This window comes from Pseudomonas sp. LBUM1652, assembly GCF_059716105.1.
Genome location: NZ_CP166804.1, coordinates 3,140,686 through 3,254,901, shown reverse-complemented (window position 1 = coordinate 3,254,901; position 114,216 = coordinate 3,140,686). Strand labels below are relative to the sequence as shown.

The 114,216-nt window shown below is 58.0% G+C and carries 104 protein-coding genes and 2 pseudogenes (2 of these 106 cut by a window edge); 56 read left to right on the top strand and 50 right to left on the bottom strand.

The window, feature by feature from the left end:
• The 12 genes from ACA069_RS14750 to rfaH all read right to left on the bottom strand — a co-directional run.
• On the bottom strand, window positions 1-92 hold the 5' end (the start) of the coding sequence (locus ACA069_RS14750; RefSeq protein ID WP_497613978.1) for an oligosaccharide flippase family protein. It extends 1,327 nt beyond the left edge of the window; only the first 92 of its 1,419 coding nucleotides appear in the window; it begins with the start codon at window positions 90-92; the stop codon falls past the left edge of the window.
• A gap of 13 nt (window positions 93-105) precedes the next feature.
• Window positions 106-1,059 (bottom strand): glycosyltransferase family 2 protein, encoded by a 954-nt coding sequence (locus ACA069_RS14745; protein ID WP_187679856.1) that lies wholly within the window; start codon window positions 1,057-1,059, stop codon window positions 106-108.
• Between the two features lie 17 nt (window positions 1,060-1,076).
• A complete protein-coding gene (locus tag ACA069_RS14740) occupies window positions 1,077-2,390 on the bottom strand; it encodes an O-antigen ligase family protein (RefSeq protein WP_187679857.1) in 1,314 nt (437 codons plus the stop codon).
• Entirely contained in the window at window positions 2,387-3,499 is a 1,113-nt protein-coding gene (locus ACA069_RS14735; RefSeq protein ID WP_497613975.1) for a glycosyltransferase, read from the bottom strand. The genes ACA069_RS14740 and ACA069_RS14735 overlap by 4 nt, the downstream gene beginning before the upstream one ends.
• Window positions 3,496-4,578, bottom strand: a complete 1,083-nt coding sequence (locus ACA069_RS14730; protein WP_489880467.1) for a glycosyltransferase — start codon at window positions 4,576-4,578, stop codon at window positions 3,496-3,498. The genes ACA069_RS14735 and ACA069_RS14730 overlap by 4 nt, the downstream gene beginning before the upstream one ends.
• A gap of 2 nt (window positions 4,579-4,580) precedes the next feature.
• On the bottom strand, window positions 4,581-5,285 hold the full coding sequence (locus ACA069_RS14725) for a WecB/TagA/CpsF family glycosyltransferase (protein WP_187679860.1): 705 nt from the start codon (window positions 5,283-5,285) through the stop codon (window positions 4,581-4,583).
• 13 nt (window positions 5,286-5,298) lie between these two features.
• Complete coding sequence (locus tag ACA069_RS14720; protein WP_497613973.1) at window positions 5,299-6,639, bottom strand: UDP-glucose dehydrogenase family protein; 1,341 nt, start codon at window positions 6,637-6,639, stop codon at window positions 5,299-5,301.
• 69 nt (window positions 6,640-6,708) lie between these two features.
• Entirely contained in the window at window positions 6,709-8,100 is a 1,392-nt protein-coding gene (locus ACA069_RS14715; protein ID WP_497613971.1) for an undecaprenyl-phosphate glucose phosphotransferase, read from the bottom strand.
• Window positions 8,101-8,244: 144 nt separating this feature from the next.
• Window positions 8,245-10,554 (bottom strand): GumC family protein, encoded by a 2,310-nt coding sequence (locus tag ACA069_RS14710; protein WP_187679862.1) that lies wholly within the window; start codon window positions 10,552-10,554, stop codon window positions 8,245-8,247.
• A gap of 2 nt (window positions 10,555-10,556) precedes the next feature.
• Window positions 10,557-11,090, bottom strand: a complete 534-nt coding sequence (locus ACA069_RS14705) for a polysaccharide biosynthesis/export family protein (RefSeq protein ID WP_489880471.1) — start codon at window positions 11,088-11,090, stop codon at window positions 10,557-10,559.
• A gap of 12 nt (window positions 11,091-11,102) precedes the next feature.
• Complete coding sequence (locus tag ACA069_RS14700; protein WP_497613968.1) at window positions 11,103-12,263, bottom strand: outer membrane beta-barrel protein; 1,161 nt, start codon at window positions 12,261-12,263, stop codon at window positions 11,103-11,105.
• 39 nt (window positions 12,264-12,302) lie between these two features.
• Window positions 12,303-12,836: a transcription/translation regulatory transformer protein RfaH gene (rfaH, locus tag ACA069_RS14695; protein ID WP_187679865.1), complete on the bottom strand. Its 534-nt coding sequence runs from the start codon at window positions 12,834-12,836 to the stop codon at window positions 12,303-12,305.
• A gap of 607 nt (window positions 12,837-13,443) precedes the next feature.
• Here rfaH and ACA069_RS14690 point away from each other — a divergent pair.
• Window positions 13,444-14,421, top strand: a complete 978-nt coding sequence (locus tag ACA069_RS14690; protein ID WP_497613966.1) for an NAD-dependent epimerase — start codon at window positions 13,444-13,446, stop codon at window positions 14,419-14,421.
• Window positions 14,422-15,001: 580 nt separating this feature from the next.
• Here the strand turns inward: ACA069_RS14690 and ACA069_RS14685 are convergent.
• Both ACA069_RS14685 and ACA069_RS14680 read right to left on the bottom strand, forming a co-directional pair.
• Window positions 15,002-15,562, bottom strand: coding sequence for a fasciclin domain-containing protein (locus tag ACA069_RS14685; protein WP_489880564.1), 561 nt, complete (start codon window positions 15,560-15,562; stop codon window positions 15,002-15,004).
• A 421-nt stretch (window positions 15,563-15,983) separates the two neighbouring features.
• The gene (locus tag ACA069_RS14680; protein ID WP_489880474.1) at window positions 15,984-16,760 is read right to left on the bottom strand and encodes an alpha/beta fold hydrolase; all 777 of its coding nucleotides are present in this window, start codon (window positions 16,758-16,760) and stop codon (window positions 15,984-15,986) included.
• Window positions 16,761-17,296: 536 nt separating this feature from the next.
• Between ACA069_RS14680 and ACA069_RS14675 the strand changes: the two genes are divergently transcribed.
• The gene (locus ACA069_RS14675; RefSeq protein WP_489880475.1) at window positions 17,297-17,767 is read left to right on the top strand and encodes a chemotaxis protein; all 471 of its coding nucleotides are present in this window, start codon (window positions 17,297-17,299) and stop codon (window positions 17,765-17,767) included.
• Between the two features lie 685 nt (window positions 17,768-18,452).
• Window positions 18,453-19,814, top strand: a complete 1,362-nt coding sequence (gene gorA, locus ACA069_RS14670; protein WP_497613963.1) for a glutathione-disulfide reductase — start codon at window positions 18,453-18,455, stop codon at window positions 19,812-19,814.
• Between the two features lie 25 nt (window positions 19,815-19,839).
• On the opposite strand, the gene ACA069_RS14665 is transcribed toward gorA, so the two are convergent.
• Window positions 19,840-20,772, bottom strand: a complete 933-nt coding sequence (locus tag ACA069_RS14665; protein ID WP_489880477.1) for an alpha/beta fold hydrolase — start codon at window positions 20,770-20,772, stop codon at window positions 19,840-19,842.
• A gap of 334 nt (window positions 20,773-21,106) precedes the next feature.
• Between ACA069_RS14665 and cynR the strand changes: the two genes are divergently transcribed.
• The 4 genes from cynR to ACA069_RS14645 all read left to right on the top strand — a co-directional run bounded on the left by cynR (window position 21,107) and on the right by ACA069_RS14645 (window position 24,786).
• Window positions 21,107-21,991 carry a transcriptional regulator CynR gene (gene cynR / locus ACA069_RS14660; protein ID WP_497613961.1) on the top strand — a complete coding sequence of 295 codons (885 nt, stop codon included), beginning with the start codon at window positions 21,107-21,109 and terminating at the stop codon, window positions 21,989-21,991.
• Between the two features lie 135 nt (window positions 21,992-22,126).
• Window positions 22,127-22,756: a glutathione S-transferase family protein gene (locus tag ACA069_RS14655; protein WP_497613959.1), complete on the top strand. Its 630-nt coding sequence runs from the start codon at window positions 22,127-22,129 to the stop codon at window positions 22,754-22,756.
• Window positions 22,757-22,954: 198 nt separating this feature from the next.
• Window positions 22,955-23,875, top strand: a complete 921-nt coding sequence (locus ACA069_RS14650; RefSeq protein ID WP_497613957.1) for a LysR family transcriptional regulator — start codon at window positions 22,955-22,957, stop codon at window positions 23,873-23,875.
• A complete protein-coding gene (locus tag ACA069_RS14645) occupies window positions 23,875-24,786 on the top strand; it encodes a LysR family transcriptional regulator (protein ID WP_401264150.1) in 912 nt (303 codons plus the stop codon). Before ACA069_RS14650 ends, ACA069_RS14645 begins: the two co-directional genes overlap by 1 nt.
• Window positions 24,787-24,823: 37 nt before the next feature.
• Here the strand turns inward: ACA069_RS14645 and ACA069_RS14640 are convergent, their stop codons facing one another.
• Window positions 24,824-25,600 (bottom strand): alpha/beta fold hydrolase, encoded by a 777-nt coding sequence (locus ACA069_RS14640; protein WP_497613955.1) that lies wholly within the window; start codon window positions 25,598-25,600, stop codon window positions 24,824-24,826.
• Between the two features lie 219 nt (window positions 25,601-25,819).
• On the opposite strand from ACA069_RS14640, the gene ACA069_RS14635 reads away from it, so the two are divergent.
• From ACA069_RS14635 to ACA069_RS14625, 3 genes are all read left to right on the top strand, one after another.
• Window positions 25,820-26,488, top strand: coding sequence for a DJ-1/PfpI family protein (locus tag ACA069_RS14635; RefSeq protein ID WP_497613953.1), 669 nt, complete (start codon window positions 25,820-25,822; stop codon window positions 26,486-26,488).
• 41 nt (window positions 26,489-26,529) lie between these two features.
• Window positions 26,530-26,727 carry a hypothetical protein gene (locus ACA069_RS14630; RefSeq protein WP_401264154.1) on the top strand — a complete coding sequence of 66 codons (198 nt, stop codon included), beginning with the start codon at window positions 26,530-26,532 and terminating at the stop codon, window positions 26,725-26,727.
• 67 nt (window positions 26,728-26,794) lie between these two features.
• Window positions 26,795-28,867, top strand: a complete 2,073-nt coding sequence (locus tag ACA069_RS14625; RefSeq protein WP_489880482.1) for a 2Fe-2S iron-sulfur cluster-binding protein — start codon at window positions 26,795-26,797, stop codon at window positions 28,865-28,867.
• A gap of 21 nt (window positions 28,868-28,888) precedes the next feature.
• Here ACA069_RS14625 and grxC read toward each other — a convergent pair whose 3' ends face one another.
• The 5 genes from grxC to ACA069_RS14600 all read right to left on the bottom strand — a co-directional run bounded on the left by grxC (window position 28,889) and on the right by ACA069_RS14600 (window position 31,879).
• The gene (grxC, locus tag ACA069_RS14620) at window positions 28,889-29,152 is read right to left on the bottom strand and encodes a glutaredoxin 3 (protein ID WP_187680565.1); all 264 of its coding nucleotides are present in this window, start codon (window positions 29,150-29,152) and stop codon (window positions 28,889-28,891) included.
• A 26-nt stretch (window positions 29,153-29,178) separates the two neighbouring features.
• Window positions 29,179-29,841, bottom strand: coding sequence for a carbonic anhydrase (locus ACA069_RS14615; RefSeq protein ID WP_497613950.1), 663 nt, complete (start codon window positions 29,839-29,841; stop codon window positions 29,179-29,181).
• A gap of 38 nt (window positions 29,842-29,879) precedes the next feature.
• Complete coding sequence (locus ACA069_RS14610; RefSeq protein WP_497613948.1) at window positions 29,880-30,128, bottom strand: DUF2790 domain-containing protein; 249 nt, start codon at window positions 30,126-30,128, stop codon at window positions 29,880-29,882.
• 101 nt (window positions 30,129-30,229) lie between these two features.
• Complete coding sequence (gene cynS, locus ACA069_RS14605; RefSeq protein WP_497613946.1) at window positions 30,230-30,697, bottom strand: cyanase; 468 nt, start codon at window positions 30,695-30,697, stop codon at window positions 30,230-30,232.
• 261 nt (window positions 30,698-30,958) lie between these two features.
• Window positions 30,959-31,879: a LysR family transcriptional regulator gene (locus ACA069_RS14600; protein WP_489880485.1), complete on the bottom strand. Its 921-nt coding sequence runs from the start codon at window positions 31,877-31,879 to the stop codon at window positions 30,959-30,961.
• A gap of 160 nt (window positions 31,880-32,039) precedes the next feature.
• Here ACA069_RS14600 and ACA069_RS14595 point away from each other — a divergent pair, with 160 nt between their 5' ends.
• The 3 genes from ACA069_RS14595 (at window position 32,040) to ACA069_RS14585 (ending at window position 35,539) form a co-directional block, all read left to right on the top strand.
• Window positions 32,040-32,951, top strand: coding sequence for an SDR family NAD(P)-dependent oxidoreductase (locus tag ACA069_RS14595; RefSeq protein ID WP_497613944.1), 912 nt, complete (start codon window positions 32,040-32,042; stop codon window positions 32,949-32,951).
• A 208-nt stretch (window positions 32,952-33,159) separates the two neighbouring features.
• Window positions 33,160-34,731 (top strand): gamma-glutamyltransferase family protein, encoded by a 1,572-nt coding sequence (locus ACA069_RS14590; protein WP_497613942.1) that lies wholly within the window; start codon window positions 33,160-33,162, stop codon window positions 34,729-34,731.
• A 115-nt stretch (window positions 34,732-34,846) separates the two neighbouring features.
• Entirely contained in the window at window positions 34,847-35,539 is a 693-nt protein-coding gene (locus tag ACA069_RS14585) for a GntR family transcriptional regulator (protein WP_497613940.1), read from the top strand.
• A gap of 19 nt (window positions 35,540-35,558) precedes the next feature.
• Here the strand turns inward: ACA069_RS14585 and ACA069_RS14580 are convergent, their stop codons facing one another.
• Genes ACA069_RS14580 through ACA069_RS14565 form a run of 4 tightly spaced genes read right to left on the bottom strand, consistent with a single transcriptional unit; the run spans window position 35,559 to window position 41,338 of the window.
• Window positions 35,559-36,785: an amidohydrolase family protein gene (locus ACA069_RS14580; protein ID WP_401264125.1), complete on the bottom strand. Its 1,227-nt coding sequence runs from the start codon at window positions 36,783-36,785 to the stop codon at window positions 35,559-35,561.
• Window positions 36,782-39,274, bottom strand: coding sequence for a branched-chain amino acid ABC transporter ATP-binding protein/permease (locus tag ACA069_RS14575; protein WP_497613937.1), 2,493 nt, complete (start codon window positions 39,272-39,274; stop codon window positions 36,782-36,784). The genes ACA069_RS14580 and ACA069_RS14575 overlap by 4 nt, the downstream gene beginning before the upstream one ends.
• Window positions 39,271-40,140 carry a branched-chain amino acid ABC transporter permease gene (locus tag ACA069_RS14570; protein ID WP_187679871.1) on the bottom strand — a complete coding sequence of 290 codons (870 nt, stop codon included), beginning with the start codon at window positions 40,138-40,140 and terminating at the stop codon, window positions 39,271-39,273. The genes ACA069_RS14575 and ACA069_RS14570 overlap by 4 nt, the downstream gene beginning before the upstream one ends.
• A 10-nt stretch (window positions 40,141-40,150) precedes the next feature.
• Window positions 40,151-41,338 (bottom strand): ABC transporter substrate-binding protein, encoded by a 1,188-nt coding sequence (locus ACA069_RS14565; RefSeq protein WP_497613935.1) that lies wholly within the window; start codon window positions 41,336-41,338, stop codon window positions 40,151-40,153.
• A 187-nt stretch (window positions 41,339-41,525) separates the two neighbouring features.
• On the opposite strand from ACA069_RS14565, the gene ACA069_RS14560 reads away from it, so the two are divergent.
• Window positions 41,526-41,924, top strand: a complete 399-nt coding sequence (locus ACA069_RS14560; RefSeq protein WP_497613933.1) for a nuclear transport factor 2 family protein — start codon at window positions 41,526-41,528, stop codon at window positions 41,922-41,924.
• A 146-nt stretch (window positions 41,925-42,070) separates the two neighbouring features.
• Here the strand turns inward: ACA069_RS14560 and ACA069_RS14555 are convergent, their stop codons facing one another.
• Window positions 42,071-43,315 (bottom strand): saccharopine dehydrogenase family protein, encoded by a 1,245-nt coding sequence (locus ACA069_RS14555; RefSeq protein WP_187679874.1) that lies wholly within the window; start codon window positions 43,313-43,315, stop codon window positions 42,071-42,073.
• Window positions 43,316-43,343: 28 nt separating this feature from the next.
• Window positions 43,344-44,441, bottom strand: coding sequence for a carboxynorspermidine decarboxylase (locus tag ACA069_RS14550; RefSeq protein ID WP_187679875.1), 1,098 nt, complete (start codon window positions 44,439-44,441; stop codon window positions 43,344-43,346).
• Window positions 44,442-44,762: 321 nt separating this feature from the next.
• Between ACA069_RS14550 and ACA069_RS14545 the strand changes: the two genes are divergently transcribed.
• Window positions 44,763-45,374: a dTMP kinase gene (locus tag ACA069_RS14545; RefSeq protein WP_489880493.1), complete on the top strand. Its 612-nt coding sequence runs from the start codon at window positions 44,763-44,765 to the stop codon at window positions 45,372-45,374.
• A 734-nt stretch (window positions 45,375-46,108) separates the two neighbouring features.
• A complete protein-coding gene (locus tag ACA069_RS14540; protein ID WP_497613931.1) occupies window positions 46,109-46,351 on the top strand; it encodes a hypothetical protein in 243 nt (80 codons plus the stop codon).
• Window positions 46,352-46,537: 186 nt separating this feature from the next.
• On the opposite strand, the pseudogene ACA069_RS14535 reads toward ACA069_RS14540, so the two are convergent.
• From ACA069_RS14535 to ACA069_RS14520, 4 genes and pseudogenes are all read right to left on the bottom strand, one after another.
• Window positions 46,538-48,940, bottom strand: a pseudogene (locus ACA069_RS14535) (TonB-dependent siderophore receptor).
• Between the two features lie 67 nt (window positions 48,941-49,007).
• The gene (locus ACA069_RS14530; protein WP_497613929.1) at window positions 49,008-49,955 is read right to left on the bottom strand and encodes a FecR domain-containing protein; all 948 of its coding nucleotides are present in this window, start codon (window positions 49,953-49,955) and stop codon (window positions 49,008-49,010) included.
• A complete protein-coding gene (locus tag ACA069_RS14525; RefSeq protein ID WP_187680577.1) occupies window positions 49,955-50,464 on the bottom strand; it encodes a sigma-70 family RNA polymerase sigma factor in 510 nt (169 codons plus the stop codon). The genes ACA069_RS14530 and ACA069_RS14525 overlap by 1 nt, the downstream gene beginning before the upstream one ends.
• Before the next feature lie 81 nt (window positions 50,465-50,545).
• Complete coding sequence (locus tag ACA069_RS14520) at window positions 50,546-51,454, bottom strand: helix-turn-helix domain-containing protein (RefSeq protein ID WP_497613927.1); 909 nt, start codon at window positions 51,452-51,454, stop codon at window positions 50,546-50,548.
• A 162-nt stretch (window positions 51,455-51,616) separates the two neighbouring features.
• On the opposite strand from ACA069_RS14520, the gene ACA069_RS14515 reads away from it, so the two are divergent.
• The 5 genes and pseudogenes from ACA069_RS14515 (at window position 51,617) to ACA069_RS14495 (ending at window position 57,852) form a co-directional block, all read left to right on the top strand.
• Window positions 51,617-52,975, top strand: coding sequence for a glutamine synthetase family protein (locus ACA069_RS14515; RefSeq protein WP_187680579.1), 1,359 nt, complete (start codon window positions 51,617-51,619; stop codon window positions 52,973-52,975).
• A gap of 159 nt (window positions 52,976-53,134) precedes the next feature.
• On the top strand, window positions 53,135-54,223 hold the full coding sequence (locus tag ACA069_RS14510) for a polyamine ABC transporter substrate-binding protein (RefSeq protein WP_187680580.1): 1,089 nt from the start codon (window positions 53,135-53,137) through the stop codon (window positions 54,221-54,223).
• Window positions 54,181-55,521: pseudogene (locus ACA069_RS14505) on the top strand (NAD(P)/FAD-dependent oxidoreductase); the annotation flags it as partial. The gene ACA069_RS14510 and the pseudogene ACA069_RS14505, both read left to right, overlap by 43 nt.
• 104 nt (window positions 55,522-55,625) lie before the next feature.
• On the top strand, window positions 55,626-57,281 hold the full coding sequence (locus tag ACA069_RS14500) for a PqiB family protein (RefSeq protein WP_497613924.1): 1,656 nt from the start codon (window positions 55,626-55,628) through the stop codon (window positions 57,279-57,281).
• A 16-nt stretch (window positions 57,282-57,297) separates the two neighbouring features.
• Entirely contained in the window at window positions 57,298-57,852 is a 555-nt protein-coding gene (locus ACA069_RS14495) for a PqiC family protein (RefSeq protein ID WP_489881373.1), read from the top strand.
• 6 nt (window positions 57,853-57,858) lie between these two features.
• Here the strand turns inward: ACA069_RS14495 and ACA069_RS14490 are convergent, their stop codons facing one another.
• On the bottom strand, window positions 57,859-58,704 hold the full coding sequence (locus ACA069_RS14490) for a site-specific integrase (RefSeq protein ID WP_497618246.1): 846 nt from the start codon (window positions 58,702-58,704) through the stop codon (window positions 57,859-57,861).
• 447 nt (window positions 58,705-59,151) lie between these two features.
• On the opposite strand from ACA069_RS14490, the gene arnB reads away from it, so the two are divergent.
• From arnB to ACA069_RS14425, 13 genes are all read left to right on the top strand, one after another.
• Window positions 59,152-60,300, top strand: a complete 1,149-nt coding sequence (gene arnB / locus ACA069_RS14485) for a UDP-4-amino-4-deoxy-L-arabinose aminotransferase (RefSeq protein ID WP_497613922.1) — start codon at window positions 59,152-59,154, stop codon at window positions 60,298-60,300.
• A complete protein-coding gene (gene arnC, locus ACA069_RS14480) occupies window positions 60,297-61,319 on the top strand; it encodes an undecaprenyl-phosphate 4-deoxy-4-formamido-L-arabinose transferase (protein WP_401264319.1) in 1,023 nt (340 codons plus the stop codon). The genes arnB and arnC overlap by 4 nt, the downstream gene beginning before the upstream one ends.
• The gene (gene arnA / locus ACA069_RS14475) at window positions 61,316-63,307 is read left to right on the top strand and encodes a bifunctional UDP-4-amino-4-deoxy-L-arabinose formyltransferase/UDP-glucuronic acid oxidase ArnA (RefSeq protein WP_497613920.1); all 1,992 of its coding nucleotides are present in this window, start codon (window positions 61,316-61,318) and stop codon (window positions 63,305-63,307) included. The genes arnC and arnA overlap by 4 nt, the downstream gene beginning before the upstream one ends.
• The gene (gene arnD / locus ACA069_RS14470; RefSeq protein WP_497613918.1) at window positions 63,307-64,191 is read left to right on the top strand and encodes a 4-deoxy-4-formamido-L-arabinose-phosphoundecaprenol deformylase; all 885 of its coding nucleotides are present in this window, start codon (window positions 63,307-63,309) and stop codon (window positions 64,189-64,191) included. Before arnA ends, arnD begins: the two co-directional genes overlap by 1 nt.
• Window positions 64,188-65,840, top strand: a complete 1,653-nt coding sequence (arnT, locus tag ACA069_RS14465) for a lipid IV(A) 4-amino-4-deoxy-L-arabinosyltransferase (protein WP_497613916.1) — start codon at window positions 64,188-64,190, stop codon at window positions 65,838-65,840. The genes arnD and arnT overlap by 4 nt, the downstream gene beginning before the upstream one ends.
• Window positions 65,837-66,181, top strand: coding sequence for a 4-amino-4-deoxy-L-arabinose-phosphoundecaprenol flippase subunit ArnE (gene arnE / locus ACA069_RS14460; RefSeq protein ID WP_497613914.1), 345 nt, complete (start codon window positions 65,837-65,839; stop codon window positions 66,179-66,181). The genes arnT and arnE overlap by 4 nt, the downstream gene beginning before the upstream one ends.
• Window positions 66,178-66,582: a 4-amino-4-deoxy-L-arabinose-phosphoundecaprenol flippase subunit ArnF gene (gene arnF / locus ACA069_RS14455; protein WP_489881378.1), complete on the top strand. Its 405-nt coding sequence runs from the start codon at window positions 66,178-66,180 to the stop codon at window positions 66,580-66,582. Before arnE ends, arnF begins: the two co-directional genes overlap by 4 nt.
• Window positions 66,579-67,958 (top strand): UDP-glucose dehydrogenase family protein, encoded by a 1,380-nt coding sequence (locus ACA069_RS14450; RefSeq protein ID WP_497613912.1) that lies wholly within the window; start codon window positions 66,579-66,581, stop codon window positions 67,956-67,958. Before arnF ends, ACA069_RS14450 begins: the two co-directional genes overlap by 4 nt.
• Window positions 67,931-69,553, top strand: coding sequence for an ArnT family glycosyltransferase (locus ACA069_RS14445; protein ID WP_497613910.1), 1,623 nt, complete (start codon window positions 67,931-67,933; stop codon window positions 69,551-69,553). The genes ACA069_RS14450 and ACA069_RS14445 overlap by 28 nt, the downstream gene beginning before the upstream one ends.
• Before the next feature lie 84 nt (window positions 69,554-69,637).
• Window positions 69,638-70,816 (top strand): MFS transporter, encoded by a 1,179-nt coding sequence (locus ACA069_RS14440; protein ID WP_497613908.1) that lies wholly within the window; start codon window positions 69,638-69,640, stop codon window positions 70,814-70,816.
• Window positions 70,817-70,970: 154 nt separating this feature from the next.
• Window positions 70,971-71,657, top strand: coding sequence for an HPP family protein (locus tag ACA069_RS14435; RefSeq protein ID WP_497613906.1), 687 nt, complete (start codon window positions 70,971-70,973; stop codon window positions 71,655-71,657).
• A 248-nt stretch (window positions 71,658-71,905) separates the two neighbouring features.
• Window positions 71,906-73,012, top strand: coding sequence for an enoyl-CoA hydratase/isomerase family protein (locus tag ACA069_RS14430; RefSeq protein ID WP_497613904.1), 1,107 nt, complete (start codon window positions 71,906-71,908; stop codon window positions 73,010-73,012).
• A gap of 3 nt (window positions 73,013-73,015) precedes the next feature.
• Entirely contained in the window at window positions 73,016-74,167 is a 1,152-nt protein-coding gene (locus tag ACA069_RS14425) for an acyl-CoA dehydrogenase family protein (RefSeq protein WP_497613902.1), read from the top strand.
• A 154-nt stretch (window positions 74,168-74,321) separates the two neighbouring features.
• Here ACA069_RS14425 and ACA069_RS14420 read toward each other — a convergent pair whose 3' ends face one another.
• The 6 genes from ACA069_RS14420 to ACA069_RS14395 all read right to left on the bottom strand — a co-directional run bounded on the left by ACA069_RS14420 (window position 74,322) and on the right by ACA069_RS14395 (window position 81,189).
• Complete coding sequence (locus tag ACA069_RS14420; protein ID WP_497613900.1) at window positions 74,322-75,095, bottom strand: enoyl-CoA hydratase; 774 nt, start codon at window positions 75,093-75,095, stop codon at window positions 74,322-74,324.
• A 15-nt stretch (window positions 75,096-75,110) separates the two neighbouring features.
• Window positions 75,111-76,238, bottom strand: a complete 1,128-nt coding sequence (locus tag ACA069_RS14415; protein ID WP_497613898.1) for an acyl-CoA dehydrogenase — start codon at window positions 76,236-76,238, stop codon at window positions 75,111-75,113.
• A 124-nt stretch (window positions 76,239-76,362) separates the two neighbouring features.
• Window positions 76,363-77,556 (bottom strand): acetyl-CoA C-acyltransferase, encoded by a 1,194-nt coding sequence (locus tag ACA069_RS14410; RefSeq protein ID WP_497618170.1) that lies wholly within the window; start codon window positions 77,554-77,556, stop codon window positions 76,363-76,365.
• A gap of 12 nt (window positions 77,557-77,568) precedes the next feature.
• Window positions 77,569-78,330 carry an SDR family NAD(P)-dependent oxidoreductase gene (locus tag ACA069_RS14405; protein ID WP_489881386.1) on the bottom strand — a complete coding sequence of 254 codons (762 nt, stop codon included), beginning with the start codon at window positions 78,328-78,330 and terminating at the stop codon, window positions 77,569-77,571.
• A 16-nt stretch (window positions 78,331-78,346) separates the two neighbouring features.
• The gene (locus tag ACA069_RS14400) at window positions 78,347-80,011 is read right to left on the bottom strand and encodes an AMP-binding protein (protein WP_497618167.1); all 1,665 of its coding nucleotides are present in this window, start codon (window positions 80,009-80,011) and stop codon (window positions 78,347-78,349) included.
• Window positions 80,012-80,172: 161 nt separating this feature from the next.
• Window positions 80,173-81,189 carry an AraC family transcriptional regulator gene (locus ACA069_RS14395; protein WP_497618165.1) on the bottom strand — a complete coding sequence of 339 codons (1,017 nt, stop codon included), beginning with the start codon at window positions 81,187-81,189 and terminating at the stop codon, window positions 80,173-80,175.
• Window positions 81,190-81,395: 206 nt separating this feature from the next.
• Between ACA069_RS14395 and efeU the strand changes: the two genes are divergently transcribed.
• From efeU to efeO (ACA069_RS14375), 4 genes are read left to right on the top strand one after another with little or no spacing between them, the layout of a single operon-like run.
• Entirely contained in the window at window positions 81,396-82,241 is an 846-nt protein-coding gene (gene efeU / locus ACA069_RS14390; protein ID WP_489881389.1) for an iron uptake transporter permease EfeU, read from the top strand.
• An 8-nt stretch (window positions 82,242-82,249) separates the two neighbouring features.
• Window positions 82,250-83,449, top strand: coding sequence for an iron uptake system protein EfeO (gene efeO / locus ACA069_RS14385; RefSeq protein WP_497618163.1), 1,200 nt, complete (start codon window positions 82,250-82,252; stop codon window positions 83,447-83,449).
• Window positions 83,450-83,466: 17 nt separating this feature from the next.
• Window positions 83,467-84,765 (top strand): iron uptake transporter deferrochelatase/peroxidase subunit, encoded by a 1,299-nt coding sequence (gene efeB, locus ACA069_RS14380; RefSeq protein WP_489881391.1) that lies wholly within the window; start codon window positions 83,467-83,469, stop codon window positions 84,763-84,765.
• 27 nt (window positions 84,766-84,792) lie between these two features.
• Complete coding sequence (gene efeO, locus ACA069_RS14375; RefSeq protein ID WP_497618161.1) at window positions 84,793-85,617, top strand: iron uptake system protein EfeO; 825 nt, start codon at window positions 84,793-84,795, stop codon at window positions 85,615-85,617.
• Between the two features lie 122 nt (window positions 85,618-85,739).
• Here efeO (ACA069_RS14375) and pssA read toward each other — a convergent pair whose 3' ends face one another.
• On the bottom strand, window positions 85,740-87,083 hold the full coding sequence (gene pssA, locus ACA069_RS14370; RefSeq protein ID WP_401264369.1) for a CDP-diacylglycerol--serine O-phosphatidyltransferase: 1,344 nt from the start codon (window positions 87,081-87,083) through the stop codon (window positions 85,740-85,742).
• 236 nt (window positions 87,084-87,319) lie between these two features.
• Between pssA and ACA069_RS14365 the strand changes: the two genes are divergently transcribed.
• From ACA069_RS14365 to ACA069_RS14355, 3 genes are all read left to right on the top strand, one after another.
• Complete coding sequence (locus ACA069_RS14365) at window positions 87,320-87,883, top strand: TetR/AcrR family transcriptional regulator (RefSeq protein WP_401264371.1); 564 nt, start codon at window positions 87,320-87,322, stop codon at window positions 87,881-87,883.
• A gap of 55 nt (window positions 87,884-87,938) precedes the next feature.
• Window positions 87,939-88,418: a nuclear transport factor 2 family protein gene (locus ACA069_RS14360; RefSeq protein ID WP_103302046.1), complete on the top strand. Its 480-nt coding sequence runs from the start codon at window positions 87,939-87,941 to the stop codon at window positions 88,416-88,418.
• A 236-nt stretch (window positions 88,419-88,654) separates the two neighbouring features.
• Entirely contained in the window at window positions 88,655-89,434 is a 780-nt protein-coding gene (locus tag ACA069_RS14355) for a TSUP family transporter (protein ID WP_489881394.1), read from the top strand.
• On the opposite strand, the gene nudC is transcribed toward ACA069_RS14355, so the two are convergent.
• From nudC to ACA069_RS14335, 4 genes are all read right to left on the bottom strand, one after another.
• Window positions 89,402-90,232: an NAD(+) diphosphatase gene (nudC, locus tag ACA069_RS14350; protein ID WP_497618157.1), complete on the bottom strand. Its 831-nt coding sequence runs from the start codon at window positions 90,230-90,232 to the stop codon at window positions 89,402-89,404. The two genes, ACA069_RS14355 and nudC, sit on opposite strands and share 33 nt — an antisense overlap.
• A gap of 5 nt (window positions 90,233-90,237) precedes the next feature.
• Window positions 90,238-91,050 carry a crotonase/enoyl-CoA hydratase family protein gene (locus tag ACA069_RS14345; protein WP_401272072.1) on the bottom strand — a complete coding sequence of 271 codons (813 nt, stop codon included), beginning with the start codon at window positions 91,048-91,050 and terminating at the stop codon, window positions 90,238-90,240.
• Between the two features lie 204 nt (window positions 91,051-91,254).
• Complete coding sequence (locus ACA069_RS14340) at window positions 91,255-92,178, bottom strand: magnesium transporter CorA family protein (RefSeq protein WP_187681218.1); 924 nt, start codon at window positions 92,176-92,178, stop codon at window positions 91,255-91,257.
• Between the two features lie 7 nt (window positions 92,179-92,185).
• Window positions 92,186-93,760 (bottom strand): RimK family ATP-grasp domain-containing protein, encoded by a 1,575-nt coding sequence (locus ACA069_RS14335; protein WP_401272071.1) that lies wholly within the window; start codon window positions 93,758-93,760, stop codon window positions 92,186-92,188.
• A 92-nt stretch (window positions 93,761-93,852) separates the two neighbouring features.
• Here ACA069_RS14335 and rimI point away from each other — a divergent pair, with 92 nt between their 5' ends.
• Complete coding sequence (gene rimI / locus ACA069_RS14330; RefSeq protein WP_401272070.1) at window positions 93,853-94,956, top strand: ribosomal protein S18-alanine N-acetyltransferase; 1,104 nt, start codon at window positions 93,853-93,855, stop codon at window positions 94,954-94,956.
• Between the two features lie 43 nt (window positions 94,957-94,999).
• On the opposite strand, the gene ACA069_RS14325 is transcribed toward rimI, so the two are convergent.
• Window positions 95,000-96,145, bottom strand: a complete 1,146-nt coding sequence (locus ACA069_RS14325) for a PQQ-dependent sugar dehydrogenase (protein WP_497618154.1) — start codon at window positions 96,143-96,145, stop codon at window positions 95,000-95,002.
• A gap of 52 nt (window positions 96,146-96,197) precedes the next feature.
• Window positions 96,198-96,518, bottom strand: coding sequence for a hypothetical protein (locus ACA069_RS14320; protein ID WP_489879871.1), 321 nt, complete (start codon window positions 96,516-96,518; stop codon window positions 96,198-96,200).
• Between the two features lie 189 nt (window positions 96,519-96,707).
• Between ACA069_RS14320 and ku the strand changes: the two genes are divergently transcribed.
• Window positions 96,708-97,574, top strand: coding sequence for a non-homologous end joining protein Ku (ku, locus tag ACA069_RS14315; RefSeq protein ID WP_401272067.1), 867 nt, complete (start codon window positions 96,708-96,710; stop codon window positions 97,572-97,574).
• A gap of 163 nt (window positions 97,575-97,737) precedes the next feature.
• Here the strand turns inward: ku and lpxO are convergent, their stop codons facing one another.
• Complete coding sequence (gene lpxO / locus ACA069_RS14310; protein WP_497618151.1) at window positions 97,738-98,637, bottom strand: lipid A hydroxylase LpxO; 900 nt, start codon at window positions 98,635-98,637, stop codon at window positions 97,738-97,740.
• A 380-nt stretch (window positions 98,638-99,017) separates the two neighbouring features.
• Between lpxO and ACA069_RS14305 the strand changes: the two genes are divergently transcribed.
• Window positions 99,018-100,604, top strand: coding sequence for an ABC-F family ATPase (locus ACA069_RS14305; RefSeq protein WP_187681360.1), 1,587 nt, complete (start codon window positions 99,018-99,020; stop codon window positions 100,602-100,604).
• Between the two features lie 195 nt (window positions 100,605-100,799).
• Window positions 100,800-101,987: an MFS transporter gene (locus tag ACA069_RS14300; protein WP_497618149.1), complete on the top strand. Its 1,188-nt coding sequence runs from the start codon at window positions 100,800-100,802 to the stop codon at window positions 101,985-101,987.
• A gap of 14 nt (window positions 101,988-102,001) precedes the next feature.
• On the opposite strand, the gene ACA069_RS14295 is transcribed toward ACA069_RS14300, so the two are convergent.
• Together ACA069_RS14295 and ACA069_RS14290 are read right to left on the bottom strand one after the other, a co-directional pair.
• Complete coding sequence (locus ACA069_RS14295; RefSeq protein ID WP_497618148.1) at window positions 102,002-103,039, bottom strand: alpha/beta hydrolase family protein; 1,038 nt, start codon at window positions 103,037-103,039, stop codon at window positions 102,002-102,004.
• A gap of 238 nt (window positions 103,040-103,277) precedes the next feature.
• Complete coding sequence (locus tag ACA069_RS14290) at window positions 103,278-103,889, bottom strand: FMN-dependent NADH-azoreductase (protein ID WP_401267461.1); 612 nt, start codon at window positions 103,887-103,889, stop codon at window positions 103,278-103,280.
• A gap of 129 nt (window positions 103,890-104,018) precedes the next feature.
• Here ACA069_RS14290 and ACA069_RS14285 point away from each other — a divergent pair, with 129 nt between their 5' ends.
• A complete protein-coding gene (locus ACA069_RS14285) occupies window positions 104,019-104,927 on the top strand; it encodes a LysR substrate-binding domain-containing protein (protein ID WP_401267458.1) in 909 nt (302 codons plus the stop codon).
• Window positions 104,924-105,283, top strand: coding sequence for an MmcQ/YjbR family DNA-binding protein (locus ACA069_RS14280; RefSeq protein WP_187681355.1), 360 nt, complete (start codon window positions 104,924-104,926; stop codon window positions 105,281-105,283). Before ACA069_RS14285 ends, ACA069_RS14280 begins: the two co-directional genes overlap by 4 nt.
• Before the next feature lie 97 nt (window positions 105,284-105,380).
• On the opposite strand, the gene ACA069_RS14275 is transcribed toward ACA069_RS14280, so the two are convergent.
• Window positions 105,381-105,809, bottom strand: a complete 429-nt coding sequence (locus ACA069_RS14275; protein WP_497618145.1) for a DUF1294 domain-containing protein — start codon at window positions 105,807-105,809, stop codon at window positions 105,381-105,383.
• Window positions 105,806-106,636, bottom strand: coding sequence for an undecaprenyl-diphosphate phosphatase (locus ACA069_RS14270; protein WP_489879865.1), 831 nt, complete (start codon window positions 106,634-106,636; stop codon window positions 105,806-105,808). Before ACA069_RS14270 ends, ACA069_RS14275 begins: the two co-directional genes overlap by 4 nt.
• 305 nt (window positions 106,637-106,941) lie before the next feature.
• Between ACA069_RS14270 and ACA069_RS14265 the strand changes: the two genes are divergently transcribed.
• From ACA069_RS14265 to fapF, 9 genes are all read left to right on the top strand, one after another.
• Complete coding sequence (locus ACA069_RS14265; RefSeq protein WP_401267449.1) at window positions 106,942-108,576, top strand: methyl-accepting chemotaxis protein; 1,635 nt, start codon at window positions 106,942-106,944, stop codon at window positions 108,574-108,576.
• 100 nt (window positions 108,577-108,676) lie between these two features.
• Window positions 108,677-109,240, top strand: coding sequence for a nicotinamide riboside transporter PnuC (pnuC, locus tag ACA069_RS14260; protein WP_187678374.1), 564 nt, complete (start codon window positions 108,677-108,679; stop codon window positions 109,238-109,240).
• On the top strand, window positions 109,237-109,761 hold the full coding sequence (locus ACA069_RS14255) for an AAA family ATPase (RefSeq protein WP_497618244.1): 525 nt from the start codon (window positions 109,237-109,239) through the stop codon (window positions 109,759-109,761). Before pnuC ends, ACA069_RS14255 begins: the two co-directional genes overlap by 4 nt.
• A gap of 355 nt (window positions 109,762-110,116) precedes the next feature.
• The gene (gene fapA, locus ACA069_RS14250) at window positions 110,117-110,566 is read left to right on the top strand and encodes a functional amyloid chaperone FapA (RefSeq protein ID WP_187678373.1); all 450 of its coding nucleotides are present in this window, start codon (window positions 110,117-110,119) and stop codon (window positions 110,564-110,566) included.
• Between the two features lies 1 nt (window position 110,567).
• On the top strand, window positions 110,568-111,140 hold the full coding sequence (gene fapB / locus ACA069_RS14245; protein ID WP_497618143.1) for a fibril amyloid subunit FapB: 573 nt from the start codon (window positions 110,568-110,570) through the stop codon (window positions 111,138-111,140).
• Window positions 111,141-111,208: 68 nt separating this feature from the next.
• The gene (gene fapC / locus ACA069_RS14240; RefSeq protein ID WP_187678371.1) at window positions 111,209-112,201 is read left to right on the top strand and encodes an amyloid-like fimbrin subunit FapC; all 993 of its coding nucleotides are present in this window, start codon (window positions 111,209-111,211) and stop codon (window positions 112,199-112,201) included.
• A 62-nt stretch (window positions 112,202-112,263) separates the two neighbouring features.
• The gene (fapD, locus tag ACA069_RS14235) at window positions 112,264-112,944 is read left to right on the top strand and encodes a fibril amyloid maturation endopeptidase FapD (RefSeq protein ID WP_497618141.1); all 681 of its coding nucleotides are present in this window, start codon (window positions 112,264-112,266) and stop codon (window positions 112,942-112,944) included.
• 44 nt (window positions 112,945-112,988) lie between these two features.
• Complete coding sequence (gene fapE / locus ACA069_RS14230; protein WP_489879862.1) at window positions 112,989-113,735, top strand: fibril amyloid subunit FapE; 747 nt, start codon at window positions 112,989-112,991, stop codon at window positions 113,733-113,735.
• A gap of 45 nt (window positions 113,736-113,780) precedes the next feature.
• On the top strand, window positions 113,781-114,216 hold the beginning of the coding sequence (fapF, locus tag ACA069_RS14225) for a fibril amyloid transporter FapF (RefSeq protein WP_489879861.1). Its footprint extends 872 nt past the window's final position; 436 of the gene's 1,308 nt are visible here — the first part of the coding sequence; it begins with the start codon at window positions 113,781-113,783; its stop codon lies off the right edge, out of view.

Here is a 114,216-nt window from a genome sequence, read left to right as displayed (position 1 = left end):
GCATACACGACAAAGGTAATCATCGACAGGAAAATCAGGCCGAATTTTTCGGTGAAGATCCAGCCCAGGGAAATGAGGCGTCGATTGGCCATGGCGGATACCGGTTCAATGAGCGGTGGTTGACACCGTTGGCTTGCGCAAGGATCTGGCGCGGGCATAGAGGTAACGCAGGGTTGGTTTGCCGTGGTCGAAGAACAGCGTTTGCCAGGAATGCTTGAGCATTCGCTGGTACACATCGATCACCTCGCCATGCCAGCCGCCTCGGGAAAAGGTATTGAGAAAGTCGGTGTGGTTGGCCAGCACGAAATCGATCTGTTGCTGCTTGCTGAGCTGCGCGCCATAGCGGGCGAGATAGACTTCGACGAACTTGATCTTGTTCTGGTAGTGCTTTTTCGGTTGCGCGGTCATGTTGCCGCTGTTGATCGTGCGCTCCAGCAACACCTGCGGCACCGTGTGGATCTCCCAGTGTTCAGCGATTCGGGTCCACATGAAGCGATCCTCGCAATAACGCAGGCCGGCATCGAAGCAGCCGAGTTGCATCATCACGTCGCGCTTGACCAGCGCGGCGGATACGCCATTGAGGACGTTGGCGTGGATGAAATCGTAGAAATGCATGCCGCTCTTGCGGATGTTGTCCAGTTGCCGCCTGCCGTCGCTGTAGTTGACCTGGCAATAGCAGTCGATCAGCCCCACCGGCCGTCCCTGAAGACTGAGCTCGTCATACAGCGCCAGTTGCAGCTCCAGCTTTTGCGGGCGCCATTGGTCATCGGCATCGAGCATCGCCACAAACGTCTCTTGAGAGTGCCGAATTCCATGGTTGCGGGCGCTGGCCTGACCTTCGTTGGCTTGCTGCAACAGCGTCAGGCGAAACGGCGCCGCGAAGTCTTTGACCCGTTGTGGTCCGTCATCGGTGGAACCATCGTCAATAACGATGACGTGATCGGGCAGTCGGGTTTGCTCGGCCAGGGATACCAGCGTTTGCTCAATGCTGTCGGCGCCGTTGTACATCGGGATCACGACGCACACGGTATGCGGTGAAGGGGAGGCTTGGTTTATCACGGGTGTTTCTCCTTCTGTTACGCCTTGGCTGAATCACGCGGTAATGCCCTGCCAGACGGACGCTGACGCAGGGTGGCCGGTGATAACTCGGGAAATATCGCGCAGTGATGTCGGAAGGACAGCGCCAGGGTGCAGAACACCAAAAACTCGGCGGAGCGGTAGTTGGGGATCACGTACGCCACATAATTGGTGACGGCGAACAAGCCGATGATCACCAAAGCGCTGGCACGAAACTGTGCGGACTGGTTCGCCGTCACAGCGCGGTATTGTTTGAACAACGCTTCGCCCAGCAGCAGCACCAGCGCAGTCAACTGGATAAAGCCACCGTTGAGCAGCGTCTCCATGTAGCCGCTGTGGGCGTTGCCGATGTAGCCCCAGCGAGTGATGAACGCATCCGCGTCGGGGCTGGCCCAGAAGGCGCCGAAGCCGTACCCCTTGAGCCACTGCTGGTCGATAAATGGCGCCAGCAGCTCCCAAATCAACGTGCGATCAGTGAGAGAAGGATCGCGACCGGCGATTTCCAGCAGCCACGCAAGGTGGTTGTACAGCAACAGGCAAACCAGCAGAAACACCAGCGTGCAACCGAAGAACAGCCACTGTGAGCGATTGATACGCAAGCGAATCAGAGTGAGGAAGTACCAGTAGCTCACCGTGCCAGACACTATCAGTGCCACGCCGGTCGCCGATTGGGCGAGCAGGATGGCGATCAGCGAAGAAAACGAGCAGAAGAGGGCCCAACGGTTGCCCTGGCGGATCATCGGCAGCAACAGCAGGATGGCGATCGCGTTGAGCCGTGCACCGGCATTTTTTTCGGCAAAAATCCCCTTGAAGGCGCCGTCGCGAATACCACCGGACAAGAACGCGAGGTCAGGCCTGACCACTGCGAGTATCAAGCCGACCAACGCCGCCACACCGATGGCACAACCGAGCATGTAGGTGATTTTTTCGAGGGGGTAGTTATAGGCAATGAAACCGGCAAAAAAGACCACGCTGAGCATCGCGATAACCCGCTTGAACGTCAGCATCGGGTCGTAGGACCAGCCAATCGAGGCGATCACACAAGCCATGAACACCAGCAGAAAGAAGTTACTGCGGTAAAAGGTTTTGCTGAGGAAGACCTTGTTGCGGATGAAGAAGAACAACGGCACCAGCAGCGTGATGAGGCCGCAGACCTGGTTGGCGACGCTGCCTTCGAGGTCTTTATCGACGTCACCGAAACTGAACGCGCCGCCCAGCCCAAGGACAAACGTGATCACCTGGATGTAAAACAGCACGCCGAACAGGGTGAAGCCGTCGCGTAACGTCGAGTATCTGATCGCCAGTGTGCTCATGATGTTGGGCTCCCGAGCAACGCGTCGAGGTAAGTCTGCACCGCGCTGGCATTCATGAAACGGGCGGCTGCTTCAAGGCGCGAATGGCGCTGTAGATCCCGCGGTGTGGCGAGTTGCAGGGCAATCGCCTGCGCCAGCTCGAGCGGGTCGTCGACAGCGACGAGCGGTGCCACCAGGCCGCCGATCAAAATATCCTGGGGGCCATGGGGGCAGCGGGTCGCCACCACCGGCGTGCCCGTGGACAAGGCTTCTACCAGCGCATTGGGACTGCCCTCGAAGCGCGACGACAGCACAAAGCAATCGGCCGCCGCCACTTCTGCCAAGGGATCACTGGTGTAACCCGGCAGGTCGACGCGATCGGCGACGCCCAATGTGCGTGCGAGTTCAAGCAGTCGAAGTCTGAGTGCGCCTTCACCAAAAATGATCAGGCGTACGTCGGTATCCGGCAACGCGGCGAACGCTTTTATCAAGGTGTCGAAACCTTTTTGCGACGCCAGGCGACCCACGGCGACAATCACCGCGCCAGACTTTTCCCGCAGCCAGCGGTGACTTGGCAGGCCCGGTGGCTTCTCGCGAAAGTTGTTGTCGAGCACCGGGTTGTCGGCAATGGTCACGTCCTGGCGGCGCGCGATGGTGGTATCGACCAGATCCTGGGCGACACCGCGCGACACGCAAATCACCGGGTTGGGAATAAGCCGATAGAGCAGGGGAGCCACCATATAGGCGGCCCGCACCATGAAGTCGGGGTTAACGTGTTTGTCATGGGAAAAGGCATTGCGCTCGCTGACGTGCAGCCGCGCCAGCGTGCCGGACAGCATGGCAGCGGCGATCGCCACGACGTTGACGTGCGTGAGCGCCGCCAGTTGCGCGTCAAAGCGATTGGCACGCAGAAATCGCGCAAGCGCCGGCACCGCACGAGAGCTGCGCGGACTGCGCAGTTCAACCTTTTTGACGCGTGGGTCGAGGTGCGCTGCATTGATGCCGCCGCCGGTGAGCATCAACAGCGTCACGTCATTGCCGGCGTCGACCAATGCTCCGGCCAGGCGCGTCATCATTTTTTCAGCCCCGCCCGCGCTGAGGTCATGCAGGATAATCAGCAATTTTTTCATTGGTTCCACACCTGGTAATACGCCTGCGCCGCGTGCTGGCTGGTGTACTGGCGGAGGGCGTCAGTGACCATTTTTTCGCTGGGAGCCACGTGATCCGTTGATGTCAGGCTTCGCAGCATTCCATTGGCCAATGCCGGGATGTCGTTGACCTTGACCAGTTGGCCGAGCTGGCCGTTGTCCAGCAGTTCTCTGGGCCCCGTCTCGCAGTCGCATGCCAGCACGGGAGTCCCCAGCGCCAACGCCTCGATCAATACGGTCGGCATGCCTTCGTGAAGGGAACTCAGAATGAACAGGCGTGCTTGTCTGAGCAGTGAATAGGGGTTGCTCAGGAAACCGGTAAAGTGCACCCGGTGGGCGATGCCCAGCCGCTGCGCCTGAGCGATCAGCGCGCCGCGCAACGGCCCGTCGCCAGCGATCACCAGATCGGGCAGTGCCTGGCGGTGCAGCGCCATGGCGTAGGCATCGAGCAGCAGGTGAAAACCTTTCTGTTCCGTCAACCGGCCCAGACCCAACCAGTAGTCGTCGGGTAACCCGGCGGGCAGCGGCGCGCGTGAGGCTTGAAACAGTTGCTCGGTGATGACCGCGTTGGGGCAATAGCAAACACGCTGCTGACCCCATGGCAGTAAGTCGGCCAGAGACTGGCGCAATGCCGTGGAGACCGTCACCACTTTTCCGCTGCCACACAAGTACAAGGCATAGAGCAGGCGCAGGCTTGAAGGGCTGGTTTTCTGCTCAGTGCAATCGAGCGTGACGTGCCGGCTATAGATGACTTTGCAGGCACTGCCCAAGGTGGCGAACCAGGTGCAGACGTTGGCCTGTTCCTTGGCGGAAATCAGGTGAGTGACGCCCTCGCGACGAATGAGCCGACGCAACAGGACGATTGATTTGAGCAACCCGACGATGCCGTTGCCACCGCCGCTGTTGTGGCGTTGATCGCCGTCAGTGTCCGGCGTTTCACCGTTCATGACGAAAAAGCTCACCCGCTTTCCATCCTTGTGAAATTGCTCGGATAACCGTTGCTGTACCCGCTCGACGCCGCCGCCGGTCTTGAAATCTTTGAGAATGAACAGGATGTGCATAGTCATTCCCCAACGCTGATGGCGACTTTGTGCCGAGCGAGCATCGTCAACAGGTGCACAAAGTTGCTGGGGTAATCGATGAGGTAGCGTTTGATCGTATGAGGCTCGCGATACATTCGATAAAACGCGCGCAGGTGCAGGCGATTGATCATCGCCGGGTAGTACTGCCGCGTGGCCAGGGCTTCCTGGCGAATGAACCCGCCGCAGGTGAAGGCGACACCGCGAAAGCCTGCGCGCAACGCATCCTGTTCGAACTGTTCTTGCAGTCCCGCGCCCAGGCCAACGATCAGGATGTCCGCTTCGCTGTGGCAAATGTCGGCCTGAATGGCCTCGGCCTGCGAGGTATCAAAGTAGCCGTTGTGGTAACCGGCGATGGCCAGTTGCGGGTAGAGGCTCTTGATCTTGCTGATGAACAGATCCAGTTCAACTTGCCGAGCGCCGACGAAATACACGCGCTTGCCCAGTTGCTCAGCGCTGCCGAGTACAAGATCGGCAATCGAGGTGAAGTCAAAGCTGACCCGGCCGATCGTCTTGCCGGTCACGCGAGACATGAAGGTCGACATCAGCATGCCGTCGCAAAAATAGTTGATGGTGCTTGGGGTCTGCCCGAACACGCTGCCGATGGAGGCGAAGTTGATGAAGGAGTAGGCCTGGTTGGCCTCCAGTAATTTCGGTGAGTACTGCCCGACTAATTCCAGCTTGAACATGGCGCGGCTCCTTTCAGATGACTGAGGGGGTCTGCCGCCCCACGGAAACGTAGGTGAAGCCGCGTTTGCTCAAACGCTGTGGATCGAACAGATTGCGTCCGTCGAAGATCAACGGCTGTTTGAGCTGCTGACTGAGCAGGTCGAAGTCCGGTGCCCGAAACGATTGCCACTCGGTGACGATGATCAGCGCGTCGGCATTTTTCAGTGCCGCTTCCTTGGTGCCTGCCAACGTCAGGTCATCGCGCGAGCCATAAATGCGCTGGGCTTCTTCCATGGCTTTGGGATCAAACGCCTGAACGTTGGCGCCGGCCTGCCACAAGGCCTCCATCAATACGCGGCTGGGGGCTTCGCGCATGTCGTCGGTGTTGGGTTTGAAACTCAGCCCCCAGAGGGCAAAGGTCTTGCCGCGAAGGTGACCGTCGAAGTGATTGAACACTTTGCTGTACAGACTGGTTTTCTGTTCCTGGTTGCGCGCCTCGACGGCCTTGAGTACCCGAGCATCAATGTCGACGCTGGTGGCGGCATGTATCAGCGCTTTCACGTCTTTGGGAAAGCACGAGCCGCCGTAGCCGAGGCCGGGGTAGATAAATTGATAACCGATGCGTGGGTCGGAGCCGATGCCGTGGCGGACATTCTCGATGTCGGCACCGAGTTTTTCGGCGAGGCAGGCCATTTCGTTCATGAAGCTGATCTTGGTCGCCAGCATGCAGTTGGCGGCGTACTTGGTCAGTTCAGCGCTGCGAACGTCCATCACAATGATTTTTTCGCGGCTGCGATTGAACGGTTCATACAGCTCGCGCATGACCTCTTCGGCACGCGGGCTGTCGGTGCCGATGATGATCCGGTCGGGCCGCATGCAGTCTTCGACCGCGCAGCCTTCCTTGAGAAATTCCGGATTGGAGACCACGTCGAACGTCAGGTCGTTGCGATTGTTGTCGGCCAGTACCTGCTCGACACGCTCACGCACCAGGTCCCCAGTGCCGACCGGCACCGTGGATTTGTTGACGATGATGTGGTGCCGATCCATGTTCAACGCGATGGTTTGCGCCACGCTCAACACGTATTTGAGGTCTGCCGAACCGTCTTCGTCTGGCGGTGTGCCGACGGCAATCAACAGCACATCGCCATGGTGAACGGCCTCGGCCAGATCAGTGCCGAAGCGCAGCCGGCCACTTTGATAATTGTCCCGCACAAGGTTTTTCAGACCCGGCTCGTAGATGGGCAGTGCGCCTTCCTTCAGCGCCTCGACCCTGGCAACGTCGACATCGACGCAGAGCACGTTATGCCCAACCTCGGCCAGTGCGGCGCCTTGAACAAGGCCCACGTAACCAATACCGAATACGCTCACATTCATGGTCAAACCTCAGGTCGTCGTGACGGTTGTCAACGCAGGGCAGGGGGGGCTGTAGAGCTGGGGCAGGGGTCAGTAGATGTTTTTCGAAAACAGCGTGAAGGGCGTCTTGATGAGGATTTTTATGTCGAGCCACAGCGACCATTGGTTGATGTAGTTGAGGTCTTGGGCGACGCGCAGCTGCATCTTTTCCACCGTCTCGGTTTCGCCGCGATGCCCGGTGATCTGGGCCAACCCGGTGATGCCCGGCTTGAGACGATGGCGGGCCATGTAGGCGCGGACTTTGCCGGTGTAGTAAATGTTGTGAGTGACGGCATGCGGGCGCGGGCCGACCAGGGCCATCTGCCCGGACAGGACATTGAACAGCTGGGGCAATTCGTCGATGGAGCTGCGGCGCAGCAAGCGTCCGATCGGGGTGATGCGGTCATCGTCACGGGTGGCTTGGCGCACCTCGTGGTCGTCGTGGACGCGCATCGAGCGAAACTTCCAGACCTTGATCACTTCACCGTTGCAACCGTGGCGGTTCTGCTTGAACAGCACCGGGCCTGCGGAGGTCAGCTTGACCGCTGCCGCGACCACCAACAGCAAGGGGCTGAGCAGAATAATCGCCACGGTGGCCAGGCTGCGCTCGAACAAGTCTTTGCAAAACAGGCTGGCCGGATGCGAGCTGATCAGGCTTTCATTGAGGTAGATGGCCGGCATCCGCTCGATTTCCGAGATCGAATGGTTGAGCAACACCATGCTGCCGAAATCCGGGATCCACACCACGTCGACATTCATGTCCAGCAGGTCGATGTAGAGCGCTTCGATGGTGGCGGCATGCGCCATGGTCAGCACGACGTAGACGCGACGCACTTCCAGGCGCGTGATGATTTCGCGGATCGCGTCAACGTGACCGAGCAGCGGCAGAATGCTCGGGGCCGGGCCGCTGTTATCGGCGGCGGCGATGAAACCCAGTACCAGCGCGCGATTCGGCCTGGAGAGTTTTTTCGCCAACTCATGGGCCGTCGGGCAGGTGCCGATGATCACTGAACGACGCTCGTTACAGACCTTGCGCGAGTGCAGTCGGGCCAAATAATGAAGGGGCAGAAAACTCGCCGCCTGCACCACGAAACCCAGCACCGCCCAGACAATGATCACCTGGCGCGAAAACGTCGCACTGGTCTGTGTGATGAAGGCAATCGCCGCGAGCACGGCCAGCAGGATCAACCAGCCGGCGAGCAATCTGCCGAGCCCGACCAGCAGGCCATGGCGTTTGTGGTAGACCTTCATCAGACTGTAAATCGGCACTGAACCGAGCACCGTCAGAATGATCAGGATGCGGTATTCGCTGGTCAGACTGCCGACGCGCCAATACACGAGCAGCATCAGCAGCGAAGTCACCAGCGACAGCGCACACAGCCACTGGCCCCAGAATGTCAGGCCACGGCGTTGCGTCATATGAGCGGTATAGAGCGGTGTCATCGGCTTAACCTCAGGCAACAGTCATCCATCAGCGCTAATCAGGCAGACACGAGGTGTCTCCTGAAGGCTGTTCCGTAGTTCGGCAGAGGTGAAGCGGTTGTGTGATGGCAGAACGGGGGCAACGGCAGGCTTGTTCGCCCGACGTTACCTGGGCGCGAAGTCGTAGTTATAGAACGCCCGGGAGTGGTGGTGGCCGTACTTGCGCGCCTTGCGCAGGTCCACCTGATTGAGCACGGTGCCAAATACCGGCACATGGCTCTGTTGCAACATGGCAAGGCCCCTTTGCACTTGGCTGATGGGCGTGCTGTCGGCCTTGACTACATAGATCACCGCATCCGAGTGCTTGGCCAGCAACAACGCGTCGCTGATCATCTCCGCAGGGGGTGAGTCGATGATGATGTGGCGGTAACGCGATCTGAGTACCTCAAGCATGCGCGCCATGCGCGGCGAGCTGAGCAAATCCTGTGGTGGCGGCTGCAACGCGTTCGGCGAAGTGGCAGGGGAAGGCAGGCGCGGCGCGGCGAACATATCCAGCGAAGGCGGCAGAACCTTCCCGGCCGGCAGCATGTCCAGGTTGCCCACCGAAACGATGCAGTCTTCGAGCCTGGCGGTGCCTGCAATGACGTTCGCCAGTCCCGGACTGTCCGGTGGGAAGTCGAAGTTCAGCGCCAGGGTTGGCTGACGCATGTCAGCATCGATCAACAGCACCCGCTCCAGCGAACTCAGTGAACTGGCCAGGTTGTTGGCAATGGTGCTTTTACCCTCACCGGCAACGGTCGACGTCACCAGTACCACCTGCGAGGGCATTTCGCTGCTTTGCAACATCAGCCAGGTGCGCAGATTGCGAATGGTCTCGGAAAAACGCGGGTTGTCGTTGTCTTCGAACAAGCGCGCCAGTTGCCGGCGAGTTTTCTTCGTTACCAACGGCACGACGCTGAGCAGCGGAATGTTAAGTGCGCTTTCGATCGATTCGTCGGTTTTGAAGGTATTGCTCAGGCTCTCGAAGAGCAGCGCCAAAGCAACGCCGATCACCGCAGCGATCAACCCGACGATCCCGACAATCAAAGTTTTACGGGGCTTGCTCGCTTCAACTGGAACAATGGCCGGGTCAACGATGCGCACTTTGGTCGAGTCCATGTCGGCGGTGGCCGTGGTCTCTTTCAAACGGGTGACGAAGGTTTCATAGAGCGCGCGGGAGCTGTCGACCTCACGCTGGAACTCGCGTAACTGGAACTCTTTGCGAGCGATGTCCTGGATTTGCGCCTTGTTGCTGTTGAAGGATTGGCGCAGCGAGGCTTCACTGGCCGTCGCGAGCTGGTATTGCCGTTCAATACCGGCCACCACTTGCTGGACCTGCAATTGCAGGCTGGTGGTGGCGGTGCGCAATTCGGACTGCGCTGATACCAGGCTCGGGTGTTTTGGACCATAGCGTCCCGCCAGTTCATCAACCTTGGCCTGGGCCAAGGCGCGGTCCGCCTGAAATTTCTGCACCAACGGGTTGCTCAAGACGGCAGGCACGCTGGAGAGCCGACTTAGATCGCCATTGCTCAGAGACTTCGCCTGGCGGTACTCGCTCTCGGCTTCAGCGCGATTACGACGGGCGTCAACCATGCGATTACCGGTCATTTCCAGTTCGTTGGCGCTGATAGTGGCAACCCCACCAACGTCGACCAGACCTTGCTCTTCGCGGTAGCCCTGAAGCTTTTTCTCGGCCGCACGCAAGTTGTCACGCAGCTTGACCAGCCTTGTGTTCATCCACGCCGTGGTGGTTTGCGACGACTTCTCGCTGGTGTCGAGCTGGCTGTCGGTAAAACCCTGGGCCAGTGCATTGGCTGCTGCTGCCGCCAGATCAGGGTCGGGCAGCTCGACCTCGATTTCGAGCAATTGGCTCTTGCCGACGAACTTGACGCTGGTGTGCAGCATGAGGTTCTGCGTGACCTGATTGAAGACGTCTTCTTCGGTGAGCACATCTTTGAGCGGCATCAACATGCCCAGCCCCGGAACCCACTGCTCGAGGTCAAGATTGGTCAGCCATTGGCGCGGTGTGAACCAGGGCTTCGGTTGCTGCCGCGGGTCGGTGACCGGGTGAGTCGTCAGGCCGAGTTTTTTCACCGCGCGTTCGGCAAGATCCCGCGATTGCAGGAGCGCTTGCTGGGTCTGCAAGTAATCCGTGGCGTTGCCGCCTGAATCCTTGACTTGCTGGAAAGACATCAGCGGAGGCGTTTTATCGTTGAACAGCAACGTGGTACTGCCGATGTATTGCGGGGTGATGGTCGAGACCACCACGGCCGCCAGCAGACCGCTCACCAGAACCAGCCATCCGATGCTCCATTTGGCACGCCAGATCACCCTCCAGAGCTTTAAAAGATCAATGGTGTCCTTGTCTTCGCTGTACTGCTGATGCAGATGCGCTTGAAGAGGACGTTCGACGTAGGTGCTAGGGCTGTTGTCCATGATTAGAAAAAGCCTTGTGCAATGGAAATGGTGTCGCCGGGGGCAATCGTGGTGTTTCGCGTAACGTCATCGGTGAGGGTCGAACCACCGTCACCGCGCAAAATGGTCACGCGCTTGATTGAGGCCCGCTCGGTCAAGCCACCGCCCAATGCGATGGCTTTCTCTAGCGTCAGTCCGGGTACGAATGGATAGCTGCCGGGTTTTTTCACTTCGCCATTGATGTAGAACGAGCGGTATTCGATCTGGCTCAGGCTGACTTTCGGGTCGATCAGGTAACCCTGTTTAAGCCCGTCCACAATGATTTTTTCGACCTGGCCGGGGGTGAGTCCTTTGGCGGAAATCTCGCCCAGAAAAGGGTAGGAAAAGGTGCCAGCGTCGCTGAGACGGATCTTTTTCAGGCTCAACTCCGGCTCACCGAACACGATGATGCGCAAGACATCACCAGCCGCCAGTTTGTATTGAGTGCCGGGGTCTGCTGCATACGCAGAAGGGACAAAAACCAGCGCGAACAACAAGACAAAGGTGTGTGTGTTCATGTCGAGACCCTCTTAAAGGCTGACGTTGAAGCTGATCTGAAACACGTTGCGGCTGAAGCTTTCATTGTCGGCATCAGAATCGTTGTCGCGGAAGCGATAACCGAGTTCGATATCCAGCCATCGGCGCATCGCGTACACCACCGCCAGGTTGTAGTCCTGAAGGTTGTCGGTTCGGTTTTGACCTTCGTAGACATAACGCCCGACCCCGGCTTGTGCCACCGTGGTGATGCGTTCCGTCCAGCCATGACGCCAACCCACCTGTGTGAACGTCGACTTAACGGCTTCAGCGCCATCGTCACCTTCAGCGAGGGCCTGGCGAGCAACAAAGGTAAACGTCGAGTAAGTTCGCGGCTTCCATTGCAAATCCACTTGCCAGGTGGGGTTGTTGAGGTCATTGGATTCGTCGCTGTCGAAGTTCTTTCGCTCATATCCCAGGCGGACTTTGCCCGTGGTGCGAGCCGTGAAATCCCATACGGCACCGGCCAGCACGGCATCTGATTTACTGCTGCGCGGACTGTTGGCTTGCTGGTAATCAAAGTTGGTGTGGTCATATTCCAGCAGGCCTCGGGTATTACTGCCGATGCGGTGGTACCAGGTGCTGGTGAGTGCGGTGGTATTGCGTTCTTTGTCGTCGTTGATGCCATCGGCATTGTCGTAACGCAGTTCGGCGTAATTGGCCCCGAACTCGAGTTGATTGTCAGCGCTCTTCGCGCCGAAGGTGTAGAGGCCACCGACCTTTTTGTTGTTGAGCTTGTCGTTGACGCCTTCGACTGCCGTCGATTCCGTGCGCTCCCATTTCCGATATTCCGCTTCGAGTTTCAGCCGATGCCGGTCGGTGAACTCCATGACGCTGTCCGCACGCACGCGTTGTGCCGTGTTCGAGGCATCCGTTTCGTCGTGATAGATGTAGCGAGTGGGCTGCCAGATCAGCCGAGTGGCGCTGTTGCGATCTTCGGCTTTGAGTTCGAAGGAGGGCGCCAACTTGGTAATCATGGAAGACTGTGTATTGTTTTCCAACTCGCGAAAGTTGTTGTCATAACTTTCTGAAAACAAAAAAGACGGAGTAAAGTCGAATCCGTAAACATTTATCGCTTGCGGTTCAATACTCCAGGCCATTCCAGAATAAAGAGAGGCCGTCATCAGTACAACAGGGCAACGTGACATCAAGGCCATGTTATAGCTCCTGAGGAAAAGGCATATAAAGGCAGGCAGCTAGTTATAGGTTTGATAGCTGGGTTGTTGACGTTCAAGAACGCTGAGTGGCAAGCAGACAGATTGTTCCCGGTTGAGAAACTGCAGAAGGATCATCACCCGGTCGGTACCGTGCGCAGCAACGAATACGCCCTCGAGTGGCGACAGTGGGCCGCTGATGATCTGTAAATGCTCGCCGGGTTTGAGCGCTTCGTCCGCGTCCGACTCTGATTCAAGACAGCGCCCACGCAAATGCTCGATGACGTGCTCTGCCACCGTCGCAGGACCATGGTTGAATTCGACAATGCGACTGACACCGCGAGTGGAACGCAAGGGCGCCCAATTGTCGTTGCGGCTGAGTTGGATAAACAAATATCCGGGGAAGAGGGATTCCAACACCCGCTGTCGTTTCCCGCGAATGACGCGTTCACTGACTAGCTGGGGGTGGTAGACCACATAATTCTGTTGGAGGAGGTTGAGGTGGGCACGTTCATCCTGACGTGGTTTGCATTGCAATAAGTACCAATTAGGTCGATCTGAGCTGGTTGCTGGCATGCTGGTAAACTCTGTAATGATCGAAAGTTTATGCAGGCAGTAGCTCAATGGTGGGCTAAGAAGAGACCGTTGGCAGAAGAGTGTTTTTATTATGATATAACGCAGGGGTGTTTCAATAATGAATCACATAAGGTTTCATTAAGGTGCGTGACGCCAGGGCGTGACGCTATATTGTGCAGCGCACTAGGAGCGATTAACCGTCTAACTTTTACAGAGACAAAGCTACCGCACGGTCTGCATATCGCAGCGTTTATGATAGGTAGCTAAGTAGTTGTCTCTAAAATGTCAGCTGTCGAGTAAATTAGCGCTCGCGCCTTGTTCGACGAGACCTTGGTAGTTATCGGCCAGTCTTCACGGTCTGTCAAACGTTCCTTGTCAAAAAACACGCCATTGATCCAATAATGAATTCAGCCGATTACATCATGTTGTTTGTATTGAGTATTTATTTCTGACGGATGGCTCGGAATTTTTTCGTCTTTCAAGGTGAAGGCTAATAGGCAAGATCAACAGGCGAATCCCCATAGTTGGGGATTATTATAAAGTCTGGACTGCGTTTCCCGATCAACGCTATAAGTAATCACCTATTGAGTTGATTGGAGCAGGGACTATGACCGTTCTTGTGACAGGTGCTGCGGGCTTTATTGGATATCACACGGTCAAACGATTGACTCTGGACGGCCACACAGTAATAGGCATCGACAACCTCAACGATTATTACAGCGTGGCGCTCAAACAGGCGCGCCTCAAGCAGTTGAGCGAGCTGCAAGGTTTCCGTTTCCACACGATCGATATTGTCGATAAGCCGGCCTTGATGGCGCTGTTCGAAGAGCACGGTTTCACCGAAGTCGTCCACCTGGCCGCTCAGGCGGGTGTTCGCTATTCACTGGATAACCCGGATGCCTACGCGCAGTCGAATCTGGTGGGATTTTTGAATGTGCTGGAAGCCTGTCGACATTATCAGCCCGCGCATCTGATCTACGCGTCTAGCAGTTCGGTGTACGGTGCCAACAGCAAGCAGCCTTACAGTGTCGACGACGCGGTCGAGCAACCGGTTTCCCTGTACGCCGCCACCAAACGCGCCAATGAATTACTTGCCCACAGTTACTGCCATCTCTACGGGCTGAAGGCCAGCGGGCTGCGGTTTTTTACCGTTTACGGGCCATGGGGTCGACCGGACATGGCGCTATTCAAGTTCACCGAAGCGATCCTGCAGGGCCGTCCGATCGATATTTACAACCATGGTCAAATGGCGCGGGACTTTACCTACGTCGATGACATTGTTGAAAGCATCGTGCGGCTGTGTCCGAAACCGCCGGTAGCCGACAAGGAGGGCGAAGGCGTCAACCGGATCTTCAACATAGGGCGCGGCAGCCCGGTAGCGCTGCTGGATTTTGTCGATTGCCTGGAGACGGCATTGGGCACAAAGGCTCAGCGCAACTTTATGCCGATGCAAGCGGGCGATGTCATCAATACCTGGGCCGATGTTTCGGCGCTGGCAGAATGGATCGGTTTTTCTCCGCAGGTGGAGGTTGAAGCAGGGGTGGCGCAATTTGTGAAGTGGTATCGCCAGTATTATCAGGTTTAACGCCTATGGCTGATTCGTTCTGGTCAGTGGCACCAGCGTTTCACAACCCTCTCGAGTGGAAAGATCAGCCTCTACGCAGAGGTCTTGCGGCATATCGATGTTCGCCTGACGCGCTGAAGTCAGTACTTTCGCGCCTTCAGCGAGAAGCAGGTTGACCAACGCTTGCCGACACCTTTCGTGCCGCCGGTTACCAGGATCCGCTTGCCGCCCAAATCAAGATTCATGGCGTAATCTCTAGAGAGTGAATCCGACCATCTTGCAGCGTAAACGCGTGGTTCAAATTGATTGGACTGCCAGGGAAGTTGCCAGTAACGCGAGCCGTGACGGTCAATGTGCCAGCGTACTCGGCCACCTCAATTGGCTCGACCTGGTAGGTAAACGCCTGCCGGGCTTCGCGCTGCCATGATTCGATTGCCTCGAGCCCTTCGTGTGTGCGGTTTTCGTCAAACATCTACCCTAGGAGGGCGGTAGGGCAATCGAGCGAGTATGAGTGTCAGCCACTCGCAGTTTTATGTCGGTCGCTCAGGTCAGCAGTTAATCCCCGGCGGACATTATCTAATGTCCGCCGGGTTTTCAGCTCTTACTTAGGCATCAGCACTGTGTCAACCACATGGATGACGCCGTTGGACTGCATGACGTCAGCAATGCTGATCGCGCTTTTGCCACCTTTGGCGTCCATCACCGATAGTTTTCCATCGTGCGCCATGACGGTGAATGACTCCCCCTGCACGGTTTTCAACACAACCTTGCCGCCATTCATTTTGGCGTCCGCCATCAACTGCTTGGCGGTGTGAGTACCAGCAACCACGTGATACGTCAGTATCTTCGTCAAGTCTGCCTTGTTTTCCGGTTTGACCAGTGTGTCTACGGTTCCGGCGGGTAATTTGGCAAAGGCTTCGTTGGTTGGTGCGAAGACGGTAAATGGACCTTTACTATTAAGCGTGTCCACGAGGCCGGCGGCCTTGACCGCCGCCACTAGGGTCGTGTGGTCTTTCGAGTTGACGGCATTCTCGACAATAGTCTTGTTCGGATACATGGGGGCACCACCTACCATGACGGGTTCGGCGGCAAAGCTTGGTGACGCAGCAAAAAAGAGGGTAGCGAAGCAGACCGCGGCGATGCGTTGAGCAAGGGTAAGCATGGTACTTCTCCTAGATTCTTCGGTCCTTCGGATGAAGGTGATAAATGTACGGAGCAAGTCCCTGAACGGATGCATCAGGGCGACCATATTTTCCCTTGGGCGATGACCGGTCTGGTCGGCACCCTGATAGGTGAGCCGTTCAAAGATTCTAGAGAGAATGTAGGCATCGGCTGACAGTAGGCACAGTGAACGAGGTTTGCCATCAGCGTCGACCGGCTTGAGCGCTCTTATTCTGCCAATAGGCGGATCGAGTGCGGACTGCACGTTCGTCGGCTCTCCGGCTATGTATGATTGACAACACTCCTACTCCGGCTCCGCGAATCTGTCGATTGCATCGTCTAGGGCTTCAAGTAAGCATCCGTAGTACGACCGGATGCTCGTTTAATGATGAAGCGGCTCAACTCTAAGCCGCGACTTGTCGTCATTTGGCGTTAGCTGCTTTTTCGATCAAGCTGGCAACGATTTTCGGGTTGGATACCATCACCACATGAGAGGCGCCCTTGACTGCGACGGTTTGCTTGGCATGTGCCCGCTCGGCCATGAACACCTGGGCTTGTGCCGGGATGTTCTTGTCGGCGGTCCCATAGACGAACCAAGAAGGAATGGTTTTCCAGGCCGGCTCGGTCGATGCTTCGTTTAGGGCGGCGACAGTGACGGGACGTTGAGTCGCCGCCATGACGCGTGCGTCAGCGTTTGAGACGTCCGCCGCAAACTGGTCGTGAAATTTGTCTTGTTGGATATACAGATCCTTACCGCCGTCAGCCAAGGCTACTGGAGGGGCGAGGGTAGGGCCCAGCGTACCGCCTGGGAAACGTCCAGATAATTCTGCGGTGGATTCACCTGCTTCGGGTGCAATGGCTGCGACGAATACCAGCGCTTTAACATTGGTGTTGCCGTAAGCCGCTTCGCTGATGACCGGACCACCATACGAATGCCCGACCAGCACAACGGGCGTTTTGATGCTGGCGAGCACGTCGGCGACCGACTGAGCATCACCTTTGAGTGAGCGCAACGGGGTCGACGCTGCGATCACTGGGTAGCCATCTTTTTCCAGAATTTTGACGACGCCATTCCAACTGCTGGAATCGGCGAAAGCGCCATGAACCAATACGACAGTCGGTTTGACCGGCGCAGCCATCGCTGCGGTGGCTGTAACCATTGCGGCCGCTAAGGCCAGGCCTGAGAATAACTTGTTCATCTAGAGTTCCTGTGTGTGACGAAGGTTGACGCAATTCCATCAATTTGTGCCGGGTACAGAATCAGCCCTCCCTTTCGGGTGGGCACGTAGTAAGTCTTTGCAACGATTCAGAACCTTCTTTGCATCATCAAAAAAACGAATTTCATCAAGTTGATGCCTCTGCGGCCGGTTGCAAATCAATGCACTGCGTGGCCCATGGTCTGCCCTAAACAAACCCGGGAGAACGACCAAAAAAGACAATCTACTGTTCCGGTTTTTGAAATGGCCGCGATTATTTCGGTCGGGAGAGGCGTTGCGCTTGAGGGGTTATTGAATTCAAAACTGATGAAATTCGACGGAATGCGTCCCTGCACAACCTCTAGAGAAGATCCTTTGATTTTGATCAGTTCGCGCAAAATCAATTTAGAGTCCTCGATGCCCTGTAGGCCAGATGCCGATACTCGTTAGCCCGCTCACTCCCAAAGGCTTTTTCTCACTACTGCCTTCAAGTACTTTTCGCGAACGTCGATACAGCAAAGACAAAAAGGGAGAATCTCATGCAAATCAATGCCGCTGCCCACGCTTCGATTAAAATCATAGAACCCTCAAATGCTGCGAAATCAGTGCCGAGTGAGACGTCAGGCGACTCCGACGTACCAGCAGTTACCGAAGGTGTAAAAGTGACTTTGTCCCCCGAGGGGACTGCGAAAGCGTCAAGTGAGACCGACAAAAATGCGGATATCGACGCTAGCAATCTACCGGATGGCGTTAAAAAAATTCTCAAAGCGATAAGAGACATCCAAGAGAAAATTCAAAAGAAAATGGAAGAATTGGATGCCATCAAGAACAATCACTCTCTGAGCGAAAAAGAGCGTGAGGGGAAGGTACAGGGCATTCTCGGGGAGTTAGGTATTCTCACTAGCCAGCTCACTACTACCACGAATGATCTGCACCGCACAGAAAACGAGATGAAGCTCTCGTCTTCGATGAAAAAGCTTTCGAACTCCCTTTCAGCTCCTAGAGATTGACATACACCGCCGCACATGGAGCCTCCACGAACGTCACCGGAAAGCGGTGGGGGTGCAACCTTCTTTCAAGAGACCATCGTCATTAAGAATGGCGTATCACTCACAGCCTTCGACCACGTTGACCCGGTAACGCTCCTCCGCGAGTTCTGACCAGCCAAGCAGGTCGGCCCGCCTCAGGCTTGTCGGCACTCGATTCGGAAGAGACCTCCATCTGCGTATTGCTCTAAATCCTTCCCGAATAGATTGATTGCCTGTTCAGAAGCCTCTACCAACATTGTTTCATCCTGCACAATTAAGCCATGACATCTCTGCTCATTCTCTGAACCCCATTTGTTGGTGAAACTGTTCCCAGAAGCGATCAACTATTGGAGTTGTCGCAGCGTTCTCCATTAATGGGAGATTCCAATGTTTGGCACTCATCAATCCTGTCCTGGCGTCTCCCATCCGGATACCTCAATGGTGCTTCATCGTGAGCACGAAGCCGGCTTCTTGCTTCCCCAATTCATGGGAGGCTTGGCAAGTGAGATCAGCGGATTAGGCATGACTGATTTGTGCCAACCGCAATCAGGCGGAGGTTTTTTTTCGAGGCTTTGTACCTCACTGATGCATTCGCTGAAGCTCCGGTCGTTATTCCTCAAATGAAATTGGACAGCCGGGCGCTGTGCATTCCCTGCAGAGAACTGAAATGAGCTACGACTTCGATCTATTTGTCATTGGTGCCGGCTCGGGTGGAGTGCGTGCTGCAAGGTTTGCAGCAGATTTTGGTGCAAAAGTAGCGGTTGCCGAAAGTCGATACTTAGGCGGCACGTGTGTGAATGTCGGCTGCGTTCCAAAAAAGCTGTTGGTTTACAGTGCCCATTTTTCTGACGACTTCGAACAGGCCGAAAGCTTCGGCTGGACAGCGGGCAAGGCGAATTTCGACTGGTCATCGCTTATTGCGAACAAAAACCGTGAGATCGATCGTCTCAATGGCATCTACCGTAAGCTTTTGATTAATAGCGGCGTCACGTTGCTCGAAGGCCATGCGCGATTAGCAGATGCGAACCATGTTGATATAAACGGCCAGCGTTTCAGCGCTGAGCGGATTTTGATTGCGACTGGCGGTTGGCCGCGGATCGCGGACATTCCGGGACACGAGTATGCGATCACTTCGAATGAAGCATTCTTCCTGGAAGAGTTGCCTAAGCGAATCCTGGTGGTCGGCGGTGGTTACATTGCCGTGGAATTCGCCGGCATTTTCAACGGGCTAGGAGCTGATACTCGGCTGCTGTACCGAGGCGATATGTTTTTGCGAGGATTCGATCGATCGGTTCGTACTCATCTGGCAGAGGAGTTGACTAAGCGCGGGTTGCGATTAGATTTCAACACTGACATTGTCCGAATTGATAAGCAACCAGACGGAAGTTTGCTAGCGACGCTTCAGGATGGAACGCAGCTCGAAACTGATAGCATCTTCTACGCCACTGGTCGAAGGCCTATGCTCGATAGTCTTGGGCTGGAAAACACACGCGTCGAACTCACCGAGGCTGGCTATATTGACGTGAATGAGCACTTTGAAACTCGCGAGCCTTCCATATTGGCTCTGGGTGATGTTATTGGCGGTGTCCAGTTGACACCCGTTGCGACAGCAGAGGGCATGGCAGTCGCCCGTCGGTTGTTCAAACCTGAGCAATATCGTCCGGTCGATTATCGGCACATTCCGACCGCTGTGTTCAGTCAGCCGAACATAGGCACGGTGGGGCTTACCGAACAGCAAGCCGTTGATCTGGGCCACAAAGTAGTTGTGTTCGAGAGCAGGTTCCGCCCTATGAAATTGACTCTCACCGAGTCGTCAGAACAGACGCTGATGAAGCTGGTAGTGGACGCAGAATCTGATCGAGTGCTGGGATGCCACATGGTCGGTCCGGACGCGGGGGATATCATTCAAGGCTTAGCGATTGCTCTTAAAGCGGGTGCCACCAAACGACTTTTTGATGACACTATCGGCGTTCATCCGACTTCCGCAGAAGAGTTCGTTACCCTCCGTACGGCGGTGAGCAGCAGGTGACTGATCAGGTCAGGGTGCGCTTTTTTCATTTTTGCTTGATCAGGAATTTTCGAGTGAGGTTCGCGACGTCTTCCAGCCGGGTGTCCATAACGAAATGTCCCCCGTCGAGAATCGCAATCTCTGCATTGGGCAAGTCCCGGCGAAAAGCTTCAGCGCCTGCAACGGTAAAGGCCAAATCATGCTTGCCCCAGATAACCAGTGTGGGTAGCTGATGTTCACGCAGCCATTTCTGCCACGCCGGGTAGGCATCGATATTGGTGCGATAGTCGTAGATCAGTGCCATTTGAATCGCGCCTTCACCGGGGCGGTTGAGGAATGCCACTTCGTCCTGCCATAAATCGGGGTTGTACGCTGTGACGTCTGGATCGCTGCCGACATGCCGCTGTCGGGTTACGTCCAGGGATAAATGAGCAGCCTGAAATTTGGCCTCATAGGCGTTGCGATCAGCCCAGTAGGCTTTGCGGCTGTCCCACATCTTACCCAGGCCTTCTGCATAGACATTGCCATTTTGGAACACCATTGAGGTTATGGCTTCGGGCCTTGCCATCGCTAATCGCATACCGACGGGAGCGCCGTAGTCTTGCATAAACAAGCTGTACCGTTTGAGCCCGACTGCATCTGTGAAGTGCTCAATCACCTTCGCAAGGTGATCAAATGTGTAGACGAACTTGTCTGGTGGGGGCGCATCGCTGTTACCGAAGCCTGGGTAGTCCGGAGCAATGAGGTGGAAACGGTTACCCAATTGCTTCATGAGATCATCGTACATGCGAGACGAGCTGGGCACTCCATGAAGGAGTAATACGGAGGGGGCGCTGGGATCGCCAATTTCTCGATAGGCAATATTTACGCCATCGACTGTCACTTGGCGATACTTCATTTTTGGCGTTTCTGCTTGGGCATGTCCGAAGCCCAAAAGCATCGTCAAAACGAGAAAGGAGAGGTATTTAAGTAAGGGCATCACCGGTACTCCAGTGGTTGCAGAGCTAATCTGCGGAGAAGTTTGGTCTGCGCGTTGATGTTGTTTTGCGCTGTATCCAATACTCGATAAACCACTGAATCTGAGGAATGACTAATAATGACAATGCGGTATTTCACCTGGTGAAAGAATCATGAGGACGGGAGTACTCTAATCCCGACACAGAGCTGGGCATCTGCGCGGCAGCGGTGCTCACGGAAGATCCATTCCATTTTGGGAGACTCGGTTGAGAAAAATAAGCTGATACCTGCTCTGCCAATCGCTGCGCAACGGTCAGAGATACAATGCATTACGAACCCAATCTTGCGGTGATCCAATGCTTCTAAGACATTTGCGGTATCTGTTGGCAGTAGCTGACCACGGTGGTTTCACCCGAGCCGCAGAAGTCCTTCATGTGTCTCAGCCGACACTGTCGCAGCAGATACGGCAGCTGGAAGAAACGCTTGGCGTCAGCCTTTTTGACCGAACATCCCGGACTGTCAGACCCACAGATGCTGGGCTCGCCTACATCGAATGCGCCCGGCGCGTACTGGTGGAGCTGGCGGCGGGTAAACGGGCATTGCACGACGTGAAAGACTTGTCCCGTGGCACGTTACGGCTTGCCATGGCCCCAACCTTCATGGCGTACGTCTTAGGTCCACTAGTGCGTGATTACATCTCCCAATTCCCGAACATTCGCTTAGAGATTTTCGAGTTGTCGATGGGCGACATCGAAACGGGATTGGTCGATGACTCGCTGGATATAGCTGTTGCATTTGACCAAGTGAGAAACGCCGATATCGAATCAATCCCGGCCTTCGTCGAGACGCTCGGTCTGATGGTTGGGCGCGCTCACCCACTCTATGACTGCCAGGAAGCACTCACGACGGGCCAGTTAGCTCAACTGGATTTTGCTTTGCTGACCCCTGACTTCGCTACGCGCATTTGTATCGATGAGTACTTCACCAAAGCGAAAATCACGCCCAAGGTGACGATTCAGGTCAACTCCGTAAACACGTTGCTTGAAGTCATTCGAAACACCGCGGTCGCCACCATTCTTCCTGAACCCATCGCCACGCAGGATCGCGCTCTGCACAAGCTAGCCTTGATCGACAAGGCGCCTCAACGGGGAGTGTCGATTCTAAGGCGAAAAAATAACTACCACAGTGCCGCGTCGGTCGCATTCATGAATTTGATGCTTGGATCCGCGGCAGTGGACTGAGAATAGGGTGCTGACCATTACGCCCAGTGAAATGCTGGATTGTAAATAATGGTAATTCCTCTGTTTGGTAGGGGAGAGCAAGATGACTCCATCGACACGATCACCGGGTCGAATCCAGAACAACCGGAGTACGTCATGTCCCAACAACCAATCAAGCTTTATCGTCATCCATTGTCTGGCCACGCGCATCGTGTCGAATTGATGCTCTCACTCCTCGGCCAGCCAACAGAATTGATATTTGTGGATCTGATGAAGGGCGCGCACAAAATGCCCGAATTCCTAGCGCTCAACAGCTTCGGCCAAGTACCGGTGATCGATGATAACGGCACCGTTCTAGCTGACTCGAACGCCATTCTGGTCTATCTCGCTGCTAAATACGGCAACGGTGAGTGGCTGCCCACTGATCCTGTAGCGCAAGCAAAAGCACAACGCTGGCTGTCCGTTGCCGCCGGGCAGATCAACTCAGGCCCCGCTACCGCTCGACTGATCACGGTGTTCGGTGCCGGTTACAATGCGGAGGATGCGATCAGCAAGTCCCACACCCTGCTGACGGTGATGGAGCAAGAGTTGGGTAAAAGCAAATTCCTGGCTGGCGACAAACCGACCGTTGCAGATGTCGCAGCCTACACCTACGTCTCCCATGCTCCAGAAGGCAATGTTGCACTGACTGACTATCCTAACGTTCGGGCCTGGTTGAGCAGTATCGAGGCATTGCCAAATTTCGTAGGTATGCAGCGTACTGCCAAGGGTTTGCAACAAGCTTGATCCAGCGGCCGGAGCTACCCGGGAAAAATTCCGGGTAGTCTTCGCTCATTCAACTACGATCTCTTCGAATTTTCGCCTGTCGTACTAGTCATCTGGATAGGGTTTGCACTAGTCGCTCTTGGCGACACTTTTTTGCATCTACGTCTGCTCGCTCTCGCGATCAGATCTTGCTGTCCCTACACCACGGCTGAGTCGCCTATGGATCGCTTTCAGGAAATGCAGATATTCATGACGGTGGCCGAAGAAGAAGGTTTTGCGGCCGCCGCCCGTCGTTTGAATATTTCTCCCCCCAGCGTTACCCGTGCCATTGCTGCTATGGAGGAACGCATCGGCACTCAGTTGCTCTCACGCACAACTCGTAGCTTGCACTTGACTGAGGCAGGGCAACGGTATCTTGATGATTGTCGGCGAATACTCGGTGAGGTCAATGAAGCGGAGGAAGCTGCTGCCGGCAGCTACTCAATTCCGTGTGGGCACCTGACGGTGACAGCTCCCGTGCTTTTCGGTGAGCTGTACATTGCGCCTTTGCTGGCTGAGTACTTGGATCAATTTCCTTCTGTACATCTCAACGCGTTACTGGTTGACCGCGTGACAAGCATGGTTGATGAAGGTATCGATGTGGCGATCCGTATTGGCCATCTGCACGAGAATAATCAGCACGGTATCAAAGTTGGCGAGGTGCGCCAGGTAATTTGTGGCGCCCCCAAGTATTTCGAGGAATTCGGCAGACCCCGCCATCCTGGAGAATTAGGTTCTGCCAAAATCGTTATGTCTTCCGCGAGCCATTTGTTAAGCGATTGGCAATTTGAGAATGAAGGAAATGCACTCAGCTTTCGTTTCGATCCGCGGCTAGTCGTTACCGCAAATCAAGCGGCCATCAATATTGCTTGTCTGGGCTGGGGTGTGACACGCGTGTTGTCCTACCAGGTGGCTAGTCAAGTAGCCGCCGGTGAACTGGAGGTGGTACTCCAAGATTTTGAACCGCCCGCTTTGCCCATCCAGGTCGTTTACCTCAAGAGTAACCGCGTACCAGCGAAGATACGTACGTTCGTGGATTTCCTCACGGAACGTCTGGGATGTGATCCGGCGCTTCGACCTACTATGAAAAGCGCGCTCTAATGGACCGCTTTCATGAAATGCTTATGTTTGAAGCGCTCTCAGAGCGGCCAAGCCTGGCTGCAGCTGCGCGCCGTTTGAACGTTTCTGGCCCGACAGTCGTTCGCGCGATTGCCCGATTGGAGGCGCGCCTAGGGGTGCCGCTATTGCAACGAAGCACTCGTGGAGTTTCGTTGACTGAGTCGGGTGCTGCTTTTATGGCTGATTGCTCCCGCATCCTCAAAGAAATCGAAGACGCAGAAGCATCAGCTAAAGGCCTTCATGTTCAGGCTCAGGGAAATCTGACTGTATTGCTTCCACTCCTTTTCAGCCGCTATGTAATGACGCCTTTGCTTGCGAATTACATGGAGTTTTATCCCGAAGTCAGAGTATTCGCCCATTATCATGATCGTTTTCCGAACATGAACGAGGAGGGGCTTGACGTGGCCGTGCTGGTGGGGAATTTGCCCAGTTCATCGTTGATCGCCAGGCCTGTTGGTTTCGTTCGTACGATCGTTTGTGGCAGTCCTGCCTATCTCGAAGCCCATGGTGTGCCCGCCGAGCCTGAGGATCTTAAAAGTCACCGGCTGATTGGCATTCAAGCTTATCGGGAGAAGATCAACTGGGATTTTTCCAACCAAGGCTTTCAATCCACCATTAAGGCCCGATCACGCGTCAGCTGCACCACTGTTCAATCTGCCATCGATGCGGCGGCTCATGGCGCGGGGCTTACGCGCTGCCTCAGTTATCCCGCCTACGATTATTTAAATGGCGGTCGGTTACGCAGGGTGTTGCAACCTTTCGAGCTGCCAGCGCTTCCAGTTCATGTCGTTTACCGAGAAGGGCGTAGAGCTTCAATGAGAGTGCGCAGTTTTGTCGACCACATTGTCGAGGGCCTGCGCGAACATCCGGCAATGTTGCCGGATGTTCATTGAGCGTTCGGCGATCGCGGACTGAGGTCGCCGACGAGCTTCATTTGGCGTTCGCTGCCTTTTCGATCAGGCTGGCGACGACTTTCGGATTGGACACCATCACAACGTGCGACGCGCCTTTAACTACGACGGTCTGCTTGGAATGTGCTCGTTCAGCCATAAAGGCTTGGGCTTGTGCTGGGATGTTCTTATCAGCGTCACCGTAGACAAACCAGGAAGGAATAGTTTTCCAGGCCGGCTCTGTGGATGCTTCATTGAGTGCTGCAACCGTTACGGGACGTTGAGTCGCAGCCATCAATTTGGCGTCTGCGTTGGAAACGTCGGCTGCGAACTGGTCGTGGAATTTGTCTTGTTGGATATACAGATCCTTACCGCCGTCAGCCAAGGCTACGGGGGGGGCGAGGGTAGGGCCCAGCGTGCCACCCGGGAAACGTCCAGATAACTCTGCGGTGGATTCACCTGCTTCGGGTGCAATGGCTGCGACGAATACCAGCGCTTTAACATTGGTGTTGCCATAAGCCGCTTCGCTGATGACCGGACCACCATACGAATGCCCGACCAGCACAACGGGCGTTTTGATGCTGGCGAGCACGTCGGCGACCGACTGCGCGTCACCTTTGAGTGAGCGCAGCGGGTTCGAGGCTGCGATCACTGGATAGCCATCTTTTTCCAGGATTTTGACGACGCCATTCCAACTGCTCGAATCGGCGAAAGCTCCGTGTACGAGCACGACAGTCGGTTTGACCGGCGCGGCCATCGCTGCGGTGGCTGTAACCATTGCGGCTGCCAAGGCCAGACCTGCGAATATCTTTTTCATCTGATGTTCCTGTGCAAACGGGAGATGGGTGGTGGAGCGACAGGAATATTTAAAACGCTAGCTGTGTCCCGTATGTGTCCGGTTTTCCAGTGCTATGCATGGAAACGTGTCTGATACGGCCTTTGCTACAAACCGATACAAACGTCCCCCAGCATTTCAGCAGGCGAAACATTGGATTGTGTTTTGTGTTCGTTCTCACCAAAGCGATTAAAGCGGAGCATGCGTTTCAAGCACTTTATTAAACGCCTGACCGCGGAGACAACAATGAAACGAGTACTCATGCTGTTAGCCAACGGTGTAGAACCAATGGAAATGGCGGCCTTCACTGACGTGCTCGGTTGGGCCGATTTGCTCGGCGATTGTCCTCTTGAGTTAGTGAATGCAGGCCTACGCAAAAAAATCATCACCACATTTGGTCTCGCGCTTAATCCGAGCTTTCTGCTCCGTGATCTAGACGTGAGTAGCTTTGATGCACTGGCTTTGCCGGGTGGTTTTGAACCTGCAGGATTCTATGAGGAAGCTCTTAGTGAGCCTTTTCTTGAAACCATTCGACAATTCGTTGAAGCCGGCAAACCCGTCGCCAGCGTCTGCGTGTCATCGGTGTGTTTGGGAGTGGCAGGCGTGTTACGTGGCAAGCATGCAACCACCTATCACCAAGAGGGAGGAAAAAGGAAAAACCAGTTAGTGGAAAGCGGCGCTCTCTTCGTAGATCGACCAGTCGTTGTTCACGACAACATCATTACTTCCAGCGGTCCTGGTACCGCCACAGAAGTCGCTTTTTTGCTGCTGGAAAAACTAACCAGTTCAGAAAACGCGACTTATATCCGTCAGAAAATGCGTTTCGCTACACCCGATCGTGATTGGTACGACGCGCCGCAAGTAGCCTAGCCCCACTGAGTATTCTGTATCGACTTTCTGGAGGCAATTGTATGGCTGACACCGCACTCATCCTCGTTGGTATTCAGAACGACTTTTTTTCCGGTGGAAAATGGGAACTCAATTCGAATATCTGTCCTGGTTTTCCCGTCGATGTGTTCAGAGGTTATACCGATGTCAAAACCATCCGAAGTATTGGACTACTACTACTGGCCAACACCGAACGGGCAAAAGGTGGCGATTTTTCTTGAAGAATCTGGTCGACCCTATACAGCCCACCCGGTCGATTCACCTGTTTAAGAATACGTAGAGGTGATCATGAATAAAACGAACGAGCCGGGCTCTTCACCCTGGCATGCTGGTGAGCGGCAGTTGCAAGAAAGTGTCGGCGTGGCGCAGCAGATGGAGCAATTTGGGCGAAAGGTTGTTCGCGACTACATGCCGGATCAGCATCGCTCGTTCTACAGCCAGCTTCCTTATCTAGTGTTGGGTGCGGTTGACGAAAAAGGCATTCCTTGGGCGACGTTGATAGAAGGCCCTCCAGGTTTCGTTCACTCACCCGATCCACGCATTTTGCAACTCGACCGCCTTCCCGCAGAGGGTGACCCAGTCAAAGCAGCTTTGGTAACGGGTGCCGCAGTCGGGCTGCTCGGCATCGATTTGAAGACCCGAAGGCGCAATCGAATGAATGGCAACATCAGTACCGCCTTATCTGGCGGTATTGCCGTTTCTGTCGTGCACGCTTTCGGCAACTGTCCGCAATACATCCAGTTGCGGAGCGTAGAACCGGTCAGCGTTGGTCGGCCCTCATCCAATGTTGCAGCGGAATGCTTAAGCGAATTGGACGAGGCCGCAAGCGAGATGATTCGCAAGGCCGATACCTTCTTCCTCGCCAGCTACATCGACCTCGAAGGAGATTCATCCAGACGCTCGGTGGACGTCTCGCACCGCGGAGGTAACCCCGGCTTTGTCAGGGTCCAAGGCAATGTTCTGACGATTCCCGATTTCGCTGGCAATCTGCATTTCAATACATTGGGCAACTTGTTGCTCAATCCTAAGGCTGGATTGGTCTTTGTCGATTTCTCGTCAGGTGATGTGCTTCAGGTGGCAGGGCGCACTGAGATTATTCTTGAGGGGCCGGAAGTCGCAGCATTCCAAGGGGCGGAAAGACTCTGGACTTTAACGGTAGAGCATGTCGTTAGAAGGCGAGGCGTACTGGCCCTGCGCTGGGCGCTTGAAGGTTTCTCGCCTAATAGTCTGATGACTGGCAGTTGGGAAAAAGCAGAAGGCCGCTTAAAGGCCGATGCACTACGCGACCAATGGCGGCATCTGCGCGTGACCCGTATCGTTGAAGAGAGCAGCACCATCAGTTCTTTTTATCTGGAACCTGACGATGGGGCAGGATTGCCGCGCTTTGAGGCTGGCCAACATTTACCCGTACGGTTTCACCTGGCTGAAGGACAGCCACCCCTGGTCCGAACTTACAGCGTGTCGAGCGCACCTTCTGACACTTTCTTCCGGATCAGTGTCAAGCGTGACGGGTTGGTTTCGTCGCACCTGCACAACCAGATTCGGGTGGGGGATCTCATTGAAGCTCGTGCCCCCCAAGGTCGTTTCACAGTGCACGCCGATGAGCATCGGCCATTGGTTCTATTGGCCGCTGGCGTTGGGGTCACGCCGTTGCTGTCGATGCTGCGCGAAGTCATCTATGAAGGAGAACGAATCCGTCGCACTCGGCCGACCTGGTTCATTCAAAGCGCGCGTAGTCTGGCGGAGCTGGCATTTCGCGATGAACTGTTTGAACTGGCGACCCGTGCAAAAGACAAGATTCGCGCATTGCGACTTCTAAGTCAGCCGGAGCAACACGCTCGCGAGGGCGAAGACTTCGAATTAGCTGGACGTGTGGACGTAGCTTTACTCAAAGCGCTGTTGCCCTTGGATGATTATGACTTTTACTTGTGCGGTCCGGGCGCCTTCACCCAGGCTCTATACGATGGGCTACGAGAACTACGCATTGGCGATGATCGCATTCACGCCGAAACATTCGGGCCTTCGACTCTGGTTCGATTACGCGATCAGTTGACCCCGGCGGTAGAGCAAGTTCCGCCAGCCAGTGGACCGGTTAAAGTGCTGTTCGCGACTTCTGCGAAAGAGGCCCGTTGGGAACCAGGAAACGGCAGCCTGTTGGAGCTGGCTGAAAGTCGTGGTCTGAATCCGGACTTCAGTTGCCGCGGCGGGTCATGTGGGACTTGTCGTACAAAATTGATCAGTGGCGAAGTGCACTATTTGAACTTGCCCGCTGAAATGCCGGCGCAGGGAGAGGTCTTGATTTGCTGCGCAGTACCAGCGCAAAGCAAGGAGGGCGACGCCCCCCTGATTTTGGATCTGTGACATGAACGCCTTCTCTATCGCTCATCCCGCGAGACGCGGGTTGAGCGCTTGAGCCAAACCGCCTTCACGGTCGAGTTGAGCGAGGTCGTCAAATCCACCCACATGCCAGTCGCCGATGAAAATTTGCGGAACCGTGCGACGGCCGCTGCGATTTATCATTTCGATCTTCTGATCAGCTGACTGAACGTCGATTTCGGTAAAAGAAATACCTTTAGAGTCAAGCAGCTGCCTAGCACCACGGCAGTAAGGGCAGGTGCTAGTGGTATACATAATGATTTCAGGCATGAAAAGTCCTCCTCGTTTAGACAATGTCAGGCTGCGGCTTTTTCTTCGCGAGCGTGTGCAGCGCAGGTATCAGGGTACTGTGCCAACGATTTGAAGCTGCGGTTATCAGAGTCAAGAGCGTCAACCGATCCGGTTTCGATGTCGTAAACCCATCCATGCAAATTCAACAAGCCTTTTTCCTGAGCGATGCGCACGCTCGGGTGAGTCTGGATGTTGGCGAGTTGGGCAATCACGTTTTCTCGAACCATCGAGCTTACTTTTGCCGCGTCATTGACGTGAGAGCGAGACTCGTTGATTACTTTTGCGGACTCTGCATGCTGCAGCCAACCGGCGACGGCGGGAAGGTGATCCATGCATTTGCACTTGGCGACAGCCGTCATTGCACCGCAATCCGAATGGCCGCAGATCACGATGTCGGTCACCCCGAGCACCGCCACGGCATATTCGACCGTTGCCGACACACCGCCTGGATGGGGGCTGTACGACGGCACGATATTGCCCGCGTTCCGGATCACGAACAGCTCGCCAGGTTCTTGTTGCGTTAACAGTTCCGGTACTACGCGGCTATCGGAACACGTGATGAACAACGTGCCTGGATGCTGTGTGGTGGCCAGGTGTTTGAACAGGTCTGTCCGTTGCGGAAATGCTTCTTTCTGAAACTTCAAAAAACCTTCAATGAGCGCTTTCATGGGATTGGCCTTTAGCAGGTAATTAAGTTGGGTGACATTCAGTTAGTACAGCCGCGACCTATCACGCTGTATTCAAGAGCACGAGTGTCACCGTGCGAATCTTTGTAGGTCATTTGCACTGGCACTGGACCGCAGATGTCTGCTGCTTCAGTGATGTTGATGACCTTGGCAATATCCAAGTGCATGCCGTAGACATACGGAGTGGCTTTTGGCGCAACTGAAACTTCCTGTGCATAGGCCGACAACGAAGCTGACAGGGACAGGGCGAGAAACAGAAATTTTTTCATGACGAATCCTCCATTTAGATTTGGTGAGTCGGTGAAATGGGTAAATGTGTTGGGGCTGGCCCGCTTCGAGTGCGAGCCGAATTACATTTCCAGTCGCTTTCTTAGAAAGGACGCAGTGGCAGGAACTTGCCGTCGAGGGTGATCAACGCGCGGTGGCCGCCTTCAGGATCCTCAACTTTTTTCATATCGAGCTTGAAGTTAATCGCGCTGATGATGCCGTCGCCGAACTGTTCGTGAACCAAGGCTTTCAAAGTAGTGCCGTAGATTTGGATCATTTCGTAGAAGCGGTAGATGGTCGGGTCTGTAGGGACCCCCGAAAGGCTTCCACGCAGTGGGATGATTTGCAGGCGCGCTATCGAGTCGGCGTCCAGGTCCAGTTTTTTACCGATCACTTTCGCGGCAGTTTCTGGAAGTGGGTGCTGGCCGAGGAGGGCGGCGGTCACGTAGGCCAGACCGAAGCCAGTGCCTTCTGCCATGTCTTCGAAAGACAGGTTTTTGCGGGCTTTGGCGTCCAGAATTTTAGCGGTCAGTTCAAGACTGGTGTCGTTGTAAGCGTGGGACTGTTGCATGGTGTTTCTCCTATCGGAATGCTTGGGTTAGTGCGGCTTGGTGTGAAGCTATGTTCTGCCGTTTGCTTGATAGCGTCCAAGACCGATAGACAATGCTTCGCATAAGCTCAACCTATAGATTCGAGTCGGGAGAGTTCATGAACGTTTAAAACTCGGAAGCGATATTGCTGATTACTGGCGGTTACTTGGTTTGGTTTGGTTTGGTGCAGTTGAACGCGGTTCCCGAGAAATCGCAGTGTTGGCTGAACCAGGCACAGAAGCTCAGCCTTTCTTTTTACTGATCAGATTCTCCGACACAATTTCACGGACAACGTTGACGAAAGCCCGAAGCCCCGCAGGCATATGACGATTCGCGGGATAGTAGAGGCGCAGTCCCGGATACGGAGGTGTCCAGTCCTCCAGTACGCGGATGAGTCTTCCGGACGCAATATGGGCTGAAGCGGCGAAATCATTGGTCCAGGCTATGCCGGCACCTTGCAAAGCAGCCTCTAACATCAAGTGGTGGCTATCGAGGGTCAGCGATCCTCTGACATCGACTGATTGCTCTTCACCGCGCTTCTCGAATTCCCATTTGTAGATCGTGCCGCTGGGGAAGCGCACGCGTATGCAGTTGTGTGCGAGCAGGTCTGCCGGAACTTTTGGTTTTTTGCATTTCGCGAAGTACTGAGGAGAAGCAACCACCGCAAAACGGAGCGGTGGAGTGATCGCAATGGCGATCATGTCCTGCGGAACGCTTTCCGCCAACCGTATGCCGGCGTCGAATCCACCAGCGACGATGTCTACCAGGCTTCTATCGGTGACGATGTCCACCCGCATGTCTGGATAACGCCTCAAATACTCCAGTACCACCGGGGTTAGCACCATTTGCGCGGCACCTTCGGAGGTGTTCAGCCGCAGGGTTCCCGCCGGTGTATCGCGGAACTCGCTAACCGCCTCCATGGCCGCGGATATATCACGCAGAGCGGGCTGCACTCGAACCAGAAATTGCTCGCCTGCTTCAGACAGCGAAACACTGCGTGTGGTCCTGTGGAACAACCTCACGCCGAGGCGTTTCTCCAGGGCAGCGATCGCATGACTGAGTGCGGATGGCGACATTCCCAATTCCACTGCCGCACGACGAAAGCTGCGATGAGTGGAAACGGCGACCACAGCGTTAAGTTCGAGGAGCCCGGATTTCTGCATTGTGCTAATTCCTGCATCAGTTCATACGATATTAGCCTGATTGTTTGCGACAGTGCTGAGGCCTATCTTGATCGCAGCAACTTAACTGGATCGGGCCCCTATAGCGGGAATGGTGACATCCCAGGCGCCCAGCAGCCATTACACATGCGAGGAATAATTCATGACGCGTATCACTACACCGTTCGGGTTTCACTCAACCGCACAAGAGGTCATTGAAGGGGTCGACCTCACTGGTAAACGGGCGATCATAACGGGAGGGGCCTCCGGTATCGGCATTGAGACAGCGCGCGCATTGGTCAACGCCGGCGCAAACGTGACGCTTGCAGTGCGGCGTTCGGAGGCGGCGGAATCGGTAGCCGCCGAACTGCGCTCGGAGGGCAGGGGTAATGTTGATATCCGTTCAATCGATCTGGCGGATCTGTCCTCTGTGAAATCGTTTGCTGAGGCTTGGTCCGAGCCACTTGATATCCTGGTCAATAACGCAGGGATCATGGCAGTTCCTGAGCGCGAGTTGACAGCGCAGGGTTGGGAAATGCAGTTTGCAACCAACTTTCTCGGCCATTTTGCGCTCGTGCTTGGGTTGCAGGACGCCTTGACCAAAGCCGAGGGAGCCCGAATTGTTTCGCTGAGTTCAAACGCTAATCTTTTGGGGGCAGTGGTTTTCGATGACCTCAATTTCGACTTCCGCCCATACGATGCTTTCGCGTCATATGCCCAGGCCAAGTCGGCATGCGCGCTCATCGCAGTAGAGATAACGCGCCGCTGGGCAGAGCGAGGCATTTTCGCTAACGCTTTGAACCCTGGGGCAATCGCAACCAAACTTCAGAAGCACACCGGTGGGCTTAAGACGCCAATTGAACGTCAGAAGAACGTGCAACAGGGGGCAGCGACATCTGTATTACTGGCGGCGTCTGCGCTGTTGGAAGGCATTGGTGGTCGTTATTTCGAGGACTGTAACGAGGCGCTGGTAGTCACCAAACGGCCCGCCGATTACACGGGCGTTGCACCTTACGCTGTTGACCCTGATAACGCGCAGCGCTTGTGGGAGATCGCCACTCGAATGATTGGGTGAAGTCATCTCCAGGAAAGAACCTTAAAACATTTGTGCTCCACGCCTCCAATCATTCGACGTCATCGCTTGGGCGCTTGAAATCGTCGAAAGGTGCTTCGGACGCTTACCGCAAAATTCGATGTTGTCTGCCTCTCAAGAGCCGGCACATTTATTGCTTTTCTAGCAATAAATTGACTTATAGCTAGCAAAATATGAGAGGCCTTTGATTATGATTGCCACGTCGCGCCGCGCGGTTGTCTGTACACCTCATGCTGAAGCGAGTGCTGCCGGCATGCGCGTTCTCGACGCGGGAGGCACCGCGATCGACGCGATGTTGTCGGCCAGCGCCATGCTTGCAGCGGTTTTTCCGCACATGACCGGGCTGGGCGGCGATGCGCTGTGGATGATCCATGATCGTCAGGTACGCACCATTGTAGGGATCGGGCAGGCCGGGCAGCGCTTGCCAGAGGCCGGCAAGATCAGCCTGCGTGGACCGGCTTCGGTCGCCACGACGGCGGGTGCCCTGGCCAGTTGGCAGACGGCGGCGACTATCAGTCGGCATGAGTGGGGCTCGAAACTGGGCTGGGCCGATTTGCTGGAGGACGCGGCATTCATGGCCGGGCAGGGCACGCCCGTCTCACAATCGCAATTGTTCTGGCAGACCCTGCGCCAGCCGCTGATCGAGCAACTACCGGGTCTCCATCACCTGTGCAAGACCGAAGGTCGCTGGTTGCGCGAGGGCGACATTCTGCGCCAGCCAGAACTGGCCAATACCCTTCGCCATCTCGGGCGACACGGTGTTGAAGACTTTTATCACGGCGAACTCGCGCAAGCCTTCGGCGCTGCATTTGACCGCTTGGGTTGCGGCTTGACGGCCGCCGACCTGGCTCAGACCCGAGCCCTTGAAGCCGCACCGATTTCCGTGCGTTATCGTCAGGGCACGCTGTACAACGTCGCGCCGCCCTGTCAGGGGCTCTATACCTTGCAAGCCATGGCCGCGCTGCAACACAAGCCACTGGCCGACGTCGGCAATGGCAGCGCGCTCTACTATCACTACCTGGTTGAAGCGATCAAACAAAGTCTGCTGCGCCGCAATGCGCAATTGTGCGATCCGCTGACGTCTGAGCGGGATTTCACCTCAAGCCTGCACGCGGCGCAGATTCAAGCCTATGCGGATGCCATTGATGATCAGCGTGCGGCGCCCTGGAACGAACCCGGTCGTCCCGCCGACACCGTCTGGATGGCCGCAACCGATGAGCAAGGGCGTACTGCATGCCTGATCCAGAGCCTGTTTCATGATTTCGGCTCCGGCTGCGTCCTGGGCGATACCGGCGTGTTGTGGCAGAACCGTGCCGCCGGGTTCAATGCCGACGCCAGTCATGTCAACGGCTGGGCGCCGGGCAAGCGGCCGGCGCATACCCTGAACCCTTCCTGCTACCTGGCCGACGACGGGCGTCGCTGGTTTTTCGGGACGCAAGGAGGCGATGGCCAGCCACAGACGCAAATGGTCCTGGCGACGCAGTTGATCGACTATCAGCAACCCATTGACCTTGCCCTGCAGACCCCACGCTTTCTGCTCGGCCGCAGCTTTTTCGACAGCACCGACAACCTCAAGCTGGAAGGCGATATCCACGAGTCGACGATCACAGGACTCGCCGCACTGGGCCACGAGGTGGAAGTGATTCCGGCACTTAGCGCCATGACCGGCCACGCCGGGATCATCGCGATTGGCGCCGATGATCACCGCAGTGCAATGCACGATCCCCGAGGGGAGGGCGTCAGCCTCGGTCAATCGAGCTGAGCTGCCGGTCACAAGGTTTGCCGCCGCCCGGGCGGCTGGCGGATAATGCCGCCCATTGCTTACCGTCAGCAGTTTTGCGCGACGGCATGAGGCCTTTTTTGAAAAAGAGGAAAGGATGGGCTTGACCACAGTCACCGCCAAACAGCTTGAGGTCCAGCGCATCGTCGATGCGCTGTATAAGGCCATCGCACAGCATCGTCTGCCGCCTGGCACGCGATTGATCGAAGCGCAGATCGTCGAAACGCTGCAAGCCAACCGCAATCATGTGCAGGTCGCATTGCAGCGTCTGGCCATGCAAAAAGTCGTGACCATCGAAGCCAACCGAGGCGCCATGGTTGCACAGCCAACCGCGCGCGAGGCGAAGGATATATTCAGCGCTCGGCGGGCCATCGAGCGGGCCATTGTCGAAGCGATCACTCCGGCGGTCATGCGCAAACAGCGCCAGCGCGTGGCCAGTCACATGAACAACGAACGCAAAGCCACCAACGACACCGACCGCCGCGCCATTGTCAGGGAACTGAGTGAGTTTCACTTGATGCTGGGCGAGCTCAGCGGCAATACCGTGCTCAGCGATATCCTCGCCAACCTGATGGTGCGCAGTTCGTTGATCGTCGCGCTGTATCAGCGTAACGACGTACCGTCCTGCGCGTCCGATGAGCACCAGGAAATCATCACGGCGCTGGAAGCGGGCGATAACGCCAAGGCAGTCAAGGTCATGATCGAACACCTGGACGAGCTGGAAGGGCAACTGGCTCTGGAAGAATCAGCGCCTGAAGAGTTCAACCTCAAGCAGGCGTTGAGCGACTGAAATATTGCCGCAAGCCACGCTATGGCTTGAGTAATACCCCTGCTGGCCTGCTGAACGTTTGGCGCCCAGCCTTGTAGCCCATTAGCGGCGCGCTGATCTCGGCAATCACCGCTGCCGGTGAAGGCGCGTCGAAGACGATGAAATCTGCACGGCAACCAGGTAGAAGGCCGTAATCCGTCAGGCGGAGCAGGCGCGCCGATTCACTGGACACCCATGACAGGCATTGCAGCAACTCCGGCACAGTGCCCATCTGACTGACGTTGGCGAACAGATTGGCCTGGCGAATCAGCGAAGCGTCACCATAGGGCGTGAACGGGTTGCCGATGTTGTTGGTCGAGACCGAGCAGGTCACCCCGCAGGCATGCAGTTGAGCCAAGGGTGCAAGACCGCGTGGTTTGTTATGAAAGGCATCGCGCCCCATCAGGAACAGATCGGTGCTGGGCAGGCAAGTGACCTGCACGCCAACGTCCGCCAACTGCCGGCCCAACTCCATCAACTGTTCACGAGGCAACGTCGACAGTTTGGTGACATGGCCGATGGTCACTCGACCGCCCCAGCCATGCAGTTGCGTACAGCGGGCAACTTCCATGACGGTCATGCCTTCAGGATTCAGATCGAAATCCAGGTGCAAATCCAGATCGCAATCGTAAGTTACAGCCAGTTCGAACAGGCGCTGAATCTGCCCGAGAGGATCACTGTCCATGTAGGGGCAGCCACCAAGCACCGTGGCGCCACACTCCAGCGCCTGGCAGAGCAGGGCTTCGGTGCCCGGGTTGTTGAGCAGTCCCTCTTGAGGAAATACGCAGATCTGGAGCGTGATCGCCCAGGCGTAATCGGTCTGCAGGCGTCGAATCGCATTGAAGCCGATCAGCCCTATTTGCGGGTCAAGTTCGACGTGGGTGCGCATGAAGGTGGTGCCCTGCAGAATCGCCTTGTCCAGCACCTGTGCACCGCGCAGATAGATGTCTTGCTCGGTGAATTCGGCTTTCGCCGCCCGAGTCTGGGCAATTGCTTCGGCCAGCGTGCCTTGCTGCAAATGGCAGCGCTGCATGATGCACGCCTTGTCCAGATGGATATGGGTTTCGACCAGCCCCGGTAGCAACAGGCGGCCCTGCAGGTCGAGGGTTTCCCATGCGGTAGTGGCCGGGTGAAAGGCCGGGACGAAACAGCCATTCTCGATGTACAACACCGCGTCCGCAGAGGTCTTTTCGCCGACGCGTGCATTGATGATTTTCAGGGCACTCATGCGCTGACGCCTTCGCCCAGATACGCGGCGGCCAGTTCGTCGTCGCCGCGCAACTGTGCGGCGCTCCCGGATTTGACGATGCAGCCGGTTTCCAGCACGTACGCCCGATCGGCGACTTGCAAAGCAAGGTTGGCCATTTGGTCCACCAGCAACAAGGTCACACCATCGTCGCGCAGGGCTGCCAAGGCGTCGTATAGCTCGCCGATCATGGCAGGGGAGAGGCCCAGCGACGGTTCGTCGAGCAGCAGTATTTTGGGTTTGGCCATCAAGCCGCGTCCCACGGCAACCATCTGTTGTTCGCCACCGGACAACAGGCCCGCCGGGCTGTCGATGCGGTCGCGCAAACGCGGAAAGCGCCGCAGGATCGCCTCGATTTCGGCATCGGCGTCGAACGCTTCGCGCCGCGAATAACCACCCAGCAACAGGTTGTCGCGCACTGTCAGGTACGGGAATACCTGGCGACCTTCCGGAACCAGTGCCAGACCTTTACCGGCGATGCCACTGGCGCTGGCCATCTCAATGTTTTCGTTGTCCAGCAGGATGCTGCCGCTGGTGGCCCGATGCAGCCCGGCCAGGCACTGCAAGATACTCGATTTACCCGCGCCGTTGGCGCCAAGGATCGCCACCATCTCACCGGGATTGACCACGAGGTTGACCTTGTTGACCACCGGCGCTGCGCCGTAATCGATCACCAGATCTTTGACGTACAAGCGTGCGTCGCGACTGCCATCCCAAGTCTGTTCACGAGGCGTCGCCTGATAGTCGGTCCCGCCCAGATAAGCAGCGATGACCTGTTTGTTCTGGCGGATTTCGGCCGGTGTACCGAAGGCGATGGGCTTGCCTGCGTCCAGCACCAGCAGGCGTTCCGACACCGACATGACCAGCGCCATGTCGTGCTCGACCAGAATGACCGTCAAGCCGAAATCCGCCAGTTTGCGCAGCAGCAGCGCCAGGTCATCGGTGTCACGTCGGCTCAGGCCAGCGGCGGGTTCGTCGAGGAGCAGCACCGCCGGCGCGGTCGCCAATGCCCGGGCAATTTCCACCAGACGACGATCCACGTGGGGCAAGTCCTCGGCGGCGATGTTGACCGCGCCGCGATAGCCGACCAATGCCAGCAGATCCAGCGCAAGGTCGCGCTGCTCGGCACTGCACAGCCTGAACGGTGATCCGAGGCGGCCTTTCTGCATGGCCACCAGCAGATTGTCGAGCACCGACATATCGCCGAATAACTGAGTGGTTTGGTAAGTGCGCGCAATCCCGGCGCGAGCTGTTTTCCAGGCAGGTAAACCAGCGAGGGCGGTTTGCAGTTCGATCTGACCACTGTCAGGCGCGTAGAAGCCACTGATCATGTTCAGCACCGTGGTTTTGCCTGCACCGTTGGGCCCGATAATGCTGGTGATGCTGGCGGCGGGGGCATGCAAATTGACGTGCTGCGCGGCCTGGACCCCGCCGAAGCGAATGCCGATGTCGGTGACGCGTAAACCGCTCGAAGCCCCTCGACTTTGCAGATGCGCGGCCAGCCTCGCTTGATTGATCGTGTTTGGTGGCACCAAGTGCGTGGGTTTGATCCAGCGACGAGCGAGCGCACCCAATAAGCCGTTGGGGGCGATCCACAACACCACCAGGAGCAAGGTCGAGAAAATCAACAGGCGGTATTCGGCGAAATCCGAAAGTAATTCCGGCACCAGCACAATCAGCAACGCCCCCAGTAAAGGGCCGAACAATGTCCCGCTGCCACCGACAATGACGGCCAGCACGAACAGGATCGATTGCGAGAACGGAAAGGATTCGGGGTTGATAAACATCAACAGTGGCGCCAGCACAGCACCCGCCAGACCGGTCAGCGCGGCCGACAGGGCGAAGGCCAGGGTCTTGCTCAGAACAGGATTGAACCCAAGCGAGCGGGCGGCAATCTCCGATGCCTTGACGGCGAGCATGGCTTTGCCACAACCGCTGTGGCGCAGACGCTGATAAAACGCAAGGGCGCCGATCATCAAGGCTGTGGCCAGCAATGCCAAGAGGATGGCCGGGTCGAGACCGGCGAACTGCGGTAACGGAATGCCCATCAAACCGTTGGAACCGCCGGTAACGTCACGCCATTCGATCAGGCTGTGATGGACGATGAAGGCAAAAGCGATGGTGATCATCGCCAGATAAGGACCGCTGACACGCAACGCAGGAATCGCCAGCAAGGCGCCGATCAGCCCGGTGACGACAGCCGTCACCGGCATCGCCAGCCACAACGGCCAGCCCGCGATGGTCAGTAGTGCCGAAACATAGGCGCCAATGGCATAAAACGCGATATGGCCGAAGGAGATCTGGCCACTCAGGCCAATCAATATATTCAGCCCTACACCGACCACTGCCGCCAGCGCGCAGAGGGTGAAGACCAACAGGGAATAGCTGTCTAGCGTGAACGCCATGACAACGCAGAGCAGCGCCAGCAACGCGATGAACACCGGGCCGAGCAGAGTTTTGAAGTCATTCATACTTTCACCAGTGCCTGACTGCCGAACAGGCCGTTTGGACGGATCGCCAACGCCAGAATCACTAGGGCGAAGGTCAATATCTGCGTGAAGGCCGAGCCGAAATACAGGGTGATCAGCGCTTCCGAGAGACCGAATATCAAGCCGGCGGCAAAGACCCCTCCGGCGCTGGTAATCCCGCCAAGGATCGCCACGGCGAAAGCCTTGAGGCCGAACAGCAAACCCATCTCGGCATTGACGCTGAACAGGGGCGCAATCAGCAGACCCGCCAGGGCCGCGAACACGGTTGAGATGGCGAAAGCGATGGCAACCACCCGATTGACGTTGATGCCCATCAGCATGGCCGCACGTGGATTTTGCACGCAGGCCTCCAGCACCTTGCCCAACCGGGTATAGCGCCGCACCAGAAATAGCGCGAGCGCGATGGTTGCGCCGGCCAAGGGGATCAGCAGTTGCAGCGCGCCAACACTGGCGCCTGCCAGCTCGACATTGACGTTGAGCAGACTGCTGGTGAATTGCCGAGGCTCCTTGCCGAAGGTGAACAACGCCAGGTTATCGACCAGAATGCCGCCGGCCACCGTTGCCATCAGCCAAGCCTGAGAACCACGGCTGTGAAACGGCCGCACCAGCCAGCGCTCGATCACCAGGCCATACAGCGCACTGAGGATCAGCGTTGCCGGCAGTGCCAGCCACATCGACCATCCCCAGGTGATGCAAAAGGTGTAACCCAGCACAGCGCCGACCATCATGGCGCTGCCTTGAGCGAAGTTGACGGTGCGTGAAACCACGTAGGTCAGGTGAAAACCCAGCGCCAGCAGGGCGTACATACTACCTAGCCCAAGGCCGGTGACGATGGCGGCGGTGAACATGGCGAACTCCTCAGGGCTTGAGTGGAACGATCTGGCCGTCGACGAAATGAGTGAACAGATAGTCGTCCGGCCCCAATGCGTCATGTTTTTGTGCCGTAAACGGCTGCTGGTACTGTTTGATCAGGCCGTCATAGCCCTCGATCGCATAGAAGCCGTTGCGCACGGCAGGGCCATCGGTATTGCCTGCCTTTTCAATGGCCAGAGCACTCAAGTGCAGAGCGTCGTAAGCATTGGCAATGCCCACGGCGGGCGTGACGTCGGCCAGACCTTTGATCTGCGGATAAGTTTTTTTCAGTGCGGCAAGCACTGCATCGCCCTTGGCGCTGTTGTGTTCTGTGAACACGTAGGTCTGGACGAAGTGGACCCGCGAAGCGTTCGGGCCAGCTAATTCACCGAAGCGGCCACCGGCCGGGCCCCAGTGTGAAACCACCGGCACGTCCCACCCCATGCGATCCAGAGACTTGACCACTTGCGCCGATGGGCCGACGTTGCCGACCATCAGCAGGGTGTCGGCGCCTGCGTTTTTAAGGCGAGTGAGCTGAGGCACCACATCGAGATCGCTGTCCTGGATACGCTCGACGCCGGCATTGGCCAAGCCGCGTTTCTCCAGGGCGCGCTTGAAGCCCGCTTCATTGGATTCGCCCCACGGGTTATTGATGAGGATCATCCCCGGCTTCTTCATCCCTTTCTCGACGCCGTATTCCACCAGCGCTTCGTCCACCAGTTCGTCGACGGCAGAGACGCGGAACACATAGTTATCCGCAGCACCGTTTTCGGTGATTTTCGTGCCGGCGGCCCAGATGCCCATGAAGGGCACTTTCAGCTGGTTGGCCAGAGGCACGATGGCCAGGGAAACCGGGGTGTCCAGCCCACCGAAAAGCACGGTGACTTTCTCGCGCTGAACCAACTCGCGCGCCGCCAGCATGCCTTTGGACGGATTGCTTTCGTCGTCGCGACGCACCAGCTCGAGTGGTCGGCCGAGCACGCCACCCTTGGCATTGACCTCATCGATGGCGATGGTCAGGCCGCGAGTCAGCGCTTCGCCGGATTTCGCCGACTGACCCGAAAGGGCTGCGACCAGACCAACCTTGATCGGAGGCTCGGCCGCCTGGGCACCACCAAACAAAGCCACATTGAGCGTGACTGCCGCAGCCACGGGAAACACAAGACGCTGCAGGTTTAAAAGCGGGAAGGCCATTGATCGTTCTCCTGATTGCTAGCATTTGCATAATTATTGCTAGCAAGTAGGATGCCAGTCAGCCGCCCCAGTAAAACCGGGTGATGGGGCACAAACAACTTGAACTAAACGCGCCAAATTAACGCGCCCTGCACTAAGCAGAGGCGTCGATCCAGTGCTTATCAATAGTCAGTCAGGAGATTCGACGATGTCGCAGGCAAATACAGACGTGCAGATTGTTAGCAGCTTTCTCGAGGCCTCCATGACGCCCGATCCCGTCAGGGCCGCAACCTTCATGAGTGCCGATGTGAAGATCACTTTCACCGGCGGCCGGGTCATGCCCGACCCACAGGCCATCACGGCGTTCAACGGTTCCCGTTATGCCTGGGTAAAAAAAGCCTTGGGCAACTTCGACTGGATGGAACGCGGTGATCACACCGTGGTGTATTCCAACGGTACCTTGTATGGCGAGTGGTCCGATGGCCGCAGTTTTTCCGGTAATCGCTATCTGGATCGCTTCGAAGTGCGCAACGGCAAGATCACCCACATGGATGTCTGGAACGACAGCGCCGAATGGCTTTTGACGCCGGAAATCGCCAAGGCTTGAGTTCACGCAGTGTTGAGGCGACAGGTCGGGTCACCGGTCAGGAACAAGAAGCCAGCGCAACAATGTTCAGAAATACATACAAAAACGCCGCTCAATGAGCGGCGTTTTCGGAGCAGGCAGTGAAGCACCCCTGAATGTTGCGAGCCTTAGGCGTCGCCGTTCCAGGGGCGGTCTCCATTCTCGTCCTTGATGCGGGTCGGCAGACCCATTACATCCAGTGCCTTGAGGAACGGCTCAGCCGGCAGCTCCTCGACGTTGGCCATACGCTGGACATCCCACTCGCCGCGGGCGACCAGCAGGGCAGCAGCGACTGGTGGTACGCCAGCGGTATAGGAAATGCCCTGGCTGTCGGTTTCGGCAAAGGCTTCCTCGTGGTCGGCCACGTTGTAGATGAACACTTCGCGCGGCTGGCCATCCTTGGTGCCCTTGACCAGATCACCGATGCAGGTCTTGCCGGTGTAGCCGGGCGCCAGCGAACTCGGATCAGGCAGCACGGCCTTGACCACTTTCAGCGGCACAACCTCCAGGCCTTCGGCGGTCTTGACCGGTTGCTCGGACAGCAGGCCGAGGTTCTTGAGTACGGTGAACACGTTGATGTAGTGCTCGCCGAAGCTCATCCAGAAGCGCACGTTGGGCACGTCCAGATTCTTCGACAGCGAGTGCACTTCATCGTGACCGGTCAGGTACAGATTCTGCGACCCTACGACTGGCAGGTCGTCGGTGCGCTTGACTTCGAACATGGTGTTACTGGTCCACTGGCTGTTCTGCCAGCTCCACACCTGTCCGGTGAACTCACGGAAATTGATTTCCGGATCGAAATTGGTGGCGAAATACTTGCCATGGGAACCGGCATTGACGTCGAGAATATCGATCGATTCAATTCGGTCGAAATACTGTTGCTGCGCAAGTGCAGCATAGGCGTTGACCACGCCTGGGTCGAAACCCACACCGAGAATGGCAGTGATGTTCTTCTCTTTACACTCTTCGAGATGATTCCACTCGTAGTTGCCGTACCAGGGCGGCGTCTCGCAGATTTTGCCCGGCTCCTCGTGAATGGCAGTGTCCAGATAGGCTACGCCGGTATCGATACAGGCACGCAGTACCGACATGTTGAGGAACGCGGAACCGACGTTGATGACGATCTGTGATCCGGTTTCGCGGATCAGCGACTTGGTCGCCTCGACATCCAGCGCATTCAGCGAGAAGGCTTTGATGTCGGCGGGTTGTTTGAGGCTACCCTTGGCCTTGACGCTATCGATGATGGCCTGGCATTTGGAGATGTTGCGCGACGCGATAGCGATACGACCGAGTTCATCGTTATGCTGTGCGCACTTGTGGGCCACCACCTTAGCGACACCTCCTGCACCAATGATAAGAACGTTCTTTTTCAATTGCTTTTACTCTCCTTTATCTGTCCGTTTACGAAAGGCTGGACAGGTAGTCTTCATAACCAAATTGGCGCACCACTTCGACCGTTCCGTCGAGTTGCTTTACCACGATGGATGGCATTTTCAGGCCGTTGAACCAGTTTTTCTTGACCATGGTGTAACCCGCGGTATCGATGAATGACAGTCGATCGCCGATGGCCAGCGGACGTTCAAATTGGTACTCGCCGAAGATGTCCCCGGCCAGGCACGACTTGCCGCACACCATGTAGGTGTGTTCACCGTCGCTCGGTGCCAGTTTGGCGTTGAGGCGATAAATCAGCAGGTCAAGCAAATGGGCTTCAATGGAGCTGTCCACCACTGCCAGGTGCTTGCCGTTGTAGAGGGTGTCGAGCACCGTCACTTCCAGCGAGGCACTGTTGGTGATCGCCGCTTCGCCGGGCTCCAGGTAGACCTGCACGCCGTACTTTTGCGAAAACGCCTTCAACCGCGCACAGAAAGCATCCAGCGCATAGCCTTCACCGGTGAAGTGAATACCGCCGCCCAGGCTGACCCAGCTGACCTTGTGCAGCAGCTCACCGAAGCGTTCTTCGATGGTGCAGAGCATTTGGTCGAACAGACCGAAGTCACCGTTCTCACAGTTATTGTGGAACATGAAGCCGGATATCTGATCGATAACGCCTTCGATCTTCACCGGGTCCCATTCGCCAAGACGGCTGAACGGACGCGCCGGGTCGGCAAGCAGATAATCGGAACTGCTGACTTGCGGGTTGACTCGCAGGCCGCGGACTTTGCCTTCAGCGCGCTTGGCAAAGCGTTGCAGCTGGCTGATGGAGTTGAAGATGATCTTGTCGCAATTGTCGAGCATCTCCTCGATCTCATCGTCGGCCCAGGCCACGCTGTAGGCGTGGGTTTCGCCTTCGAACTTCTGCCGGCCGAGCTTGAGCTCGTACAGCGACGACGAGGTGGTGCCGTCCATGTATTGCTGCATCAAATCAAACACCGACCAGGTCGCGAAGCACTTGAGCGCCAGCAGGGCCTTTGCCCCGGACTGTTCGCGCACATAGGCAATCTTCTGCATGTTGGTCAGCAGTTTCTGTTTGTCGATGAGGTAGTACGGTGTTTTGATCATTTCGAGGCCTCCGGCAAGGCCAGCCAAAAAAGGATGCGCATTGTGCCCGGACTGACTCCATATCGAAAGAGCTGAGCGTACGACTCATTGAGCTAATCAACACGCAGGGCGCGAATGTTGGCTGATGTCAGGCTCTGAGCAAGGGGTTTCGAAACGAACTTGATTGAGGGGAGGGAAGTGCACCATCGCGGAAGGGATGCGCTGATGGAATTGCGGAATTGAGGTTAGAGTGGTCGTCCATTTCTGTTTTCGCGCAGTTGCATCAAGCGGTGCCAGCGAACGTCCAGAGCCAGAAACTGTACATCTATCGCTATGTGACCAATGAATCGTCCGCTGTTTATTTCTCTGGATGGGCCCAAGGGCACCGGTAAAACCACACTGTTGGAGGCCGTTACGAAAGTACTGAGGGCTGACAATAGGAAAGTTGTCCGACTTTGCGAGAGGAAAAGCGATCCCTACAGGGGTAAAACCATGGCCCTGGTTAACAAGCTTGCCAGACATCCTTCCAGGGATCTGGAGTGGGCTGTGTGCCAGAGCTTTGCTGAAAGCCGCTGCTGGATTTCCCGACACGTACTGACTAAACAGCCGCTGGACAGCATCATCTTGATCGATCGCTGGTATCCGTCTGATGCCGCGTTTCGACAAACAATCCCGTTTGCCGAGATACTCCAGATGAACATGGATCGAGACGTGCGAGTGCCAGACCTGCATGTCGGCGTCGTCACCGCGCCGGATATTTCATGGGCAAGGGCCGCGACACGATCGCGGGGACTGGGCGGCACTGTGATCCAGAAGTACGCAGAGCACGTCGCGTGTACCGAGTTGTTCGAACAAGCGATTGCCGATCACGGCTGGGTTCTATGCCGTAATGAAGGAACGATTGAAGTCGCAACGATGCAGGTGGTTTCTGAGATCTATGAGGTGTTGGGCTGATTGTCGAAATAGAGGCAGGTGTTGCTGCAGGGATGTATAGCGCAATACACGATTTAACATAATATACATTACACGTAACAAGATGTTTCGGGATTAGCCCAGTTGCTGTCGAGATTTTTTAAATATGCGAATAAACAGCTAAATATGAAACGGCCGGAAAATCAGCCCCTTATTGAGATCTGCTCACTGCATCGTCCAGAAAATATTATTTAAATATGCGCATCAGCTTTGATACCGGGATTGGAAATCCTTAAACCGCTAGCGTGTGAATCGAGTCTGGTGGCCTTCGTTGCCGGAGCTGTTATCTGTCAGTCGTTTGATTTCTCAAAGGTCCAGCGTTGATCTTGCCGCATCCGTCGTACCTAGTCGGTCCGCATGAACAACTCGTCCAGGAATGTCACTAGCCACAACGCTGTGTGAAATCTGTGGCTTTCAGCATGGTGTTTGTGCACCGATTTCAACTGCTGCCATGCGTGGTAAAGACAAGCGCCGGCTGATTTACATGCAGATGCTGCAGGTTTGGCGGTTCCACCTTGCGATTGAAAGCTGCGGAGCTTTCCTCCCACCAAATACTCTGGAAGCTTCACCAGAATTTGGTTCAGTGTAATACCGTTGTAAACCTCAATTTTGGCTTGTTAACTGCGGTGGTTAACAGGTCAAAAAACAAGTTTACAGAGTAATACTGAACCACAATCGTTGGCGAAGCCGTGCGTGCACTGGGTGGGAAATTCGATTTGAGCGGCCTCGACGGCGTAACGCCTGCCGTCGACTACAACCAAGCTTTGCTTGATCTGGATCGCGGGTACGAAACGCACTACAAGCTGACCGCTACTAATTCGCACATTGTAGGAGTTGCCATGACGCCTGGCGTTTTGCGTAACGGTGCTTTATTTCGCCTATTATTGACCTGGAAGACGCCCAAGGTCGAAATCATGCAATCCATATTTTGGCCCATGAGTGCGGGCATGTTGAAGTGACCAATGCGTTCGACCGCTGCTTTGTTGATAGAACCCATGGAGGATCATCGTTTCTGGGTTGATATTCCCTATACTCCTGAAACAGATCCCCTCCTCTGCAAATAACCTATGAGGATAGCTAAACTAAACGGCTATTTAGTGTAGTTAACGGAATATAGCCGATGATCGAAGCAATTCCCTGCCTTTCTAGAAGTCTACCGTCGCCGAAAGCAGATAAGTTCTTGGCGTCGACAACGTCAATCCCGGCTCACTGTCATCCGAAGCCCCAGCCGAACTCCAATAGCGCTTATCCAGCACGTTCTCGACATTGGCGCGCAAAGTGATGGTCTTGTCTTCGACTTTGAACGCATAACGCGTACCTACGTCAAACCGCTCCCAGGCATCGATTTCCTTCTCGTTCGACTGATCCAGATACTGCGAACTCGAATAGATTCCGCGCCCTGTCAGTGTAAGCCCCTGCACGTTCGGCACATCCCATTCCGCGCCGAGGTTGACGTTGTACTTGGGTGTCGCCGGCGCACGGTTGCCGTCGAACGTGCCGTTGGTGGTCTCGGTCAACTTGCTGTCGATGTACATCACGCCGCCAAGCAGTCGAACGCCTTTCAGTGGCTCACCGAAAACGCTCAACTCCACACCGTCGTTCCGCCGCTTGCCGTTCGGGCCAAACACGCGCGTCGTGGCGTTGGTCTCGTAAGCTGGCTGTTTGATGCGAAATACCGCCGCCGTCAACGCATACGAACCTGCATCGTATTTGGCTCCGACCTCGACCTGACGGCTGATGAATGGCGGGAAGATTTCGTCCTCGTTTACCGACGTCGAAGGCGCGATCTTGCCTTGGCTCAGGCCTTCCATGTAGTTGGCCTACAGCGACAACTTGTCCGTCGCCTTGAACAGAATGCCGCCCGACGGCGAGACCTTTTCTTCGTCGTAGGCCGTATCACCCTTCACATCATCGCTCCAGTCATCGACCTTCACGCGCTGCCACCGGGCGCCGAGGGTCAGCAACAGGCGATCATCGAAGAAACCCAAGGTGTCCGACAGCGCCACGCCACTGAAGCGATTTTCGGTGTAGACCTTGGCGTCTTGCCGCGTCGGCGCGCCGGGTTTGGTGATTTCCACCGGGTCATACAGGTTGCTGCGCCCCGCCGCATAACGGGCGCCACCGTTTTCAAAGTCCATATAGAAGTAGCTGGCCGCCAGATTGATTTCGTGGCTCACCGGACCGGTGTGGAACCAGTTGCGTACGCCTGCCGTGGCGGTACGGACATTCTCGTCGCGGGTGAAATCCCGCGGTTGAACGCTGAAATCGCCGGCATCGTTGGTCACGGAAACCGCATGCCGCAGGAAATCGTGATTGCTTTTGCGGGCGCCAACACCGCCGTACACCATCACCGAATCACTGACATCAAACTCGGCGTTGACCGTGCCGAAGGTGTCTTTGGTCCGCGCCTGGCTCCACGGTTGCGCATAGTTATCGCGCACATCGTTGGCGTTGGGCACCTTGGCATTGGCGCCGACTTGCACGCGCTCTTGCGGTGCGTCGGTATCTCGCTCGGTATGGCCGACATCCGTCGACAGTCGCAGGCGCTCACCGCGAAAATCCAGGCCCAGCACCGCCATGTCGCGGTCAACACTCTGGTGATCCCATTCGGTATCGCCGGACTGTTTGACACCGTTGAAACGCAGGCCGAACTGGTTGTCCTCGCCAAAACGCCGCCCGACATCCACAGAACCACCGACTTGATTGTTTGAGGCGTAATTGGCTGTCAGCGAGGTGATGGGTTGGTCCGTCGCGCGTTTGGGCACCACGTTAATCCCCCCTCCTACACTGCCCCGCGGTGAAATACCGTTGATGAGTTGGCTCGGGCCTTTGAGGATGTCGACGCGATCGGCCATTTCCATGTCGATGGTGTACGTCGGCAGAACACCATAGAGGCCGTTATAGGCAACATCGCTGTTGAACAGGCTGAAGCCACGGATGGTGAATTGTTCATAGCGCCCGCCCGCTGGATTGGTCGCGCGCACTGAAGGATCTGTGGCAATCAGGTCACCGAGCGTTCGGGCCTGTTGATTCTTGACCGTCTCACTGGTGTAGGTGGTCATGCTGAACGGGGTTTCCATGAAGTCTTTAGACCCCAACAGCCCTTGCGAACCTCGACGTGCGACCTGGCCGCCGGCAAACACGTCGGCACCCGAAGAATCAGTGGCACCGAGTATCGAAGTCGGCGCCAGTTGCAGGCTGCCGCCCTCCGCCGCCGGAATCAGCGTGTAAGCATTGCCACCCACCGGTTGCAGCTGCAAACCAGAGCCCAGCAACAATCGGGTGAAGCCCTCCTCTACCCCATATTCACCGCTCAAACCCTTGCTGCTCTGGCCGCTGACCAGTGCGGGGTCCACCGACAGATTGACCCCGGCCAAACCGGCAAATCGTGTCAGTGCTGAACTCAAGCTGCCAGCGGGCACCTGATAACTGCGTCGCGAAGAGTCGTCAGCCCAACTGGACTGGATCATCAAGGGGCTGGCACTCAGGCTCAGCAGGAGGCTCAACTGCAACAACGGACGCAAACGACTTGGGAATACTGCGGGCATTGGAAGAAGCTCTCGATTTTGTTCACTTGCCTGGAATGACCAGCGAGGCGAAAAAAAGGGACAGGCTTCAGCCAGTTTTTTTCTGAGGGATGAGAGAAACCCAGAAACGGGTGCGTGTATGCACTTCGATTGGCAGGCTCGCCGCCAACAGCGAAAGGACTTGGTCGGTATTGTCGAGACGGAAACTACCCGTGACGCGCAGCGCCTCAAGCGCAGGATCCCAGCGCAGCAGACCTGAGCGATAACGGCTCAACTCGCGCAGAAAATCCCCCAGCGGTTGGTTCTGCGCCATCAATACACCCTCGCGCCAGCCCGGCATCAAGGCGTCGAATGCTGTAACAGGCCCCGCGCCAGACGCTTGCAGACTGACTTGTTGGCCCTGATTCAACATCAGCGCCGGCCCGTGCAGCGGTTGTAACTGAACCGAACCACTGAACACGGAAACAGTGCAATCACGCTCGTTGAGTCGCACGCAGACATCACTGCGACTGACGCTGATCCGTCCGTAATGAGCGTCGATCATCAGCGCTGACTTGCCGGGAACGTTGAGCGCCATTTCGCCGCGCACCAGCGTCAACTGACGGGCAGCAAGGTCTACGTTTACCGCACTGTTGGTGTTCAGTTGCACCGAACTGCCATCCGCCAATGGCAAACGTTTATGTTCCCCGGTACTGGTGTGCAAATCGGCACGCCAGACATCCAGCGGCAATTGCCGACTGATCAGCCACGCCGCTGGCACAAGCGCCGCCAGGCCCAGCGCGCGTTTCAGCGCTGCCCGGCGTGCCGGATCAGGACGATCCAGCGTGGCCATGGCCAATGCCGACGGCAGATCGTTGAACCGTTGGCGCAATAGCTGAATCTTCTGCCAGGCGTTTTCATGGCGGCTATCGCTGCTACGCCAGTTTTGCAGCCGCGCGTGATCGTCATCCGTCGCTTCGCCCGATTCGAGCAACGCCAGCCATTGTGCGGCGGCGCGTGCCACCTCTCGCGCTTGTGTTTCGGGCGCAACGCGCATCATAGATCCAACATCAAACAATGCTCATAAGCCTGCGCCATATAACGTTTTATTGTTCGTTCAGATACCTGCAAACGCGCGGCGATCTCGCGGTAACCGAGGCCCTCGAGCTGACTCCACAAAAATGCCCGGCGCACTGGCCTGGGCAAGCCATCAAGCAGTTCATCCAGCGCTTGCAGGGTTTCCAGCAACAACCAGCGCTGCTCCGGTGACGGCACGCTCTCCTCGGGCAATTGCGCCAAGGCTTCCAGATAGGCTTTTTCGAGGCTGCGGCGGGTGTAGAAATTGCTCAGCAAGCGTTTGCCCACGGTCAGCAGGTACGCGCGTGGTTCCTGAATATCTCTAAGTGGCTGAGCGCTGCCAAGCACGCGCAAGAAGGTGTCCTGACTCAGATCTGCCGCATCCCAGGCGTTACCCATGCGTCGACGCAGCCAGGTTTCCAGCCAGCCGCGATGATCGCGGTACAAGTCGTGCAGGTTCTGCTCCGAGGCCGGCGCTGCTTCAATCATCCAGGAGACCCTGCGCGAAGTTAGATTCAAATGAGACTGATTCTATTTAACTTCGCGTGGGACACAAAGGGATTTTCGTCGTTACGCCATTCGCGAGCGCTTGAGGGTCTCGCTCGGCAGTTCTTTGAACAGTGCCTGGTAACTGCTGGAAAACCGCCCCAGATGCCAGAACGACCAGTGCATGGCCACTTCAGCGACTGTGGTGTCCGCCGGTCTGCATTTAAGTAATTCGCGGTGAGCGCTGTTTAATCGGCGCAAGCGCAACCAGTGGCTTGGCGTCATCCCGGTATAGGCCTTGAAGGCCTGTTGCAATTGCCGCAGTGGCACGCCGGCGACGTGCGAAAGCTCCAGCAAATTCAACGTTTCTTCTGGCGAGTCGGCAGCCCACTCACCTACTCGTTTCATGATCATTCGTTCTTCGGTACGCCGCTGCAAACCGCCACGGTCAAGATCAACACGCGCGTTATCGAGGATGAACAAACAATCTTCAAGTAATTGCTGGGTTAGCGATTCTTTACTCGGTAAATCAACAGCTTGCGTCAACTTCGTGAGAGTTGAGCTTAACCAGCGACTGAACAGCGCGTTTTGCCCGCCATTGAGCGGCGCCATAAACAAGCCTTCCAGTTTCGCCACATCCAGACCGTGCTGGCGGACAAAATCCGGACCGAACACCACGGCGATTTCCTGATAGTTCTCCGGGGTGATCCAGATGTTGCGGCTGTCTTCATTGAGCAGATACAGCGCGTTGTCGCTGCGATCAAAACAGAACGCCAGAGCACCCGATGGCGCGCTGAAATTCTGCTCGACCCGGGTGTTCATCTGCTCTTCGTAAACCTCGACCCCCTGCAAATCCAGATAGCGGATCTGCCCGGCGAAATGCCCCGGCGACATCTGCTGGTAATGCTGGACCCAACCCGGCGTGGCGCGGATTTGCTCGGAGACATCAGCGGTGTTGAAAGCCTGAACCTGTAGCGGATTACACGTTGTCATGGGGTGACCTTGCGCACTCTTTTGGTGCGCTTTGGTGCTGCTTAAAGTGGATAGATGGAACTGCAAGGCTCGCCCAAGATAGTCGTCAACGCGCCACAGGGGAAGGGGCGGAAGATGAAACCCGCCCTCCCCGGCGTCTACAAAACCAATAACGAGGTCTTTATGAATGCCCCTTTCGATCAGCTGTTCACGTGGCTGAAAGATCACAAGATTACCGAAGTTGAATGTGTGGTCAGCGACCTGACCGGCATCGCCCGCGGCAAGATCGCACCGACCAACAAGTTCCTGCATGAGCGAGGCATGCGCCTGCCGGAAAGTGTGCTGCTGCAAACGGTAACCGGGGATTTTGTCGACGACGACATCTACTACGACCTGCTCGATCCGGCCGACATCGACATGGTGTGCAAGCCAGTGGCCGACGCGGTCTACGTGATTCCATGGGCGATCGAGCCAACCGCCATCGTCATCCACGACACCTTCGACAAGTTCGGCAACCCGATCGAGCTGTCGCCGCGCAACGTGCTGAAGAAGGTTTTGCAGCTCTACACCGACAAAGGCTGGAAGCCGATTGTCGCGCCAGAAATGGAGTTCTACCTGACCCAGCGCTGCGAAGACCCGGACTTGCCGCTGAAGGCACCGCTGGGCCGTTCCGGTCGCGCCGAAAGTGGTCGGCAGTCGTTCTCCATTGATGCCGCCAACGAATTCGATCCGCTGTTTGAAGACGTTTACGACTGGTGCGAACTGCAAGGCCTGGACCTCGACACGCTGATCCACGAAGACGGCCCGGCGCAGATGGAAATCAACTTCCGTCATGGCGACGCGCTGGATCTGGCCGACCAGATCACCGTATTCAAACGGACCATGCGTGAGGCAGCGCTCAAGCACAACGTCGCGGCGACGTTCATGGCCAAGCCGATTGGCGACGAGCCGGGCAGCGCCATGCACATCCACCAGAGTGTGGTGGACATCGCCACGGGCAATCCGATCTTCGCCAACGCCGATGGGCAGATGAGCGAGTTGTTCCTGCACTACATCGGTGGTTTGCAGAAGTACATCCCGAAAGTGCTGCCGATGTTCGCGCCGAACGTGAACTCCTTCCGCCGCTTCCTGCCCGACACCTCAGCGCCGGTCAACGTCGAATGGGGCGAAGAAAACCGCACCGTTGGTTTGCGTGTGCCGACCTCCGGCCCCGAGTCGATGCGCGTGGAAAACCGCCTGCCGGGCGCCGATGCCAACCCGTACCTGGCGATTGCCGCGAGCTTGCTGTGCGGTTACATCGGCATGGTCGAGGGCATCGAGCCGAGCGCTGCGGTACAAGGCCGCGCCTACGAACGTCGCAACCTGCGCCTGCCGATCACCATCGAAGAGGCCCTGACGCAGATGGAAGAGTGCGAAACCGTTGCGCAATACCTGGGTGAAAAATTCGTGCGCGGCTATGTCGCGGTGAAACGCGCCGAGCATGAAAACTTCAAGCGCGTAATCAGCTCGTGGGAACGTGAATTCCTGATGATGAGCGTCTAAACCACTTCAAAAATCCCATGTGGGAGCGAGCAGGCTCGCGAAGCCGTCGGCACAGTCACCATTGATGTTGCCTGACCCACCGCTATCGCCAGCAGGCTCGCTCCCACAAGGGGAATAGCGAACCACCTGAAAAAACCAATAAATTTAAGAGGTGTCGATATGCGTCTATTGAAATCCATGGTTCCCGCTGCGCTGGCGATGTTGTGCAGCACTGCTGCTCTAGCCCAGCCACAAGTCAGCGTCTACAACTGGACCGACTACATCGGTGAGACCACCCTCGCCGACTTCCAGAGCAGCAGCGGGATCAAGGTGATCTACGACGTTTTCGACTCCAACGAAACCCTCGAAGGCAAGCTCTTGGCGGGCCGCACCGGCTATGACGTTGTGGTGCCGTCCAACCACTTTCTCGCCCGTCAGGTGAAGGCCGGCGCATTCCTCAAGCTGGATCGCTCGCAACTGCCGAACTGGAAAAACCTCGACCCGAAGCTGCTTGAACTGCTGGAGAAAAACGACCCGGGTAACGCGCACGCTGTGCCGTACCTGTGGGGCACCAACGGCATCGGCTACAACGTCGACAAGGTCAAGCAAGTGTTGGGCATCGATCACATCGATTCCTGGGCCGTGCTGTTCGAGCCGGAAAACCTGAAGAAACTCAGCCAGTGCGGCGTGTCGATGATGGACTCCGCCGACGAAATATTCCCGGCCGTGCTCAACTACATGGGCATGGATCCGCGCAGCGAAAACCCGGAAGACTATAAGAAAGCCGAAGCGAAACTGCTGAGCATTCGCCCCTACATCACCTACTTCCACTCATCGAAGTACGTATCGGACCTGGCCAACGGTGATATCTGCGTCGCCTTTGGTTATTCCGGCGACGTGTTCCAGGCCGCCAACCGTGCCAAAGAAGCCAAGAACGGCGTGAATATCGCCTACGCCATCCCGAAAGAAGGCGCCAACTTGTGGTTCGACCTGTTGGCAATCCCGGCCGACGCCAGCAATCCCAAGGAGGCCCACGCCTTCATCAACTACCTGCTCGATCCACAAGTGATCGCCAAGGTCAGCGCTTCGGTCGGTTACGCCAACCCGAACCCCGCCGCCAAGCAGTACATGGATCCGGATCTGGTGAACAATCCTGAGGTTTATCCGCCACAGGAAGTCCTCGCCAAGCTCTACATCTCCTCTACCCCGCCCCAGGCGATCATGCGTTTGATGACCCGTTCCTGGAGCAAAGTGAAGTCGAACAAATGAATCAGTACACCCAGGAACACGCTCGCTCCTATTACGCCGCATCGGCTCGGGCGAGCCCCCCCTACCCCATGCTCAATGGTGATCTGACGGCTGACGTGTGCGTCATCGGCGGCGGGTTTACCGGGGTCAATACCGCCATTGAACTGGCTCAACGCGGGCTCTCGGTGATATTGATCGAAGCCCGGCGAATTGGCTGGGGCGCCAGCGGGCGCAATGGCGGCCAGTTGATTCGCGGCATCGGCCATGAGGTCGAAGGTTTCGCGAAACATGTCGGCCAGGAAGGCGTGCGCTATTTGCAGCGCGCCGGGATCGATTCGGTGGAGCTGGTGCGCCAGCGCATCGGCGACAACGCCATCGACTGCGATCTGCGTTGGGGCTTCTGCGAACTGGCCAACACGCCCGCGCAATTCGCCGCGTTCAAGGAAGAACAGGTTGGCCTCGCCGAACTCGGTTATGCCCACGAAATACGCTTGGTCGGCCCCGAGCAGATCCGCCAGCAAGTGGTCAACGCCGATGGCTATGCCGGCGGATTGATCGACATGGGCTCCGGCCATCTGCATCCACTGGATCTGGTGCAGGGCGAAGCGCGTCTGGCCGCGTCCCTTGGCGTGCGGATCTTCGAGCAAAGTCCGGTGCTGGAAATCATCCACGGCGCAACCGTGCAAGTCCGCTGCGCCAGCGGCACCGTACGCGCCGGCAGTCTGGTGCTCGGTTGCAACGCGCATCTGGATGAACTGGAGAAACAGCTCAGCGGCAAAGTGCTGCCGGCCGGCAGTTACATCATCGCCACTGAGCCCTTGTCCGAAGAGCGCGCCGCGCAACTGATCCCGCACAACCTCGCGCTGTGCGACCAGAAAGTCGGCCTCGACTACTACCGGCTCTCAGCAGACCGGCGTTTGCTGTTCGGCGGCGCCTGCCATTATTCCGGGCGAGATCCGGCAGATATCGCCGCCTACATGCGCCCAAAGATGCTCAAGGTCTTCCCGCAACTGGCGGACGTGCGCATCGACTACCAGTGGGGCGGCAAGATTGGCATCACCGCCAATCGCTTCCCGCAGGTCGGACGGCTCAAACAGCATCCGAACGTGTTCTACGCCCAAGGCTATTCCGGCCATGGCCTGAACGTCACCCATTGGTGCGCCAAGCTGCTCGGCGAGGCGATTCATGCCGGCCATAGCCAAGGCATGGACGTATTCAGCGGCGTGCCGCACATGACCTTCCCCGGCGGCCCGGCACTGCGCTCGCCGCTGCTGGCACTGGGGATGTTCTGGTATCGGTTGCGCGAGATGCTCGGCTGAGGTCTTTGCTCCTCTGCATTTGCTCTATCGCCAAGCACTTCTATATTGATGAAGTGCTTTGGCGTTCCTGACGCTCAGTGCCTAATTATTCGAGGAGGACACGGATGAAGTCGTCAGCCACCGACGAGCCGCGAGCACCAGGCCAGGCCCCGATCAAACCCCGCCGTTTCAGCGTATCGCTGGTGTGGATCGTACCGATCGTTGCCGTGTTGGTAGGCATTTCGCTGGTGGTGCACAACGTGATGCAGGAAGGGCCGGCCATTGTCGTCAACTTCAAGACTGGCAGCGGTCTGGTGGCCAACAAGACCGAGGTCAAGTACCGCAATGTGGTGATCGGTCAGGTGACCGAAGTCGAGTTGAGCAATGACCAGAAGAGCGTCAACGCCACCATCAAACTGGCCAAGCAGGCCGAAAGTTTTACCCGCGAAGACTCGCAGTTCTGGGTTGTCCGACCGCGCATCGGCGCTGGCGGTGTGTCAGGCATCGATACCCTGCTCTCCGGCGACTACATCGGTGCCGATATCGGCCAGGCCAACAATCGCGCCAAACAATTCAAGGGCCTGGAAAACCCGCCGCCGATCACCTACGGCGAACCGGGCAAGCGCTTCATGCTGCACACCCAGGATCTCGGCTCGCTGGACATCGGCTCACCGGTTTACTACCGCAAAATTCCGGTCGGCCAAGTCGTCACCTACGAGCTGGCCCCTGACGGTAAAGGCGTGAACATCGAAGTGTTCATTCATGCGCCCAACGACGCCTTCGTCACCGAAAACACCCGTTTCTGGAACGCCAGCGGCATTGACGTCAGCGTCGGAGCCAACGGGTTCCAGGTCAAGACCGAATCGCTGTCATCAATGCTGGTTGGCGGCATCGCCTTCCGTGCGCCGGACTACAGCCCCAATGACGTGGCGGCGACCGATGACAAGAAATTCGAACTGTTCGAAGACCAGCTGACCGCCCTCGCCCCGCCGAACGGCAAGGCGCAGTACCTGAGCTTGCGCTTCGACCAGTCCCTGCGCGGGCTCAAGGTTGGCGCACCGGTTGAGTTCCTCGGCATGGAGATCGGCCGGGTGGTGGCGATCAATCTGGATTTCGACGCGAAAAAACGCAGCTTTCCGCTTAACGTCGGCATCGTCATTTATCCGCAGCGCCTCGGTATGGCCTACGGGAAAATGCTCACCGCGTTCAAACACGACCCCAACGACGAAGCCGCCGGCATTCGCCTGATGGGCACCTTTATCGACAATGGCCTGCGCGCTCAGGCCCGCAGTGGCAACCTGCTGACGGGCCAGCTGTACGTGGCGCTGGATTTCTTCCCGAAAGCCGAAAAAGTCGCGTTCGACCCAACGGCCCGCCCGGTGGTGATTCCGACCGTGCCCGGCAGCCTCGAACAGCTGCAGGAAAAACTCGAAGCTGTGGTCGACAAGCTCAACAAATTGCCGGTGGATCGCATCGCCAACAACCTCGACAGCAATCTGGTCGAACTGCGCAAAGGCCTGGCCCAGTTCAACGCCAAGACCTTGCCGGGCGTGCAGAGCACCCTCGCCGATGTCAGCAAGACCTTGCAGTCCGCCAGTTCGACCCTGGCCGAAGATTCGCCGCAGCGCGAGAAACTCACTGAGACCCTCGACGAACTCGGGCGCATGTCGCGCTCGCTGCGTGAGCTGTCGGATTATCTGGGCCGCCATCCGGAATCACTGATACGTGGCCGCCCCGACAACGCCGCGCCAATCGATCTGAAAGGACCGCCACGCAATTGAGCACAGGAGCTTACCCATGGCTGTACCGCTGAAGATCACCGTGCTCGCCGCGTTCATGCTGCTCGGCGCCTGCCGCAGCGACCCGATCAGCTTTCATACGCTGACACCGGTGCAACTGGCCAATACCCGTGCTGGCGGACAAATTCCGATTGAAGGCATCAGCGTGCCGCCGCAGGTCGATCGGGCGCAAATCGTCATCCGCCAGGGCAACAGCGGCCTCGCCATTCTGGACACCGATTGGTGGGGCGCGACGCTGGCCGATGAGTTACGCGGGGCGCTGAGCGATCAATTGAGCAATACCGGTGGGCAAGGCAATGTCTCGGTGCGAATCGAGGTGCAGCGCTTCGATTCGATACCCGGTCAGTACGGCTTGATCGACGCCAAATGGCGCTTGCGTCCAACCGGAGCGACTGACAGCGGCCTGCTGATCTGCCGCTCGACGTTGCAGACGCCGTCCGGCCCAAGCATCGATGATCTGGTGATCGCCCAGCAGAACAACGTCAAGCGTCTGGCCGAACAGATCAGTCGGGCGGCGGCAGGCAACGCGCGCACCTGCCCTTCCCCATCCTGAGCCGGCTTACAAGTCGAAGCGATCCACCGCCCGCCGCCGCTCGTTGTCGTCACGCACATCGTAGTTGGCGGTGGTCTGGATGTTGCTGTGGTGCGCAAGTTTCTGCGCGATCGACAGATCATGCTCTTCGATCACCCGGGTAATGAACGAGCGGCGGAAGTCATGAGGCATGATCTTCACCCCGACCTGCGTGCCACGCTGACGGGCGATGTAGTAGATCGCGTGTTTGGTGATGCGCTCACGGGTGATATGACTGCCACGGCGGATGCGATTGAACAGAAACGCATCGTCGCTCTCGCCTTCCTTCAGTTGTGAGCGGCGCAGCTCCAGCCACGCATCGAGCTTGGCGAACGCCCAGGCCGGTGCGTACTTGATCATTTGCTTGTTGCCCTTGCCGGTCACGGTAAGGCTGCGCTCCGTGAAGTCGACCTGATTGAGGTCTAGATCCACCGACTCGGATTTGCGCATGCCGGTGCCATACAGCAACGCAATCACCGCGGCGTCGCGAAGGCCCTGCGGTCGTGGATCGGCGGCGCAGACTTCCATCAATTCATGAATCAGTGTGCGTTTGAGATTACGCCCCTGCGACAACCGCGTGCCGGCGATGCCTTTTACCGAGCGCATCTTCAGCAGGTGATCCTGACTGATCAGGCTCATCCGCCAGGCTTCGTTCATCACGCCGCGCACGGCGTTGACATACAGCGACGAGGTATTCGGCGCATAACCGTCGGCGCGCAACGCGGCGACCAGTGCCACCACGTCCTCCGGTTGCAGCGCGTGCCAGGGGATTTCCTCGACATTCACTTCTTCGAAACCGAGACGGTCGGCGGCGTCCTGCAAGACGTAGCGCATGGTCAATTGGCTGGAGGGCGCCAGTCGGGCCAGATAAAGCGTCAGCGGATTAGTGTTGGTCGGGGTGGATTGGGAACTCGACAAGTCAATCAAACGAAACGGCCTTGAATAGAAAACAGTTCAACAAAACAACTTAAAAGTGCAAACAAACTTATATAAAGAGCGACTCTTCTCTATGACTTTTTCACTAAAGATGCCGATAAGCGGAAGAAGTCTGAACGACGGCTGTATGACTTACAGATAGACGAATAGCCGACCGTTTTTTCATGTTCCTTTCACAAAAACGGGCATAACCTTAATTACAACAGGTTGCCCCGAAAGGCCTGCAACCCTGCCGTCCGTGGGCACAAAAGTCAATCAGGCATTCCCCGGCCGGTATTCCAAACCATTGAAATCACGTGTTTTTCAGACAACTGGCTGAAGGATGGCTGTCGCCTCGAGGTTCTTATGAGTCAAGCGTTTCTGCCCTTTTCCCGGCCGAGTATCGGCGACGAAGAAATAACCGCCGTCGAACAAGTATTACGTTCCGGCTGGATTACTACCGGCGCTAAATGCCAGGCACTCGAAGAACAGTTCGCCCACTATGTCGGCTGTAGCCACGCCGTCGCACTATCTTCTGCCACGGGCGCAATGCATATCGCATTGCTGGCATTGGGCATCGGCCCGGGTGACGAAGTCATAACGCCGTCGCAAACCTGGGTGTCGACCGCCAACATGATCTCGCTGCTCGGCGCCAAACCGGTGTTTGTCGACGTCGACCGCGACACGCTGATGACGGACGTGGCGCATATCGAAGCGGCCATCACCCCACGCACCAAAGCGATCATCCCGGTGCATTACGCCGGGGCCGCGTTCGATCTCGATCCGCTGTATGCCCTCGCCGACAAGCACGGCATCGCGGTAATCGAAGACGCCGCCCACGCCGCTGGCACACGTTACAAGGGGCGCCACGTCGGTTCGCAAGGCACGGCGATCTTCTCGTTCCATGCAATCAAGAACATGACCTGTGCCGAAGGCGCGATGTTCGTCACTGACGACGAAGCCCTGGCCAACCGTGTGCGCATGCTCAAGTTTCATGGCCTTGGTGTCGACGCCTATGACCGCCTGACCGGTGGCCGCAAGCCGCAGGCACAAGTCATGGAGCCGGGTTTCAAATACAACCTCGCCGACATCAACGCCGCGATAGCACTGGTGCAACTGGAACGCCTTGACGCGATCAATGCCCGCCGCACCGAGCTGGCCACAGCCTATCTACAAAAGCTCGAAGGCCTGCCGGTGCAGCCATTGGCCTTGCCCGACTACGCCCAACAACACGCCTGGCACCTGTTCATCCTGCGCATCGACAGCGAACGCTGCGGCATGGATCGCGAAACCTTTATGAAAGGTTTGCAGGATCAGGGCATCGGCACCGGTATCCACTTCATCGCCACCCACCTGCACACCTGGTATCGCCAGCGTGATCCCGACCTGTATCTGCCCAACACCGAATGGAACTCGGTACGGCTGTGCTCAATTCCGTTGTTCCCCGACATGACCGATCAAGACCTCGACCGCGTCGTCGGCGCCATCGCCACCCTTATGGATAAACGCCCGTGAAACCTTACCCGATCCGCTGCGTGTCGATCGTCATCCCGGTCTACAACGAACAGGAAAGTCTGCCGGAGCTGCTGCGCCGTACTGAAGCGGCCTGCCGGTTATTGCGTCACGACTATGAAATCGTTTTGGTGGACGACGGCAGTCGCGACGAGTCCGCCCATCTGCTGGAAGAAGCCGCCACCCGTGAAGACAGCCCGTTCGTGGCGGTCATACTCAACCGCAACTACGGCCAGCACGCGGCGATCATGGCCGGTTTCGAGCAGTGCAAAGGCGATGTGGTCATCACTCTTGACGCCGACCTGCAGAACCCGCCGGAAGAAATCCCGCGACTGATCGCCGAAGCAGAAAAGGGTTACGACGTCGTCGGCACCGTGCGCGGCAACCGTCAGGATTCGGCCCTGCGCCGCTACCCGTCGAAGCTGATCAACCTCGCCGTGCAACGCTCCACTGGCGTGGCCATGAGCGACTACGGCTGCATGCTCCGCGCCTACCGCCGCACGATCATCGACGCGATGCTCGCTTGCCGCGAACGCAGCACATTCATCCCGATCCTGGCCAACAGCTTCGCCCGCCACACCACCGAAATCGTCGTCGCCCACGCCGAGCGTGAACACGGCGATTCGAAGTACAGCCCGATGCGCCTGATCAACCTGATGTTCGACTTGATCACCTGCATGACCACCACGCCGCTGCGGTTACTGAGCATCGTCGGTTTCACCATGGCCGGGCTCGGTCTGCTGTTTGCCCTCGCGCTGATCCTGATGCGGCTGATCTTCGGTTCCGGCTGGGCCGGTGACGGCATGTTCGTACTGTTCGCCGTGCTGTTCGTGTTCACCGGCGGCCAGTTCATCGGAATGGGCCTGCTCGGCGAATACCTGGGGCGCATGTACAGCGACGTGCGCGCCCGCCCGCGTTTCTTCATTGAAAAAGTCTTGCGCAGCCACGCCGTTACCCCGGCGCCTGCGGTCACCGTTGATGGTCTCTCCTCTTCTTCTACTACCGGTCAGGTTCTCTCATGAGTGCAAAAACTGTTGTCTTCGCTTACCACGACATCGGCTGCGCCGGCATTCAAGCCCTGCTCGACAGCGGCTATGACATTGCTGCCGTGTTCACTCACGCGGATGACCCGAAAGAAAACGCTTTCTACGCCTCGGTTGCGCAACTGTGCGCCAAAAAAGGCATTCCCGTGCACGCCCCGGAAGACGTCAACCACCCGTTGTGGATCGAGCGCATCGCCAAACTCGACCCTGACTACCTGTTCTCTTTCTACTACCGCAATCTGCTGAGTGAGCCGTTGCTGGCCACGGCGAGCAAAGGTGCATTCAACCTGCACGGTTCGTTGCTGCCGCGCTACCGTGGCCGCGCCCCGGCGAACTGGGTGCTGGTCAATGGCGAAACCGAAACCGGCGTGACCCTGCACCGCATGGTCAAACGTGCCGATGCCGGCGCCATCGTCGCTCAGCAGCGCGTGGCCATCGAGCGCAGCGATACCGCGCTGAGCCTGCACGGCAAGCTCCGCATCGCCGCCAGCGACCTGTTGCGTGACGAACTGCCCGCCATGCTGCAAGGCCGGATCAGCGAAACCCCGCAGGATGAATCCCAAGCCACGCTGTTCGGCCGTCGCACCCCGGCGGACGGCAAACTGCTCTGGGCGAAACCGGCCGAGCAACTGTTCAATCTGATTCGTGCCGTGACTCAACCGTACCCGGGTGCGTTCTGCGCCGTCGGCGAACACAAGCTGATCGTCTGGAGTGCCGAAGTCGTCAAAGGCAACGACGGTCAGGCACCGGGCCGGGTGATCAGCGTCGATCCGCTGCGCATTGCCTGCGGCGAAGATTCGCTGGTGATCCTCTCGGGTCAGCGTAACGACAACGGCCTGTTTCTCAGTGGCCCGCAATTGGCCAACGAACTGGGGCTGGTCGACGGCTCGTTACTGCGCGGTGCCGAATCCGGCCGTGCGCCCCGCCGTACTCGCGTGCTGATCCTTGGCGTCAACGGCTTTATCGGCAATCACCTGTCCGAGCGTCTGCTGCGCGATGACCGCTACGAAGTCTATGGCCTGGACATCGGCTCCGACGCCATCGACCGTCTGCGCAGCCATCCGCACTTCCACTACGTGGAAGGCGACATCAGCATTCACTCCGAGTGGATCGAATACCACATCAAGAAGTGCGACGTGGTGCTGCCACTGGTGGCCATCGCCACACCGATCGAATACACGCGCAATCCGCTGCGGGTGTTCGAACTCGACTTCGAAGAAAACCTGAAACTGGTGCGCTACTGCGTCAAGTACAACAAGCGCGTGATTTTCCCGTCGACCTCGGAAGTCTATGGCATGTGCCAGGACAAGAACTTCGACGAGGACACCTCCAACCTGATCGTCGGCCCGATCAACAAGCAGCGCTGGATCTACTCGGTGTCCAAGCAATTGCTCGACCGGGTGATCTGGGCCTACGGCGCCAAGGGCCTGAATTTCACCCTGTTCCGCCCCTTCAACTGGATGGGCCCGCGTCTTGACCGACTGGATTCGGCACGCATCGGCAGCTCCCGCGCGATCACCCAACTGATCCTCAACCTGGTGGAAGGCACGCCGATCCGTCTGTTCGACGGTGGTGAGCAGAAACGCTGCTTCACCGACATCGCCGACGGCGTCGAAGCCCTGGCGCGGATCATCGATAACGACAACGACGTCTGCAACGGTCAGATCATCAACATCGGCAACCCGGACAACGAAGCAAGCATCCGGCAGTTGGGCGAAGAGCTGCTGCGCCAGTTCGAGGCGCACCCGCTGCGCGACAACTTCCCGCCATTCGCCGGTTTCCGCGACGTCGAAAGCAAGGCGTTCTACGGTGCCGGTTACCAGGACGTCGAGCATCGCAAACCCAGCATCGCCAACGCCAAGCGTCTGCTGGACTGGACGCCGACCGTGGAAATGCGCGAGACCATCGGCAATACGCTGGATTTCTTCCTGCGTGAAGCCATGCTCGAAATCGCGGACAAGAAGTAATGCAGGCCGGTCTACGCATCGACGTCGACACCTTTCGCGGCACCCGTGAAGGTGTGCCGCGCCTGCTGGAAATGCTCGATGAAGCGCAGGTCAAGGCAACGTTTTTCTTCAGTGTCGGCCCCGACAACATGGGTCGGCATCTGTGGCGCCTGATTCGCCCGCAGTTCCTCTGGAAGATGCTCCGCTCCAATGCTGCCGGCCTCTATGGCTGGGACATTCTGCTGGCCGGCACCGCATGGCCGGGCAAACCGATTGGTCGCGAACTCGGGCACTTGATGCGTCAGGCCCGGGACGCGGGTCATGAGGTCGGCCTGCATGCCTGGGATCACCATGGCTGGCAGGCCAATGCCGGGCGTTGGAGCGATACTCAGCTGATCGAGCAAATTCGTCAGGGCGTCGACACCTTGAGCGACATCCTCGGCGCAAAAGTCGAGTGTTCGGCCGCCGCCGGTTGGCGCGCGGACGAGCGTGTGATTGAAGCCAAGCAGGCTTTTGGCTTTCGCTACAACAGCGACTGCCGTGGGACACGCCTGTTTCGGCCTTTGCTGGCGGACGGCACGCCGGGCACCCCGCAGATTCCGGTGGACCTGCCGACCTTCGACGAAGTTGTCGGCCCCATCGTCGCCGCGAGGGATTTCAACCGGTTCATCCTCGACCACTTCCTCCCGCGACAACTCAACGTCTACACCATTCATGCCGAAGTGGAAGGGATTCTGATGGCTGAGGGTTTTCGTCAACTGCTGGCTGAGGCTCGCCTGCGCAACATCCAGTTCCAACCGTTGGGTGACTTGCTACCCGAGTTCTTCAACACCTTGCCCGTGGGTCGCGTACAACGCGGCGCCCTCAACGGCCGTGAAGGCTGGCTGGGAGTGCAAGGCGCATGATTAAACGCTGGACATTGCCGCTGCTATTGCTGGGCATCTGCTTGCTGGCTTATTTGCTGCCGCTGGGCATGCATGGTTTGTGGATTCCCGACGAAACCCGCTACGCACAGATCAGCCAGGACATGCTGCTAAGCGGCAACTGGGTGTCGCCGCATTTCATGAGCCTGCGCTACTTCGAGAAGCCGATTGCCGGTTACTGGATGATCGCCCTCGGCCAGGAGTTGTTCGGGCAGAACCTGTTCGGCGTACGTTTTGCGTCAGCGTTGAGCAGCGGTTTGAGTGTGTTGCTGTGCTTCCTGATCGCCCGGCGGTTGTGGAACGAGCCGCGCAAAAGCTTCGTCTGCGCCCTGCTCTACATGAGCTTCACGATTGTTGCCGGTCAGGCCGGATACGCCAATCTCGACCCGCAATTCACCTTTTGGGTCAACCTCAGTCTGGTGACGCTGTGGTTTGCCGTCGACAGCCGCACCAGCGGCAAGCGCATGGCCGCCTGGGCGGTGCTGGGTCTGGCCTGCGGCATGGGGTTCATGACCAAAGGGTTTCTTGCCTGGCTGCTGCCGGTGCTGATCGCGTTACCGTGGATGCTCTGGCAAAAACGCTGGCGTGAACTGCTGCTGTTCGGCCCGATGGCGATTGCCATCGCGATCATCGTCAGCCTGCCGTGGGTGTTGGCCGTGCATGCCCAGGAACCGGATTACTGGCGGTTCTTCTTCTGGCACGAACACATCCGTCGGTTTGCCGGTGACGATGCCCAGCACGATGCGCCGTGGTGGTTTTATCTGCCGCTGCTGGTGGCGTTCAGTCTGCCGTGGGTCGGCCTGTTGCCGCCTGCGTTCAAGCAAGCGTGGCAGACCCGCACTCAGCCGCCAGTGGTCTTCCTGCTGCTGTGGCTGCTAATGCCGCTGCTGTTTTTCAGCCTGAGCAACGGCAAGCTGCCGACTTACATCCTGCCGTGCCTGTTGCCGATGGCGTTGTTGCTGGGTAATGCCCTGGCTGACCGTTTGCGTCTGGAGCAAGGCCGGGCGCTGAGCATCAATGGCCTGCTCAATCTGTTGCTGGGCCTCGTGACGCTGATTGCACTGGTTTATCTGCAACTGAAAAAGCCGCTGTACGACCACGAACTGCACAGCCTGGTGCTGGTGTTCATCGGCCTGATCGGCTGGATCATCGCCAACCTGCTGCAAGCGTTTCTGCCGTTGCAATGTTGGGCGGCACCGGCGTTGGGCAGTCTGTTGCTGATTGGCGTGTTGCCCGCAGCACTGCCGAAATCGGTGGTCGCCAACAAGATGCCCGACCAGTTCATCCGCCATCACGTCACTGAACTGGCGCAAACCACGCACTTGCTGAGTAACGATCTGGGCGCGGCCTCGGCCCTGTCCTGGCGCCTGCAACGCCCACAGGTGGCGCTGTACAACACGATAGGCGAATTGAAATATGGCCTTGCCTATCCTGACGGCATTCAACAGCGGGTCGATCCCGATCAAGTGCAACAGTGGATGCGCGAAGCCCGCCGCAGCGGTTCGGTCGGCGTGGTGATGCGCGTCAAGGGGCAAGACGAACTGGACGAAATCGACAGACTGCCAAAGGACGGCATCCGATACGAACAGGGCAATCTGGTGATCATGATTCTCCCTCGGGAGGCGTCATGAGCCTGTTGCTGCTGTTGGCCGCGTGCGTGCTGACCTGCCTGGGCCAGATAGCGCAGAAATACGCCGTGGAGAGTTGGCGCGGCGTCGAGTCGTCCTGGCCCGAAAAATTGCGTACGCCGTGGCTATGGCTGGCGCTGCTCGCCCTCGGCTCGGGCCTGTTGGTCTGGCTGCTGGTGTTACAGCGTCTGGAGGTCGGCATTGCTTACCCGATGCTCAGCCTCAACTTTGTGCTGATCACCTTGATCGCCCGCTTCGTCTTCCGTGAACCCATCGACCGCCAGCACTGGCTAGGCGTGGCGCTGGTGATTGGCGGTGTGATTTTGCTGGGGCAACAGTCATGAACCAGCGCCGGGGAATCACTTTCGCCATGGGCAGCGTGCTGTTGGTCAGCGCCGCGCAACTGGGCATGCGCTGGAGCATGACGCGTCTGCCGGCGCCCGATCACTGGCTGGCGATCGACAGCATCGATCTGCGCGCCTTGGCGGTGGTCGGCGCGGCGATTCTGGCCTACGCCCTGTCGATGCTCTGCTGGCTCGGCGCCCTGCGCGATCTGCCGCTGGGCCGTGCCTATTCGCTGCTGAGCATCAGCTATGCGCTGGTGTACCTGTTGGCGGCCAGCCTGCCGCTGTTCAACGAATCCTTCAGTTTCACCAAATCACTGGGCGTGGCGCTGGTCATGCTCGGGGTCATCACCATTAACACGCGTCCGGCTCGTGCGCCCGAATTCAGGAGTGCTCCATGAAAATCACAGTCTTTGGTAGCGGTTATGTCGGTCTGGTGCAGGCTGCTGTGTTGGCCGAGGTCGGGCATGACGTGGTGTGCATGGACGTCGACCAGAAGAAGGTCGATCTGCTGCGCCAGGGCCATGTCAGCATCTTCGAACCGGGGCTGGCCAGTCTGGTGCGCGAGGGGCTGGATTCGAAACGCCTGCAATTCACCACTGATGAACAACTCGCCGTGCAGCATGGTCGAGTAGCGTTCATCGCGGTTGGCACGCCATCCCGTGAAGACGGCTCGGCCGATCTGCGTTATGTGCTCTCGGTCGGTGACGCCATCGCCCGCCACCGTGAGCAGCCGTTGATTCTGGTGGAGAAATCCACCGTGCCAGTGGGCACCGGAGACACCTTGCGCACGCACATCGAAAAGGCTTTGATCAAGGTCGGCCGATTGCTGCAATTCGATATCGTCTCCAACCCGGAGTTTCTCAAGGAAGGCTCGGCCGTCGCTGACTGCCGGCGCCCGGATCGCATCGTCATCGGCTGCGAGGGTGATGACGTGCGTGACGTGATGCGCGACCTCTACTCGCCGTTCAACCGCAACCATGACCGCATCATGTTCATGGACTTGCGCAGTGCCGAGCTGACCAAATACGCCGCCAACTGCATGCTGGCGACCAAGATCAGCTTCATCAATCAGATCGCCGAGCTGGCCGAACATCTGGGCGCCGACATTGAGTCGGTGCGTCAGGGCATCGGTGCCGACTCGCGCATCGGCTACCACTTCATCTACCCGGGCTGCGGTTATGGCGGTTCGTGCTTCCCTAAAGACATGCGCGCCTTGATCCACAGTGCCGAAGAAGCGCATTGCTCCAGCGACTTGCTGCAAGCGGTCGAAGCGATCAACCAACGGCAGAAACACAAGCTCTTCGAACGCATCAACGCGTTCTACAAGGGTGACCTGCGCGGCAAGACCTTTGCCTTGTGGGGCCTGGCGTTCAAGCCCAATACCGACGACATGCGGGATGCGCCGAGCCGGGTCCTGCTGGAGGAATTATGGGCCGCCGGTGCCAGCGTGCGCGCATTCGACCCCGAAGCCATGCAGGAAACCCAGAACCTCTACCCGGACGAGTCGAAACTGATGCTGATGGGCACCCCGGAATCGGTACTGCCCGGCGCCGACGCGCTGATCATCTGCACCGAATGGCAGCAATTCAAGGCGCCGGATTTCGACCTGATCAAGCAACGCCTCAACACCCCGGTGATTTTCGACGGTCGCAACCTGTATGACGCCGAGCGTTTGGCGCGCAACGGCTTCCAGTATTTCCCGATGGGTCGCGGCGAGTCGCGCAAATTGCCGATACCGTTGCAACAATGGCCTCACAGGTCAGACGTCGCTTGATCACGTTGTCGCCTGCCATCCGCCGGCAGTCCCTGATCGCGGGGCTGCTGGCGTTCTTGTTGTTCGTCGCCGGGGTCTACTGGCAGGCCCCGATCGGGTTCGATTCACGCTTTGTACTGTTCGCTCAAGAGATGTTGCGGCACGGGCCGACGGTGTTTCCGACCACGTATGGTCAACCCTATGCCGACTATTCGGCCGTATCGACACTGTTTGTCTGGCTGCTGTCGTTGCCATTCGGCGCGGTCAACGCTTTCACCGCGTGGGCACCGAGCGCCGTTGCCGGTGCGTTGATCGTGACGTTGATGTATCGCCTGCTGACGCCGTATTCGCGGCGCTGGGCGTTGATCAGCATTGCGCTGTTGATGCTCACCGGCACCTTCGTCACCGAAGTGCGCGCGGTGTCGCAGGACTTGACGCTCGCCGCCGTGGCGTTTGCAGTTTTCTATCTGGGTTATGCCCATGATCACTTTGGCGCTGGACGGCGCTGGCCTTTGATCTTCGTCTTGTTGTTACTCGGCTTCGGCATTCGCGGGCCGATCGGGCTGGTGGTACCGACCGGCATGTTGTGCAGCTATTACCTGCTCAATCGGCAGTGGTCGCGGTTGCTTGTGTTTGGTGTGTTGGCTTCGGTGTTGCTGGTGGTGTGTGTGGGCCTGCTGTTGTGGTTAGCCAAACTCAGTGGTGGGCCAGTCTTTATGCAAGACGTGATTCGCATGCAGTTCATGGGACGCATGGACGGCAGCGAGGGTGTCAGTGGCTCGTTGTATTACTTCACCAGTTCACTGGGTAACTATGCGCTGGCGTATCCCATGGCATTGCTGGCACTCGCGGCCGCATGGTTGAGCAAGCCGCACCAGCGCGGGCCGGCCTTGCGCCTGGTGCAGTATTGCGCGGCGGCAGGACTGATCGTGATGGTCGGCCTGTCGATTCCGCAGGCGAAGAAGGCTCGGTACCTGCTGCCGATGCTGCCCATGGCGGCGATCATCGCGGCGTATCCGTTTCAGGTGATACACGGACAAGTGTTCAGGTGCTTGCGCGGTTTGCTGCTGGGTGTGTGGCTGCTGACCCCGGGATTATTGATAGCCGGTCTGTTGTTCGCCCAACGACGGTTTCCCGAGCAACTGACCGAAGTCGGCGTGGTGCTGATTGCGTTAGGGGTGCTGCAGTTGGCGGCGCTGTCGCGGTTATTGATCCCGCGTTGGCGCGCTGAAGTGCTGGCGCTGTGTTCGGTGTTGGCGTTGTGGACGGTATATGTCGCGGTATTTGAACCCGTTGAGCAGCGTCTGTATGACACTCGCACCTTCAGCCGTGCTGCGTTTGCCCAGGTGCAGCAAAACCCCGCCCCACTGGTGCTGCACGGCATGGGCAAGGACGCGAAGGCGATCAAGTTCATGGTCAATCTCGAACAGGATCTGCAACCGCAGTTCAGCGAAACCGCGCAGCAGCTGGAAGCACTCAAGGGGCCGGCGTGGCTGATGATGGAACGCAGTGATTTCCTGGCCCTCAAAGGTACTCCGCTGGAAAACCTGCAACCGGTACTCAGCGGCCCTTTCGACAAAAACGACTACATCCTGCTGTATCTGAAACCCTTGTAGGTGCTGTCAGGTTGACCGTTGAGCGAGACCCGGTGAGGATGTCGAGCCTGCCCTCGAATCCGAAATAAGGACATTGACCTCTTCGTGGCCACCTATTCGCCCCTCATTCGCCGGTTGATGATCAGCTCGCTCACCGTCGTCATCAGCCGCGCCCTGATCAGCCCGTTATTGACCTTGTTCCTCAGCAACAAACTCGGCCTCAACCCGCAAGACGTCGGCCTGTTGTTGGGTATCGCAGTGTTCAGTGCCACGCTGCTGTCGCTGTACGGCGGCTACATCATCGATAAGCTGGACAAGCGCCAGTTGCTGATCCTGACCATGCTCTCGAGCGGCATCGGCCTGATCCTGCTGACCTTCGCGCAGAATCTGTATCTGGTCACGTTGGTGCTGATTATCAGCGAGACGGCGTCGGCGCTGTTCCTGATCTGCTCCAAGGCGATCCTCAGTGAAAACCTGCCGGTTGGCCAACGGGTCAAGGCGTTCTCCCTGAACTACACGCTGACCAACATCGGCTACGCCGTCGGCCCGATGATCGGCGTGGTAATTGCCGGTATCCAGCCGTCGGCGCCGTTTATCGTGGCGGGTGCGATTGCCATTGGCAGCATTTTTCTGTTGCTGGGTGCCGCCAGAGACGTCAGGCCGATAGCGCCGGTCGGTCAGCCGCAAAGCTTTCTGAAGACGCTGATCATCCTGAAAAACGACCGCACGATGATCCTGTTCACCCTCGGCTGTCTGCTCAGCACCTTGGTGCACGGGCGCTTTACCTTGTACCTGTCGCAATACCTGCTGGTGACCCACACCCAGCAACAGACCCTCGATACCATGGCCGTCCTGCTCGCTTGCAATGCAATCACGGTGATTTTGCTGCAATACCAGGTCGGCCGCCTGCTCAGCCGCGAGCACTTGCGTCACTGGATTGCCGGCGGCACTGCGTTGTTCATTGTCGGGCTGATCGGGTTCAGTCTGGCCGACAGCCTTATTGGCTGGTGCGTGGCAATGTTCATCTTCACTCTGGGCGAAATGATCATCTACCCAGCTGATTTCCTCTTCGTCGACACCCTCGCCCCGGAAGAACTGCGCGGCAGCTACTACGGTGCGCAGAATCTGGCGGCGCTTGGAGGTGCGGCGAGCCCGGTGATGTGCGGGTTCCTGCTGATGCACACACCGGCGCCGAGCATGTTCTACGCTCTGAGCGCCCTGGCCGCCGTGGGCGGTTACTTGTGTGTTGTCAGTGGTCGGCGCGTCGCTTCAATTCAGAAATAATGCACTAAAGCTGCATTAATATGAATTTGTCAGCATCGAGATAGATCGGCACACTGTGCGCGTTCCTCCCCCAATGTTGGAACACTTCGAGGGCTTTCCGGATTGTCGGACAGTCCTTTTTTTTGCCCCGAATTTGCTGCAAGGACCGATTCACATGCTCGCTCGCTGGTTGCCCGCCGCCATCAACACCCGCCCCACCGAATGGAGCCGCGCCGCTATCGGCATGGCGTTGGGCACGTTGTTCAGTGTGTGGCTGTGCGCTCAGGTATTTGGCCATGACGTCGCCTATCACCTGATCGGGCCTTTGGGCGCCTCGGCAGTGTTGCTGTTTGCCGTGTCATCCGGTGCCCTCGCCCAGCCGTGGTCGATTCTCGGTGGGTATTTGTGTGCCGGCGTCGTCGCGTTGCTGGTCGCCCATGTGCTAGGCCGAACTTTGGGCAGCGCCTGTCTGGCAGCGGGCATGGCGTTGATTCTGATGTGCTGGTTGCGCTGCCTGCACCCACCGGCTGGTGCTTTGGCACTCACTCTCGTGCTGGCCGATCCGGCGACCGTTGCCATGGACTGGACAGCGATGGGACCGGTGATGCTCGGCGCTGCGTGCATGCTGCTCAGTGCCTTGGCCTACAACAATCTGACGCGGATTCGTTATCCGAAACGTCCAGCAGAACCGGCACCCGCAGTGGCTCCGGTCGACAGCCAGGCGATCACTGCTGAAGACCTGAAACTCGCATTGGCCGACATGGGGGCCTTCATCGACATCATGCCTGAAGACCTCGAACAACTGATCCACGCCAGTGAACTGCACGCCAAGCGGCGTAGCATCGGAGAAGTCTTCTCCTGACACCACCCTCCCCCTGTATGAGCTGTCGAGTGAAACGAGGCTGCGATCTTTTGATCCTGATTTAGAAGATCAAAAGATCGCAGCCTGCTGCAGCTCCTACACTGTTGTGGCATTCCATGACTTAGGGCAAAAACGCAGACTGCCCCTGCACATATCCCCGTTGTACACGGCAAATTTGCACTGTTACGATCCGTTAACGCTCGCGCGCGAGTTTCTCGAATAAAGACAATAAAAGCAGGGAGTTAGTGATGACTGCTCAGGCTTCATCCCCGAGGACGTTGTCCATGGATGCCACGCAAAACGAAGTGCTGGCCGAGGTTCGCAACCACATTGGTCACCTGACCCTCAACCGCCCCGCCGGCCTCAACGCCATCACCCTCGACATGGTTCGATTGCTGCAAAAGCAACTCGACGCCTGGGCCACGGACGCTAATGTCCACGCAGTGGTGCTGCGCGGTGCCGGTGAAAAAGCCTTCTGCGCCGGCGGCGACATTCGTTCCCTGTACGACAGCTATAAAAGCGGCGACACGCTGCACGAAGAATTCTTCGTCGAGGAATACGCCCTCGACCTGACGATCCACCACTACCGCAAACCGGTGCTGGCACTGATGGATGGGTTCGTCCTCGGCGGCGGCATGGGCCTGGTGCAAGGCGCCGATCTGCGGGTGGTCACCGAGAAGAGCCGTCTGGCGATGCCGGAAGTGGCCATCGGTTATTTCCCGGACGTCGGCGGCAGCTACTTCCTGCCGCGCATCCCCGGTGAGCTGGGGATTTATCTAGGCGTCAGTGGTGTGCAGATTCGAGCGGCCGATGCGCTGTATTGCGGCCTCGCCGATTGGTACATCGACAGCAACAAACTCGTCACGCTCGATGAACAACTCGATGGCCTGGAATGGCACGACACGCCGCTCAAGGATTTACAGAGTCTGCTGGCCAAAAACGCTGTGCAAACCCTGCCCGGTGCGCCGCTCCAGGCCTTGCGCCCGGCCATCGACCACTTTTTCGCCCTGCCGGATGTGCCGAGCATGGTTGAACAATTGCGCGCGGTAACCGTCGCCGACAGCCATGAGTGGGCGACTACCACCGCTGATCTGCTGGAAACCCGCTCGCCGCTAGCCATGGCCATCACCCTGGAAATGCTCCGTCGTGGCCGGCATCTGAGCCTGGAGCATTGTTTCGCTCTGGAACTGCACCTGGATCGCCAGTGGTTCGCCCGTGGCGATCTGATCGAAGGTGTCCGCGCCCTGCTGATCGACAAAGACAAGTCACCACGCTGGAACCCGCCGACCCTCGCCGCACTGGACGCTGCGCATATCGCGAGTTTCTTCCACGGTTTTGATGAGAGCGGGAGCTGAGCCATGCACGATCTCGAACTGACTGAAGAGCAAGTAATGATCCGCGACATGGCCCGGGACTTTGCCCGTGGCGAAATCGCACCCCACGCGCAAGCCTGGGAAAAGGCTGGCTGGATAGATGACGCCCTCGTGGCGAAGATGGGCGAACTGGGGCTGCTGGGTATGGTCGTCCCCGAAGAATGGGGCGGCACCTATGTCGACTACGTGGCTTACGCACTGGCGGTAGAAGAGATTTCCGCCGGTGACGGCGCGACCGGCGCGTTCATGAGCATTCACAACTCGGTCGGTTGCGGCCCAGTGCTCAAATATGGCAGCGAAGCACAGAAACAAACCTGGCTGGCCGATCTGGCCAGCGGGCAAACCATCGGCTGCTTTTGCCTGACCGAACCGCAGGCCGGCTCCGAAGCGCACAATCTGCGCACCCGCGCTGAACTGCGCGACGGTCAGTGGGTAATCAACGGCGCCAAGCAATTTGTCAGCAACGGCAAACGGGCGAAACTGGCAATCGTGTTTGCCGTGACCGATCCGGATCTGGGCAAGAAAGGTATTTCCGCGTTCCTGGTGCCGACCGACACCCCAGGTTTCATCGTTGACCGCACCGAACACAAAATGGGCATCCGCGCCTCCGACACCTGCGCGGTGACGCTGAACAACTGCAGCATTCCCGAGGCCAACCTGCTCGGCGAACGTGGCAAAGGCCTGGCGATTGCCCTGTCCAACCTTGAGGGCGGACGCATCGGCATTGCCGCGCAAGCCTTGGGCATCGCCCGTGCTGCGTTTGAAGCGGCGCTGGCTTATTCGCGAGACCGGGTGCAGTTCGGCAAACCGATCAACGAGCACCAGAGCATCGCCAACCTGCTGGCCGACATGCACATGCAATTGAATGCGGCACGGCTGATGGTCCTGCACGCTGCGCGGCTGCGCACGGCGGGCAAACCGTGTCTGTCGGAGGCGTCACAGGCCAAGCTGTTTGCCTCGGAAATGGCCGAGAAGGTCTGTTCGTCAGCAATTCAGATTCATGGCGGGTATGGCTATCTGGAGGACTATCCGGTCGAAAAGTACTACCGCGATGCGCGGATTACCCAGATCTATGAAGGGTCGAGCGAGATTCAGCGGATGGTGATTGCTAGGGAGTTGAAGAACTACCAGCTCTAACCCTGAAGGAGCTGTCGAGTGGAACGAGGCTACGATCTTTTGATCTGGCCTCAAAAGCTTCGCGAGCAGGCTCGCTCCCACAGGAGATTTGCGTACAACGCAGAACCAATGTGGGAGCGAGCCTGCTCGCGAAGGCGTCAGCCGGGGCGACGCATCACTTACCGGTAAACTCCGGCGGCCGCTTGGCCACAAACGCCGCCATGCCTTCCTTCTGATCCTGCGTGGCAAACGCCGCATGGAACACCCGGCGCTCGAAGCGTACGCCTTCAGTCAGATTGACCTCAAACGCGCGGTTGACGCTCTCCTTGACCATCATTGCAATCGGCAGTGATTTACTGGCGATCACTGCGGCAACCTTGAGCGCTTCATCCAGCAATTCATCGCTCGGCACGATCCGAGCGACGATGCCACAGCGCTCGGCTTCCACCGCATCGATCAGGCGTCCGCTCAGGCACATTTCCATGGCCTTGGCCTTGCCCACAGCGCGAGTCAGGCGCTGGGTGCCGCCCATGCCCGGCAAGACGCCGAGATTGATCTCCGGCTGGCCGAACTTGGCGTTGTCGCCCGCCAGAATGAAGTCGCACATCAACGCCAGTTCACAGCCGCCACCGAGAGCGAAACCGTTGACTGCAGCGATGATCGGTTTGCGGCGATTGGCCACGCGATCGCTGTCGCTGAACAGGTCGTCCATGTAGATCTGCGGATACGTCAGCTCGGCCATTTCCTTGATGTCGGCACCGGCAGCGAAAGCCTTTTTTGAGCCGGTGATGACGATACAGCCGATGTTTGAATCCGCCTCCAGGCCATCGAGCGCGGTATTCACTTCGCGGACCAGTTGCGCGTTCAGGGCGTTCAGCGCCTGCGGGCGGTTCAGGGTGATCAGGCCAACGCGGCCATGGGTTTCCAGCAGAATCGTTTCGTAAGTCATGGGCAAGATTCCTTGTCAGAGATTGCGCGAAATAACCATGCGCTGGATGTCGCTGGTGCCTTCGTAGATCTGGCAGACACGCACGTCGCGGTAGATGCGCTCCAGCGGGAAATCGTTGAGGTAACCGTAACCGCCGAGGGTTTGCAACGCCATGGAGCAGACCTTTTCGGCCATCTCCGAGGCGAACAGCTTGGCCATCGAGGCTTCGACCAGCGCTGGCTGGCCGCTGTCACGCAGGGCGGCAGCGTAATGCACCATTTGCCGGGCGACGGCGATTTGCGTGGCCATGTCGGCGAGGCGGAAAGCGACAGCCTGGTGCTCGATGATCGGCTTGCCAAAGGTGTCGCGCTCGCGGGCGTAGTCACGGGCCGCTTCGAACGCGGCGCGGGCCATGCCCACCGATTGCGAAGCGATGCCGACGCGGCCGCCTTCAAGGTTGGCCAGGGCAATCTTGTAACCTTCGCCCTCCTCGCCCAATCGGTTGGCCACCGGCACTTTGACGTCTTCGAAGAGAATCTGGCAGGTGTCCGAAGCGTGCTGGCCGAGTTTGTCTTCGACGCGGGCAACTTTGTAGCCTGGTGAATCGGTCGGCACGATAAGCGCCGTGATCCCGCGTTTGCCAGCACTCGGGTCGGTCACGGCAAACACGATCACGATCCCGGCGTTTTGCCCGGAGGTGATGAACTGTTTGCAGCCATTGAGCACGTAGTGATCGCCTTCAAGGCGCGCGCGGGTTTTCAGGCTGCTGGCATCGGAACCAGCCTGAGGTTCGGTCAGGGCAAATGCACCGAGCATCGCGCCGCTGGCCAGCGGTTTGAGGAAACGTTCGCGCTGATCGTCGTTGCCGAACTTGAGGATCGGCACGCAACCCACCGAGTTGTGCACGCTCATGATCGTCGAGCAGGCGCCGTCACCGGCGGCGATTTCTTCCAGGGCCATGGCGTAGGCCAGGTAACCGGTGTCGCAACCGCCCCACTGCTCCGGCACGAGCATGCCGAAAAAACCCAGTCCGGCCATTTCGCCGATGGCTTCCTTGGGGAAACGGTGTTCGCGATCCCACTCGGCAGCGAACGGCTTGAGCCGTTCCTCGGCAAACTGCCGGGCCATGTCGCGGATCTGGTTTTGGTCTTCGTTGGGAATCATGGTGAATCCTTGATTGTTTCCCTATGTAGGAGCTGCCGCAGGCTGCGATCTTTTGACCTTGTTTTTAACAATCAACATCAAAAGATCGCAGCCTGCGGCAGCTCCTACAGGGGGATTGTGCGTGTCAGTAGAGGCATTCCACGGCCATGGCCGTCGCTTCGCCGCCGCCGATGCAGATGGCCGCCACGCCGCGCTTGAGGTTTTTCTGGCGCAATGCCGAGAGCAAGGTCACCAGAATCCGCGCACCCGAGGCACCGATCGGATGGCCCAGCGCACAAGCACCGCCGTGCACGTTGAGTTTCTCGTGGGGGATTTCCAGGTGTGTCATCGCCGCCATGCCGACCACGGCAAACGCTTCGTTGACCTCGAACAGGTCAACGTCGCCCAGCGACCAGCCGGTTTTCTTGATCAGTTTCTTGATCGCACCAATTGGCGCCACCGGGAACAGGCCCGGGGTATCGGCAAACGCGGCGTGGCCATGGATCACCGCCAGTGGTTTCAGACCGAGTTTTTGCGCCTGCGATTGACGCATCAGCACCAGCGCCGCCGCGCCGTCGGAGATCGAACTGGAGTTCGCCGCCGTCACTGTGCCGCCTTCGCGGAACGCCGGTTTCAACGAGGCGATCTTGTCCAGTTTGGCTTTCGGCGGTTGCTCATCGTGGCTGATCAGCACCTGTTCTTTGCCAACGGTCACGGTCAGCGGGACGATTTCGTCCTTGAAGCTACCGTCCTTGATCGCCTGTTGTGCGCGGGTGGTCGAGGCGATAGCAAAAGCGTCCTGCGCTTCGCGGCTGAAGTGATTGGTCTCGGCGCAATCCTCGGCGAAGGTGCCCATCAGGCGCCCCTTGTCGTAGGCGTCTTCGAGGCCGTCGAGGAACATTGAATCGAGCACGCGGCCGTGGCCCATGCGGTAACCGGCGCGGGCGCGATCCAGCAGATACGGCGAGTTGGACATGCTTTCCATGCCGCCTGCGATCACCACGTCGGCGCTGCCGGCGACCAGCATGTCGTGGGCCAGAATGGTGGTTTCCATGCCCGAGCCGCACATCTTGTTGACCGTGGTGCAGCGCGTCGATTTATCCAGCCCGGCACCCAGTGCCGCTTGCCGCGCAGGCGCCTGGCCGAGGCCCGCGGGCAGGACGCAACCGAACAGCACTTCGTCGACCGCATCGCTGGCAACACCGGCGCGTTCAACCGCCGCTTTGATGGCAGCAGCGCCAAGCTGCGGCGCGGTGAGGCTTTTCAGTTCGCCCTGGAAACCGCCCATCGGGGTGCGGACGGCGCTGACGATGACAATCGGATCGTTGGAAATAGTCATGACAAATCCTCCTTACTTGGCGGCCATGCGCAAGGCACCGTCGAGACGGATCACCTCGCCGTTGAGCATGCTGTTTTCGATGATATGCCGTACCAGCGCGGCGTACTCGGCAGGCTTGCCCAAACGTGGCGGAAACGGTACGCCAGCAGCCAGCGATTCGCGAACTTCCGGGGTCATGCCGGCCATCATCGGGGTTTCGAAAATGCCCGGGGCGATGGTCATCACGCGGATGCCGAAACGCGCCAGTTCGCGCGCAGCGGGCAGGGTCAGGCTGGCGATGGCGCCTTTGGAGGCGGCATAAGCAGCCTGGCCGATCTGACCGTCGAACGCCGCCACCGAGGCGGTGTTGATGATCACGCCGCGCTCGCCGTCGGCATTGGCTTCGCTTTCGGCAATCGCCGCAGCGGCCAGACGCAGCATGTTGAAGCTGCCGATCAGATTGACGTTGATCACCTGAGCAAAACTGGCCAGTGCGTGCGGGCCGTTCTTGCCGAGGATCTTCTCGCCACGGACGATGCCGGCGCAGTTGACCAGACCGTTGAGGCTGTCAAAGGCTTTGACGGTCGCCTGCACAGCGGCTTCGGCAGCGGCTTCATTGCTGATGTCGGCGACGACGCTGTGTACGCCCAGACGCTGAGCCTGCGCGGCAACCGCTTCGGCATTCATGTCCACCAGCATCACCTTGGCGCCGGCATTCACCAGCAATTCAGCGGTGGCCGCACCCAGGCCGGACGCGCCGCCGGTGACGATAAAAACCTTGTTCTCGATCTGCATGACTGTTTCCTTGGATTCAAGCTGAAACGTTTTTCGCTGCGGCCTCTTGAGCCTTGGCGATTTCCTGGTTGCGCAAGATAAAGCGCTGCAATTTGCCGCTCGGGGTCTTGGGCAATTCGCTGACAAATTCGATTTCACGCGGGTATGAATGCGCTGCCAGACGCTTGCGCACGTGCTGGCGCAGTTCTTCGGCGAGCGCAGGTTCCGCGCGGTATTGCGCGCTGAGCACGACAAAGGCTTTGACCAGTTCGGTGCGTTCCGGGTCCGGTTTGCCGACCACCGCCGCCTCGACCACGGCCGGGTGTTCAATCAGCGCGCTTTCGACGTCGAACGGGCCGACGCGGTAGCCGGAGGTGGTGATCACGTCGTCGCTGCGCCCGACGAAGCTGATGCTGCCATCCGGGTTCCATTCCACGGTGTCGCCGCTCAGGTAATAGTCGCCAACGAAGGCTTTGGTTGGTGCGCCTTCATAGCCACCGAACCAGCACATTGGCGATTTAGGCCGGTCGATGGCGAGAATGCCGGGCTGGCCGACGCCGAGTTCGTTGTATTGCTCGTCGAGCACCACGATGCGATGGCCCGGCGAAGCGAAACCGGCGGCGCCGACGTGAACCGGGTGCTCGATACCGTGGTGGTTACAGAGGACCATACCCAGTTCGGTCTGGCCGTAATGGTCGTGAATGACCACGTCGAGGTTGTCGGCAAACCAGCGGATCACTTCCGGATTCAACGGCTCGCCGGCGCTGCTGACGATGCGCAGCCTGCCCTTGATCGACTTGGCAAAGTCGTCACCGCCGGCAATCAGCAGGCGATACGCCGTGGGCGAACCGGTGAGGTTGGTGATGCCGTATTTGTTGATCACCCGGCAGGTGCTTTTGAGGGTGAACGGGCCATCGTAGAAGGTGATCGGGTGGCCCATTGACATCGGGCCCGTCACGCCGAAATAGATGCCGTAGGCCCAGCCTGGATCGGCGACGTTCCAGAACGCGTCTTCGGGGCGCAGATCAACGGCGTCGCGGGTATAGCTCTGGAACGCGACGATGGCTTTGAGCGGCACCGACAGCGCTTTCGACGGGCCGGTGGTGCCCGAGGTGAACATCAGCAGGAACGGGTCTTCGCCGGTCAACAATACCGGTTCGCAGACATTGGAATAATTGGCCAGTTCAGCCCAGAAACTGAAGTCGCCTCGGACGATGCCCTGGCCCTTGGCGCCGCCGACGGTGACCAGTGTCGGGCAATCGGCGACTTCAGCGAGTTTCGGACGGTTGACGGCGTCGGTCACCACCACTTTGGCGCCGGAGCTGTTCAGGCGATGTTCAAGGGCCTTGGGGCCGAATGCGGTGAACAGCGGCTGATAGACCGCGCCGATACGCCAGGTGGCGAACACGGTGATGAGCAATTCGATGTTGCGCGGCAGCAGGCCGGCGACCTTGTCACCCTTCTGCACGCCTTGGGCAAGGAGGAAATTGGCGAAACGCGCGGCTTTGTCCTGCAAGTCGCTGAAGGTGTACGTCGCACTGGCGCCGTCGCGACCCTCCCAGAACAGCGCGATGCGCCCCGGCAATGCATGGCGGTCGCAGCATTCGACGCAGGCGTTGAGCGCCTCAAGCGTACCGCTGAGCGCGGTATCAACGGTGTGCTGATAGTTGAACTGTTCGGTGGCAGACAAGTAGTCGCGCATTGCCAGAATCCCTCTGTGTTTTTTATTAGGTTGGGGAACCGTAAACAACAGAGGAATAGTCGCGCTGTGCGTGGCTTGGGGCAATGGTCAAAGCCATCAAAGTGGCTGACTGGTTTGGCCATGCCTTTAGGTGTGTGTTGCTTGCTCGCGAAGGCGTCGGGTCAGACAACCTCATTCAGGATCAGCGTGCGATAGTGCCCGGGATTGGACCCCGACCATTTGCGAAACGCCTTGTAGAACGAGCTCGCATCGGCAAACCCGAGCCGCGCCGCGATTTCAACAAAACTGATCGAAGGCTCCGCGAGCCAGACAATCGCCAACTCCTTGCGCACGCTGTCCTTGAGCCCCTGATACGTCTGCCCTTCCTCTGCCAAACGTCGGCGCAAAGTCGAAGCGGACATACACAACTGCTGCGCCAATGCTTCAGTTTCCGGCCACTGCTCAGCAGGGAGCTGGCGCAAATCCTGTTTGATCCGGCTGGCGAGGCTTTGCGGATCGCGGTACTTGACCAGGATGTTGGCCGGCGCATGGGCCAGGAAGCGTTTCAACTCTTCAACACTGCGCTTGATCGGCAGATCCAGGCAGTCCGCCGAGAAAATCATCCGCGTGCGCGGCCGGTCGAAACGCAGGTTCTCCGAGAACATCACCCGGTAGTCATCGGTGAAGTCCGGTTCCGGGCAACGCAGCTCAATGGCCAGAATCGGAATCCGCCGCCCGGCCAGCCAGCAGGCCACGCCGTGGACGATCATCCAGTAAGTGAAATAGGTGAAGGCACGGCGCGGTTCGGGATCGTCTTCGAGCAGAACGATTTCCGCCAGACTCTGCTGATGCACCAGTTGCGCGGGCAGACGTTCAAGCATCAGCGACAGAAATCCCAGGCCGCTGCTCAAACCGGCAGCGAGTGTCGGTTGCGCCATCGCACTGCGACAAAGGAACTCCAGACTGCCGGACTTGAGCTTGCGCGGGTCCATGCCAAAAAACTCGTCATCACCGCGCCGGGCCAACAAACGCCAGAGCCTGGCGTACTGCGAGGCCGGCACCCGGCCATCTTCGGATTGCAACAAGGCCGGAGCAATGCCGACCTTGTTCAGGACTTCTTCCGTGGCCACGCCGGGGACACAACTTTGCAGCAGCGCTTCACGCACCAGTTGAACGGCGATGGTGTCTTTTTCCGACATGGAGCGAGGCAGACCTTGTTGTTTTTGACTGGCGGGCATCTTACCGCACGACAGGAGTACACCACAGAACCCTGTGCAGGAGATCTGTGCAGGGCAAAAACCGGGTTGTTCAGCTGACGTTCAGGTTTATGTCAATGATTGTCATGTGAGAATGACTTTCATTATGTTACAACTTGTAACTCTTCGAATGACTATCTGGATGCCGAATGCTCGTTCCTTTCCTGATCATGCTGCGCGAAGGCATTGAAGCCGCGCTGATCGTTGGCATCATCGCCAGCTACCTGCAACAGACCGGCCGTGGCCAATGGATGCCCGCCGTGTGGATCGGCGTATTTCTCGCCGCCGCCCTCGCCCTGCTGGTCGGTGGAGGACTGGAACTGGTCAGCGCCGAATTCCCGCAAAAGCAGCAAGAACTGTTTGAAGGCATCGTCGGGCTGGTGGCCGTGGGGATTCTCAGCTCGATGGTGTTCTGGATGCGCAAGGTCGCACGGTCGATCAAACATTCGCTGCACGCCTCGCTGGATGAAGCCCTGACTTCTTCCAGGCATCAGGTCATCGCGTTGATCGCTATGGTGTTCTTTGCCGTGGCGCGTGAAGGCCTGGAAACGGTGTTTTTCCTGCTCGCCGTGTTCCAGCAAAGCGAAGGCCCGGGCGCGCCGATCGGTGCCCTGCTCGGCCTGCTTCTGGCGATTGTCGTCGGTTTCCTGATCTACACCGGCAGCATGCGTCTCAATCTCTCGATGTTTTTCAAATGGACCGGGTTGTTCATCCTGGTGGTGGCCGCGGGGATTCTCGCCAATTCGGTGCAAGCCCTGCATGAAGCCGGGGTGTGGAATCACCTGCAAACCGTGCTCTTCGACGTCAGCGCGACGCTGCCGATGGATGGCCCGCTGGGCTCGGTGCTGGCCGGCATGTTCGGTTACCAGGATGGGCCAACCGTCAGCACCCTCGGCGCTTATCTGATTTATCTGGTAGTGGCGCTGGTGATGTTTTTCCTCCCGGCGGCGCCCGCCAAAAACGCCGCGCAATCGAATTCCGTTTCCAGCCAATAAGGGCACCCATGTCAAAGCCTAATACCCCACAGGCCTCGCCTCCCCGCGCCTTGCGCTGGGCAGTGGCCGGTTCGGTGGTCGTGATGATCGCCGCCGGCGGCCTGTTCTACTATGCCTCGCAACTGGCGGCAGCCAAACGTCAACACAACCACGACGAAGTGGTCGTCAACATCCACCCGGGCAGTTGCGAGCCGAATGCGCTGACCGTACCGGCAGGCCGCGCCAGTTTCCGCATCGTCAACCGCTCCGAGCGGGCGGTGGAATGGGAAATCCTCGATGGCGTGCTGGTGGTCGAAGAACGCGAGAACATTGCGCCGGGCCTGAGCCAGGTGATCAACGCCAACCTGCAACCCGGCGACTACGCGATCACCTGCGGCCTGCTGAGCAATCCGCGCGGCACTTTGCATGTAACGCCAACCGCCGCTTCCGACGCCGCCGCCAAGGCCAAACCGTCGATGGTCGCCTTCATCGGGCCGTTGTCGGAGTTCCGTGTGTATCTGGCCAGTCAGGGCAGCGCTTTGATCAAAGCCGTGACCGCACTCGATCAGGCGATTGCGAGCGGCGACTTGAGCCAGGCTCAGGCGCTGTACCTGCCGGCGCGTACGGCCTATCAACATCTGGCCCCAGCGGCGCAACGCCTGGCGGAACTGGACAACAGCATCAATGCCCGCGCCGATTACTTCGAAAAACGCGAACAGGATTCAGCCTTTGTCGGCTTCCACCGGATCGAATACGCGCTGTTCCAGCAACGCAAACTCGATGACCTCGCGCCCGTATCTCAGCGCTTGCTGACCGATGTCACCACGCTCAAAGAGCAACTGCTTGCCCAGTCGCTGCCACCGGAGCAACTGGTCAACATCGTCGTTCGCAACCTCAACACCCTGGCCGACGTCCGCGCCGCCAGTGGTGAAGAAGAACGCTACAGCCACGGCGACCTCAACGGTTTCGCTGCCAATCTGCAAACCGCGCACAAAGTAGTCGACCTGCTGCGGCCGATGCTGAGCAAATCCGCCGCCGAGCTGTTGCCGAAAATCGATCAGGCGCTGGCGGACTTCGACACCCAACTGAACAGTTTCAAGGTCAAGGACGGCTTCGCCAGCTACGACAGCGTCAGCGGCGAACAACGCAAACAGATCGCCGAAAAGGCCCAGGCTCTGGCCGACGCACTTGATGGCATTGATCCCGCCCTCGGCCTCTCCGGCCTGTAAGCAGAAGACGAGTACCGATGAAAGATTCAGAACAACTCAACCTGCAACGTCGCCGTGTCCTGATGGGCATGGGCGCGGCCGGTGTCGCACTGGCCGGATCGGCCCTGAGCTGCCCGGCCATGGCCGCAGCGCCGGCACAAGTCACCGAAGCCCCGAGCAGCGATAAAACCGAAGACCGCCACGATTTCCACGGTGTGCATCAAACCGGCATCGTCACCCCGCGCCCGGCGTCAGGCATGCTGGTGTCGTTCGACGTATTGGCCAGTGATCGCGAAGACCTGGAGCGCCTGTTCCGCACGCTCAACGAGCGTATCGCCTTCCTGATGAAGGGCGGCCCGGTCGCGCAGATCGATCCGAAGCTGCCGCCGCCAGACTCCGGCATCCTCGGCCCGGTGGTGAGTCCGGACAACCTGACCATCACCGTGTCGGTGGGCGAGTCGTTGTTTGATGAGCGCTTTGGTCTGGCCGACGCCAAGCCCAAGCGCCTGCAACGCATGGTCGGTTTCCCCAACGACGCGCTGGAGGCCGATTGCTGCCACGGCGATTTGAGTGTGCAGTTCTGCTCGAACACCGCTGACACCAACATCCATGCCCTGCGCGACATCGTGAAAAACCTGCCGGACCTGCTGCTGGTGCGCTGGAAACAGGAAGGCAGCGTACCGCCGCAGGCCCCGGCCAAACCCGGGGTGCCGGCGCAATCGGCGCGCAATTTCCTCGGTTTCCGTGATGGCTCGGCCAACCCCGACTCCAACGATGCCAAAGCCATGGATAACATCGTCTGGGTGCAACCGGGCAGCGACGAACCGGCGTGGGCGGCCCACGGCAGCTATCAAGCGGTGCGGATCATCCGCAACTTCGTCGAGCGCTGGGACCGTACGCCTTTGCAGGAACAGGAAAGCATTCTCGGCCGGGTCAAGACTACCGGCGCGCCGATGGGTGGGACTCACGAGAGCGAAGTCCCGGATTACAGCAAGGATCCGGCCGGCAAACTGACCAAACTCGACGCACACATCCGCCTGGCCAATCCGCGCACTGCCGCGAGCCAGGCCAACCTGATCCTGCGTCGGCCGTTCAACTACTCCAACGGTGTGAACAAGAACGGCCAACTCGACATGGGTCTGCTCTTCATCTGTTACCAGGCCGATTTGGAGAAAGGCTTTATCACCGTGCAGACCCGCCTCAACGGCGAACCGCTTGAGGAATACCTCAAACCGGTCGGCGGTGGTTACTTCTTCACCCTTCCGGGTGTCACCGGCGACAAGGACTTCATCGGTCGCTCGCTGCTCAACGCCACACAACCGAAAACAGCGGCATAAAACAATCCCGACTCTGGAGCCACCCCCATGAAAAAGACGCCACTCGCGTTATTGCTGACCCTTGGTTTGCTCAACACCCCGCTGTCAGCCTTCGCCGCCACCGCGCCGCTGGATCTGGTCGGGCCGGTTTCAGACTACAAGATTTACGTCACCGAGCAACTGGATGAGTTGGCCAGCCATACCCAGCAGTTCACCGACGCTGTGAAGAAAGGCGACTTGGCCACCGCGCAAAAGCTCTACGCGCCGACCCGCGTCTACTACGAGTCGATCGAGCCGATTGCCGAGCTGTTCAGTGATCTCGATGCGTCCATCGACTCCCGCGTCGACGACCACGAGAAAGGCGTGAAGTCGGAAGACTTCACCGGTTTCCATCGCATCGAATACTCGCTGTTCTCGGAAAAGAGCACCCAAGGCCTGGACGCACTGGCGGATGGCTTGAACAAAGACGTCAAAGACCTGCAAACCCGCGTGGCCGGCCTGACCTTCCCGCCTGAGAAAGTGGTGGGCGGTGCGGCTGCACTGCTGGAAGAAGTCGCCGCGACCAAGATCTCCGGTGAAGAAGACCGCTACAGTCACACTGACCTGTACGACTTCCAGGGCAACATCGACGGCGCGAAGAAAATCGTTGATTTATTCCGGCCGCAGATCGAGCAGCAGGACAAGGCGTTCGTCGCGAAGGTCGACAAGAATTTCGCCACCGTGAACAAGGTTCTGGCCAAGTACAAGACCAGCGACGGTGGGTTCGAGACGTATGACAAGGTGAAGGGCAACGACCGCAAAGCACTGGTTGGGCCGGTGAATACGCTGGCGGAAGACCTGTCCACGTTGCGTGGGAAATTGGGTCTGAACTGAGTTTTGTAGCGTCTGTTAAGGCCCCATCGCGAGCAGGCTCACTCCTACAGTTGGAATGCGTTCCCCTGTAGGAGTGAGCCTGCTCGCGATAGCGGTTGTATGACCGCTACAAATTTAAAACCTTACAAAATCCGGTAGAGCAACCGCTCGATCCGCACCCGACTCACACGCTTGAGAAACTTGGCCACACCGGTCGGGTATTCCGGCAGTGTCTCCAGGTTGTTAAAGCTTTCGATCCGCGTGGTATGGCGGAAAATCTCCTCCAGCTCCTGCGCACGCGGCTCCAGCCACTCGCCCCTTGGATCATCAATCAACAGCGCGTTTTCCAGATCCAGCCTGAACGCCCGTGGATTGAGGTTGTTGCCGGTCAGCAAGGTATAGCGCTGATCGATCCACATGCCCTTGAGGTGATAGGTGTTGTCGCCGTCACGCCACAGGTGCAGGTTCAACTGCCCGCTGTCGATGTTGCGTTGATGCCGTTTAGCGAAGCGACGCAGGCTGATCTCGTACAGGTACGGCAGCGCCGCGATTACCTTGAACGGCTCGCTCGGCGGGATGTAGAAGTCGTTGGCAGTCTTGTCGCCGACCACAATGTCGATCTTCACCCCACGGGCCAGCGCACGATTGATTTCGCGGATCACACTCAGCGGCAAATTGAAGTACGGCGTGCAGATGGTCAGCTGTGTTTGTGCACTGGCGATCAGTTCAAGAATCGCCCGATTCAACGGGTTGTTCTTGCCCACGCCCAGCAATGGGCTGACGGACAGGCCTTCTCGGCCCGTGCTGCCGGCGCTGGTGTCGTAGGTCGCGTATTTGAGTCGGCTGCGCAGATCGCCGATGTCGTTGCGCAGGCTGCGCGTGGTCGGCAGGTTGGGCAGGTCAAGACGATGCACGGCTTTCGATTCGATCAGACCGTGCTTGACCAGGTGATGCATGGAGTCCGCCAGCTCATGGCTGCGCAGAACGTGATAGCGGTCGAAGCGGTATTTGTCGAACTTGTGCAGGTAGACGTTGTTCAGGCTCGCGCCGCTGTAGACCACGCTGTCGTCGATCACGAAGCCCTTCAAATGCAGGACGCCAAACAATTCGCGGGTCTGCACCGGCACGCCGTACACCGGCACTTCGCTTTCGTGAGTGCGGGTCATTTCCTGATACCACGCCGAATTGCCTGGCTGCTTACCGGCGCCGATCAGACCGCGCTGGGCGCGCAGCCAGTCAACCACCACGGCGATTTCAAGCTCGGGTCGCTTGAGTTTGGCGGCGTGCAAGGCATCGAGGATTTCCTGACCGGCTTCGTCTTGCTGCAAGTAGAGAGCGACGATGTAGATGCGCTGGGTCGCCGTGGCGATTTTCTCCAGCAGGCAACGACGGAACTCGGCGGCACCGGACAGAATGGTCACGGCCTCGGCGGTCAGCGGAAAGCTGCGCAGTTTGGGCAGCAGAGAACGTTTGAAAAGCAACGGCATAGGGCTCGCAATGATCGAATCCGAAGAACCCGAGAGCTTACACCATCGATCCCTTCGGGTCTTCCCGCTACACGCTCGTTCCCACGCTCCGCGTGGGATGGCCTCAACGGAAGCACCGCGTTCGGCCCTTTGGGACGCAGAGCTTCCCTGGCTGCATTCCCACGCACAGCATGGGAATGATCAAATCTAAAAATCAATGCTTGACCAAGGAGAACGATCGTTCTACTGTTCGCCACATGAACGAAATCACCGACACCTCGACACGCGACATCATTCTGGATGTCACCGAAAAGCTGATCTATAAAAGTGGCATCGCGGCCACCGGCATGGATCTTCTGGTGAAAACCGCCGGCGTCTCCAGAAAAAGCATCTATCGTTATTTCGCCAACAAGGAAGAACTGACCGTCGCCGCCCTGCAACGTCGCGACGTGCGCTGGATGCACTGGTACCGAAGCGCCGTCGATCAGGCCGAAACCCCGGCCGATCGCCTGCTCAACCTGTTTACCGTACTCAAGGGCTGGTTCGCTTCGGAAGGTTTCCGTGGCTGCGCCTTCATCAACACCAGCGGCGAGACCGGCGATCCACAGGACCCGGTGCGCCAGGTCGCCAAAGACCACAAACAGAAACTGCTCGACTACGTGTGCGAGCTGTGTACCGAACATGGCGCCGAGGACCCGCAACTGCTGGCCAACCAGTTGCTGATCCTGATTGACGGCGCCATTACCGTAGCGCTTGTGATGGGTGATCACAGTGCCGCTGATAATGCGCAATGCATGGCGCGTAAGTTATTGGACCTGTAACGCCTTAATAAGCCTGACAAGTTGTATAAACATTAACTTTATCGGGAGACTGAACATGTCTACTGCAGCCCAGGTACGTCCGCCATTACCCCCCTTCAACCGTGAATCGGCGATCGAGAAAGTTCGTCTGGCCGAGGACGGCTGGAACTCCCGCGATCCGGAACGGGTATCGCTGGCCTACACCCTCGACACCAAGTGGCGTAACCGCGCCGAGTTCGCCAATAACCGCGAAGAAGCCAAAGCTTTCCTGACCCGCAAATGGGCCAAGGAGCTGGATTACCGTTTGATCAAGGAGCTCTGGGCTTATTCCGACACGCGCATTGCCGTGCGCTACGCGTATGAATGGCACGACGATTCGGGCAACTGGTTCCGTTCCTACGGCAATGAAAACTGGGAGTTCGATGACAACGGCCTGATGTTCCAGCGTTACGCCTGTATCAATGACATGCCGATCAAGGAAAGCGAACGCAAGTTCCACTGGCCACTGGGGCGGCGCCCGGATGATCATCCGGGGTTGTCTGATCTCGGTCTGTAATCGACACAGTTCCAAATGTAGGCGTGAGCCTGCTCGCGATTGCGGTGTGCCAGTCAGCGGAGGTGTTGAATGTGCAGCGGCCATCGCGAGCAGGCTCACTCCCACAGTTGAAATGCATTCCCCTGTCGGAGCCTGCTCGCAATGAGGCCAGACGGGTCGCCGCAACACCCGGAAATGAGTAACATGGCTGCCCTCCCCGCAGCCCCGATCTGCGCCTTGCCGAATAAGCCGATTCCATGCCTTTCGAACTCAGCGTTGACCTCACCACCCTGGCCATTCTGGCCCTTGTAGCTTTCGTTGCCGGTTTCATCGACGCCATTGCTGGCGGTGGCGGTCTGTTGACCACGCCAGCGCTGCTGACGGCGGGTCTGCCGCCGCATCTGGTACTCGGCACCAACAAACTCAGCTCGACCTTCGGCTCGGCCACTGCCAGTTTCACCTTCTACCGGCGCAAACTGTTCCATCCACGGCAGTGGGTGCACGCAATTGTCGGCACGCTGGTCGGCGCGTTGTCCGGTGCCATCGTCGCGCATTACTTGCCGGCGGAATGGCTGAACAAAATGCTCCCGGTGATCGTCTTCGCCTGCGGTCTGTATCTGTTGTTTGGCGGCACGCCAAAGGCGCCGCTGGACAGCGACGCACCGATCAAAAAGAAATGGCAATCGACCCAAGGCTTCAGCCTCGGTTTCTATGACGGCGTGGCCGGTCCCGGCACTGGCGCGTTCTGGACTGTCAGCAGCCTGCTGCTGTACCCGATCGACCTGGTCAAGGCCAGCGGTGTGGCGCGCAGCATGAACTTCGTCAGCAATATTGCCGCACTGTCAGTGTTTGTGTTTTCCGGGCAAGTGGACTGGATCATCGGCTTGAGCATGGGCCTGTCAGTGATGGTTGGCGCGTTCTTCGGCGCGCGCACCGCGATCAGCGGCGGCGCCAAGTTCATTCGCCCGGTGTTCATCACCGTGGTACTGGGTTTGACCGTGCGCCTAGCCTGGCAGCACTGGTTCAGCGTGGCCTAAACGCCGCGCCACGTAGACGTCGATCAAGTAACGTGCAATCGATTTTGACGCCGGCAACGGCGGCAGATCGTGCACGTTGAACCACTGGGCGTCTTCGATCTCGTCTTCCTGACAGACAATCTCGCCGCCGGCGTATTCGGCATGAAAGCCCAGCATCATCGAATGCGGGAACGGCCAGCACTGGCTGCCCATGTACTGAATGTTCTTCACCTCGATCTGCACTTCTTCACGCACCTCACGAATCAGGCAATCCTCCGCAGACTCGCCCGGCTCGGCAAACCCTGCCAGCGTGCTGTAGACCCCAGCAACGAAGCGCGGTGAGCGCGCCAACAGGATCTCGTCGCCACGGGTGATCAGCACGATCATGCTCGGCGAAATACGCGGATAACTGCGCAGATCGCAAGGCTGACAGTACATCGCCCGCTCTCGCGGCACTTGCGTCATGGCTTGACCGCAATTGCCACAGAAGCGGTGTTCACGCGCCCAGGTGCCGATCTGCGCGGCGTAACCGAGCACTTTGTAGATCGTGTGATCGCCGTCGAGCATGAACGCTCGCAGACCCTTCCAGTTGCAACCCGGCACTTCGCTGGCACTGCGCAACTCCAGCAGATACACGGGTTCGCCATCGAGATGGCCGATGCCGTGCTCGGCAAGAATCGACAAGTCCTGACGCTTGAGCCATTCACGCGGGAACAGCGCGCCGTTGTCATCGAACAGAAAGCCTTCGGGGCTGCGCGCCACGGCCCAGCCGCCGGGTTGATCGGTGTCCAGTACTGCAGTGGTCCAGCGAGATGTCATGGTTCTCAATCCAGAAATTCGGGTTTCTGTTTGCTCATATGGGCGGCCATGGCCACGCGCAAGTCGGTGGATTGCAACATGGCGGCGTTCCAGGTGGCAACGTATTCGAGACCGTCGTCGATGCGATGGTCGCGCATGTAGCTGATCATTTCCTTGGTGCCGGTGACCGCAATCGGCGACTTGGAGGCGATGTCGCGAGCGATATCCAGCACGCCTTCGAGCAGTGCGTCCTTGTCGTTGTAGACGCGATTGACCAGGCCGATGCTGCGCGCCTCTTCAGCGCCGAAGGTGCGACCGGTGTAAGCCAGTTCACGCAGCATGCCGTCACCGATGATCCGTGGCAACCGTTGCAAAGTGCCAACATCGGCGGCCATGCCGATATCGATTTCCTTGATCGAGAATTGTGCATCTTCGGCGGCGTAGCGCATGTCACAGGCTGCAATCAGATCGATCGCGCCGCCCAGGCAGTAACCCTGAATGGCGGCGATTACCGGTTTGCGGCAGTTGTCGACGGCATTGAACGAAGCTTGCAGGGTGAGGATTTTTTTGCGCAACAGGCGCGCGTTGCGGCCGACGTCCTTGCCCAGTTCATTGGCGACGCCAGCAAGCATCATCAGGTCGATGCCGGAGGAAAAGTGTTTACCGTTGCCGCTGAGCACCACCACGCGCACTTCGTCGGTGTCGTCGATCCATTGGAAGATCTCGACGATCTCGCTCCAGAACGCGGCGTTCATCGAGTTGATCTTTTCCGGGCGATTGATCTGCACATGGGCGATGTTATCGACCAGTTCGACGCTGAAGGCGGTGTATTGAGTCATGGCAGTGATCCTTTACCGGGCTGAAAATGAGGCCCGAACTATAACAAGGCATCACGGTGGCGGTTCGGCCAAATGCGGGACTTTCTGAAACGCACCTCCCATGTAGGAGCTGCCGCAGGCTGCGATCTTTTGATCTTGATCTTCAAAACCAAAATCAAAATCAAAAGATCGCAGCCTGCGGCAGCTCCTACAGAGGTTGCGTGGTTAACTCGCCAAGCGCCGCAGCCCAAACAACATCCCACCCGCCCCCAGCAACATCACCGCCAGAAACACCGGATAGGAAATCCACCACGGCGTCCCCGCCGTCATCATGCTGAACTCCGACATACCGCCAATGCTCGCAATCAGGTTCAACGGCAAAAACACCACGTTGATCAACGTCAGTTTGCGCAGCAAATTATTCATGCTGTTGTTCATCAGGTTGCCGCGCGCGTCGATCAGACCGGAGAACACCGTGGAGTAAATCTCGGCCTGTTTGTAGCACTGGTTGTTTTCAATGATCAGGTCGTCGATCAGGCCCAGCGCTTCGCTGCTGAAGTGCTGTTTCTCGGCGTGATTACGCAGGCGCGTCAGTACCGCGCCGTTGCTGTGCAGGGCGTTGATGTAATAGATCAGGCTTTCGCTGAGGTTGAACATCTGCACCAGATGCTGGTTCTGCATCGAGGCGTTGAATTTCTGCTGCAACTCGCGGGCGACCAGTTTGATCACCTTCAAGTGCCCGAGGTAGTGATGGATGTTGTTGAACAACAAGTCGAGCAAAACATCCAGCGGCGTGTTTAACGGCTGGCGAGTGCCGAGACCGTGCAACGGCGTGTCGTCGGTGGCGATCACCAGCAGTTGCCCCGGCGCGAACAGCAGGCCGCAGGACGACACCTCGAATGCCAGGCTGCCACCGCCGGAATAGTTTTCCGGGCGTTTCCAGATCAGGAACAAGTGATCCGGGTGAAACTCGATCCGCGACACCTCGTCCGGGTCCAGTGCCGAGGCCAGTGCGTGTTCATCGACTTTGAAATGACTGTGCAGCAAGTCGCGCTCGGCGGCGTCAGGGTTGCTGAACAGCATCACCTCGGCGTCCAACCGCTCGACGCGCTGCAAAGCGCCATGGCTCAGAGCAAAACTGCTGATCATCGGCGCTTCACCAGGCCTGGCCGCGGCGTTTGAGCTCCAGCCGTCGCACGAACTCTTCCAGCACCAGTGAATACAAATCGTCCTGCAAATACGCGTCTTCGATGCCCGCGTCGAGGTTCGGGTTGTCGTTGACTTCGATCACCACGACCTTGTCGCCCGCCTGCTTGAGATCGACGCCGTAGAGGCCGTCGCCAATCAGGTTGGCCGTCTTCACCGCCAGCTCTACCACCGCGCGGGGCGCCTCGTGGACGGCCAGTGTCCGGCATTCGCCGTTGACGTCCTGGCCCTTGGCCTTGTGGTTGTAGATCTGCCAGTGTCCCTTGGACATGAAATATTGGCAGGCAAAGATCGGTTTGCGGTTGAGGACACCAATGCGCCAGTCGTACTCGGTGTAGAAAAACTCCTGGGCCAGCAACAGCACCGAGTGTTCAAACAGTTCGGCCGTGGCTTCGAGCAGCGCCTGCTGACTTTCCACCTTGATCACACCACGGGAAAAACAGCCGTCGGGGATCTTCAGCACCAACGGAAAGCCCAGGCGCTCGCCCACCCGTTCGAAGTCTTCGGGTCGCTCCTTGTAGAGAATCTCGGTGGCGGGCATACCCAGTTGATGGCTGTTGAGCAGATCGGTGAGGTAGACCTTGTTGGTGCAGCGCAGGATCGACGTCGGGTCATCCATCACCACCAGTCCTTCGCTTTCGGCTTTCTTGGCGAACCGGTAGGTGTGGTTGTCGACGCTGGTGGTTTCGCGGATCAACAGGCCGTCGTACTCGGCCAGTCGCGCGTAATCTTTGCGCTCGATCAGTTCGACGTCGATGCCCATGGTCTTGCCGACCCGAATGAAATTCTCCAGCGCCCTTGGGTTGGACGGCGGCAACGCCTCTTGTGGATCGTGCAGGATCGCCAGGTCATAACGGGCCACTTGTGGCGAACGCGGCACCCGCCAGACTTTACGGCTGAAGCCGTCCAGTGCATTGGCGAACTGATCTTCCTGATCATCACGCAACTTGTGCAAGGCGCCGGACTTTATACCTTCAATGTGCCAGCCGTTGGTTCGTTTGAACTCAACTAACAATATCGGACAGGGAAATACTTCAAACAACTGACGGGCCAGATCCTGTAATGGCTCGATATGCGTTTTGCCGAAATAAAGGGTCAGGGTAAAACCTTCGGTATCACTGTAAAGGTGATGGCTAAGGGCTTTTTCCAGGGTTTTATCGAGATCATCCAGCGCCAGGCCGTAGAGCGACTTCTTGGTCAGTTCGCTGATTGTGCGCACCGACGGAATCACCTTGTGCCCCCGTGCCTCCGCCAGCAGTGAGCAGTAATATCCGTGGCCCAGGTACTTGTAGCTGCGGCACAGGTTGATCACCTGCACACGTTTTCCCGACTCGCTTTCACGGGTTTGCTCCAGGTATTCCTGCGCTGTGATGATGTCGTCGCTGGGGAAATATGAAGCCCAATCTTCCTTGCGCTCGACAATGATCAACACTTGACTGGATGCTCTAACCGCTGAATTTAAATAAGTTGCCGCCGGCAAACTTTGCTCCGATACTTCGCGCCAATGACCCTGTACCGCTGACATAGAGATTGATCCGTTGGAGAACAAGACCTTTTCTATTAAGCACGAAGTTTTTCGAAAGTCCCGTTTCGTTACGCAACTTTTACGGTGGTCATATGAGTGCTGTTTTTCGTTTGGCGGTAGTTGAAGATCTGCCGGCGCTGCTGGCATTGGAAATGCAATGTTTCACCACGGATCGGCTCACCAGTCGCAGCTTTCAGTGGATGATCACCCGGGCTCACGCGCAATTGTTGGTAGCCGAGCGTGACGGGCAATTGCTGGGTTACGCGCTGGTGCTGTTTCATCGGGGGACGTCACTGGCACGGCTGTATTCCATCGCAATTGCTACCGAGGCTCGCGGCACCGGTCTGGGCAAGCAACTGCTGCAACGGATCGAGGCCTGCGCGCTGGACCATGATTGCGCGTACCTGCGCCTGGAGGTGCGTACTGACAACCCCGCCGCCATTGCTCTGTACGAACGCAACGGCTACCGGCGTTTCGCCTTGATTCACGATTACTACGAGGACCATGCGGATGCGCTGCGCCTGGAAAAACGCATTCTTCAGCACCGGGATTCGCGGAACATCAAGGTGCCCTGGTACGGGCAAACCACAGACTTCACCTGCGGCCCGGCGTGTCTGTTGATGGCCATGGGCGCACTGCACGCGGAGCGTTTGTTGGAGCGACGCGAGGAGTTGCAGATCTGGCGCGAGGCAACGACCGTGTTCATGACTTCGGGTCATGGCGGGTGCAGTCCGCAAGGGTTGGCACTCGCGGCATGGAAGCGCGGTTTTCGGGTACGTCTTGAGCTGAGCCTGGCCGGACCGTTGTTTCTTGACGGAGTGCGCGATGAGCATAAAAAAGACGTCATGCGCCTGGTTCACGAGGAGTTCACTGCGCAGTTGCAGGACACCGATGTGGAGCGAGTGATCGGTGCACCGCTCGATTTGCCGCGCTTGCTTGATGCAGGTGGGCAGCCGCTAGTGCTGATCAGCAGCTATCGCCTGACCCGATCCAAGTCACCGCACTGGGTGGTGGTGACTGACTGTGATGAGGATTTCGTTTACCTGCACGACCCGGATGTCGATCACAGCCAGCATCGACAACCCATGGACTGCCAGCATGTGCCGGTCAGTCACGGGGAATTCGAGAAGATGTGCCGGTTTGGACGGGGAAAGTTACGGGCTGCCGTAATTTTGTACAGCCGCAATGCGCGCTGAACCCAAGGTGAGGGGCACCTCCCCTCACCTGTCCGGCACGGCGCTATTTCAGACCGATCCTGTACAGCGAACCATCGGACTCGTCAGTCAGCACATAGAGATAACCGTCAGGGCCTTGCCGTACATCCCTGATCCGTTGCTTGAGCTCACCGAGCAAGCGTTCCTCATGCACAACCTTGTCGCCATCGAACTGCAATCGAATCAACTCTTGAGAAACCAAAGCGCCGATAAACGCGTTGTGTTGCCACGGCTTGAACCGATCGCCATCGTAGAACGCCATTCCCGAAACGCCCGGTGACTTTTCCCACACATGGTGCGGATCAACCGCACCTTCGACACTTTTGCCTTTGGCTTCCGGGATTGGCTGCAGCGAATAGTTGATGCCGTGAGTCGCCTGCGGCCACCCGTAGTTTTTCCCGCGTTCGATGATATTTACCTCATCGCCACCACGCGGCCCGTGTTCGTTTTCCCAAACTGTGCCGGTCCACGGGTTGAGCGCCGCACCCTGCGGGTTGCGAATGCCGTAAGACCAGATTTCCGGCCGCACGCCGGATTGCCCCACGAACGGATTGTCGTCCGGGACTTTGCCGTCCGGATAAATCCGTACGATTTTGCCCTGCAGCTTGTCGAGATCCTGAGCAGTCGGCCGGTCGTTGTTTTCGCCCAGGGTGATGAACAGATAGCCGTCGCGATCAAACACCAACCGCGAACCGAAGTGGTTGCCGGTGGAGAGCTTAGGCTCCTGACGGAAAATGACTTTGAAGTCCTTCAGCGTTTTCAGGTCATCCGACAAATAGCCGCGACCCACCGCCGTCCCGGCCTTGTCCCCCGCTCCGCCACCCTCGGCGTATGACAGGTAAACCAGGCGATCCTGTTTGAAGTCCGGTGACAAGACGACATCCAGCAATCCGCCCTGCCCCTTGGCCCATACCTTGGGCACACCGCTTATCGGTGCCGACAGATTGCCGTCCGCGCCAACCACTCGCAGGTTACCCGGTCGTTCAGTCACCAGCATGCCTTGGCGATCCGGCAGGAAGGCCAGCGCCCATGGATTCTCGAGTCCCTGGGCAATCGTGGTGACTTCAAGGGTGCCCTGCTCGCTTTGCAGCTCCTTGGGGGCCGCGGCGAACGCCGGAGCACTGATCAGTGCGCCGGCGCAAAGGGTGGCTAGAAGGGTTTTACGCAACATGCACGATTCCTTTTGTCTGTTTCAAAGGCTGGCAGAAACTCGGCCCTGCCGTTCAACGATTAGTGTTGGTGCTTCGCGAAGGTGGATTGGGAATGAATGTAGGTGGCGTACTTGGCACCGAACGAATCGGCTGGCCGTTGCCAATACCTCGGTTTTCGACTGTGGGCTGACGTGGTGCAGGAACGGTGTTCGGCGCGCGGATTGGCGGGGCACTGGGCTGGGTGCCCTGCATGCTGTTGGGGTTGGCCCGGCGGATCGGGCTGTTGTAGGGATTGTTGCTGTTGCCGGCCGGACTCTGCGCCAGCACGACGTCCGCATGAACCAGACCACCACTGAGTGTCAGGACGGCGACGCCAATTAGAAATCGGTTCATGGGATGGCCTCTCGGTGTGCGTGGAATAGAGCCTTCGAGTGCACGCTACGCCGTGGGTTCGGATTTGTTAACCCGTCAGCCTTAAACAACATGTAACACGGCTTGACCAAGTCATCCGAAACCGCCGCATTCATTGGAAACTTTCGCCGCGAGCCACAGGTCACCTGAACATCACTCGGAGAACTCACCATGGCTCGCGCAATCTGGAAAGGCGCAATCAGTTTCGGACTCGTGCATATCCCCGTTGCGCTGGTTTCAGCGACGTCGTCCCAAGGCGTGGACTTCGACTGGCTCGACAGCCGCAGCATGGACCCGGTGGGGTACAAACGCGTGAACAAGGTGACCGGCAAGGAAGTCACCAAGGAAAATATCGTCAAAGGCGTGGCCTACGAAAAAGGCCGTTATGTGGTGCTCAGCGAAGAGGAAATCCGCTCGGCGCACCCGGTATCGACCCAGACCATCGACATCTTTTCCTTTGTCGACGCCGAGCAGATTCCGCTACAGAACATCGACACGCCCTACTACCTGGCGCCGGACAAGCGCGGCGGTAAGGTCTACGCGTTGCTGCGAGAAACCCTGAGCAAGACCAACAAGGTTGCCCTCGCCCGCGTGGTTTTGCATACGCGCCAGTATCTGGCGGCGTTGATGCCTCTGGAGTCGGCGTTGGTGCTGGTCAAATTGCGTTGGCCGCAAGAGGTACGCGGTCTTGATCAACTGGAACTTGGCAGCGAGGTCACCAAGCCACAACTGGCCAAAGGTGAGCTGGACATGGCCAAACGGTTGGTTGAGGACATGAGCGGGGACTGGAAACCCGAAGACTACAACGACGAATTTGAAGACAAGATCATGGCGCTGGTGGAGAAAAAGGCCCACGAAGGCAAGATAGAGGATGTTGAAACGGTGGGCGGCGAGGAAGAGCGCAAGACTGCCGATGTGATCGACCTGACCGAGTTGCTTAAACGCAGCCTGGGTGGCAAGGCGCCGGCTAAACCGAAGACCAAGGCAGCCAGCAAAGCTGCGCCGGCCAAGCGAACCAAGAAAGCCTCTGGGGAATGACAACTGAGGGATTGTCAGGTAACTGACAGGTTGCTTTTGAGACAGTCACTTTTCATGTAGGAGCTGCGGCACGCTGCAATCTTTTGATCCTGTTTTTAAGGGCCAAGATCAAAAGATCGCAGCGTGCCGCAGCTCCTACAGTGAACGGGGGGCGGTGCGTCAATCAGATCAGGATGAAGACCGCCAACAAACCGCCAAAAATCGCCCACTTCTCCATGTAATACCGTGCACGATTACGCTTTTTCAGCTCTTTACCACGCAAACGGATCTTGTAGATTTTGGTAAACAACCGGTTGATCCCACCGGTCCGGTCACCCGCATCGTTCGGCGCACCCGCTGCCGACATCACCGTGCGGCTGAACCAGCTATTGAACGCTGCGGCCCAGCGATACTTCATCGGACGTTCGATGTCACAGAACAGGATGATCCGGTTCTTGTCGGTGGTGTTTTCTGCGTAATGAATGAAGGTTTCATCGAACATTACCGCCTCGCCATCGCGCCAGTGGTAGCTCTCCCCGTCGACATTGATGTAGCAACCGGCATCATTGGGCGTTTCCAGACCCAGGTGATAGCGGTAGGAGCCGGCGTACGGATCACGATGGCGTACCAGTTTGGAACCCGGCGGCAGTTCGGCGAACATCGCAGCCTTGATCGAACCGATGCTTTGCACCAGCTCGGTGGTGCGCGGACACAACTTCATCGCCGACGGATGACTTTCGCCGTACCACTTGAGGTAGAAACGCTTCCAGCCGCTTTTGAAGAACGAGTTGAAGCCGACATCGTCGTACTGGTTCGAACGCTTGATCTCGCCGGCACGGAGCAGGTTCTGTCCTTCTTCGCGAATTTCTTCCCAGTGCGCCTGCAACGGGCTCAGATCGGGAAACTCGGACGGATCGAGATACGGTTGGTTCGGCTTTTTCGAGAACAGGTACAGAAAGCAGTTGATCGGCGCGAGAAACGTCGAGTGGTCACTCAACTGCCGGCCCAGCTTGTGCCGCACGCGGCCACGCAGGTGGACGTATGCAATGGAAATGACATAAATAGCAGCAATGATGAGTTTCACGGAAATCGTCACACGTCAGAAGTGAACAAACTGCGCGCCTGGCGGCCAGTGGCCTAGCGTCTGATGCAGTGGTCTGAGTAAAAATGGCACGTCCTTGAGCCCGCGCCGCTGTAGGGCGCTGGGTGAATGGCTGGCATTTTAGCCACACTTTGTAACTGATAGTGAACCTTCATCTGTGAAAAACTGTCCCGTGATTGCGCCAATCGACACTCGTGGCGTCTTCGCCCTATCGTTTAAAGAGCCAGACCAGTACAATCGCCGCCAAACTTTACGCGCCCCCCTTGGTTGATGACGGGACTTCCCCGCTTCAGCGCACTTTGACTCGGGCCAAGCGCTCCAGCCGCACCCTCGCTACTCAGAATGCTTCGCAGGAATAACTCTTGATCTCTACAGCTAACATCACGATGCAGTTCGGCGCCAAGCCGCTCTTCGAAAACGTTTCGGTCAAATTTGGCGCGGGCAACCGTTACGGCCTGATCGGCGCCAACGGTTGCGGCAAGTCGACCTTCATGAAAATCCTCGGCGGCGACCTCGACCCGTCCGGTGGTCAGGTCATGCTTGAGCCGAACGTACGCCTGGGTAAGTTGCGCCAGGACCAGTTCGCGTACGAAGAATTCACCGTGATCGACACCGTGATCATGGGTCACGAAGAGCTGTGGAAGGTCAAGGCCGAGCGCGACCGCATCTACTCGCTGCCGGAAATGAGCGAAGAAGACGGCATGGCGGTAGCCGAGCTGGAAACCGAATTCGCTGAAATGGACGGCTACACCGCCGAATCCCGTGCCGGTGAGCTGCTGTTGGGCCTGGGTATCGGCATCGAACAGCATTTCGGCCCGATGAGCGAAGTGTCGCCAGGCTGGAAACTGCGTGTCTTGCTGGCTCAGGCGCTGTTTTCCGATCCGGAAGTGCTGTTGCTCGACGAACCGACCAACCACCTGGACATCAACACCATTCGCTGGCTGGAAAACATCCTGACCCAGCGTAACAGCCTGATGATCATCATCTCTCACGACCGTCACTTCCTGAACAGCGTGTGCACGCACATGGCTGACCTGGACTACGGCGAGCTGCGTCTGTTCCCGGGCAACTACGACGAGTACATGACCGTGGCGACCCAGTCCCGCGAGCAACTGCTGTCGGACAACGCCAAGAAGAAAGCGCAGATTTCCGAGCTGCAATCGTTCGTCAGCCGCTTCTCGGCCAACGCCTCGAAAGCCAAGCAGGCTACTTCCCGCGCCAAGGCGATCGACAAGATCCAGCTGGCTGAAGTCAAGCCTTCGAGCCGTGTCAGCCCGTTCATCCGCTTCGATCAGAACAAGAAGCTGCACCGCCAGGCGGTGATGGTCGAAAAAATGGCCAAAGGTTTCGACGGCAAGCCGTTGTTCAAAGACTTCAGCTTCCAGGTTGAAGCGGGCGAGCGCGTGGCGATCATTGGCCCGAACGGTATCGGCAAAACCACCCTGCTGCGTACTCTGGTCAACGAGCTCACGCCGGATGCCGGTAGCATCAAGTGGACCGACGCCGCAGAACTGGGCTACTACGCTCAGGATCACGCGCACGACTTCGAAGACGACGTCACCCTGTTCGACTGGATGGGTCAGTGGACTCAGGGCGAGCAGATGATTCGCGGTACTTTGGGCCGCATGCTGTTCTCCAATGACGAGATCCTCAAGTCGGTCAAAGTGATTTCCGGTGGTGAACAAGGTCGCATGCTGTTCGGCAAGCTGATCCTGCAAAAGCCGAACGTGCTGATCATGGACGAACCGACCAACCACTTGGACATGGAATCGATCGAAGCGCTAAACCTGGCGCTGGAAAACTATCCGGGCACGCTGATCTTTGTCAGCCACGACCGTGAGTTCGTATCGTCCCTGGCCACGCGCATCATCGAGCTGAGCCCGGACGGCGTGACCGACTTCAGCGGCACCTATGATGACTACCTGCGTAGTCAGGGTGTCGTGTTCTAAGAAGCAATTTGCGCTTACTGAAAGCCCTGTCCATGTGACGGGGCTTTTTGCATTTCCGGATACGGCATGATCCTTCCCACGCTCTGCGTGGGAAGGATCAGGACAGAGCGTTCTTTGATCGTTAGCCTGCTTTCTTTTATTTCAGGCCCAAGCCATGATGCCGACTCTCCCACCGCCGCCCGCGAACGAGTCCTCATGTCTGCGCAGCAACTGCCACCGCAAAGCTCCATGGCGATCACCCTGCAGATCGTCTCTATCGTTTTCTATACCTTTATTGCCTTCCTCTGCATCGGTCTGCCAATTGCGGTGTTGCCCGGTTACGTGCACGAACAGTTGGGTTTCAGCGCGATCATCGCAGGGCTGGTCATCGGCTCGCAGTACCTGGCCACCCTGCTCAGTCGACCGATGGCCGGGCGCATGTCGGATACCGTCGGCACCAAACGGGCGATCGTTTATGGCTTGATCGGGATTGTGCTCAGTGGCGGGTTGACGCTGATTTCGACCTTGCTGCAAAGCTATCCGCTGCCGAGCCTCTTGATTCTGATTGTCGGGCGCTTGCTGCTGGGCGTCGCGCAGGGACTGATCGGTGTCGGCACCATCAGTTGGTGCATGGGGCAGGTCGGTGTCGAGCACACAGCAAGGTCGATCGGCTGGAACGGCATCGCGTCATACGGCGCGATTGCCATTGGCGCGCCACTGGGTGTGGTCATGGTTGCCGAATATGGTTTCGCCAGTCTGGGCATTGCACTGTCGGTGCTGGCGGCGGGTGCGCTGTTGTTGATCCGCAACAAACCTTCGGTGCCGGTGGTGCGTGGCGAGCGCCTGCCGTTTTGGGCCGTGTTTGGCCGCATTGCACCGTTTGGTGCCAGCTTGAGCCTGGCCTCGATCGGCTACGGCACGCTGACCACGTTTATCACCCTGTATTACCTCAACCGTGGCTGGAGTGGCGCGGCGTATTGCCTGACGGTGTTCGGGGTGTGCTTCATCCTGTCGCGGTTGATGTTCATTTCTGCCATTGGCCGCTTCGGTGGTTTCACTTCAGCGATCATCTGCATGAGCGTCGAAACTGTAGGCCTGGTGATGTTATGGCTGGCACCCTCCACCGCCTATGCGTTGATCGGCGCGGGATTGGCCGGGTTCGGGCTTTCACTGGTGTATCCGGCGCTGGGGGTCGAAGCGATCAAGCAGGTGCCCAACTCCAGCCGTGGCGCCGGGTTGAGTGCTTATGCGGTGTTCTTCGATCTGGCGCTGGCGATTGCCGGGCCGTTGATGGGAGCGGTAGCGTTGAATCTGGGATATTCGTGGATTTTCTTTAGTGCGGCGCTGTTGTCGGTGACCGGGTTGGCGCTGACCTTGCTGCTCAAGCGCCGGTCGATGGCTTAAAAGCAAAAGATCGTTTATTGATCTGCCGTCTGCATCCCCGCCCGCGTCGGCCTGCCCAGCGTATGCGTAAAGAACCGTCCGGCCTCCGAGATCAGATTGCGATGGATATCTTCACGATCAACCCCATCAGCATCGGTACACAGCGCCGGCATGGCGATGATCTGCTCCTCATTACACGGCGCCATAAACACAAAGTGCCCTGCCCCGGCCAGTAACTTGAAGTCGGGCGCAGTCGGCAGTTTACGCGCCAGTGCCGCAGCGTTTTTATCGAACGCAACGAGTTTGTCGCCATCGCCGCTGTAAAGCAGCACTGGCACATGCACATCAGCCAGGGTATGGCGGCCGAACTTCAGGCTCAGTGGCGCCATCAACAGCAACGCATGCACGCGTGGATCGGCCACCGGCTGAAGGTCATCACGATCAACGATGAGTTCGCCCTGAGTGTTGCAGGCGTCACGGTCGTCCGGGCGTTCCTGGCAATAGCGGCGCAGGCGATCCAGATCCGGTTGCGCCCCCGACAGAATCAACGCCGTCTCGCCCCCAGCCGAATAACCGATCACACCAACCTGATCGGCATTGACGAACGGCGCCAGCATGGAGTCGCCAAGGGTTGCCGTAATCGCTTCGGAAATCTGGATTGGCCGCCCGTAGAGATTGCTCAGTGTGCCGAGTCGGCTGTGATCCTTGGAGTTGTCACCGGGATGAATCACCGCCACCACCACAAAACCTTTGCGCGCAAGCGAGGTGGCAAGGTCGTGCAGCGCCAGTGGCGTGCCGGTGTTGCCATGGGACAACATCAACATCGGAAAACGGCCCATGGCGACTTTGGTATCTTCGCCGGCCTCGACTGAATAACCTTCGAGCAGGCTCATATGTTCGCGGTCGCTGGAAGGATAGAACGCAATGGCGCGCATCGGTTGCAGATCCAACGGATCGAGGAACGTCATCTCGTGGTAACCGACGCTCCAGACAGGATGGCGCCCCGGCGCAGCTTGCACTGAATTCAGGCTGCCGAGCAGGCAAATCAGTAACGTTGCACAAAGACGCATCATGGGCTGCCCTACCCTGTTGTTACTCAATCGAAAGATCCATTGCGTTGTGAAGGCCGGAAACGCCGGGGATTCGGTACTCCGGCTCACCACTGCACTCAGACGCTGATCGCTTGACTGCACAACCCGGGCCAGATTATGTAACAGTCAGAAACAAAAAACTCCGTATCTGGCCCTTGCGGAACCAGAATACAGAGTTTTCGGGGGATTGCCTGAACGAGAGCTGTTCTTTACGCAAGCCTTACGCGGCGGCGAACAACTGCTCGCTGATCTTCGCTTGAGCGGCGGTCATGGCGTTGTTGCGCACTTCGTCGCCATACGCCAAGCCTTCGGCACGGACAATTTCGATGTCAGTGATGCCGAGGAAGCCCAGTACCAGCTTCAGATATTCTTCGTGAGCGATACCGCTGGCCTGGCCGGCATGAATGCCGCCGGAGGTGGACACGATCACCACTTTCTTGCCGCCGCACAGGCCTTCAGGGCCGGCTTCGGTGTAACGGAAAGTTTGACCGGCAACGGCAACACGGTCGATCCACGCTTTGAGTTGGGTCGGCACGGTGAAGTTGTACATCGGTGCAGCGATGACTACCGCGTCGGCAGCGATGAATTCGGCCAACGTCGAAGCGCTCAGTTCGGCCTCGTGCTGTTGGGCGGCGTCGCGCAGTTCAGCGGTGGTGCCGGCGGCCACCAGGGTAGTCGACGAGAAGTGGCTGATGGCGTCAGCGGCGAGGTCACGGTAGGTCACCACGACGCTTGGCTCAGCGACTTGCCAGGCTTTGACGACTTGGCTGCTCAACTGACGGGAAGCCGAGTTGTCGCCCAGAATGCTCGAATCGATATGCAGCAGTTTCATGTGGAATCCCCTGGAATGAATCGCCGGTGGCGACGGAATGGAGACAATCCTACGGAAGAAACCAATGGATGATTAGCCGCCGATAATGCGATAGTTTGTCCCACTGATAGAACAGTCGGATTCTCTACGATGCAAGACCTCAACGATCTCTACTATTTCGCCAAAGTCGTCGAGGCCGGCGGCTTTGCGGCCGCCGGGCGATTGCTGGGCATTCCCAAGTCGCGATTGTCGCGCCGCATCGCTGAACTAGAAGAACGCCTCGGCGCCCGCTTGCTGCAACGTACCACCCGGCAGTTGAATCTCACCGCTGTCGGTGAGCGCTATTTGCGCCACTGTCAGGCGATGTTGCTGGAAGCGGAAATGGCTGACGAGGCAGTGGCAAGTATGTCGAGCGAGCCGCGAGGACGCTTGCGTGTGTCCTGCCCAACGGGTCTGGCGCGGGAAATGTTGCCGTGGGTCATCAGCGAATTCCTCGGCAAGTTCCCCCAGGTGCAACTGGAAGTGGTGTTGGTCAACCGCCGGGTCGATCTGGTCGCTGAAGGCTTTGATGTCGCCCTGCGCGTGCGTGAACACGGCGATGAAGATCCGTTGCTGGTGACCCGGCGTCTGCGTCAGGCACAAATGGTGGTGGTGGCCAGCCCGGCGTTTACTCAGGGGGCGTCGATCAGCCATCCGCAGGATCTGAGGAGTCTGCCGGTGCTTGGCGCTCTGGAGGCCGATCGCATGGTTCACGTGCGGTTGTTCGATCAACAGGGCAAGAGTTTCGAGTTGAACATGGAAGCTCGGCTGGGCATCGATGACTTTATTGTGCGCAAGGCCTGTGTGCTGGCCGGCCAGGGCTTCACATTGCTGCCGATGATGTACTGCGAGGAGGAACTGCAAAACGGCACACTCGTGCAATTGCTACCCGAGTGGTCGCTGCCCGGTGGCTGGTTGCAAGCGGTCTATCCGCATCGTCGCGGGGTGATGCCGGCGGTGCGCGCGTGGATCGATCACCTGGTCGAATCGTTCAATGCCTGTGGGGAGCGGTTGTTATGAAAAAGGCAAAAATGAGCGAGGCGGACGTTGCCGCGTTTTGCCTGGGATTACCCGGTGCGCGCGAAGACTACAAGTGGGGTGGCGTGCGCGTGTTTTCGATTGCCGGCAACAAGATGTTTGCCTTGCAGGGGCTGCGCGGAGATTCGCTGGCGTTCAAGGTCGACAAGGATCTGTTTCTCGGCCATTGCGACCGCCCGGGCATTCACCCGGCGCCGTACCTGGCGCGGGCGCAGTGGATCATCATGCACCCGCCCTACCCGCTGGGCGCCGAGGAGTTGCAGGGGTTGCTGCAACGCTCGCATCAGTTGGTAGTAGGCAAGTTGCCCAAAAAGACACAGATCGGATTATTGCTGTAAACCCGATCCCTGTAGGAGCTGCCGAAGGCTGCGATCTTTTGATTTTCAGGATCAAAAGATCGAAGCCTTCGGCAGCTCCTACACGGGGGCATCTTTGTTAGTACAGCGATACTAGGTTCGAACCGAGAAACAGCTGATCAATCCAGAACACCTGGTGCAACAAGACGATCACCCAGAACAGCACCTGAAACGACACCTTGCGCGTCTTGTGCCGGAACACTTGCTGGGCGACCAGTGCGCCCGGCCACCCCCCGGCCAGTTCCACTGCGTGGAGGATGTTTTCCGGCGTGCGCCACGCATCGGTGCGAGCCTTGCGCTTGTCGGCCCAATACATAAAGAACGCCAGCACGCTGACGACGCCATACGCCGCCAGCGGGACCAGCGAGATCCCGCGCAACCACATCGACAGCGATCCGAACACCGGCAGCGCGCAGACAATCAGCAGCACCAGCAGCTTCAGCTTGAGGTTTTGAATATTGCCACCGGACGGGCGACCTTCAGGGCGGCGTGCGCGGGAATCATTCATGGCTTGGCCGCCGACCAGTCCACCCAGCCAAACTGCCACGTCGCCAGAATGACCAGGCCGAACACGATCCGGTACCAGGCAAATGCCGCATAGCTGTGGCTGCCGATGAACTTGAGCAACCCACGCACGGCGATCATGGCGAAGATGAACGCGGTGACGAACCCGATGGCAAACACCGGGAAGTCCGCCGGCACAAACAGATCGCGGTACTTGTAGCCCGAGTAAACCGCAGCACCGACCATGGTCGGCATCGCGAGGAAGAACGAAAACTCGGTGGCTGTTTTGCGCGACAGACCGAACAACAGGCCGCCAATGATCGTCGAGCCGGAACGCGACGTGCCGGGAATCATCGCCAGGCACTGGGCGAAACCGATTTTCAGCGCGTCCGTCCAGCGAATCTCATCGACCGTTTCCGCGTGCACCTCATGCTGACGCTGCTCAGCCCACAACATGATGATGCCGCCCACCACCAGCGCAGCAGCGACTGTGATCGGGTTGAACAGGTACTCGTGGATCAGATCGGCAAAGATCACGCCCAGCACCACGGCGGGCAGAAAAGCGATCAGCAGGTTGGCGGTGAAACGCCGCGCGCTGGGTTGCGTCGGCAAGCCAACCACCACATCGAGAATCTTGCGACGAAACTCCCAGACCACCGCGAGGATCGCGCCGAGCTGGATGATGATGTTGAACGCCATGGCTCGTTCGCCGCCGAAATCGAGCAAGTCGGCAACGATGATCTGGTGTCCGGTACTGGAAATGGGCAAAAACTCCGTCAGCCCTTCTACAACGCCTAGTATCAGTGCCTGCAAGGCCATCCAAAGATCCATCAATCCCCCAAAGAGCGATGCACGCCGGCATGCCCCGATAGTATTTTTCTTTCGTTCACTGCGATCAGCGTAGCTGGTTGTTGCTGTACCGATTCCGCGCACACAGGATCCACACGAAACAGTCAAAATTCCGTGAAATAGCAACTTGGATTCAGGTTCTCACGCGCGGGGCCGAAATCCTAACAGACAAGCCTTAATAGCGCTGCCGCGTTATACGACTTGGGTCGCGTATGCCCGCCCACGGAATCGTGGTTGGATGCTGGCGGTCGTTTATTACAAGAAAAAGAATCCGGAGTGACAGCGTTATGAACAGCTTGCGCAGTGTGTCGATCAGCCGACGCTTGTGGCTCATCTTGATTGTGGCGGTGGTCATGTTGCTGACCTTGGGCGTGTTGATGCTCAAGCAGATTCACGACGACCTGTATCAAGCCAAGGCCCAGAAAACCCAGCACGTGGTGCAGACCGCCAGTGGTTTATTGACGTACTACCACGATCTGGAAACAGCTGGCACCCTGACCAAGGAAGCCGCGCAGAAACAGGCACTCACCGCCATTCGGGGCCTGCGTTACGACCAGAGCGACTATTTCTGGATCAACGACCTCACGCCCGTCATGGTCATGCACCCGACCAATCCCAAGCTTGAAGGCCAGAATCTCTCGGCGATCCGCGATCCGGATGGTTTTGCCGTGTTTAACGAAATGGTCGCCATCGCCAAGAGCAAAGGCGCCGGCATGGTCGATTACCGGTGGCCGAAACCGGGCGCCAGTGAGCCAGTGGCTAAAACCTCCTACGTGAAACTGTTCGAGCCTTGGGGCTGGGTGCTCGGTTCCGGTGTTTATGTCGATGATGTGCAGGCCGAATTTCAGGGCCAGATGATCAAGGCGACGGTGATCGGCCTGGTGATTGCCCTGATCATGGCATTGCTGGTCATCATGATCGCGCGCAGCATCGTGCGCCCGTTGCAGGAAACCGTGAACGCCATGGCCAACATCGCCAGCGGCGAAAGCGACCTCACCCGCAGCCTCGATACCCACGGCAAGGATGAAGTCACGGAGCTCGCACATCACTTCAACGCTTTCACCGCCAAATTGCGCGGAGTGATTGGCGAGTTGCAGGTGTCGGCCAGTGCGCTGGGCCAGTCGTCCAGCGAACTGGGCAATGATGCTTCCCAGGCTCAGCAACGCAGCCAGCAGCAATCGCAACAGATGGAACTGGTGGCCACCGCAATCAACGAGGTGACCTACGGCGTGCAGGATGTGGCGAAAAACGCCGAACATGCGGCCGCTGAAATGCGTGACGCCGAGGCGCAGGCGCAACAGGGTCAGATCAACATCGACGGCAGCCTGCAACAGATCGACAAGCTGTCCGGCACCATTGATCAGGCGGTGGAAGTGATTCGTACCCTTGCCGCCGAAAGCACCCAGATCGGCAGTGTGCTGGAAGTGATTCGCTCGATTGCCGAGCAGACCAATCTGCTGGCGCTCAACGCGGCCATTGAAGCGGCACGGGCTGGCGAACAGGGCCGAGGGTTTGCCGTGGTCGCGGATGAAGTGCGCTTGCTGGCACAGCGTACGCAGAAGTCGACGGCGGAAATCCAGTCGATGATCGAGCGCCTGCAAAACCACTCCGAGGCGGCGGTCAAGGTGATCGGCGACAGCAGCAAAGCTTCGCAATTGACCATTGAACAGGCCGGGCTGGCGGGTGCAAGCCTGAATGCCATCGGCCAGGCACTGCGCAACCTCAATGGCCTGAATGCGTCAATTGCCAGTGCCACACTGCAACAGGCGCATGTGGTCGAGGACATCAATCAGAATGTCACGCAAGCGGCCGGTTTGTCTCACAGCACGGCGCTGGCGGCGGAGCAGTCGAGTGTCGCCAGTGTTCGGCTCGGCCAATTGAGCGAGCAACTCAACGGCCTGCTGCGCCAGTTCCGCGTGTAACACATAACCTGTGGGAGCGAGCTAAATTTTCAGCAGGCTCACTCCCACAGGTTTTCTCGGTACAATCCGCCCCCGTCTTCAACTCCCCCAAGGAACCCCCATGTCCGGGCTTGAACTGTTTGCCGCCGCTCTCGGTGTGATCGCCGTGTGGCTGACGGTCAAACAGAATCCGTGGTGCTGGCCGATCGGGCTGGTCATGGTGTTGCTCTATAGCTGGATCTTCTTTGAAGTGAAGCTGTATTCGGACATGTTGCTGCAAGTAATCTACGCCGCGTTGCAACTCTACGGCTGGTGGCAGTGGACGCGTGCGGGGACGATGCATGACGGGCGGGAGGTGACGCGCCTGGATACTCGTTCGGTGTTGCTTGGCCTGAGTGTTGGCGCTGTCGGCAGTGTCTTGCTCGGGGCGGCCATGGCCCACTGGACTGACGCCGCGCAACCGTGGCTGGACGCCGCGCTCACCGGTTTCAGCCTGGTCGCGCAGTTATGGATGGCACAAAAACGCCTGCAATGCTGGGCACTGTGGTTTGTGCTTGATGTGATTTTTGTCGGCTTGTTCCTCTACAAGGGGCTTTACCTGACTGCCGCCCTGTATGCACTGTTTACGCTGATTGCGATTCAGGGCTGGCGCGAATGGCGCGCCGATCCGGCGTTGCGTACTTGAAGGTCGTGGTTCTGACCGGCCCCGAATCCACCGGCAAGAGCTGGCTGGCGGCAGGCCTTCAGCAACGGTTCGGCGGACTGCGGGTGGACGAGTATGTGCGCTGGTTCATCGAGCAGAATCCCCGTGACACCTGTCTGGCGGACATTCCCGAGATCGCCCGCGGCCAGCTGCAATGGGAAGATCAGGCGCGAGCGCAAAAGCCGTCGCTGCTGATTCTCGACACCCACCTGCTGAGCAACATCCTCTGGAGCCAGACCCTGTTTGGCGACTGCCCGTCGTGGCTTGAGCCACAATTGCTGGCGCGACATTACGATCTGCATCTTTTGCTGTCTCCGGAACAGATCGACTGGACCGATGACGGCCAGCGCTGCCAGCCGGATCTGGATGAGCGCCTTGGGTTCTATCGAGCCACTCGCGACTGGCTTGAGCAACATCGACAGCCGTTCCAGATCATTCAGGGCGACTGGTCCGAGCGCCAGACGCAAGCCTTTGCCGCTGTGGCGACTTTGCTGGACGAGTAAGGGCATTCGGCCCAACTTCCCCACTGTTTACCCCTGCTTTGGGGCAAAAGTGTCCATTCCTGAAACACTCGCGTGAGTGCAAAGTGCCCGTTTCAACGGCATTCATCGCTTTGTCACACCGGTTGTTACGCCGTTGAAACACCCCGCCGCAAACCCTTGTTCCAGAGCATTGCTCAGCCAATAGACCGGTCGGCAATCCTGTACGTGTTTCAACAATGAAACAGCTTGCGCATCAGGCATGCCCGACTTCGCCTTAACTCATTGATATTGCGCAACAATCAAAAAGCGGCACAGCTTTCGCTCTTTCCTTCCCAACGCTGACTAGGGCCAGCCCACTGAAGAAGGAATTGCCGCCGTGGGGAACTTCAATAAAAGCTTGACCTGCCTTCTGCTGATCGGATCAGCAGCCAGCACAATCCTCAGTTTCAACGTTCAGGCCGAAGGCAACGGCGTTATCGTCCTCAACCGCGATGTACAGCCTATCCCTATTGGTCGCAGCGGCGGCAAAGACCCCTACCCAACGACCGTCAACGCCAACCCTTCGGCGCGCATCAACCAAGCGATGAACAGCACCGAACTCAACGACGGTGACTTTGCCAGTGTCGCCAGCGGCTCTTCGATTCGCGGCAACATCACTACGCCGACGGCAAACATGCCGGGCATGAACACCCTCACCAACCCCAACGGCATGCCCGGCATGAACGGCGGTCACGGCGGCGGCGCTGGCGGTTCGATCTCCAACACCGTCAATCGCGCAATGAGCTCCGGCCTTGCTCCGCTAACCCGCATGGCTGGAGGCCAATAAGATGAATCGCACCCTTGTGCTGCTCGCCCTTCTCGGCTGCACCCACGCAATGGCCGACCCCGGCTCAGTGAACAACGCGAACATTCAGGACACCGGCATCCAGTACCGCGGCAATTACAACGTCAACCAGGCCGCCGGCGACCAGATGCAACAGACCAACACCAAGGCCATCGCCATCGGCACCTCGGCCAGCGCCACCACCAACGTCAGGCAGCGGATCGATACTCCGGCCAATCCCTCGACGAATGCCAGCGCAACCATTGGCGGCAACTCTTTCAGTAACGGCAACGGGATTCTGGGCGTGAACCAGGGCGCCGGGGCCAACAACCAGATGGCCAACGTGACGCGCGTCAGCATCAGTGCTGCCCCGCAGAGCGTTGATGACAGCGCCCTTTCGCAACAGAACGTGGCGTTTTTACCGAGCTCAGGAGCAACTGGTACCTCAATCGGCAGTCGCCAGGTCACGACAAGTGATCAGGCCTTCACCGGCAGCCGAGGGGTAATCCAGGTGAACCAGAGTGCCGGGGTGGGGAACCGTATGGCTAACACCCTGAGCATCCGGGTCGCAGACTGACCCAAATAAAAAGCAGTGCAATTAGAAAGTACCAACACTTAACCAACTAATAAGCACGGAGAAACACCATGAAACCTACAATGGCTCTCAAACCACTGGTTTTCGCACTTGCAGCAGTGATGGCAATCGCAGCACAGGCAGGCGGTCGTGATGACGATCATGGTAATGGGCACGGCAATAATCACGGGCCTAAAGGGCCAACTTTAGAACAACTGCTGCAAATCGGCGCTGGCGCCGGGGCTGCCGTACTCGACACCCAAAACAGCGATGGCAACCTGGTCGGCAACCAAGGCACCAAAAATGATGCCAGCGTCAGAGACTCGGCAAACGGCACCAACGGCAACGTCGGCATGAACAACACCGCCGGTGATGGCAACCAGCAAGACAACGCCGCTGCATTGGCTACCGCTGACGAAAGCTTCATCTTCGGCACTGCCGTGGCCGTTTCCAGCGCCACCCAGGTCAACAACAACAACGCGGTTGCCAACTACTCGACAACCAACAACGCCAACCTCAACAACGTGGGTAACGGCGGTTCCGGCAACATTGGTGTGAACAACAGTGCCGGCAACTTCAACCAACAGAAAAACAACCTGGCTATTGCTGTATCGGGTGGTCGTGTAGCTAACGCCGCTGCTGCTGCGAACCAAAGCTCCACAGGCCTTGTGGTGTCCAACAACGGCACTCAAGTCTACAAAAAAGAAACCCTCACTGGCACCATCGCCGCTGCCGGCGCGTTCGCTGCAGTTGGCAAGGCTACCATCGAAGGTGATAAAGGCCATGGTGGTTATGGCGGCAACGACCGCGGTAACGGCGGCTATGGCGGCAGCAAAGACCAGAAAGCAACCTTCGAAGCTGTGGGCATCTTCGGTCTCGCTGGCGTAACCACGCAACAAGTGCTGACCCCAGACGGCTGGAAAAACCCTGTGACCAACAACGCAAACGTCTCCAACGTTGGTAACAACTTCTCCGGTAACGCTGGTTACAACAACGCCGCTGGTGTGGGTAACCAACAAAGCAACTCGCTGTCCATCGCCGCAGGTTGCAAAGCCTGCATGTAACGCGATCGAAACGAAAGCCCCGGAAACGGGGCTTTTCCTCAGTCCGCAAAGGCGTATCGATCATGCGTAAGACTGCCCTTCTCGCTTTACTTTGCCTGTCCGGCCTGACTCAGGCCGCCCAGATGCCAGTGGCCGCCCTGCCGGGTGGCGTGTTGGTCTACAAGCACGTGCAAAGCATTCGTGAGCGCAAGTTTGCCGACATTGTCGAACAGAAAACCGATTTCAGCTGCGGTGCCGCCGCACTGGCCACGGTGTTACGCCAGGCTTATTGGCTCGACGTCGATGAGGAGCACATCATCAAAGGCATGCTGGTCCACGCTGACCAGGACCTTGTTCGTACTCAGGGTTTCTCCATGCTCGACATGAAGCGCTACATAGAAAGCATCGGCATGCGCGCCAGGGGCTACAAGATTCCATCGGAGAAGCTAGACGCAATCACGATTCCGGTGGTGGTACTGATGGACATTCGCGGCTACAAGCATTTCGTGGTGTTGCAGCGTGCGGACAAGGATTGGGTTTACATCGGAGACCCGGTTCTAGGGCACAAACGCTACAGCCATGGTGACTTTGTCAAAGGTTGGAACGGCATTGTCTTTGCCATCGTCGGTCCCGGATACGACAAGGCCAATGCCTTGCGCAGCCCGCCGACACCGCTGACGGCCAAGAACAAGCTGGATGGCTTCAACCCGGTCAAAGATGCTGAATTGATGGATTTCGGGTTCATACAGAGCGACTTCTTTTAATCGCCGATTATAAAGAATGGGACTGGATGTCCCGGGAGCAGCAAATGAAAACCTCATACTGGCTGGTCGCCGCCTGCCTGGCAGCGAGTGCGTCAGGCTATGCCAATGCAGGATTCAAACCTATAGAAATAAAGGACCAGGAGCTCGCCGAGCTACGCGGTCGTTATGTCATGCCGGGGCGGATCATCAGCTTCGGCATTGTCATGAGCAGTACCTGGCGCAACGCCAGTGGTGATTTGATCGGCGCATCGACCTCGATGCAACTTCAGGCCGCAACGGTCAAACCAGAATTCTATGTCCAGACAATCAAGGAACATGGCAGCGGCAATGCCCTCGCGGCGGGTACCGGCACGATTACCGGTGGCGCCGGCCTCGACAGCAGCCAGGGCGTGACACAAAGCGTGCGCGCCGCCGGCGACAGCAACACGGCTTACAACAACGTCGCGATCAATGTCTCCGAAGCCAAACAGGCACCGGCGCTAATGCCCGCTCAGGGTCAAGCCTTGATGGCCGGACAAACCATCGGAGGCAGCAACGCCGCCGGCAGCGTGGCGGTTTCTGCCACTGGCAGTGGCGTTCAAATGGCCATTCAGGCGTCCGGCAATCAGGGCAGCTCCCTGCAACAAGTCGCCCAAGGTGGATTGCTACAAAACACCCGCCTGCTCGGCAGTGCCAACGTGGTCAACAACATGACCCAACTCAACGTTGTACTGAACAATAACGGTATGAGCGCCGGTGCACTGGACTGCAACCTGACTCAGCTCAGGGCACTACGCAATATCGGATATTGAACTACGCTGAGTCTCGATCATTGGGCTTAAAGGGACGGCTTATTCATGTATCGATCAGTATCACTGCGCGCTGCTGTATGTTTGAGCGCTCTTCTACCGGCGACGATGCTGCAAGCTGCACCTGACGCCGATTTAGAAGCTCTGAAACAGGAACTTCTGGAGCTTAAGCAACGATACGAAGTACAACAAAAAGCCTTGGCGGTACTCGAGCAGCGAGTCCGCCAGGTTGAAGATCAACCCTCCGCTCCGCCACCCAAACGTCTGGCCAAGTCGCCGTCCGACATGAAAGGCAATCCGAAAGTGGCCACCGGTACCGGGGCCGCAGCCGCGTCGGGGGGCGCTGCCGGGGGCAGTGGCGCTTCCTACGGGCAGTCGCTGGCCGATGATTCGCAACCGGCGCAAAGTGTCTCCAACCTTTATGACGAGGCCAGTGGCTTCTTTGGCGGCGGCAAATTCAGCGTTGAAACCGGCATCACTTATT

Excerpts from the sequence above, each read along its gene's own strand:
- ACA069_RS14290 (WP_401267461.1), bottom strand. The coding sequence starts at position 103,889 with ATGAAACTGCTGCATATCGATTCGAGCATTCTGGGCGACAACTCGGCT.
- ACA069_RS14515 (WP_187680579.1), top strand. The coding sequence starts at position 51,617 with ATGAATGCCCCTTTCGATCAGCTGTTCACGTGGCTGAAAGATCACAAG.
- ACA069_RS14340 (WP_187681218.1), bottom strand. The coding sequence starts at position 92,178 with ATGATCAGCAGTTTTGCTCTGAGCCATGGCGCTTTGCAGCGCGTCGAG.
- efeU (WP_489881389.1), top strand. The coding sequence starts at position 81,396 with ATGCTCGTTCCTTTCCTGATCATGCTGCGCGAAGGCATTGAAGCCGCG.
- ACA069_RS14585 (WP_497613940.1), top strand. The coding sequence starts at position 34,847 with ATGGGCTTGACCACAGTCACCGCCAAACAGCTTGAGGTCCAGCGCATC.
- cynR (WP_497613961.1), top strand. The coding sequence starts at position 21,107 with ATGCTTCTAAGACATTTGCGGTATCTGTTGGCAGTAGCTGACCACGGT.
- ACA069_RS14280 (WP_187681355.1), top strand. The coding sequence starts at position 104,924 with ATGAAAAAGGCAAAAATGAGCGAGGCGGACGTTGCCGCGTTTTGCCTG.
- ACA069_RS14560 (WP_497613933.1), top strand. The coding sequence starts at position 41,526 with ATGTCGCAGGCAAATACAGACGTGCAGATTGTTAGCAGCTTTCTCGAG.
- efeO (WP_497618163.1), top strand. The coding sequence starts at position 82,250 with ATGTCAAAGCCTAATACCCCACAGGCCTCGCCTCCCCGCGCCTTGCGC.
- ACA069_RS14510 (WP_187680580.1), top strand. The coding sequence starts at position 53,135 with ATGCGTCTATTGAAATCCATGGTTCCCGCTGCGCTGGCGATGTTGTGC.
- ACA069_RS14615 (WP_497613950.1), bottom strand. The coding sequence starts at position 29,841 with ATGAAAGCGCTCATTGAAGGTTTTTTGAAGTTTCAGAAAGAAGCATTT.
- ACA069_RS14640 (WP_497613955.1), bottom strand. The coding sequence starts at position 25,600 with ATGAAAAAGATATTCGCAGGTCTGGCCTTGGCAGCCGCAATGGTTACA.
- ACA069_RS14690 (WP_497613966.1), top strand. The coding sequence starts at position 13,444 with ATGACCGTTCTTGTGACAGGTGCTGCGGGCTTTATTGGATATCACACG.
- ACA069_RS14520 (WP_497613927.1), bottom strand. The coding sequence starts at position 51,454 with ATGACAACGTGTAATCCGCTACAGGTTCAGGCTTTCAACACCGCTGAT.
- ACA069_RS14575 (WP_497613937.1), bottom strand. The coding sequence starts at position 39,274 with ATGAATGACTTCAAAACTCTGCTCGGCCCGGTGTTCATCGCGTTGCTG.
- ACA069_RS14450 (WP_497613912.1), top strand. The coding sequence starts at position 66,579 with ATGAAAATCACAGTCTTTGGTAGCGGTTATGTCGGTCTGGTGCAGGCT.
- ACA069_RS14295 (WP_497618148.1), bottom strand. The coding sequence starts at position 103,039 with ATGATGCGTCTTTGTGCAACGTTACTGATTTGCCTGCTCGGCAGCCTG.
- ACA069_RS14420 (WP_497613900.1), bottom strand. The coding sequence starts at position 75,095 with ATGACTTACGAAACGATTCTGCTGGAAACCCATGGCCGCGTTGGCCTG.
- ACA069_RS14345 (WP_401272072.1), bottom strand. The coding sequence starts at position 91,050 with ATGACTCAATACACCGCCTTCAGCGTCGAACTGGTCGATAACATCGCC.
- cynS (WP_497613946.1), bottom strand. The coding sequence starts at position 30,697 with ATGCAACAGTCCCACGCTTACAACGACACCAGTCTTGAACTGACCGCT.
- ACA069_RS14550 (WP_187679875.1), bottom strand. The coding sequence starts at position 44,441 with ATGATCAAAACACCGTACTACCTCATCGACAAACAGAAACTGCTGACC.
- ACA069_RS14705 (WP_489880471.1), bottom strand. The coding sequence starts at position 11,090 with ATGAACACACACACCTTTGTCTTGTTGTTCGCGCTGGTTTTTGTCCCT.
- arnF (WP_489881378.1), top strand. The coding sequence starts at position 66,178 with ATGAACCAGCGCCGGGGAATCACTTTCGCCATGGGCAGCGTGCTGTTG.
- gorA (WP_497613963.1), top strand. The coding sequence starts at position 18,453 with ATGAGCTACGACTTCGATCTATTTGTCATTGGTGCCGGCTCGGGTGGA.
- ACA069_RS14270 (WP_489879865.1), bottom strand. The coding sequence starts at position 106,636 with ATGGATCTTTGGATGGCCTTGCAGGCACTGATACTAGGCGTTGTAGAA.
- ACA069_RS14630 (WP_401264154.1), top strand. The coding sequence starts at position 26,530 with ATGGCTGACACCGCACTCATCCTCGTTGGTATTCAGAACGACTTTTTT.
- ACA069_RS14600 (WP_489880485.1), bottom strand. The coding sequence starts at position 31,879 with ATGCAGAAATCCGGGCTCCTCGAACTTAACGCTGTGGTCGCCGTTTCC.
- arnT (WP_497613916.1), top strand. The coding sequence starts at position 64,188 with ATGATTAAACGCTGGACATTGCCGCTGCTATTGCTGGGCATCTGCTTG.
- ACA069_RS14525 (WP_187680577.1), bottom strand. The coding sequence starts at position 50,464 with ATGATTGAAGCAGCGCCGGCCTCGGAGCAGAACCTGCACGACTTGTAC.
- ACA069_RS14645 (WP_401264150.1), top strand. The coding sequence starts at position 23,875 with ATGGACCGCTTTCATGAAATGCTTATGTTTGAAGCGCTCTCAGAGCGG.
- arnA (WP_497613920.1), top strand. The coding sequence starts at position 61,316 with ATGAGTGCAAAAACTGTTGTCTTCGCTTACCACGACATCGGCTGCGCC.
- ACA069_RS14685 (WP_489880564.1), bottom strand. The coding sequence starts at position 15,562 with ATGCTTACCCTTGCTCAACGCATCGCCGCGGTCTGCTTCGCTACCCTC.
- ACA069_RS14435 (WP_497613906.1), top strand. The coding sequence starts at position 70,971 with ATGCTCGCTCGCTGGTTGCCCGCCGCCATCAACACCCGCCCCACCGAA.
- ACA069_RS14680 (WP_489880474.1), bottom strand. The coding sequence starts at position 16,760 with ATGAACAAGTTATTCTCAGGCCTGGCCTTAGCGGCCGCAATGGTTACA.
- ACA069_RS14545 (WP_489880493.1), top strand. The coding sequence starts at position 44,763 with ATGAATCGTCCGCTGTTTATTTCTCTGGATGGGCCCAAGGGCACCGGT.
- ACA069_RS14610 (WP_497613948.1), bottom strand. The coding sequence starts at position 30,128 with ATGAAAAAATTTCTGTTTCTCGCCCTGTCCCTGTCAGCTTCGTTGTCG.
- nudC (WP_497618157.1), bottom strand. The coding sequence starts at position 90,232 with ATGACATCTCGCTGGACCACTGCAGTACTGGACACCGATCAACCCGGC.
- ACA069_RS14720 (WP_497613973.1), bottom strand. The coding sequence starts at position 6,639 with ATGAATGTGAGCGTATTCGGTATTGGTTACGTGGGCCTTGTTCAAGGC.
- ACA069_RS14495 (WP_489881373.1), top strand. The coding sequence starts at position 57,298 with ATGGCTGTACCGCTGAAGATCACCGTGCTCGCCGCGTTCATGCTGCTC.
- ACA069_RS14655 (WP_497613959.1), top strand. The coding sequence starts at position 22,127 with ATGTCCCAACAACCAATCAAGCTTTATCGTCATCCATTGTCTGGCCAC.
- ACA069_RS14400 (WP_497618167.1), bottom strand. The coding sequence starts at position 80,011 with ATGCGCGACTACTTGTCTGCCACCGAACAGTTCAACTATCAGCACACC.
- ACA069_RS14580 (WP_401264125.1), bottom strand. The coding sequence starts at position 36,785 with ATGAGTGCCCTGAAAATCATCAATGCACGCGTCGGCGAAAAGACCTCT.
- rimI (WP_401272070.1), top strand. The coding sequence starts at position 93,853 with ATGAGTGCTGTTTTTCGTTTGGCGGTAGTTGAAGATCTGCCGGCGCTG.
- ACA069_RS14735 (WP_497613975.1), bottom strand. The coding sequence starts at position 3,499 with ATGAAAAAATTGCTGATTATCCTGCATGACCTCAGCGCGGGCGGGGCT.
- ACA069_RS14650 (WP_497613957.1), top strand. The coding sequence starts at position 22,955 with ATGGATCGCTTTCAGGAAATGCAGATATTCATGACGGTGGCCGAAGAA.
- fapD (WP_497618141.1), top strand. The coding sequence starts at position 112,264 with ATGCGTAAGACTGCCCTTCTCGCTTTACTTTGCCTGTCCGGCCTGACT.
- ACA069_RS14275 (WP_497618145.1), bottom strand. The coding sequence starts at position 105,809 with ATGAATGATTCCCGCGCACGCCGCCCTGAAGGTCGCCCGTCCGGTGGC.
- ACA069_RS14300 (WP_497618149.1), top strand. The coding sequence starts at position 100,800 with ATGTCTGCGCAGCAACTGCCACCGCAAAGCTCCATGGCGATCACCCTG.
- ACA069_RS14415 (WP_497613898.1), bottom strand. The coding sequence starts at position 76,238 with ATGATTCCCAACGAAGACCAAAACCAGATCCGCGACATGGCCCGGCAG.
- ku (WP_401272067.1), top strand. The coding sequence starts at position 96,708 with ATGGCTCGCGCAATCTGGAAAGGCGCAATCAGTTTCGGACTCGTGCAT.
- ACA069_RS14740 (WP_187679857.1), bottom strand. The coding sequence starts at position 2,390 with ATGAGCACACTGGCGATCAGATACTCGACGTTACGCGACGGCTTCACC.
- arnB (WP_497613922.1), top strand. The coding sequence starts at position 59,152 with ATGAGTCAAGCGTTTCTGCCCTTTTCCCGGCCGAGTATCGGCGACGAA.
- fapB (WP_497618143.1), top strand. The coding sequence starts at position 110,568 with ATGAATCGCACCCTTGTGCTGCTCGCCCTTCTCGGCTGCACCCACGCA.
- arnD (WP_497613918.1), top strand. The coding sequence starts at position 63,307 with ATGCAGGCCGGTCTACGCATCGACGTCGACACCTTTCGCGGCACCCGT.
- ACA069_RS14595 (WP_497613944.1), top strand. The coding sequence starts at position 32,040 with ATGACGCGTATCACTACACCGTTCGGGTTTCACTCAACCGCACAAGAG.
- ACA069_RS14500 (WP_497613924.1), top strand. The coding sequence starts at position 55,626 with ATGAAGTCGTCAGCCACCGACGAGCCGCGAGCACCAGGCCAGGCCCCG.
- ACA069_RS14425 (WP_497613902.1), top strand. The coding sequence starts at position 73,016 with ATGCACGATCTCGAACTGACTGAAGAGCAAGTAATGATCCGCGACATG.
- ACA069_RS14410 (WP_497618170.1), bottom strand. The coding sequence starts at position 77,556 with ATGACTATTTCCAACGATCCGATTGTCATCGTCAGCGCCGTCCGCACC.
- arnE (WP_497613914.1), top strand. The coding sequence starts at position 65,837 with ATGAGCCTGTTGCTGCTGTTGGCCGCGTGCGTGCTGACCTGCCTGGGC.
- ACA069_RS14635 (WP_497613953.1), top strand. The coding sequence starts at position 25,820 with ATGCGTTTCAAGCACTTTATTAAACGCCTGACCGCGGAGACAACAATG.
- ACA069_RS14675 (WP_489880475.1), top strand. The coding sequence starts at position 17,297 with ATGCAAATCAATGCCGCTGCCCACGCTTCGATTAAAATCATAGAACCC.
- ACA069_RS14285 (WP_401267458.1), top strand. The coding sequence starts at position 104,019 with ATGCAAGACCTCAACGATCTCTACTATTTCGCCAAAGTCGTCGAGGCC.
- fapE (WP_489879862.1), top strand. The coding sequence starts at position 112,989 with ATGAAAACCTCATACTGGCTGGTCGCCGCCTGCCTGGCAGCGAGTGCG.
- ACA069_RS14360 (WP_103302046.1), top strand. The coding sequence starts at position 87,939 with ATGTCTACTGCAGCCCAGGTACGTCCGCCATTACCCCCCTTCAACCGT.
- grxC (WP_187680565.1), bottom strand. The coding sequence starts at position 29,152 with ATGCCTGAAATCATTATGTATACCACTAGCACCTGCCCTTACTGCCGT.
- efeB (WP_489881391.1), top strand. The coding sequence starts at position 83,467 with ATGAAAGATTCAGAACAACTCAACCTGCAACGTCGCCGTGTCCTGATG.
- ACA069_RS14730 (WP_489880467.1), bottom strand. The coding sequence starts at position 4,578 with ATGCACATCCTGTTCATTCTCAAAGATTTCAAGACCGGCGGCGGCGTC.
- ACA069_RS14530 (WP_497613929.1), bottom strand. The coding sequence starts at position 49,955 with ATGCGCGTTGCGCCCGAAACACAAGCGCGAGAGGTGGCACGCGCCGCC.
- ACA069_RS14430 (WP_497613904.1), top strand. The coding sequence starts at position 71,906 with ATGACTGCTCAGGCTTCATCCCCGAGGACGTTGTCCATGGATGCCACG.
- ACA069_RS14355 (WP_489881394.1), top strand. The coding sequence starts at position 88,655 with ATGCCTTTCGAACTCAGCGTTGACCTCACCACCCTGGCCATTCTGGCC.
- ACA069_RS14395 (WP_497618165.1), bottom strand. The coding sequence starts at position 81,189 with ATGTCGGAAAAAGACACCATCGCCGTTCAACTGGTGCGTGAAGCGCTG.
- ACA069_RS14715 (WP_497613971.1), bottom strand. The coding sequence starts at position 8,100 with ATGACACCGCTCTATACCGCTCATATGACGCAACGCCGTGGCCTGACA.
- ACA069_RS14365 (WP_401264371.1), top strand. The coding sequence starts at position 87,320 with ATGAACGAAATCACCGACACCTCGACACGCGACATCATTCTGGATGTC.
- ACA069_RS14700 (WP_497613968.1), bottom strand. The coding sequence starts at position 12,263 with ATGGCCTTGATGTCACGTTGCCCTGTTGTACTGATGACGGCCTCTCTT.
- pnuC (WP_187678374.1), top strand. The coding sequence starts at position 108,677 with ATGTCCGGGCTTGAACTGTTTGCCGCCGCTCTCGGTGTGATCGCCGTG.
- ACA069_RS14710 (WP_187679862.1), bottom strand. The coding sequence starts at position 10,554 with ATGGACAACAGCCCTAGCACCTACGTCGAACGTCCTCTTCAAGCGCAT.
- ACA069_RS14265 (WP_401267449.1), top strand. The coding sequence starts at position 106,942 with ATGAACAGCTTGCGCAGTGTGTCGATCAGCCGACGCTTGTGGCTCATC.
- ACA069_RS14590 (WP_497613942.1), top strand. The coding sequence starts at position 33,160 with ATGATTGCCACGTCGCGCCGCGCGGTTGTCTGTACACCTCATGCTGAA.
- ACA069_RS14405 (WP_489881386.1), bottom strand. The coding sequence starts at position 78,330 with ATGCAGATCGAGAACAAGGTTTTTATCGTCACCGGCGGCGCGTCCGGC.
- ACA069_RS14570 (WP_187679871.1), bottom strand. The coding sequence starts at position 40,140 with ATGTTCACCGCCGCCATCGTCACCGGCCTTGGGCTAGGTAGTATGTAC.
- ACA069_RS14665 (WP_489880477.1), bottom strand. The coding sequence starts at position 20,772 with ATGCCCTTACTTAAATACCTCTCCTTTCTCGTTTTGACGATGCTTTTG.
- efeO (WP_497618161.1), top strand. The coding sequence starts at position 84,793 with ATGAAAAAGACGCCACTCGCGTTATTGCTGACCCTTGGTTTGCTCAAC.
- ACA069_RS14320 (WP_489879871.1), bottom strand. The coding sequence starts at position 96,518 with ATGAACCGATTTCTAATTGGCGTCGCCGTCCTGACACTCAGTGGTGGT.
- fapC (WP_187678371.1), top strand. The coding sequence starts at position 111,209 with ATGAAACCTACAATGGCTCTCAAACCACTGGTTTTCGCACTTGCAGCA.
- ACA069_RS14445 (WP_497613910.1), top strand. The coding sequence starts at position 67,931 with ATGGCCTCACAGGTCAGACGTCGCTTGATCACGTTGTCGCCTGCCATC.
- ACA069_RS14625 (WP_489880482.1), top strand. The coding sequence starts at position 26,795 with ATGAATAAAACGAACGAGCCGGGCTCTTCACCCTGGCATGCTGGTGAG.
- ACA069_RS14325 (WP_497618154.1), bottom strand. The coding sequence starts at position 96,145 with ATGTTGCGTAAAACCCTTCTAGCCACCCTTTGCGCCGGCGCACTGATC.
- ACA069_RS14335 (WP_401272071.1), bottom strand. The coding sequence starts at position 93,760 with ATGTCAGCGGTACAGGGTCATTGGCGCGAAGTATCGGAGCAAAGTTTG.
- rfaH (WP_187679865.1), bottom strand. The coding sequence starts at position 12,836 with ATGCCAGCAACCAGCTCAGATCGACCTAATTGGTACTTATTGCAATGC.
- ACA069_RS14725 (WP_187679860.1), bottom strand. The coding sequence starts at position 5,285 with ATGTTCAAGCTGGAATTAGTCGGGCAGTACTCACCGAAATTACTGGAG.
- pssA (WP_401264369.1), bottom strand. The coding sequence starts at position 87,083 with ATGCCGTTGCTTTTCAAACGTTCTCTGCTGCCCAAACTGCGCAGCTTT.
- ACA069_RS14490 (WP_497618246.1), bottom strand. The coding sequence starts at position 58,704 with ATGCGCTACGTCTTGCAGGACGCCGCCGACCGTCTCGGTTTCGAAGAA.
- ACA069_RS14565 (WP_497613935.1), bottom strand. The coding sequence starts at position 41,338 with ATGGCCTTCCCGCTTTTAAACCTGCAGCGTCTTGTGTTTCCCGTGGCT.